The organism is Paenibacillus sp. FSL F4-0100, assembly GCF_037993005.1.
GTDB lineage: Bacteria > Bacillota > Bacilli > Paenibacillales > Paenibacillaceae > Paenibacillus_AQ.
Window position 1 is genome coordinate 2,240,858 of sequence record NZ_CP150303.1, and the last position, 115,343, is coordinate 2,356,200.

Annotated in this window: 104 protein-coding genes, 5 tRNA genes and 2 other annotated features (2 of these 111 running past the window's edge); of the genes, 90 read left to right on the forward strand and 19 right to left on the reverse strand. The window is 49.0% G+C overall.

Translation table 11 applies throughout. From position 1 onward, the window contains the following. The 25 genes from MHH48_RS09800 to MHH48_RS09920 all read left to right on the forward strand — a co-directional run. Window positions 1–2,138 carry the 3' portion of a penicillin-binding transpeptidase domain-containing protein gene (locus tag MHH48_RS09800; protein ID WP_076320631.1) on the forward strand. Its footprint begins 133 nt before the window's first position, so only the last 2,138 of its 2,271 coding nucleotides appear in the window; the start codon falls outside the window, past its left edge; the stop codon is at window positions 2,136–2,138. A gap of 87 nt (window positions 2,139–2,225) precedes the next feature. Then, a complete protein-coding gene (locus MHH48_RS09805; protein ID WP_076320632.1) occupies window positions 2,226–4,169 on the forward strand; it encodes a stage V sporulation protein D in 1,944 nt (647 codons plus the stop codon). A 60-nt stretch (window positions 4,170–4,229) separates the two neighbouring features. Continuing rightward, window positions 4,230–5,714 (forward strand): UDP-N-acetylmuramoyl-L-alanyl-D-glutamate--2,6-diaminopimelate ligase, encoded by a 1,485-nt coding sequence (locus tag MHH48_RS09810; protein ID WP_076320633.1) that lies wholly within the window; start codon window positions 4,230–4,232, stop codon window positions 5,712–5,714. Beyond that, window positions 5,714–7,135, forward strand: coding sequence for a UDP-N-acetylmuramoyl-tripeptide--D-alanyl-D-alanine ligase (gene murF / locus MHH48_RS09815; protein ID WP_076320634.1), 1,422 nt, complete (start codon window positions 5,714–5,716; stop codon window positions 7,133–7,135). Before MHH48_RS09810 ends, murF begins: the two co-directional genes overlap by 1 nt. Before the next feature lie 4 nt (window positions 7,136–7,139). Further along, window positions 7,140–8,105, forward strand: coding sequence for a phospho-N-acetylmuramoyl-pentapeptide-transferase (gene mraY, locus MHH48_RS09820; RefSeq protein WP_076320635.1), 966 nt, complete (start codon window positions 7,140–7,142; stop codon window positions 8,103–8,105). 3 nt (window positions 8,106–8,108) lie between these two features. Beyond that, a complete protein-coding gene (murD, locus tag MHH48_RS09825) occupies window positions 8,109–9,542 on the forward strand; it encodes a UDP-N-acetylmuramoyl-L-alanine--D-glutamate ligase (protein WP_076320636.1) in 1,434 nt (477 codons plus the stop codon). Window positions 9,543–9,591: 49 nt separating this feature from the next. Further along, a complete protein-coding gene (gene spoVE / locus MHH48_RS09830) occupies window positions 9,592–10,689 on the forward strand; it encodes a stage V sporulation protein E (protein WP_076320637.1) in 1,098 nt (365 codons plus the stop codon). A 5-nt stretch (window positions 10,690–10,694) separates the two neighbouring features. Further along, a complete protein-coding gene (murG, locus tag MHH48_RS09835; protein ID WP_076320638.1) occupies window positions 10,695–11,804 on the forward strand; it encodes an undecaprenyldiphospho-muramoylpentapeptide beta-N-acetylglucosaminyltransferase in 1,110 nt (369 codons plus the stop codon). A gap of 157 nt (window positions 11,805–11,961) precedes the next feature. Beyond that, the gene (gene murB, locus MHH48_RS09840) at window positions 11,962–12,867 is read left to right on the forward strand and encodes a UDP-N-acetylmuramate dehydrogenase (protein ID WP_076320639.1); all 906 of its coding nucleotides are present in this window, start codon (window positions 11,962–11,964) and stop codon (window positions 12,865–12,867) included. 16 nt (window positions 12,868–12,883) lie between these two features. Further along, a complete protein-coding gene (gene murA, locus MHH48_RS09845) occupies window positions 12,884–14,167 on the forward strand; it encodes a UDP-N-acetylglucosamine 1-carboxyvinyltransferase (protein ID WP_076320640.1) in 1,284 nt (427 codons plus the stop codon). Window positions 14,168–14,227: 60 nt separating this feature from the next. Further along, a complete protein-coding gene (locus MHH48_RS09850; protein WP_076321293.1) occupies window positions 14,228–14,983 on the forward strand; it encodes an FtsQ-type POTRA domain-containing protein in 756 nt (251 codons plus the stop codon). 215 nt (window positions 14,984–15,198) lie between these two features. Further along, complete coding sequence (gene ftsA, locus MHH48_RS09855; RefSeq protein WP_076320641.1) at window positions 15,199–16,482, forward strand: cell division protein FtsA; 1,284 nt, start codon at window positions 15,199–15,201, stop codon at window positions 16,480–16,482. Window positions 16,483–16,539: 57 nt separating this feature from the next. After that, window positions 16,540–17,667, forward strand: a complete 1,128-nt coding sequence (gene ftsZ / locus MHH48_RS09860; RefSeq protein WP_076320642.1) for a cell division protein FtsZ — start codon at window positions 16,540–16,542, stop codon at window positions 17,665–17,667. 392 nt (window positions 17,668–18,059) lie between these two features. After that, window positions 18,060–19,076: a sigma-E processing peptidase SpoIIGA gene (gene spoIIGA, locus MHH48_RS09865; protein ID WP_076321294.1), complete on the forward strand. Its 1,017-nt coding sequence runs from the start codon at window positions 18,060–18,062 to the stop codon at window positions 19,074–19,076. A 171-nt stretch (window positions 19,077–19,247) separates the two neighbouring features. Then, window positions 19,248–19,970, forward strand: coding sequence for an RNA polymerase sporulation sigma factor SigE (gene sigE, locus MHH48_RS09870; protein WP_071222992.1), 723 nt, complete (start codon window positions 19,248–19,250; stop codon window positions 19,968–19,970). 77 nt (window positions 19,971–20,047) lie between these two features. Next, a complete protein-coding gene (sigG, locus tag MHH48_RS09875) occupies window positions 20,048–20,830 on the forward strand; it encodes an RNA polymerase sporulation sigma factor SigG (protein ID WP_006209087.1) in 783 nt (260 codons plus the stop codon). Between the two features lie 196 nt (window positions 20,831–21,026). Then, window positions 21,027–21,326 (forward strand): YlmC/YmxH family sporulation protein, encoded by a 300-nt coding sequence (locus MHH48_RS09880; RefSeq protein ID WP_256720380.1) that lies wholly within the window; start codon window positions 21,027–21,029, stop codon window positions 21,324–21,326. A 69-nt stretch (window positions 21,327–21,395) separates the two neighbouring features. Further along, the gene (pgeF, locus tag MHH48_RS09885; RefSeq protein ID WP_076320644.1) at window positions 21,396–22,253 is read left to right on the forward strand and encodes a peptidoglycan editing factor PgeF; all 858 of its coding nucleotides are present in this window, start codon (window positions 21,396–21,398) and stop codon (window positions 22,251–22,253) included. Window positions 22,254–22,261: 8 nt separating this feature from the next. Then, window positions 22,262–22,951, forward strand: a complete 690-nt coding sequence (locus MHH48_RS09890; protein ID WP_076320645.1) for a YggS family pyridoxal phosphate-dependent enzyme — start codon at window positions 22,262–22,264, stop codon at window positions 22,949–22,951. Between the two features lie 2 nt (window positions 22,952–22,953). Next, a complete protein-coding gene (locus MHH48_RS09895; RefSeq protein WP_009589651.1) occupies window positions 22,954–23,400 on the forward strand; it encodes a cell division protein SepF in 447 nt (148 codons plus the stop codon). A gap of 8 nt (window positions 23,401–23,408) precedes the next feature. Continuing rightward, window positions 23,409–23,678 carry a YggT family protein gene (locus tag MHH48_RS09900; RefSeq protein ID WP_076320646.1) on the forward strand — a complete coding sequence of 90 codons (270 nt, stop codon included), beginning with the start codon at window positions 23,409–23,411 and terminating at the stop codon, window positions 23,676–23,678. A gap of 15 nt (window positions 23,679–23,693) precedes the next feature. Then, the gene (locus MHH48_RS09905; protein WP_076320647.1) at window positions 23,694–24,476 is read left to right on the forward strand and encodes a YlmH/Sll1252 family protein; all 783 of its coding nucleotides are present in this window, start codon (window positions 23,694–23,696) and stop codon (window positions 24,474–24,476) included. 172 nt (window positions 24,477–24,648) lie between these two features. Then, window positions 24,649–25,143, forward strand: coding sequence for a DivIVA domain-containing protein (locus MHH48_RS09910; RefSeq protein ID WP_076320648.1), 495 nt, complete (start codon window positions 24,649–24,651; stop codon window positions 25,141–25,143). Window positions 25,144–25,208: 65 nt separating this feature from the next. Next, window positions 25,209–25,489: a binding site (T-box leader), on the forward strand. 102 nt (window positions 25,490–25,591) lie between these two features. Further along, window positions 25,592–28,681 (forward strand): isoleucine--tRNA ligase, encoded by a 3,090-nt coding sequence (ileS, locus tag MHH48_RS09915; protein ID WP_076320649.1) that lies wholly within the window; start codon window positions 25,592–25,594, stop codon window positions 28,679–28,681. A gap of 239 nt (window positions 28,682–28,920) precedes the next feature. Next, complete coding sequence (locus MHH48_RS09920) at window positions 28,921–29,268, forward strand: DUF5665 domain-containing protein (protein ID WP_076320650.1); 348 nt, start codon at window positions 28,921–28,923, stop codon at window positions 29,266–29,268. Window positions 29,269–29,330: 62 nt separating this feature from the next. Here MHH48_RS09920 and MHH48_RS09925 read toward each other — a convergent pair whose 3' ends face one another. Next, complete coding sequence (locus tag MHH48_RS09925) at window positions 29,331–30,071, reverse strand: TraR/DksA C4-type zinc finger protein (RefSeq protein ID WP_076320651.1); 741 nt, start codon at window positions 30,069–30,071, stop codon at window positions 29,331–29,333. 209 nt (window positions 30,072–30,280) lie between these two features. On the opposite strand from MHH48_RS09925, the gene lspA reads away from it, so the two are divergent. The 27 genes from lspA (at window position 30,281) to MHH48_RS10060 (ending at window position 52,582) form a co-directional block, all read left to right on the forward strand. Next, window positions 30,281–30,781 (forward strand): signal peptidase II, encoded by a 501-nt coding sequence (gene lspA / locus MHH48_RS09930; RefSeq protein ID WP_076320652.1) that lies wholly within the window; start codon window positions 30,281–30,283, stop codon window positions 30,779–30,781. Beyond that, a complete protein-coding gene (locus MHH48_RS09935; protein WP_076320653.1) occupies window positions 30,781–31,752 on the forward strand; it encodes an RluA family pseudouridine synthase in 972 nt (323 codons plus the stop codon). The genes lspA and MHH48_RS09935 overlap by 1 nt, the downstream gene beginning before the upstream one ends. Window positions 31,753–31,906: 154 nt before the next feature. Continuing rightward, window positions 31,907–32,062 carry a hypothetical protein gene (locus MHH48_RS09940; protein ID WP_179090564.1) on the forward strand — a complete coding sequence of 52 codons (156 nt, stop codon included), beginning with the start codon at window positions 31,907–31,909 and terminating at the stop codon, window positions 32,060–32,062. A 142-nt stretch (window positions 32,063–32,204) separates the two neighbouring features. Continuing rightward, complete coding sequence (locus MHH48_RS09945) at window positions 32,205–34,169, forward strand: ABC-F family ATP-binding cassette domain-containing protein (RefSeq protein WP_076320654.1); 1,965 nt, start codon at window positions 32,205–32,207, stop codon at window positions 34,167–34,169. A gap of 116 nt (window positions 34,170–34,285) precedes the next feature. Then, on the forward strand, window positions 34,286–35,539 hold the full coding sequence (locus MHH48_RS09950) for an LL-diaminopimelate aminotransferase (protein WP_076320655.1): 1,254 nt from the start codon (window positions 34,286–34,288) through the stop codon (window positions 35,537–35,539). 318 nt (window positions 35,540–35,857) lie between these two features. Continuing rightward, on the forward strand, window positions 35,858–36,418 hold the full coding sequence (gene pyrR, locus MHH48_RS09955) for a bifunctional pyr operon transcriptional regulator/uracil phosphoribosyltransferase PyrR (RefSeq protein ID WP_076320656.1): 561 nt from the start codon (window positions 35,858–35,860) through the stop codon (window positions 36,416–36,418). Continuing rightward, window positions 36,418–37,329 carry an aspartate carbamoyltransferase catalytic subunit gene (locus tag MHH48_RS09960; protein WP_179090579.1) on the forward strand — a complete coding sequence of 304 codons (912 nt, stop codon included), beginning with the start codon at window positions 36,418–36,420 and terminating at the stop codon, window positions 37,327–37,329. The genes pyrR and MHH48_RS09960 overlap by 1 nt, the downstream gene beginning before the upstream one ends. Before the next feature lie 121 nt (window positions 37,330–37,450). Continuing rightward, window positions 37,451–38,752: a dihydroorotase gene (locus tag MHH48_RS09965; protein WP_076320658.1), complete on the forward strand. Its 1,302-nt coding sequence runs from the start codon at window positions 37,451–37,453 to the stop codon at window positions 38,750–38,752. A 60-nt stretch (window positions 38,753–38,812) separates the two neighbouring features. Next, window positions 38,813–39,949 carry a carbamoyl phosphate synthase small subunit gene (locus MHH48_RS09970; RefSeq protein WP_076320659.1) on the forward strand — a complete coding sequence of 379 codons (1,137 nt, stop codon included), beginning with the start codon at window positions 38,813–38,815 and terminating at the stop codon, window positions 39,947–39,949. A gap of 1 nt (window position 39,950) precedes the next feature. After that, the gene (gene carB, locus MHH48_RS09975) at window positions 39,951–43,157 is read left to right on the forward strand and encodes a carbamoyl-phosphate synthase large subunit (RefSeq protein ID WP_076320660.1); all 3,207 of its coding nucleotides are present in this window, start codon (window positions 39,951–39,953) and stop codon (window positions 43,155–43,157) included. A gap of 19 nt (window positions 43,158–43,176) precedes the next feature. Further along, a complete protein-coding gene (gene pyrF, locus MHH48_RS09980) occupies window positions 43,177–43,914 on the forward strand; it encodes an orotidine-5'-phosphate decarboxylase (protein ID WP_076320661.1) in 738 nt (245 codons plus the stop codon). Then, on the forward strand, window positions 43,911–44,552 hold the full coding sequence (gene pyrE / locus MHH48_RS09985; protein WP_076320662.1) for an orotate phosphoribosyltransferase: 642 nt from the start codon (window positions 43,911–43,913) through the stop codon (window positions 44,550–44,552). The genes pyrF and pyrE overlap by 4 nt, the downstream gene beginning before the upstream one ends. Window positions 44,553–44,591: 39 nt before the next feature. Then, window positions 44,592–44,735, forward strand: coding sequence for a hypothetical protein (locus tag MHH48_RS09990; protein ID WP_179090565.1), 144 nt, complete (start codon window positions 44,592–44,594; stop codon window positions 44,733–44,735). 24 nt (window positions 44,736–44,759) lie between these two features. Further along, entirely contained in the window at window positions 44,760–45,344 is a 585-nt protein-coding gene (locus MHH48_RS09995; protein ID WP_076320663.1) for a TetR/AcrR family transcriptional regulator, read from the forward strand. Between the two features lie 214 nt (window positions 45,345–45,558). Beyond that, a complete protein-coding gene (locus MHH48_RS10000) occupies window positions 45,559–46,263 on the forward strand; it encodes a hypothetical protein (RefSeq protein WP_256720381.1) in 705 nt (234 codons plus the stop codon). A 161-nt stretch (window positions 46,264–46,424) separates the two neighbouring features. Further along, the gene (locus MHH48_RS10005; protein ID WP_256720382.1) at window positions 46,425–47,252 is read left to right on the forward strand and encodes a hypothetical protein; all 828 of its coding nucleotides are present in this window, start codon (window positions 46,425–46,427) and stop codon (window positions 47,250–47,252) included. 2 nt (window positions 47,253–47,254) lie between these two features. Then, window positions 47,255–47,344: a DUF4176 domain-containing protein gene (locus tag MHH48_RS10010; RefSeq protein WP_256720383.1), complete on the forward strand. Its 90-nt coding sequence runs from the start codon at window positions 47,255–47,257 to the stop codon at window positions 47,342–47,344. Window positions 47,345–47,457: 113 nt separating this feature from the next. After that, on the forward strand, window positions 47,458–47,622 hold the full coding sequence (locus tag MHH48_RS10015) for a hypothetical protein (protein WP_164817394.1): 165 nt from the start codon (window positions 47,458–47,460) through the stop codon (window positions 47,620–47,622). An 82-nt stretch (window positions 47,623–47,704) separates the two neighbouring features. Continuing rightward, a tRNA-Met gene (locus MHH48_RS10020) sits at window positions 47,705–47,781 on the forward strand. Between the two features lie 55 nt (window positions 47,782–47,836). Beyond that, window positions 47,837–47,910: transfer RNA gene (locus tag MHH48_RS10025), tRNA-Ile, on the forward strand. Window positions 47,911–48,931: 1,021 nt separating this feature from the next. Continuing rightward, window positions 48,932–49,519 (forward strand): hypothetical protein, encoded by a 588-nt coding sequence (locus tag MHH48_RS10030; protein WP_076320664.1) that lies wholly within the window; start codon window positions 48,932–48,934, stop codon window positions 49,517–49,519. A 379-nt stretch (window positions 49,520–49,898) separates the two neighbouring features. After that, on the forward strand, window positions 49,899–50,060 hold the full coding sequence (locus MHH48_RS10035; RefSeq protein WP_179090566.1) for a hypothetical protein: 162 nt from the start codon (window positions 49,899–49,901) through the stop codon (window positions 50,058–50,060). A 97-nt stretch (window positions 50,061–50,157) separates the two neighbouring features. Next, window positions 50,158–50,541: a YmaF family protein gene (locus MHH48_RS10040; RefSeq protein WP_076320665.1), complete on the forward strand. Its 384-nt coding sequence runs from the start codon at window positions 50,158–50,160 to the stop codon at window positions 50,539–50,541. A gap of 131 nt (window positions 50,542–50,672) precedes the next feature. Next, window positions 50,673–50,743, forward strand: a tRNA-Ile gene (locus MHH48_RS10045). Window positions 50,744–50,971: 228 nt separating this feature from the next. Further along, on the forward strand, window positions 50,972–51,160 hold the full coding sequence (locus MHH48_RS10050; protein WP_256720384.1) for a hypothetical protein: 189 nt from the start codon (window positions 50,972–50,974) through the stop codon (window positions 51,158–51,160). A 274-nt stretch (window positions 51,161–51,434) separates the two neighbouring features. Beyond that, window positions 51,435–52,145, forward strand: coding sequence for a DUF421 domain-containing protein (locus tag MHH48_RS10055; RefSeq protein ID WP_076320666.1), 711 nt, complete (start codon window positions 51,435–51,437; stop codon window positions 52,143–52,145). Window positions 52,146–52,393: 248 nt separating this feature from the next. Then, complete coding sequence (locus MHH48_RS10060) at window positions 52,394–52,582, forward strand: hypothetical protein (protein ID WP_076321296.1); 189 nt, start codon at window positions 52,394–52,396, stop codon at window positions 52,580–52,582. Between the two features lie 95 nt (window positions 52,583–52,677). On the opposite strand, the gene MHH48_RS10065 is transcribed toward MHH48_RS10060, so the two are convergent. The 3 genes from MHH48_RS10065 to MHH48_RS10075 form a co-directional block, all read right to left on the reverse strand. Continuing rightward, window positions 52,678–53,883 (reverse strand): MFS transporter, encoded by a 1,206-nt coding sequence (locus MHH48_RS10065; protein ID WP_076320667.1) that lies wholly within the window; start codon window positions 53,881–53,883, stop codon window positions 52,678–52,680. 118 nt (window positions 53,884–54,001) lie between these two features. Then, a complete protein-coding gene (locus MHH48_RS10070; protein ID WP_076320668.1) occupies window positions 54,002–54,601 on the reverse strand; it encodes a TetR/AcrR family transcriptional regulator in 600 nt (199 codons plus the stop codon). A 288-nt stretch (window positions 54,602–54,889) separates the two neighbouring features. Next, the gene (locus MHH48_RS10075) at window positions 54,890–55,654 is read right to left on the reverse strand and encodes a polysaccharide deacetylase family protein (protein WP_076320669.1); all 765 of its coding nucleotides are present in this window, start codon (window positions 55,652–55,654) and stop codon (window positions 54,890–54,892) included. 344 nt (window positions 55,655–55,998) lie between these two features. On the opposite strand from MHH48_RS10075, the gene MHH48_RS10080 reads away from it, so the two are divergent. From MHH48_RS10080 to MHH48_RS10090, 3 genes are all read left to right on the forward strand, one after another. After that, a tRNA-Leu gene (locus MHH48_RS10080) sits at window positions 55,999–56,084 on the forward strand. A 207-nt stretch (window positions 56,085–56,291) separates the two neighbouring features. After that, window positions 56,292–56,978: a uracil-DNA glycosylase gene (locus MHH48_RS10085; protein ID WP_076321297.1), complete on the forward strand. Its 687-nt coding sequence runs from the start codon at window positions 56,292–56,294 to the stop codon at window positions 56,976–56,978. A 19-nt stretch (window positions 56,979–56,997) separates the two neighbouring features. Further along, window positions 56,998–57,393 carry a hypothetical protein gene (locus MHH48_RS10090; protein ID WP_076320670.1) on the forward strand — a complete coding sequence of 132 codons (396 nt, stop codon included), beginning with the start codon at window positions 56,998–57,000 and terminating at the stop codon, window positions 57,391–57,393. Window positions 57,394–57,493: 100 nt separating this feature from the next. Here MHH48_RS10090 and MHH48_RS10095 read toward each other — a convergent pair whose 3' ends face one another. After that, entirely contained in the window at window positions 57,494–58,570 is a 1,077-nt protein-coding gene (locus tag MHH48_RS10095; protein WP_076320671.1) for an AI-2E family transporter, read from the reverse strand. 99 nt (window positions 58,571–58,669) lie between these two features. Beyond that, window positions 58,670–59,008, reverse strand: a complete 339-nt coding sequence (locus MHH48_RS10100; RefSeq protein ID WP_076320672.1) for a L,D-transpeptidase — start codon at window positions 59,006–59,008, stop codon at window positions 58,670–58,672. Between the two features lie 183 nt (window positions 59,009–59,191). Between MHH48_RS10100 and MHH48_RS10105 the strand changes: the two genes are divergently transcribed. The 10 genes from MHH48_RS10105 (at window position 59,192) to MHH48_RS10150 (ending at window position 78,813) form a co-directional block, all read left to right on the forward strand. Next, complete coding sequence (locus MHH48_RS10105; RefSeq protein WP_076320673.1) at window positions 59,192–61,015, forward strand: sensor histidine kinase; 1,824 nt, start codon at window positions 59,192–59,194, stop codon at window positions 61,013–61,015. Further along, a complete protein-coding gene (locus MHH48_RS10110; protein ID WP_076320674.1) occupies window positions 61,008–62,519 on the forward strand; it encodes a response regulator transcription factor in 1,512 nt (503 codons plus the stop codon). The genes MHH48_RS10105 and MHH48_RS10110 overlap by 8 nt, the downstream gene beginning before the upstream one ends. A gap of 127 nt (window positions 62,520–62,646) precedes the next feature. Continuing rightward, window positions 62,647–64,122 (forward strand): ABC transporter substrate-binding protein, encoded by a 1,476-nt coding sequence (locus MHH48_RS10115; protein WP_076320675.1) that lies wholly within the window; start codon window positions 62,647–62,649, stop codon window positions 64,120–64,122. Window positions 64,123–64,261: 139 nt separating this feature from the next. Next, on the forward strand, window positions 64,262–65,191 hold the full coding sequence (locus MHH48_RS10120; protein WP_179090580.1) for an ABC transporter permease subunit: 930 nt from the start codon (window positions 64,262–64,264) through the stop codon (window positions 65,189–65,191). 53 nt (window positions 65,192–65,244) lie between these two features. Beyond that, complete coding sequence (locus MHH48_RS10125) at window positions 65,245–66,141, forward strand: carbohydrate ABC transporter permease (RefSeq protein WP_076321299.1); 897 nt, start codon at window positions 65,245–65,247, stop codon at window positions 66,139–66,141. Between the two features lie 26 nt (window positions 66,142–66,167). Next, window positions 66,168–68,465, forward strand: coding sequence for a glycoside hydrolase family 3 N-terminal domain-containing protein (locus tag MHH48_RS10130; protein ID WP_076320676.1), 2,298 nt, complete (start codon window positions 66,168–66,170; stop codon window positions 68,463–68,465). Between the two features lie 3 nt (window positions 68,466–68,468). Beyond that, complete coding sequence (locus MHH48_RS10135) at window positions 68,469–71,582, forward strand: alpha-mannosidase (protein ID WP_076320677.1); 3,114 nt, start codon at window positions 68,469–68,471, stop codon at window positions 71,580–71,582. 20 nt (window positions 71,583–71,602) lie between these two features. Then, window positions 71,603–72,922: a glycoside hydrolase family 125 protein gene (locus MHH48_RS10140; RefSeq protein WP_076320678.1), complete on the forward strand. Its 1,320-nt coding sequence runs from the start codon at window positions 71,603–71,605 to the stop codon at window positions 72,920–72,922. Beyond that, on the forward strand, window positions 72,919–76,056 hold the full coding sequence (locus tag MHH48_RS10145; RefSeq protein WP_076320679.1) for a beta-galactosidase: 3,138 nt from the start codon (window positions 72,919–72,921) through the stop codon (window positions 76,054–76,056). The genes MHH48_RS10140 and MHH48_RS10145 overlap by 4 nt, the downstream gene beginning before the upstream one ends. 21 nt (window positions 76,057–76,077) lie before the next feature. Then, window positions 76,078–78,813, forward strand: a complete 2,736-nt coding sequence (locus MHH48_RS10150) for an alpha-mannosidase (RefSeq protein ID WP_076320680.1) — start codon at window positions 76,078–76,080, stop codon at window positions 78,811–78,813. A gap of 206 nt (window positions 78,814–79,019) precedes the next feature. Here the strand turns inward: MHH48_RS10150 and MHH48_RS10155 are convergent, their stop codons facing one another. Then, window positions 79,020–79,181 carry a hypothetical protein gene (locus MHH48_RS10155; RefSeq protein WP_179090567.1) on the reverse strand — a complete coding sequence of 54 codons (162 nt, stop codon included), beginning with the start codon at window positions 79,179–79,181 and terminating at the stop codon, window positions 79,020–79,022. 178 nt (window positions 79,182–79,359) lie between these two features. After that, on the reverse strand, window positions 79,360–79,863 hold the full coding sequence (locus MHH48_RS10160; RefSeq protein WP_306023904.1) for a L,D-transpeptidase: 504 nt from the start codon (window positions 79,861–79,863) through the stop codon (window positions 79,360–79,362). Between the two features lie 345 nt (window positions 79,864–80,208). Here MHH48_RS10160 and MHH48_RS10165 point away from each other — a divergent pair, with 345 nt between their 5' ends. The 7 genes from MHH48_RS10165 (at window position 80,209) to MHH48_RS10195 (ending at window position 85,828) form a co-directional block, all read left to right on the forward strand. Further along, window positions 80,209–80,835 carry a TetR family transcriptional regulator gene (locus tag MHH48_RS10165; RefSeq protein ID WP_076320683.1) on the forward strand — a complete coding sequence of 209 codons (627 nt, stop codon included), beginning with the start codon at window positions 80,209–80,211 and terminating at the stop codon, window positions 80,833–80,835. A 22-nt stretch (window positions 80,836–80,857) separates the two neighbouring features. Further along, entirely contained in the window at window positions 80,858–81,418 is a 561-nt protein-coding gene (locus tag MHH48_RS10170) for a GNAT family protein (protein WP_076320684.1), read from the forward strand. Between the two features lie 45 nt (window positions 81,419–81,463). Then, a complete protein-coding gene (locus tag MHH48_RS10175) occupies window positions 81,464–82,249 on the forward strand; it encodes an ABC transporter ATP-binding protein (RefSeq protein WP_076320685.1) in 786 nt (261 codons plus the stop codon). A 1-nt stretch (window position 82,250) separates the two neighbouring features. Next, window positions 82,251–83,882, forward strand: a complete 1,632-nt coding sequence (locus tag MHH48_RS10180) for a hypothetical protein (protein ID WP_076320686.1) — start codon at window positions 82,251–82,253, stop codon at window positions 83,880–83,882. A 660-nt stretch (window positions 83,883–84,542) separates the two neighbouring features. Then, a complete protein-coding gene (locus tag MHH48_RS10185) occupies window positions 84,543–85,220 on the forward strand; it encodes a hypothetical protein (protein ID WP_076320687.1) in 678 nt (225 codons plus the stop codon). Further along, window positions 85,162–85,704, forward strand: a complete 543-nt coding sequence (locus MHH48_RS10190; RefSeq protein WP_083659537.1) for an accessory gene regulator B family protein — start codon at window positions 85,162–85,164, stop codon at window positions 85,702–85,704. The genes MHH48_RS10185 and MHH48_RS10190 overlap by 59 nt, the downstream gene beginning before the upstream one ends. After that, on the forward strand, window positions 85,688–85,828 hold the full coding sequence (locus tag MHH48_RS10195) for a cyclic lactone autoinducer peptide (protein ID WP_076320688.1): 141 nt from the start codon (window positions 85,688–85,690) through the stop codon (window positions 85,826–85,828). The genes MHH48_RS10190 and MHH48_RS10195 overlap by 17 nt, the downstream gene beginning before the upstream one ends. A gap of 374 nt (window positions 85,829–86,202) precedes the next feature. Here MHH48_RS10195 and MHH48_RS10200 read toward each other — a convergent pair. Beyond that, a tRNA-Val gene (locus MHH48_RS10200) sits at window positions 86,203–86,275 on the reverse strand. A 135-nt stretch (window positions 86,276–86,410) separates the two neighbouring features. Between MHH48_RS10200 and MHH48_RS10205 the strand changes: the two genes are divergently transcribed. Together MHH48_RS10205 and MHH48_RS10210 are read left to right on the forward strand one after the other, a co-directional pair. Then, window positions 86,411–86,674: a hypothetical protein gene (locus MHH48_RS10205; protein WP_076320689.1), complete on the forward strand. Its 264-nt coding sequence runs from the start codon at window positions 86,411–86,413 to the stop codon at window positions 86,672–86,674. A gap of 349 nt (window positions 86,675–87,023) precedes the next feature. Continuing rightward, window positions 87,024–87,467 (forward strand): GNAT family N-acetyltransferase, encoded by a 444-nt coding sequence (locus tag MHH48_RS10210; RefSeq protein ID WP_076320690.1) that lies wholly within the window; start codon window positions 87,024–87,026, stop codon window positions 87,465–87,467. Between the two features lie 90 nt (window positions 87,468–87,557). Here the strand turns inward: MHH48_RS10210 and MHH48_RS10215 are convergent, their stop codons facing one another. Continuing rightward, window positions 87,558–87,791: a DUF3892 domain-containing protein gene (locus MHH48_RS10215; protein ID WP_076320691.1), complete on the reverse strand. Its 234-nt coding sequence runs from the start codon at window positions 87,789–87,791 to the stop codon at window positions 87,558–87,560. Window positions 87,792–87,853: 62 nt separating this feature from the next. After that, window positions 87,854–88,591: an MBL fold metallo-hydrolase gene (locus MHH48_RS10220; protein ID WP_076320692.1), complete on the reverse strand. Its 738-nt coding sequence runs from the start codon at window positions 88,589–88,591 to the stop codon at window positions 87,854–87,856. Between the two features lie 250 nt (window positions 88,592–88,841). On the opposite strand from MHH48_RS10220, the gene MHH48_RS10225 reads away from it, so the two are divergent. Both MHH48_RS10225 and MHH48_RS10230 read left to right on the forward strand, forming a co-directional pair. Then, window positions 88,842–89,396, forward strand: a complete 555-nt coding sequence (locus MHH48_RS10225) for a copper amine oxidase (RefSeq protein WP_076320693.1) — start codon at window positions 88,842–88,844, stop codon at window positions 89,394–89,396. A 94-nt stretch (window positions 89,397–89,490) separates the two neighbouring features. After that, complete coding sequence (locus MHH48_RS10230) at window positions 89,491–89,814, forward strand: DUF1292 domain-containing protein (protein ID WP_071223049.1); 324 nt, start codon at window positions 89,491–89,493, stop codon at window positions 89,812–89,814. 66 nt (window positions 89,815–89,880) lie between these two features. Here MHH48_RS10230 and MHH48_RS10235 read toward each other — a convergent pair whose 3' ends face one another. Both MHH48_RS10235 and MHH48_RS10240 read right to left on the reverse strand, forming a co-directional pair. Continuing rightward, window positions 89,881–91,356 carry an aminotransferase class I/II-fold pyridoxal phosphate-dependent enzyme gene (locus tag MHH48_RS10235; RefSeq protein WP_076320694.1) on the reverse strand — a complete coding sequence of 492 codons (1,476 nt, stop codon included), beginning with the start codon at window positions 91,354–91,356 and terminating at the stop codon, window positions 89,881–89,883. A gap of 374 nt (window positions 91,357–91,730) precedes the next feature. Then, a complete protein-coding gene (locus MHH48_RS10240; protein ID WP_076320695.1) occupies window positions 91,731–92,354 on the reverse strand; it encodes a DUF1054 domain-containing protein in 624 nt (207 codons plus the stop codon). Between the two features lie 264 nt (window positions 92,355–92,618). Between MHH48_RS10240 and MHH48_RS10245 the strand changes: the two genes are divergently transcribed. Next, the gene (locus MHH48_RS10245; protein ID WP_076320696.1) at window positions 92,619–93,215 is read left to right on the forward strand and encodes a hypothetical protein; all 597 of its coding nucleotides are present in this window, start codon (window positions 92,619–92,621) and stop codon (window positions 93,213–93,215) included. A gap of 192 nt (window positions 93,216–93,407) precedes the next feature. Then, complete coding sequence (gene gndA, locus MHH48_RS10250) at window positions 93,408–94,817, forward strand: NADP-dependent phosphogluconate dehydrogenase (RefSeq protein ID WP_179090568.1); 1,410 nt, start codon at window positions 93,408–93,410, stop codon at window positions 94,815–94,817. Window positions 94,818–94,910: 93 nt separating this feature from the next. Here gndA and MHH48_RS10255 read toward each other — a convergent pair whose 3' ends face one another. Continuing rightward, a complete protein-coding gene (locus tag MHH48_RS10255; protein ID WP_256720385.1) occupies window positions 94,911–95,348 on the reverse strand; it encodes a hypothetical protein in 438 nt (145 codons plus the stop codon). Between the two features lie 253 nt (window positions 95,349–95,601). On the opposite strand from MHH48_RS10255, the gene MHH48_RS10260 reads away from it, so the two are divergent. After that, window positions 95,602–96,078, forward strand: coding sequence for a shikimate kinase (locus MHH48_RS10260; RefSeq protein ID WP_076321302.1), 477 nt, complete (start codon window positions 95,602–95,604; stop codon window positions 96,076–96,078). A 131-nt stretch (window positions 96,079–96,209) separates the two neighbouring features. Here MHH48_RS10260 and MHH48_RS10265 read toward each other — a convergent pair whose 3' ends face one another. Next, window positions 96,210–96,518, reverse strand: a complete 309-nt coding sequence (locus MHH48_RS10265) for a rhodanese-like domain-containing protein (protein ID WP_179090581.1) — start codon at window positions 96,516–96,518, stop codon at window positions 96,210–96,212. A gap of 167 nt (window positions 96,519–96,685) precedes the next feature. On the opposite strand from MHH48_RS10265, the gene aroA reads away from it, so the two are divergent. From aroA to ptsP, 4 genes are all read left to right on the forward strand, one after another. Continuing rightward, window positions 96,686–97,978, forward strand: coding sequence for a 3-phosphoshikimate 1-carboxyvinyltransferase (aroA, locus tag MHH48_RS10270; RefSeq protein WP_076320698.1), 1,293 nt, complete (start codon window positions 96,686–96,688; stop codon window positions 97,976–97,978). Window positions 97,979–98,029: 51 nt separating this feature from the next. Then, window positions 98,030–98,452, forward strand: a complete 423-nt coding sequence (locus MHH48_RS10275) for a CoA-binding protein (RefSeq protein ID WP_076320699.1) — start codon at window positions 98,030–98,032, stop codon at window positions 98,450–98,452. Between the two features lie 186 nt (window positions 98,453–98,638). Further along, window positions 98,639–100,522 (forward strand): glucose PTS transporter subunit IIA, encoded by a 1,884-nt coding sequence (locus MHH48_RS10280; protein WP_076320700.1) that lies wholly within the window; start codon window positions 98,639–98,641, stop codon window positions 100,520–100,522. After that, the gene (ptsP, locus tag MHH48_RS10285; protein WP_076320701.1) at window positions 100,519–102,282 is read left to right on the forward strand and encodes a phosphoenolpyruvate--protein phosphotransferase; all 1,764 of its coding nucleotides are present in this window, start codon (window positions 100,519–100,521) and stop codon (window positions 102,280–102,282) included. The genes MHH48_RS10280 and ptsP overlap by 4 nt, the downstream gene beginning before the upstream one ends. Window positions 102,283–102,425: 143 nt before the next feature. On the opposite strand, the gene MHH48_RS10290 is transcribed toward ptsP, so the two are convergent. Then, window positions 102,426–102,953, reverse strand: a complete 528-nt coding sequence (locus tag MHH48_RS10290; protein ID WP_179090569.1) for a type 1 glutamine amidotransferase domain-containing protein — start codon at window positions 102,951–102,953, stop codon at window positions 102,426–102,428. A 305-nt stretch (window positions 102,954–103,258) separates the two neighbouring features. Between MHH48_RS10290 and MHH48_RS10295 the strand changes: the two genes are divergently transcribed. From MHH48_RS10295 to MHH48_RS10310, 4 genes are all read left to right on the forward strand, one after another. Then, window positions 103,259–103,681, forward strand: coding sequence for a hypothetical protein (locus MHH48_RS10295; protein ID WP_256720387.1), 423 nt, complete (start codon window positions 103,259–103,261; stop codon window positions 103,679–103,681). 95 nt (window positions 103,682–103,776) lie between these two features. Further along, window positions 103,777–104,124 (forward strand): bacillithiol system redox-active protein YtxJ, encoded by a 348-nt coding sequence (gene ytxJ / locus MHH48_RS10300; RefSeq protein ID WP_076320703.1) that lies wholly within the window; start codon window positions 103,777–103,779, stop codon window positions 104,122–104,124. Window positions 104,125–104,217: 93 nt separating this feature from the next. Next, entirely contained in the window at window positions 104,218–105,228 is a 1,011-nt protein-coding gene (ccpA, locus tag MHH48_RS10305) for a catabolite control protein A (protein WP_076320704.1), read from the forward strand. Window positions 105,229–105,343: 115 nt separating this feature from the next. Continuing rightward, window positions 105,344–106,045 carry a 5'-methylthioadenosine/adenosylhomocysteine nucleosidase gene (locus MHH48_RS10310; RefSeq protein WP_076320705.1) on the forward strand — a complete coding sequence of 234 codons (702 nt, stop codon included), beginning with the start codon at window positions 105,344–105,346 and terminating at the stop codon, window positions 106,043–106,045. 117 nt (window positions 106,046–106,162) lie between these two features. Here the strand turns inward: MHH48_RS10310 and MHH48_RS10315 are convergent, their stop codons facing one another. Next, the gene (locus MHH48_RS10315; protein WP_076320706.1) at window positions 106,163–106,795 is read right to left on the reverse strand and encodes a GNAT family N-acetyltransferase; all 633 of its coding nucleotides are present in this window, start codon (window positions 106,793–106,795) and stop codon (window positions 106,163–106,165) included. Window positions 106,796–107,081: 286 nt separating this feature from the next. Here MHH48_RS10315 and acsA point away from each other — a divergent pair, with 286 nt between their 5' ends. Beyond that, window positions 107,082–108,806, forward strand: a complete 1,725-nt coding sequence (gene acsA / locus MHH48_RS10320; protein ID WP_076320707.1) for an acetate--CoA ligase — start codon at window positions 107,082–107,084, stop codon at window positions 108,804–108,806. Between the two features lie 226 nt (window positions 108,807–109,032). On the opposite strand, the gene MHH48_RS10325 is transcribed toward acsA, so the two are convergent. Next, on the reverse strand, window positions 109,033–112,140 hold the full coding sequence (locus tag MHH48_RS10325; protein ID WP_076320708.1) for a transglycosylase domain-containing protein: 3,108 nt from the start codon (window positions 112,138–112,140) through the stop codon (window positions 109,033–109,035). Between the two features lie 144 nt (window positions 112,141–112,284). Then, window positions 112,285–112,542, forward strand: a binding site (T-box leader). 51 nt (window positions 112,543–112,593) lie between these two features. Between MHH48_RS10325 and tyrS the strand changes: the two genes are divergently transcribed. Next, complete coding sequence (tyrS, locus tag MHH48_RS10330) at window positions 112,594–113,847, forward strand: tyrosine--tRNA ligase (protein WP_076320709.1); 1,254 nt, start codon at window positions 112,594–112,596, stop codon at window positions 113,845–113,847. 86 nt (window positions 113,848–113,933) lie between these two features. On the opposite strand, the gene rpsD is transcribed toward tyrS, so the two are convergent. Continuing rightward, window positions 113,934–114,536 (reverse strand): 30S ribosomal protein S4, encoded by a 603-nt coding sequence (gene rpsD, locus MHH48_RS10335; protein ID WP_076320710.1) that lies wholly within the window; start codon window positions 114,534–114,536, stop codon window positions 113,934–113,936. Between the two features lie 534 nt (window positions 114,537–115,070). Here rpsD and MHH48_RS10340 point away from each other — a divergent pair. Next, window positions 115,071–115,343, forward strand: partial view of a sensor domain-containing diguanylate cyclase gene (locus MHH48_RS10340; protein WP_076320711.1) — the start only. The gene runs 1,719 nt beyond the window's last position; the window shows 273 of its 1,992 coding nt (coding positions 1–273); it begins with the start codon at window positions 115,071–115,073; its stop codon lies off the right edge, out of view.

Below are 115,343 nucleotides of genomic sequence, written 5' to 3' on the forward strand. Positions count from 1 at the left end.
AATGGTCGCGTAAACAGGATCTTCCGGCCACGCGAGGGACGATTATGGATCGGGACGGCGATATTCTTGCCATGGATGCGCCTGCTTTTACGGTCATTGTGAACCCTGCGGTCATTCAGGCTAACGGCATGGAGAATGAGGTCGTTAAAGGGCTGCATGAGATTCTCGACAAGGATGAGGGCGAACTTCGTGAGCTGGTTAAAGCTAAAGACGATAAAGGGGAATACCTCAAAGGCCGTGAAGTCCGCAGTGAAGGATGGAAGATTGACCAGGAGAAGATGGAAGAGGTTAAAGAGTTTAGTGAAAGCTTGAATCAAAAATTAAAGGCTGCCGGTAAGGTTCCCGATTCGGGTATCGGCTTTCAGCGAGAGTCAAAACGATTCTATCCCAAAGAGACATTGGCTGCACATATCTTGGGTTATACCGATCGTCAGGGTAAAGGTGTCGGAGGCATTGAGCAATATTATGACGACGAGCTGAAGGGAACTGACGGATTCGCTTCTTATAAGAGTGACAAGAAGGGGGTCAAGCTGCCGAGCGAGAACGATTTATATCAGCCTGCAATAAATGGGAAAAATTTAGTGCTGACGACCGACGATACAATCCAGTATTATATCGAGGAAGCGATGCGCGACACATATAACCAATATAAACCAATCAGTATGACGGTAATCGCAGCGGATCCGAACACGATGGAAATACTGGGGATGGCCAACATGCCGACTTTTGATCCCAATACATATTCGGAATGGAATCAAAAGAATTTTAACAATCATGCCGTGCGGTCCACTTATGAGCCGGGATCGACCTTCAAAATTGTAACGCTGGCCAGTGCAGTTCAGGAGAAGCTGTTTAACCCGGGTGCTATTTATCAATCCGGATCCATAAGAGCGGGTGGGAGAACTCACCGGGACATTAACAGCGTAGGCTGGGGCCCTATCACCTATTTGGAAGGCGTCAAGAAGTCGAGTAACGTTGCTTTTGTCAAATTGGGATTCGAAATGCTTGGCAAGGAACGATTTACCAACTATATTAAGGAATTTGGGTTTACTCAGAGAACGGGGATCGACCTCCCAGTCGAAGTTTTGGGTACCTTGAATATGACTTATGATTCCGATATTTCAACCATGACTTACGGTTACGCTGTATCCGTAACGCCTATCCAACAGATTGCTGCTATTTCGGCAGTGGCCAACGGAGGCAAGCTCATGAAGCCTCATATGGTGAAGCAGATCGAGGACCCTAACACGGGTAAGGTTAAGAAAATCGAGCCGGAAGTTGTGCGTCAGGTTATATCTCCTGAGGCCGCAAGAGAAACAGGGACTTACCTTGAGCAGGTCGTAGCCGACCAATCCATTGGTACAGGTAAGCTTGCGTATATTGATGGCTACCGGGTTGCGGGTAAAACCGGTACCGCTATAAAATCCGGCGGCGGATATAAAGACCGTTCGAAACAAGTGGTTTCGTTCATCGGGTACGCTCCCGTCGAGAATCCGAAGATTGCCGTGCTGGTCATTATCGACGAACCAAACGTGGAACAGGGCGGCGGTAAGCTGGCAGCACCTATATTCAAAGAAATTGTCTCCAAGACCTTGAATTATTGGGGCGTTCCCAAATCGAATGAGGCTCAGGATAAAGAAAAATCGAATGCAGGCACGACGCTGAAGGATTCCCTAAAAGCACCAGACTTTACGGGGATGAAGCTGAGCGACGTAAAAGCCAAGCTGCTGAAAGATGGAGTAGCGTTTGAGACCTTGGGCAACGGAAGCACGGTGAAAGAGCAATATCCGCCTGCAAATGCGATCATTAGTGCTGGTCAACGGATCTATCTTCTTACAGAGGATAGCCCAACGATGAAGATCCCGAATTTAGAGGGTGAATCGCTTAGGGACGCCATGGAAGTACTCACGTTGATGAAAGTAAAGGTTAATGTTCAGGGTGAGGGCTACGTTGTTTCGCAATTGGAAGCCAAGGAGAATGGCCAGCGAATCGTGCAGTTAACCCTGAAATCGGCGCAAGAGTTAATAACGGGAAGCAGCAGCTCTGATGAAACATCATCCGATGGCAACGAAGATCCTAACGGGGAAGAATCCACCGATGAAGAAACTGAAACAACAGGCAGCGCAGGAGGGGAATAGCTTGTTCTAACCCGGGTTTGTCCCGAATACTCATGTGAAGAACGCATAATCATGAGCTTTCGGGTTCAAACAGGGAGGGAAGCTTAGGTGAAAGTATCCAAGGTATCGCAGCGGAGAAGACTGCTCTGGAGCCTGCTGCTGCTGCTCCTGCTGTTCTCGGCACTGATCATCAGATTGGCTTACGTGCAGATTGGAAAAGGCGCGGAGCTGTCGGCGAAGGCGGAGGATCTCTGGCGCCGCGACATTCCGTTTGCGGCACAGCGTGGTGAAATTTTGGATCGTAACGGAACCGCATTGGTTACGAATATAACGACACCGACCATTTGGGCGATTCCTGTACAAATCAAAGATCCGGACCATACGGCCGAGACCTTGGCTGGGCTTATCAACATGGACAAAGCCGATATCAAGAAAATCATTACGAAACGTTCGAGGTTGGAACGGATAAATCCCGGTGGACGAAAAATTACGATGGAGCTGGCTCAGGAAATTCGTGATTTGAAGCTGCCGGGTATCGTTGTTGCTGAGGATAACAAACGGTATTATCCCTATGGCGATCTCGCAGCCCATATTTTGGGGTTCACGGGGGCCTACAGTCAGGGTCTTACCGGCTTGGAAGCCATGCATGACGACAAGCTGAAGGGCTTTGAAGGCGGAATATCCTATCTGTCCGATGCAGGCGGAAGAATCATGCCGGGCTCCTCGGAGAAGTATGTCGAGCCTCGTGATGGTCTGAATCTGGAGCTAACGATCGATAAATCGATCCAGTCCATTATGGAGCGGGAGCTTGACCAAGCCATGGTGAAGTATCAGGCGAATGGGGCTTGGTCGATTGCTATGAATCCCAAGACGGGCGAGATTTTGGCGATGGCCAGCAGGCCGGGTTATTCTCCTGCCAATTATCAGCAGTTTTCAGCCGAGACGTACAATCGCAACCTGCCGATCTGGATGACCTATGAACCGGGCTCGACGTTTAAGATTATTACGCTTGCCGCTGCCCTTGAAGAGGACAAGGTCAATCTGAAGAACGATCACTTCTTTGACAGTGGGGCGGTAGAGGTCGGAGGAGCAAGACTGCGCTGCTGGAAAAAAGGCGGACATGGCAGCCAGACCTTCATGGAGGTTGTCCAGAACTCCTGCAACCCGGGCTTTGTGGCGTTAGGTCAGAAGCTGGGCAAGGAAAGCCTGTTCCAGTATATCCGCGATTTTGGCTTTGGGGCCAAGACGGGCATCGATTTGAATGGGGAAGAGAATGGCATCCTGTTCAAACTCGCTAACGTCGGTCCGGTTGAGTTAGCCACAACGGCATTTGGGCAGGGAGTATCCGTTACGCCGATCCAGCAGGTTGCGGCAGTGTCCGCGGCCATTAACGGCGGCAAATTGTTTAAGCCGCATGTGGCCAAGGCGTGGGTCAATCCGGAGACGGGAGAGACGGTTGAGGAAATCAAGCCGGAGCTCGTCAGACAAGTGATCTCGGAAGAAACATCCAAGCAAGTGCGCGAGGCGCTCGAGAGTGTTGTCGCCAAAGGGACCGGACGTCCGGCCTTCATTGACGGTTATCGCGTCGGAGGGAAGACGGGGACGGCCCAGAAGGTTATTAACGGCCGGTACTCATCGACCGAGCATATTGTATCGTTTATCGGATTCGCACCTGCCGATGATCCTGAGATTGTGGTGTACACTGCGGTAGATAATCCGAAGGGCATTCAGTTCGGTGGTGTCGTAGCTGCTCCAATTGTACAGAACATCCTGGAGGATGCGCTGCACTATATGAAGGTTCCTCCCCGTAAAGATCAGCTTGCCCGCGAATATAAATATGGCGAGACGCCAACCGTGACTGTGCCGAATCTGGTCGGAGCGACCATTCAGGATCTGTATGAGGATCTGAATATGAATTTCATGCTGGCCAAGTCCGGGACCGGCAACACGGTGATTTCCCAGGCCCCGAAGCCGGGAAGCCGGGTGGAGCGGGGGGCTACCATTCGGATTTATATGGGTGAAGACCCGGAGGAATCCAAGCACGAACATTAAGGCATCATCTGGTTCACGAGCGAGGACTGATGATGCAGATATATAGAGAGAGGGATAACAATGAAATTGAAGCAATTATCATCCGTATTGGCTGCTGCTGTTATCAAAGGATCCGGAGATGTTGAAATAACGGGGATTGAAACAGACTCGAGACAAGTGAAAGCGGGGGATTTGTTCATTTGTCTGCCGGGTCATACGGTAGATGGGCACCAGTTTGCAGCCCAGGCCGCCGACCAAGGCGCTGCGGCATTGGTCGTTGAGCGTAAGCTTGAGGTAGACCTTCCGCAAGTCATCGTGAAGGACAGCCGCTTTGCGATGGCGGGTTTGGCGAATGCCTTTTTTAATCAGCCAAGCTCCCGCATGAAGATGATCGGGGTAACCGGAACGAACGGCAAGACCACGACAACGTATTTGATTGAGTCGATCATGAACGATTACGGTCTGAAGACCGGACTCATCGGCACGATTCAAATGAAATACGACGGCCGTTCGTTCCCGATGCCGAGAACAACGCCCGAGGCGTTGGAGCTTCAGCGTTACTTGAACGATATGGCGAACGCAGGCACCGAGTGCTGCGTGATGGAGGTATCCTCGCATGCGCTCGAACAGGGGCGGGTGAAGGGAACGGATTTCCGGACGGCCATATTCACAAACCTGACGCAGGATCATCTGGACTATCATCATACGATGGAAGAATACCGCGGGGCAAAAGGACTATTTTTCTCCCGGCTGGGCAACGCTTTTGCCAAGGATGAATCATCGCGCAAATATGCTGTCTTGAATGCGGATGATGAGGCTTCAGCTTATTTTGCCAAGCAGACGGCAGCGGAAGTGATTACCTATGGTTTGGGAGACGATGCGGATATACGAGCAAGCAACATCTCGATCACCGCTCAAGGGACCTCGTTCCATGTGGATACATTCCGCGGCAGTGCCGATATTTCAATTCGAATGGTAGGGAAATTCAACGTGTATAACGCCATGGCCGCGATTGCTGCCGCGCTTCTTGAGGGAATCCCGCTCGAGGATATCAAGAACAGCCTGGAATCCGTACCCGGAGTCGACGGCCGCGTTGAGGTCGTGGATGAGGGTCAGCCGTACGCCGTGATTGTGGATTATGCACATACGCCGGATGGACTCGAAAATGTGCTGCGTACCGTTAATGAATTTGCTGAAGGACGGGTGCTCACGGTATTCGGCTGCGGCGGCGACCGGGATCGGACCAAACGGCCGATCATGGGTAAAATTGCCGCGAAATATAGCGATGTTGTATTGGTGACTTCCGATAATCCCCGTACCGAAGACCCGGATTTGATCCTGAAGGATATCGAAGCCGGCTTGATTGAGGACGGAGTGCCAACAGAAAGCTACAAGCTCATCGTTGATCGCCGGAAGGCGATTGAAAAGGCTATTGAAATGGCAAGCCCGGGCGATGTAGTATTGATTGCGGGGAAAGGTCATGAGACCTACCAGCTGATTGCGGGCGAAGTGCTAGATTTTGACGACCGCATCGTAGCCAAAGACGCGATAAGGGGCAGACAATAGTGATCCATAAATCATTAAAGAGCATCGCCGACATGTGCGGCGGGACGCTCTCACGTAACCAAGATGACAGCATTATCATTCAAGGGGTCGGTACCGACTCCCGAACCATACAGCCGGGGAATCTGTTTGTTCCGATTGTCGGCGAGAAATTTGACGGGCATACGTTTGCCGAGAGCGTGCTTGCCAGCGGAGCGGGCGCAGTGCTCTGGCAGAGAGATCATCAACCGATTCCCGACGACCTGCCGCTCATTCTCGTTAAGGATACGTTAACGGCACTCCAGTCGCTTGCTGCGGCCTATTTGTCCGAGAGCCGTGCAAAGGTGATCGGCATTACCGGCAGCAACGGGAAAACGACAGTGAAGGACATGGTGTCCGCACTGCTTGAAACCACGTTTAAGGTTCACAAGACGCAAGGCAATTACAACAATCATATCGGTCTTCCGTTAACCGTACTCGCGATGAAGGAAGATACCGATGTGATCGTGCTTGAGATGGGCATGAGCGGACGTCGCGAGATTGAACTGCTTTCGACCATTGCGCGTCCGGATATGACGGTGATTACTAACGTAGGGGAAGCGCATATGCTTCAGCTAGGTTCGCGCGAAGAAATCGCCCGCGCCAAGCTTGAAATCATCAGCGGCATGAAGCCAGGCGGATTGCTGATCTATCACGGGGACGAACCGTTGATCCGTCAGGTGCTTGCTGAAGAAGTTACGGTGAAGCCTGAGGGACTGCGAACGTTTACGTTCGGCAATCAAGAAACCAATGATGATTATCCGACGGGACTCATGTTCCATGCAAGAGGCATCATATTCACTTCGAACCGGCATGCGGGCGAAGGCTTCAGCTTACCGCTTCTCGGTCGTCATAATGTAGTCAACGCGCTGGCGGCGATGGCTGTAGCGGCCCATTTGGGAATCGGCGATGAAGCCATTCGCAGCGGCTTTGCCAATCTGAAGCTGTCGAGTATGCGGATCGAAGCTGTGGAGACTGCGTTCGGGGTCACCGTGCTGAATGATGCTTACAATTCCAGTCCTACCGCGGTTAAGGCGGCAGTGGACGTGCTTGGAGATATGAAAGGCTACCACCGACGGATTGCCGTTCTCGGGGACATGCTGGAACTTGGTCAGCGGGAAGAGGAATTCCATGCCGAGATTGGAGATTATTTATCTCCGGACAATGCGGATCTTGTGTTCACCTTCGGCCCATTGTCGCTTCACACGGCGAAGAAAGCGAAAGATCGCTTCCCTGAAGGGGCTGTGCTTCCGTTTACGGATAAAGAGCAGCTGATCGAGGCTTTGCTGGAGCGGGTAACGGAGAAGGATATCGTATTGGTGAAAGCTTCGCGCGGCATGAGACTGGAACACGTGGTTGACGCCTTGAAGGCCCTGCCTGGCGGCAACAATGGAGTGAGGGGGTGAGCTGATGGACTTTCAATTGCTGTTATTGACAATCGGTGTAGCGTTTGTGCTTGCGGTGATATCGGCTCCGCTGCTCATTCCGCTGCTGCGGAGGATGAAGTTCGGCCAGCAGGTAAGGAGCGACGGTCCGCAGAGTCACTTGAAAAAAGCCGGGACGCCCACGATGGGCGGCGTTGTAATTTTGCTTGCTTTTACACTGACTTATATTAAATTTTCACCTGTCGATACTGATTTCTATGTAATGATCGTAGCCACGCTCGGCTTTGGTTTGATCGGCTTTCTTGACGACTATATTAAGATCGTATTTCGCAGATCATTAGGACTCACGGCTAGACAGAAGCTGTTTGGACAGCTTCTGTTTTCCGGTATTATGTGCTGGTTATTGATCTCCAACGGCCATAGCACGGCAATAAGCGTTCCAGGAATGGATTGGTCCTTTGATTGGGGGCCGTGGTTCTATTATCCGTTCATTGTGGTCATGATGCTTGCGATCAGCAACGCGGTCAATTTCACCGATGGATTGGATGGTCTTCTGTCCGGTGTGAGTGCAATTGCCTTTGGTGCTTATGCCATTGTGGCGATCCAGTCTACCTCGTTTGCGGCGGCATTCTGTGCAGCAGCGATGATCGGTGCGGTTCTCGGTTTTCTGGTATTTAACGCTCACCCTGCCAAGGTGTTCATGGGAGACACAGGCTCTTTAGGAATCGGCGGTGCCATTGGCGCCATTGCTATCGTAACCAAGAGCGAGCTGCTGTTCCTGATCATTGGCGGAGTCTTCGTCATCGAGATGCTATCTGTTGTGCTTCAGGTGATCTCTTTCAAAACCCGGGGCAAACGAATATTCAAAATGAGCCCGATCCATCACCATTACGAATTATCCGGTTGGTCGGAGTGGCGCGTCGTCTTTACATTTTGGGCCGTGGGACTGATACTTGCGGGACTCGGACTTTATATCAACAAGGGGTTGTAACATATGAAGCAGCTAGATGACTATCGGGATAAGAATATCGTAGTATTGGGCCTTGCCAAAAGTGGAGTACAGGTAGCTAAAGTGCTGCATCAAGCTGGGGCTTTCGTCATTGTAAATGATAGAAAGGAAAGAGAACAGTGTCCTGAAGCTTCGGAGCTCGAGGCTTTGGGTATTTCTGTTATTTGCGGTGGACATCCCGATGATCTTATTCATCCCGGTGTGACGCTTCTTGTCAAAAATCCCGGAATTCCGTATTCCGTCCCGCCTGTTCAAAAAGCGCTTGAGCTTGAGATTCCTGTCGTAACCGAAGTTGAAATCGCCTATCACCTGTGTGAAGCTCCGATCATCGGCATTACGGGCTCGAATGGCAAAACAACGACGACAACCTGGGTGGGCAAGCTGCTGGAAAGCGCAGGTCTTTCCCCGATTGTAGCCGGTAATATCGGCACGCCTCTATCTGAGGCTGCAGCAGAAGCAACTGAAAACGACTGGATGGTCGTTGAGCTGAGCAGCTTTCAGTTAAAAGGAACACAGGCGTTCAGACCGCGTATTGCCTGCCTTCTCAACGTTGCGGAAACACATCTTGATTACCATGGCGGAATGGATGATTATATTGCATCCAAAGCCAAGCTGTTCGCCAACCAGACTGCGGATGATACCGCTGTGCTCAATTGGGATGATCCCGTGTGCAGAAACCTTGTTCCGTATATCAAGGCGCGCATCGTGCCTTTTTCGATGAGTGAGAGCCTTCGTGAAGGGGTTCACGTCATGCCGCCGTATGCTGCCGGTGCCCAGGACTCGGACGAAGACGATCAAGGGCGTACCGTGATTTATACAGATGGCGAAGGGTTCACGCATGAGATCATCCGTGTGGAGAACATCGGACTGCCCGGAAGATTTAATGTAGCGAATGCATTGGCAGCCTGTGCAATTGCCATAGCGGCCGGCGTTGCCCCCGATAAGCTGGAAGAAGCTTTGTCCAGCTTCCGCAGCGTTGAGCACCGCCTGGAATACGTTGCCGAACTTAAGGGCGTATCCTATTACAATAACTCGAAGGCAACGAACTCCAAGGCGACGCATATGGCGTTGACTTCGTTTAAGGAGCCTATCGTATTAATCGCTGGCGGGCTTGATCGTGGCTCGGATTACGAGGATTTGATTCCTTCTATGCAAGGAAGGGTGAAAGCCATCGTGCTTCTTGGCGAAACCAAGGAGAAAATCGCGAATGCTGCTGCCAAAGCCGGATTAAAGGACATCTTCCTCGTCGATAATGGAAAGGACGCCGCCGCGACGTTAACCTCGGCTGTCCAGAAGGCTGCCGGGCTGGCAGAGAGCGGGGATATTGTTCTACTATCTCCCGCATGTGCAAGCTGGGACATGTTTCCTTCCTTTGAGGTACGAGGACGCATTTTTAAAGAGGCGGTGCATAACCTTTAAGTAGGGGGGTGGATAAGCCCCTACTTAGGATGTACGAGGTGGCCTTTCCATGAACAAGAACCGCCAGGCGCCCGATCTGTGGCTGCTTATCTGTATTTTGGCCCTGCTGGCCATCGGAATCGTCATGGTATATAGCGCAGGATCCGTCCTCGCATTTCATGACTATGGCGATAAGTTTTATTTTGTGAAGCGTCAGCTGTTTTTTGCCTGTCTGGGGCTTGCCGCAATGTATTTCACATCGAAGACCGACTATCGGGTTTGGAAGAAATACAGCAAGCTTGCACTGCTGGTCTGCTTTTTTATGCTGATTATCGTACTTATTCCAGGGGTTGGCGTTGTTCGCGGCGGGGCCAGAAGCTGGCTCGGCATCAGCTCGTTCGGTATTCAGCCCTCCGAGTTTATGAAGCTGGGGATGATTCTGTTTCTATCACGCTGGCTTAGTAAGCAAGATTATGATATTACGTCTTTTACTAGGGGGCTTTTGCCGCCGCTTGGTTTGATCGGACTGGCATTCGGATTGATTATGCTGCAGCCTGATTTGGGTACGGGTGCCGTTATGCTGGGTGCTGCGATGATGATTGTTTTTACCGCAGGGGCACAGATGAAGCATCTGGGCTTTCTCGCATTAGGCGGGGTAGCCGGTTTCATTGGTTTGATTCTAACAGCCCCCTACCGGCTGAAGCGGATAACTGGATTTCTCGATCCGTGGTCCGACCCGCTTGGCGCAGGGTATCAGATCATCCAATCCCTCTATGCCATAGGGCCGGGGGGACTTGGCGGACTCGGACTTGGCATGAGCCGTCAGAAGTACGCTTATGTACCTGAACCGCAGACAGATTTTATTTTTTCGATCTTGGCCGAAGAACTTGGGTTTATTGGCGGTTTGATTGTCCTGCTCTTGTTCGCTGCCTTGGTGTGGCGGGGCATGAGGGTGGCCATGACCGTATCCGATGGCTTTGGAAGTCTGCTGGCTGTTGGTATCGTAGGCATGGTCGCCATTCAGGTCGTTATCAATATCGGTGTCGTTATCGGTTTAATGCCGGTGACAGGGATTACGCTGCCGCTCATCAGTTACGGAGGCAGCTCACTGACGCTGATGCTGACGGCGCTGGGCATTCTATTAAATATTTCCCGTTATGCGAGGTGAAGGGTATGCGTGTCGTATTAACCGGCGGCGGAACGGGGGGGCATATTTACCCCGCCGTTGCCATTGCAAGACAATGTGAAAAAGAAGATCCGAAAACGGAGTTTTTATATATCGGAGGCCAGCGGGGTCTCGAAAGCAAGCTGGTACCCCAAGAGAAGCTGCCGTTTGAGAGCATCGATATCACGGGGTTCCGGCGCAAGCTGTCGCTGGATAACGTGAAGACGATCATGCGTTTTTTCAAAGGCGTGAAGCGATCGAAGGCCCTCCTGAAGGAGTTTAAACCCGATGTCGTGATCGGTACCGGAGGTTATGTGTGTGGTCCGGTGGTTTATGCAGCGGCCAAGCTCGGAATACCGACCATGATTCATGAGCAGAATGCGATCCCGGGCCTCACCAACCAGTTCCTTAGCCGATATGCGGATACGGTTGCCGTCAGCTTTGAGGGATCGGAGTCCTCTTTTCCTAAAGCCAAAAGAACGGTATATACAGGAAATCCACGTGCGACAACGGTATTATCCGCCAATCGTGAACGTGGATTTGCTACGCTCGGCATTCCGGTGGACAGCCAGGTCGTGCTGATCGTCGGCGGAAGCCGGGGAGCCAAGGCGATCAATAACGCGATGATCGGGATGGCACCGTTCATACAGAAACTGTCAGGCGTACATTTTGTGTTTGTGACGGGCGATACGTATTTTGAGAACACACGGGAATCCATCCTGTCGCAGCTCGGTACTATGCCGAATCATCTTCATATCGTGCCTTACGTTCATAATATGCCGGAAGTGCTTGCGGCTACTTCGTTGATTGTAAATCGTGCTGGAGCTTCATTCCTGGCGGAGATTACATCGCTGGGCATTCCATCTGTACTTATACCTTCACCTAACGTCACCAATAACCATCAGGAGGCGAATGCGAGGCAATTGGAGGAAGCGGGCGCATCCAGCATGATTCTTGAAAAGGATTTGACGGCTGAAACGCTGTTTCGAAAGCTTGAGGAGATCATGACCAGTCGCTCTACCAGAGAGGCGATGTCCGCGGCTTCGAAAAAGCTCGGCAAACCGGATTCGGCTACCGTCATGGTTCAAGAAATCCGCCGGTTAACCGGTAAACGCTAAAACGGCTGGGCGATTGTCACACACCTATGGAGCCTGACATAAGATACTCTATAATCGTGACACACCCATGAGGCCGGCATTACTGACAGCGGCCATCTCTTCATCTAGTTGAAGGAATGGCCTTTTGGTTTTGAAAGTCAAGGGGAGGTTTATTTAAATGCAGCAGTGGAAATCGCTACTATCAGAGGCCAATGTCGGAACCGTATTATGGAATGAACCGCTGGCAAAATACACGACGTGGAAAATAGGCGGACCAGCCGATTGCCTGATTATTCCTGAGAACAAGGAACAGCTCAGGGAACTGGTCACTCTTCTCCATGCCCATCACATACCTTGGACACAACTGGGCCGCGGTTCAAACATGTTGGTTGCCGATAAAGGCATTCGGGGAGCGGTCATCAAGCTGGGCCAGGGATTTGAGGAGCTTCATTTTGAGGGAGAGACGGTAACTGCAGGCGGCAGTCTGTCTTTTGTCAAGCTCAGTGTTCTGGCCGGAAAAGAAGGATTATCCGGTCTTGAATTTGCCGGAGGCATTCCTGGATCGGTCGGAGGGGCCGTCTACATGAATGCAGGTGCCCATGGGTCAGATGTGTCACGCATATTCAAGTCCGCTGACATTGTACTGGAAACAGGGGAATTGGTTACGTATGCTGCGAAAGATATGGCGTTTGATTACCGACACTCCATTCTGCATGAACGAAAAGGGATTGTGACTGAAGCGGTATTTGGGCTCCGACAAGGAGACCGCAAAGAAATTTCAGCTGTTATGGCCTCCTACAAGGACCGTCGCCGGCGTACACAGCCGCTCCAATCCGCAACGGCAGGCAGTGTGTTTCGCAACCCGCCCGGCGACCATGCCGCGAGGTTGATCGAGGCTGCCGGTCTTAAGGGCCTACGGATCGGGGGAGCAGAAGTTTCTTTACAGCATGCCAATTTCATTGAGAACACCGGTCAAGCGACAGCAGAGGACGTGCTCGCTTTGATGGAACGCATCAAGGAAACCATCTCGGAAAAGAACGGAATTCATATGGTGCCTGAGGTGTACGTTCTGGGCGAGCGGTAAACTCGGAGGTGATACATTGGACAAATTGGTGATTGAGGGTGGAAGGCCCCTATCAGGAACCATTCGTATCCATGGCGCAAAAAATGCAGCTTTACCTATTCTAGCGGCAAGTCTTCTGGCAGAAGGAACGGTAAGATTAAGCAATGTCCCGCATCTGCTGGATATTGAAGTGATGCTCAGCATTCTCAGCCGTCTTGGCTCCAAATGCAAGCATGAGCTGGAGACGGTTACCGTGGATACCTCGTCTGCCAATTCGTTTCATGTCCCGGAAGATTTAATGAAGCAGATGCGATCCTCCATCTTTTTGATGGGACCTCTGCTGGCCCGTTTTGGTGAAGTGACGATCTATCAGCCCGGAGGCTGCGCGATCGGAGAACGTAAGATCGACCTCCATCTTCAGGGATTGCAGGCGCTTGGTGCGGAAATCGAGGAGAGTAACGATAAGATCCATTGCAGGGCAAGCCGGCTGGTCGGGACTGATATTCATCTGGATTTTGCCAGCGTAGGGGCAACGGAGAATATCATGATGGCAGCAGCAACGGCGTTTGGCACAACGGTGCTCACCAATGCCGCCAGAGAGCCTGAAATTCAGGACCTTCAGCATTTCCTGAACAAGATGGGAGCGAACATTATCGGCGCAGGAACGGATACCATCACGATCCATGGCGTGGAGCGTCTGGAGCCTTGCGAGTACGAGATCATACCGGACCGGATCGTAGCCGGCACCGTCATGATCGCAGCGGCCGTCACCCGCGGTAGTGTAACGCTTACAAAGACCAATCCATCTCATTTAACTTCCCTTATACATGTGCTAAAGCGCGCCGGTGTTCAAACCAGTATATGCAATGATATAATAAACATAAGCTGTATGAGCCGACCTAAAGCGGTGGAACGTATTGTGACTTCACCGTATCCTTCGTTCCCGACTGATTTGCAATCCCAGGTCATGGTCTTGCTGTCCTTGGCGGACGGATTTAGCGTAATGAAAGAGACGGTATTCGAAGGACGGTTCAAGCATGTGGAGGAACTCTCCCGTATGGGGGCGGACATTTCCACGGATCTGAACTATGCATTTATACGCGGTGTTCAGAGAATTTATGGAGCTACGGTGGAGGCAACCGATCTTCGGGCTGGAGCGGCGCTCGTCATCGCCGGTTTGGCCGCGCAGGGAACAACCGTGGTGGAGCAAGTTCACCATATTGATCGCGGTTATGATCGTATTGAAAACATGTTCCAAGGTTTAGGCGCTCGGATCTATCGTCAATCTCCGGTGCCAAAACCGCTTGATTTAGCCAATTGAGGTCCTGTGCTTCCCCTCCGGAAAAGGAGGGGATAACAGGTCTTTATGGAGAGAGTGGATATGTCCAAGACACATATGCCTGTCCTTAAGCAGGACAAGCCCAAACCGAAAACAGCCAAAAAAATCATAGGGATACTTTTGCTGCTATTCGTAGCCCTGTTGACGATTCTATTTTTCCGGTCGTCAGTCAGCCAAGTTACCGAGATTCATTTTACAGGCAATACGTTTAATACAAATGAGCAGCTTATCAAGCAAAGCGGACTCCACATCGGAGACCAGTACTTTGGCGTTGAGCCGAAAGATGTGCAGGAACGCCTGATGAAGCTGGGAACGATTAAGTCGGCTGAAGTGGTCAAGAGCTTTCCGGGCGAAGTCAGCATCGTGGTGACGGAGCATCCTACGGTGGCCTACGAGTTGTCCGAAAGCGGGGAACTTCAAGCCATATTGGCCAGCGGCACCTCAGTTCCTGTTACAGCGAGCGGTATTGCCGTTGAGAAGCCGATTTTGACCAATTGGGCTCCGGACGATCCCAACAAGGCCGAGCTTAGCGAGGTGCTTGCGGAGATTTCGGGCAGCCTGACCTCCGATATCTCGGAAATCATGCCGTCTCCGACGCTGTCTTTTCCGGATCGGATCAAGATGTATACACGTTCCAAGTTCGAAGTCATCACTTCGGTTTCCTTGCTCCGTGACAAAGTAGAGTACCTGAACCAGGTGACCGAAATGGAGCGGCCGGGTAAGATTACGATGCTGGAAGCGGACTCTTATGTGCCGTTTGTAGAAGAAGTTGGAGAAGACGCGGAAGAAGGGCAATAACCCCCTACTCAGGGATTGGAATAAATGGTACAATTGAATGTATTGACAACTTGTTTCGGCTCTTCTTTTTTGAATGACTTTTACGGCCTGTTATAGCAAATGTTGGCAGTAAAAAAAATGTTGAAAAAAGAGGGAAAGACCTGCGAGTGTTGAATAAGTAGAAATGTATTCTTTATTATCAAAATTAATTTGCTAAAAACAGGAGGTGCCAGGGCTTGAGCAACAATGACATCATTGTTAGTTTGGACATCGGTACATCCAAAGTTCGTGCTATTATTGGGGAAGTTAATAATGGAACCTTTAATATTATTGGAGTTGGATCTGCCGACTCGGAGGGAATTCGCAAAGGTGCAATTGTAGATATCGACCAGACCGTACAATCCATTCGCAGCGCTGTTGATCATGCGGAGCGTATGGTCGGTATTCAAATATCCGAAGTATATGTCGGCATTTCTGGAAATCATATCGGACTTCAATCCAGCCATGGAGTTGTGGCAGTATCGAACGAGGATCGCGAAATTGGTGAAGAGGACATCGACCGCGTGCTGAAAGCAGCGGAAGTCGTGGCGCTTCCTCCGGATCGTGAAATTATCGATGTGGTTGCTAAACAGTTTGTAGTTGACGGTTTGGAAGGAATCTCTGATCCGCGAGGAATGATCGGCGTAAGACTGGAAGTTGAAGCGACGATTATTACTGGCGCCAAAACGGCAATACATAACCTGTTACGTTGTGTGGAGAAATCAGGCCTGAAAGTAAAGGATCTGGTGCTGATTCCGCTTGGTGCCGGACAGCTATCCTTGTCCAAGGACGAGAAAACGATGGGTTCGGTGCTGGTTGACGTCGGGGCGGGCTCAACCACGTTGGCTGTGTTCGAGGGAGGCAGTATTGCCGCAACTTCGACGCTCCCGGTTGGTGGAGATTTCGTTACGAATGATATCGCTTATGGCCTGCGAACGCTAACGGATCAAGCAGAGAAGGTTAAGCTGAAGTACGGATGCGCGCTGATCGAGAGTGCCGCACACGAAGTAACGTTTAAAGTAACGAGAATTGGAAGCAATGTGGACAAGGAGTTCACCCAAGAAGATCTGGCAGCTATCATAGAACCTCGCGTTCAGGAAATTTTCCAATTGGTGCGCCAAGAAATTAAGCGCTTGGGTTACAGTGAGCTTCCTGGTGGTTATATACTTACTGGGGGCACTATGTCCATGCCTGGTGTGCTGCAGGTGGCACAAAATGAGCTGGCGACTTCCGTACGGATTGCGGTTCCCGATTTCATCGGTGTTCGTGATCCGGGATACTGCAGCGGAGTCGGCATCCTCCATAATGCAATCCGGAATGTACGTGTACGCAATACAGGAGGAAGCAACAACAGCAGCGGAAATAGCAAGAAACCGGTGAACCGCGCTAAGCAGCAAAATCCTGTCGCAGCAACTCAGGAGACCAGCCAGAAGCCGGGATTTATTGAACGCTTGAAAAAGATGTTCAGCGAGTTTATATAGCGGATTCATTCGACTGTGGACGTGCCATCCACGCACATTGAGGGGGAGATGGATTAGATGTTGGAATTTGATTTTGAAATGGAGAGCTTAGCTCAAATAAAAGTAATCGGAGTAGGTGGCGGCGGAAGCAACGCCGTTAACCGAATGATTGAGAATGGTGTGCAGGGTGTTGAATTTATTACAGTCAATACGGATGCTCAGGCACTCCACCTTGCCAAATCAGAACATAAACTGCAAATCGGGGATAAGCTGACTCGCGGTCTTGGTGCCGGCGCCAATCCTGACGTAGGCAAGAAGGCTGCGGAAGAATCCCGCGATTTGATCATGAACACCCTGAAGGGTGCCGATATGGTATTCGTTACGGCCGGTATGGGTGGCGGAACCGGAACGGGTGCTGCACCTGTCATTGCTGAAATCGCAAAGGAATGCGGCGCACTGACCGTAGGCGTGGTGACTCGACCGTTTACCTTCGAAGGCCGCAAGCGTGCTTCCCAAGCGGAGCTTGGCATTGAAGCATTGAAAGAGAAAGTGGATACACTTATCGTCATTCCGAATGATCGCTTGCTGGAGATCGTGGATAAGAAGACACCGATGCTGGAAGCGTTCCGAGAAGCTGATAACGTATTGCGCCAGGCCGTTCAGGGCATTTCTGATCTGATCCAAGTGCCGGGTCTGATCAACCTTGACTTTGCCGACGTCAAAACGATCATGACAGAACGTGGCTCGGCCCTGATGGGTATTGGACTGGCTACTGGTGAGAACCGTGCCTCCGAGGCTGCCCGCAAGGCAATCATGAGCCCACTGCTGGAAACCTCTATCGAAGGTGCACGTGGTGTGATCATGAACATTACGGGAGGAACCAATCTCTCCTTGTATGAAGTAAATGAAGCGGCCGAGATCGTAACTTCAGCTTCCGATCCGGAAGTGAACATGATCTTCGGTGCGATTATTGAGGAAAACATGAAGGATGAAATCAAAGTAACGGTTATCGCTACCGGCTTTGAAGGCAAGCCTGCTCCAATCCCTCCTGGACGTCGTCCTGTGCCTCAAGAGGAACAGCAGCAACAACAGCAGTCGGCAACGGACAAGAGTAATGTGAATCTGAAGCCATTTGGCAACCAGAACAGCAATGATCAGCTTGATATTCCCACTTTCCTTCGCAATCGTTCCCGCAATAATGATTAATATAAATAAGCCTGGGCTTCGTCATCATGATGAAGACAGGCTTATTTTTGTATTCAAACCTCGTTCTCTTCCTTTTGTTTCATTTGTAGGATCTTACAGCTAATGCTGTCACACTTTCACGAATAAGAACCCGCCAATGGGTAAATACCGTAGAATTTAAGGATATTCCCCAAGCTTTCCTTCCAAAATAGAGATTGCTGATAACGCCAAGTGGCTGCTCTTGGTTCGGGTCTTTTAAAAACTGCCCTTCATCGACAAAAAAAGTCTATAAACCGCCCACAGGTTTAGACAGACTTTGAATTCTATTCTTCTTATACTAGTAACATCTCCCATTGCCCAGCAAACAACAGAAGGATAACCGAAGTGATTCTTCGACTAGGCAGGTGAACAACCTGGTTGTTTATATTGATCTCATATTTTTGGCAAACCTCGTCATTGACGGCATTTTGCTGGCTTTGACCGCCTGGATGCGCAGGGTTCGGCCAAGGTGGTGGAGACTTGCATTATCCTCTGTGGTAGGCGCACTGTATGTCGTCATGATGTTTGTCCCGCAGCTGTCATTTTTGTTTACCTTTCTCATCAAATTTGGACTTTCGTTGATCATGTTATGGATAGCTTTCGGCTTTGCAAGTTTACAGAGTTATCTGCGGAATTTGGGAGCATTTTATATGGTGAATTTTGCCGCAGCCGGAGGCATTATCGGTGTTCATTACTTGGTCCAAAATTCGGGAGAACTGTTCAGCGGGATATGGTATACGACATCGGGAGGGCTATCGTTTGAATTAAAGGTGGGATTTTGGTTTGCGTGCATTACCTTTTTTGTAGTTGTATTCGCGTTTAAAGCCGTTCAGACCACGAAACGTAAAACCGAGAACCGGGAAGCCTTATTGGGAGAGGTGTCCGTATGGATCGGCAGCGCCAAAATATCCTGTGTGGGGCTTCTGGATACAGGTAACCAATTGAGTGATCCCTTAACGCGTACGCCGGTTATGGTGATGGAAGCAGCATTGTGGGAAGCCCACCTGCCTCAGGGATGGAGTAAACAGTTGATGGAGGGGGAACCGGACAAATTAATCATGGGGCTGGCGGCAGAGGAGTTTGAATGGCAAGACCGTCTGCGGCTTGTTCCGTATCGCGGTGTTAACCGGGGGGCTGCCTTCATGCTTGCGCTAAAGCCCGACATGGTACGGATCGAACTGGGAGGATTTGAATATTCGGCATCCAAGGTGTTGATTGGTCTTGATGGCGGGACGCTCTCGGGTGACAGGGCATACAGGGCCATCATACATCCGGCGTTGACGGAAGGAGAAGGTACCCCGAAGATGAATGGACATTCTACCGAAATGGGCGCTTCATCGCTCAATGGAGGAACCGGTCCGGAATCAGGTGAAGCCGAGAATGCAGGATGATAACGGTGAAGCCATTTTCATAGTGCTCGCATGCTGCCGTCCTTGCAGCGAACCGCATGGATAAGTCTTTGAAAACCCTTATGACATTTCCAATGCATGCCGAACTAGAAGAATGAAAATTACGCTATGAAGTCAGTTATCCCTACGGGAAAACGTTTAGGAGGATAAGAGATGCCCGTTAAATGGAGATTAGCATTGCAGCTGCAGTATTATCGCGTACTTTTTTTGCTAGGCCTGAAGAGTCAGGAAATCTACTATATCGGAGGAAGCGAGGCGCTCCCGCCGCCGCTTACAAAAGAGGAAGAGGAGTTCTTGCTCAAGAAGCTGCCTACAGGCGATGCGGCCACCCGTGCCATGCTTATCGAACGTAACCTGCGTCTGGTTGTTTACATTGCCCGCAAGTTCGAGAACACCGGCATTAACATCGAGGATTTGGTATCGATTGGTGCCATCGGTTTGATTAAAGCGGTGAATACGTTTGACCCGGAGAAAAAAATCAAATTGGCTACATACGCCTCGCGCTGCATTGAGAACGAAATTTTGATGTATTTGCGCCGGAATAACAAAACCCGCAGCGAGGTTTCTTTTGACGAACCGCTGAATATCGATTGGGACGGCAATGAATTGCTCCTGTCCGACGTATTGGGTACCGAGAATGACACCATTTACCGTAACATCGAGGAGCAGGTCGACCGGAAGCTGCTGCAAAAAGCACTCGATAAATTAAGCGACCGGGAACGCATGATTATGGAGCTTCGTTTTGGCCTTCAGGACGGCGAGGAAAAGACGCAAAAAGATGTGGCAGATCTGCTTGGAATCTCACAATCCTACATTTCCCGATTGGAGAAGAGAATTATTAAGAGGCTCCGCAAAGAATTCAACAAGATGGTGTAACTGGAAATCGCAAGGAATAAAATAGCCCCCCTCGGAGATAATGTACAGTAATGTTTCTCCTTGGGAGGTTAGTCATCATGACGCGAAACAAAGTTGAAATTTGTGGTGTGGATACGTCAAAACTGCCTGTTCTGACGAATGTAGAAATGAGGGAACTGTTTCATAATCTGCAGCAGAACAATGAACGATCGGCTCGAGAAAAACTGGTGAACGGCAACCTGAGACTGGTGCTCAGTGTCATCCAAAGGTTTAACAATCGGGGAGAGTTTGTTGATGATCTGTTTCAGGTAGGCTGCATCGGATTGATGAAAGCCATTGACAATTTTGATTTATCGCAAAATGTTAAATTTTCCACGTATGCCGTACCGATGATTATCGGAGAAATACGTCGGTACTTAAGGGACAATAACCCGATTCGCGTCTCCCGATCACTGCGTGATATTGCTTACAAGGCGCTTCAGGTCAGGGATCAGCTGACAAATGCGAACTCGCGTGAACCGACGATTTTTGAAATTTCCGAAGCGCTGAACGTGCCCAAGGAAGACGTTGTTTTTGCACTTGATGCTATTCAGGATCCCGTTTCGCTGTTTGAGCCGATTTATCATGATGGTGGCGATCCGATATATGTGATGGATCAAATCAGTGATGATAAGAACAAAGATGTGTCCTGGATTGAGGAAATAGCCCTCCGGGAAGCGATGCACAAGCTCGGACAACGCGAGAAAATGATTTTATCCATGCGCTTTTATGAAGGCAAGACCCAGATGGAAGTTGCGGATGAAATCGGCATCTCCCAAGCTCAAGTGTCCCGCCTGGAGAAGTCAGCGATCAAGCAGATGCAGAAACACGTCAAAACGTAAGAAGACCAGCCATCAATCGAACAGATAACGATCCCGTTCATGGGATCGTTTTTTTAATTTTAAATAAGCTATTTTACCCAATCGGCTCATATATTGAACAGAGGGATATGGAATGAAAACGGATGGACGGCTAACCTTCAAATACATCTAAGGTGTGATGTGCATGATACCTGATAATCAAATGGTGGGGAAAAAGATGAAAATTTCCGATTTTCAAACGAAGGATGTTATTAATATCATTGATGGCAAGCGGCTCGGACAGATCAGCGATCTGGAGCTAGACTTGCGGCAGGGCCGGATTGAAGCGATTGTGGTGCCTAGCTACGGTAAATTTATGGGGCTGTTTGGCGGCGGGAGCGACCTGATTATTCCGTGGCGGAATATCGTCAAGATTGGCTCGGATGTCGTCCTTGTCAAAATAGAGGAATTGCGGAGAACGCCCGATGATCAGGAATCGGTGGAATACCTGGACAGACCGGACCGGCGAACCTTCTAAACAGACGGATGGGTTAATGTGTCTCCGGCGTAGGTTTTCTGTTACACTGGTCATAGAGGTGGGATGCGCATGGAACCGTTTGTTAGGCAGAATCAGCAGACACCGAGTCTGTTTGTGCTCGAAAAATGGAGAGGGGAATCGGGAAGCGTCGCACTCACGGCCGGTTTCACAGGCCGAGATGGCGGCGTTAGCCAGGCCCCCTATGATAGTTTGAATTTAGCCTTTCATGTCGGAGACGAGCCGGGTGACATTGTAGAGAACCGGAAACGGACCGCTGCGGCGCTTGGCTTTTCTTTGGAAGACTGGACTTGCGGTGAACAGGTCCATGATGTTCAGATTGGCGTGGTTCATGATAAGGACAGGGGCAGAGGGAGCTTGGACCGGGCCTCGGCTTTTCAAGATACGGACGGACTTGTAACCAATGTTCCCGGCGTTTTATTGACGTCCTTTTACGCGGACTGCGTGCCGCTTTATTTTTGGGATTCGGTTACGGGTGCTGTTGGTTTGGCACATGCTGGGTGGAAGGGGACGGTGGGAAGCATCGCTGAGAAAATGGTCGACAGGATGGCTGTGGAATACGGAAGTTTGCCTCAGCACATTCACGCAGCGATTGGTCCATCCATAGGCGAGTGCTGTTACGAGGTAGATGATCGAGTCATGGATCGTGTCCGCGATATTGGAATCGGGGAGTTTATATCCGAGGAAGTTACAAATTCAGCTGTTTATATCGACAAGGGACACGGGAAATACATGCTGAACTTGAAAGAAATAAACAGACACATTATGATTAAAGCAGGAATATTGGCGGATCATATCGAATGTACATCATGGTGTACAAGCTGCAATCACGATCTGTTCTTCTCCTATCGTAAAGATGGAGGGACTACGGGTCGTATGGCAAGTTGGATCGGGATGAGAAAGAGGTGAGTCGTCCCTTGAGTTTGAAGGAACGTATCGATCAAGTGGAACAGCGAATAACGGAGGCTTGCGCAAGAAGTGGCAGGGACCGAAAGGATGTAAATATCATTGCAGTTACTAAATATGTCTCCTTGGATATGACAGCTTCGGTACTGGATCAGGGTCTGCAGCATATTGGCGAGAATCGCTGGCAGGATGCCCAGGCGAAGTGGGAAGCTCTTGGAGATCGCGGCACATGGCATTTCATCGGCCATCTTCAGACCAATAAGGTCCGGGATGTCATTGATAAATTTCAATATATTCATTCGCTCGACCGCTTGTCCTTGGCTCATGAGCTGGAGAAGAGGGCTGCTGCGCTGAATCTGCAGGTATCCGCCTTTATGCAGGTCAATATCTCGGGTGAGGAATCCAAGTATGGCTTGCCTCCTGAGCAAGCAGCCGAGTTTTTGAAGGAAATCAACAGTCTTTCACACGTAAAGGTGACCGGACTCATGACCATGGCTCCATACGAATCGTCGGCGGAGCAGACGCGTCCTGTATTTCGTGGTTTAAGACAACTAAGAGATGAGCTGAACAAGCAGGCGCTTACGGCGGAGCCATTGACTGAATTGTCCATGGGCATGTCCAATGACTTTGAAGTAGCCATAGAGGAAGGGTCGACCTGGGTGCGTCTCGGCTCGATTTTAGTAGGGAAAGAGGAGGATTGACGATGGGCGTGATGAACCGGTTTATGAATTTCTTGGGACTGCAAGAGGAAGAAGAAGTTGTGGAACGCGAGGTTCTGGCCTCGCAGGAAGAGCCGGTGGAGGCAACGCCGTTTGATCATCGGAAGAACCAAAAGAGCGGCAATATCGTTAGCATTCATTCACAGAAGAACGTTAAGGTGGTATTAGTGGAGCCTCGTTCATATGATGAAGCACAGGAGATTGCAGATCATCTGCGCTCCTTCCGAACTGTTGTGGTCAACCTGCAGCGTGTGAGGAATGATCAAGCGCTGCGCATTATCGATTTTCTAAGCGGAACCGTGTATGCGCTTAGCGGCGGAATTTCAAAGGTGGGCGGGAACATCTTCCTATGCACGCCGGACACCGTGGAGATCCAAGGTTCAATCTCGGAGATTCTAGCGGACGAGCATGAATATAACAGAATGAGGTGATTTAGGCTTTGACCTACGAAATTTATAGTATCGTCGGAACGCTGTTCCAAATTTATTTTTATATGATCTTGGTCTACGTTTTAATGTCATGGCTTCCGAACGTGAGAGAAAGTTTTATCGGTGAGCTGCTTGGCAAGTTAGTGGAGCCGTATCTATCACCTTTTCGCCGCTTCATTCCGCCGATTATGGGTATGATCGATATTTCCCCGATCGTCGCACTGTTTGTGCTTCAACTGGCACAGCGCGGCGTGTACGCAATTCTCGGATATTTCCTGTAAGCAGGTGAATCAGCGATGAGACTGGACATCTACGATCATTTTCACAAGGATGAACGGGAATTTGTGGACCGGGCTTGGGAGTGGGTTGTCAATGCCGGACAATACCATGAAGCAAAACTGACGGATTTCCTGGACCCTCGGCAGCGATTCATTCTGGAATCACTTGTGAATCGTCATCCGGATGTGCATGCTATGTTTGATGGTGGACATGCTGATGCAGAACGCGCGCGAGCGTTGATCGCTCCAGATTACCGAACGCTTGAAGGCGAGGATTTCAAGATGAAGGTGCTCAGCATCTCTTCCGGGGATCAGAAGTTTCTGGAGCTGGAGCATGGCGATTATATGGGTTCGATATTGGGTCTTGGCATTAAAAGATCGAAGATCGGTGACATCCATGTGCTCGCGGACGGCTGCCATGCGGTCGTTGCCGACGATATTAGCGCGTTCCTCCATCTCAATCTCAGCCAGGTCCACCGGGTGCATGTGATGACGGAATTGCTGCCGCTGGACAAGCTTCAGGTTGCCCGCACGAATTTTGAAACGATGGACATTACGGTATCTTCCATGAGACTCGACGGGATCGCCAGTGATGCATACCGCATCAGCCGTACGAAAATCGTGGTGCCGATCAAGGCTGGCCGATGCCGCGTGAACTGGAAAGTGGAAGAGGATCCCTCAACGAATTTAAAAGAAGGCGATGTCGTTTCCATCCAAGGATTTGGACGGTTTAAAGTTTTGGAGACAGGAAGCCTGACGAAAAAAGGGCGGTACCGTATCAAGGTTGGGAAATATGCCTGACCTTTGAAGGAATTGCCGTTTTTTTGTCGAATGAGTACAAAGTAACATTCAAAATTACAATGGATTTACCGATAAATCGTAAATGACCGCTATTGTCTTCACGGACGGGTGGTTTGGCTAACACAGCGGATGAACCGTCCTGTAAGGCCCATATATTTAGGAGGTGCACACCATGCCATTGACGCCGCTTGATATACATAACAAGGAATTTGCCCGTCGAATTCGGGGTTATGATGAGGACGAGGTCAACGAGTTTTTGGATCAGATTATTAAGGATTATGAAAGTGTGATCCGGGAGAACAAAGAGTTGGGTAACCAGCTTATGACGATGCAAGAAAGACTGGATCATTTTTCGAATATTGAGGAAACCTTGTCTAAGACCATCATTGTCGCTCAGGAGGCGGCGGATGAGCTGAAGAACAACGCGAAGAAGGAAGCTCAGCTGATCATTAAGGAATCCGAGAAGAATGCTGACCGGATCATTAACGATGCGCTAGGTAAATCCCGCAAAATCGCGCTTGAGGTTGAAGAGCTGAAGAAGCAGGCTTCCATCTACCGCACCCGCTTCCGTTCCTTGGTTGAGGCGCAGCTGGAACTTTTGAAACAAGAAGGCTGGGAGACGCTGGAGAACCGTGAACCGAGTCTTGAACCTAAAGAGGTATACTAGGCGGGTATCCAGTTGACTTTTCTCGCGAAAGAGTCTATAACTAATAACATATTGTTGATTTATACAAGAATTCGTTGATGGGAATAGTACGCGAAGGATCTGTCCCTCAGAGAGCCGGCAGTTGCTGAAAGCCCGGCGTTCAGACCAAGCAGAAGATCATCCCGGAGAAGTGAAGCTGAAGCGTTTAACCGCGTGCGTAAGCTGAACCGTCAGCCGAACGTTACATCGGACCTTGCCTATTACATACAGGCATGGACATTGAGGTGTCGCTTGCGCAGGCTTTTTAGCGAAAAGTCGGTTAAGCGAAATTAGGGTGGTAACGCGAGAACAGGTTCTCGTCCCTTGGGGGATGAGGCCTTTTTTTATTTTCACAGAACTTTACGAAAAAGGGCGAGTTCAAAATCGGACTTTTTGAACAACCTCGAAAAAGAGTGAAAGGAAGATCTGCATGAACAGAGTAGATGTCAAGGAGAAGGCGCGGGCAAGAGAACTGCGCATCTTGAACAAATGGAACGAGGAGAATACGTTCAAGAAATCAATCGAGCTGCGGGCCGGCAAGCCGAACTATGTATTTTACGAAGGTCCCCCAACCGCAAACGGCGCGCCCCATATCGGTCATGTGCTCGGCCGGGTTATCAAGGATTTTGTGGGCCGTTATCAGACGATGAAAGGCTTCCATGTCGTTCGGAAAGCGGGCTGGGATACGCACGGACTTCCGGTGGAGCTTGGCGTAGAGAAGCAGCTTGGCATTTCCGGCAAGCAGGAGATCGAGAATTATGGCGTTGAAGCTTTTATCAAAAAGTGTAAATCCAGCGTATTTGAATATGAGCATAAATGGCGCGAGCTGACTGAAGCGATCGCTTATTGGACCGATCTGGATCATCCGTACATCACGCTCGAGAACAACTATATCGAGAGCGTATGGAACATTTTGGCTACGATTCATGATAAAGGCCTTCTGTATCGTGGTCACCGCGTAAGCCCATACTGCCCTTGCTGTCAGACCACGCTCAGCTCCCACGAAGTGGCTCAGGGTTATGAGGATGTTAAAGACCTTAGTGCAACGGCGAAGTTTAAGCTGCATGACAGCGGAGAGTATGTACTGGCATGGACGACGACGCCTTGGACGCTTCCGTCCCACGTAGCGCTGGCCGTTAATCCGGATATGGATTATGCCCGCGTCGAGCAGGAGGATGGCATCTATATCGTTGCTAAGAATCTGGTAGAGGATGTCATGAAGGGCGACTTTACCGTTCTATCGACGCTGAAAGGTTCTGAACTGGTCGGCAAGACTTACGATCCTCCGTTCCCGTATGTACAAGCGGAGAAAGCAAATCTCATCGTCGGCGCATCCTTTGTTACCGATGCAAGCGGTACGGGGATTGTACACATGGCGCCTGCACACGGTGAAGATGACTATCGCGTGTGCCGCGAGAATGGCATCAGCTTCGTGAGTGTCGTGAACGGCCAAGGCCGTTACACCGATGAAGTGACGGAGTTTGCCGGACGCTTTGTCAAGGATTGCGATCTGGACATTGTGAAGGCATTGTCTGAAAAAGGACTGCTGTACAGCAAGGAGAAATACGAGCACAGCTATCCATTCTGCTGGCGCTGTAAGTCCCCGCTGCTCTATTATGCAATGGAGAGCTGGTTTATCGAAACGACAGCGGTTAAGGATCAACTAATCGCGAACAACAATGAGGTAACCTGGTATCCGGGCCATGTGCGCGACGGCCGCTTCGGCAAATTCCTTGAAGATCTGGTCGATTGGAACATCAGCCGGAACCGTTATTGGGGAACGCCGCTCAATGTATGGGTCTGCGATTCTTGTGAAGGACAATTCTCGCCGCACAGCATTGCGGAGCTTCGCGCCAACGCGGTAGGTGAGGTAGCGGAGGATCTGGAGCTGCATAAACCTTATGTGGATGAAGTGAAAGTGAAATGCCCTCACTGTGAAGGCGGCGTGATGGAGCGGACCTCGGAAGTCATCGACGTATGGTTTGACAGCGGATCGATGCCTTATGCGCAATACCATTATCCGTTCGAGGACAAGGAGAAATTCGAACAGCAGTATCCTGCCGATATGATCTGCGAAGGGATTGACCAGACGCGCGGCTGGTTCTACAGCTTGCTCGCCGTATCGACGCTCTTCACGGGTAAAGCGCCTTATAAAGCGGTTATGGCCACAGGTCATATTCTTGATGAGAATGGACAGAAGATGTCCAAATCCAAAGGCAACGTCATCGATCCTTGGGAAATCATCGAAGAGTACGGCACGGATGCGTTCCGTTGGGCGCTGCTGGCTGACAGTGCGCCATGGAACAGCAAACGCTTCTCGAAGGGAATTGTTGGCGAAGCCAAATCCAAGGTTGTGGATACGCTGGTCAATACTCATGCATTCCTGACGCTGTATGCCGGTATTGACGGCTATGATCCGAAGAAGCATGAGTTCAAGGGATCGGACCATAAGCTGGACCGCTGGATTCTGTCCCGCCTGAACAGCTTAATTCAAGTGGTTGACAAGGGATTGGCTGTGAATGATTTCCTGAATGCGGCAAAAGCAATCGAAGCTTATGTGGATGAGCTGAGCAACTGGTATATCCGCCGTTCGCGTGACCGTTTCTGGGGCAGCGGACTCGGAGAAGATAAGCTGGCGGCTTATGGAACGCTTACACATGTGCTGCTGACCCTCTCCAAGCTGATGGCTCCATTCACGCCGATGCTGTCTGAAGACATTTTCGTGAATTTGGGCGGAGGAGAAAGCGTGCATCTGGCCGACTTCCCGCAAGCCGACGAAGCATTGATCGACAAGGCGCTTGAGCAGGACATGGAGACGGCAAGACAGATCGTAGAGCTCGCGCGCAACGTCCGCAACGAGACAGGGATCAAAACGCGTCAGCCGCTGTCTGAGCTGATTGTGTCGATGGATCGTGAGTTTGATCTCTCCGGTTATCAAGACATCATCAAGGATGAGATTAATGTCAAAATGATTGAGGTGGAGACCAGCGATAGTGGTTTCGTCGATTTTACATTGAAAATGAACCTGAAGGTCGCAGGCAAGAAATACGGTAAAAATATCGGTTTCCTGCAAGGGTTCCTGAAAGGCATGAGCAGTGACGAGACCCGCAAGGTGGTGCAAACGGGCGGCGTGAACGTTACTTCGCCGGAAGGTGAAGAATTACAGATCACGTCCGAAGAGCTGCTGGTGGAGAAGAAGGCGAAGGAAGGTTTCGCATCTGCTTCAGGTTATGGTTTAACCGTGGCGCTCAATACGGACATCACGCCAGAGCTGGAGCAAGAAGGCTGGGTTCGCGAAGTCGTGCGTGCCGTACAGGATACGCGGAAGAAGCTGGACCTTCCGATTGAGAAGCGGGTCAATCTGACCCTGGATACAGATGATGAGCTTACAGTTGCGATCACTGCATTTGAAGATGTGCTGCGCGAGAATGTCCTGGTTAACGAATTGCAATTCGGACAAAGCGAAGGCATGGAGCGGGTTGAGCTTGGTGGCAAAACCATTGGCATCCAAATCGCATAAGTAATAAATTGGTTATACAACACTGCCCTTATCTACAAGGGGCAGTGTTTTTTTCGTGTTCAAAAAAGTATCGGTTTTCGACAGGTGATTCTCACGAACGAATGGGATTCTTCCAATTGATGCATAATAATCAGCGAAATCAAAAGTAATGATAAACAGGCGCGAGCACACATGGTGATGGAGCTGCTCTTAATCTCATTTATTTGATGTCGATTAGTTTAGGCAAAGGGGCGGTGGACATGGCGGAGAAGCCGGATGCTGGGGTGTCAACTGAACAAAAAAAGCCGTTGGAGGATGAGCAGGACCAATTGAGCGCTATACACCGCATGACCACGGACATTGCAGAGCAGCTGGAGAAAGCCCGAATCGCTGAATACACCCAGCTGCTGAACCGCCCATGGAAATTGATATGGACCAATCTGCTGGCCGGGTCGGCCCGGGGTGTGGGAATCGCGATTGGCTTTACCTTTTTTGCGGCGACCATTATATACGTCCTGCAGGCGCTTGGAGCATTGAACTTGCCAATTATCGGCGACTACATTGCGGATATTGTTCGGATCGTTCAGCGTCAGCTTGAACTAACGTGAGTTTGTATGTAATGCCCGGCAGCACTGCATCCAATTTTATGCTGCCGGTCGTAAAGACTTATTTAACTTAAAGATTCATCATCAGGGTCGGCATGGGGATCCAGCAGGTAGCTTCCTTCCCCCCGGTTTAGGTAATCGACATATTGCGGACTTCGAACGATAAACACTTCGGAGCCATCGATATTGGTTGCAACGAAATTTTCATACACTTCAACAAATCCGCCTTGATCATCGCCATTCTCGATATCCATCTCGTTATAGCTGTCAATTTCGTTGCCTTCCGCCAGAGCAGGGGAATTGGAGCTACCCCAGCTTTCAACGATCTGCCAGGCGTCCTCGCCGTCAAACGCAGCATACTCGTGCTCATCCATACTGGATTTTCCAAAAGCGGGAGCAAGGACTTCCTCCTCAACCGGACGATCACGGGAGACTCGTTCACGAGGCGTGTCTTTTATACAATATTGCGTATCCGGGAGAACCTCCAACCGCTCGTACGGAATTGGCTGGCCGCAGGTAAGGCACACGCCGTAACGGCCGTGATGAATCGCTTCAAGCGAAAAAATAACTCGCTGCAGCTCCTGATCCACCCTATCCTGAAGGGCGAGGTCTTTTCCTCTTTCAAACATCTCGCTTGCCAAGTCCCCAGGGTGATTATCAATATGGGACAGCTCGCCGGTCATATCTCGCTCCGATTCCCCCAGCCCATGTTGGTCGTTATATACCATGCGCCGTTCAAGCTCAACCTTTCGATCCATCAGCTTTTGTTGCAAATTATTGAGTTGCTCCTGAGTTAGATGCGACATGTCAGGCTCCTTTCATGGTCCGAAGTTGACCTTCTGGTTCATATGTATAGAGTGCACCCATTGAGATGGTTTTACTGACGGAAAATGTTCTCGCCACTGGACAGGAATGGACGGTTTCTGAGCCGCTGTGCTACAATAAGACGAGTTACTGACCGATCAGCGAAGTGATCGCAAGATTGGAGAAGACAAGAACGGAGTGACATAAACAAGTGGTGTATTATTTGATTGCATTTGTTTTATTTCTTATCGATCAGGGAACCAAGTACTTGATTGCCTCGAAGCTGGAGCTTTATGAACAGATCCCTGTGATCGGAGACTTCTTCCTGATTACCTCGAGCCGAAACCGGGGAGCGGCGTTTGGCATACTGCAGGATCAATTATGGTTCTTCATAGTGGTGACGCTAATCGTTGTGGGCGGGATTGTCTGGTACCTGCGGAAGGTATCGAAAGAAGGACGTAAGCTGCTGCCTACGGCTCTTGCGCTTGTACTTGGCGGGGCAATTGGGAACTTCATCGATCGGTTGGTGATGGGAGAGGTTGTCGATTTCCTGCAATTTAATTTTGGCAGCTACACATTCCCGATTTTTAATATTGCCGATTCTTGTATTGTCATCGGTGTGGGATTGATCATATTGGATACGCTTCTGGAAGGAAGACGCGAGAAGATACAGACAACAAGTGAAGTTTCTGGCACAGAAGGGAATGAATAATGTTGCAAGACGGTATGGATACAGATACGGAATGGACAGGCGAAACAGGGCACGAATCCGAAACCTATGAGTGGACGGTGGATGCAGAATCTGCCAAAACCCGTATAGATAAATACATAACAGAGAACCTCGGTGAGAATGTTTCACGCTCTCAGGTGCAGTTATGGATTACCGATGGACATGTCATCGTTAATGAAGGTCCGGTTAAGTCTAATTACAAAGTGAGTCAGGGTGACCGCATCCTGCTGAAGGTTCCTGAGCCATCGGCAGTAGAGATTATTCCGGAGGACATCCCGCTAGAGATCGCGTTTGAAGATGCAGACGTCATTGTTGTGAACAAGCCAAGAGGGATGGTTGTTCATCCGGCTCCTGGTCATTCCTCGGGCACTCTTGTGAACGCATTAATGTTTCACTGCAAGGATTTGTCAGGCATTAACGGTGAACTCCGGCCTGGCATCGTGCATCGGATTGATAAAGATACAACTGGTCTTATTATGGCAGCGAAGAATGATAAAGCTCATGCTTCTCTTGCGGCTCAGCTGAAGGATCACAGCGTGAACCGTCGTTATCTGGCTTTGGTTCATGGCAATATGAGTCATGATCAAGGGACCGTTGACGCGCCAATCGGGCGGGATGCACATGATCGTAAATTGTATACGGTCACGGATCGGAACAGCAAGCATGCGGTAACCCATTTTACCGTCATAGAACGCTTCGGCGATTACACTCTTCTTGAGCTGAAGCTGGAGACTGGGCGTACGCATCAAATCCGCGTGCATATGAAGTATATCGGCCATCCTCTCGTGGGGGATCCCGTATACGGCAAGAGCAAGGGCATAAAATTGGACGGCCAAGCCCTCCACGCAGCCGTTTTGGGTTTTGTCCATCCTTCGAGTGGTGAGTATATGGAGTATTCGGCGCCGATGCCGAATGATATGGAAGAACTTTTGACGATTCTAAGGGGCCGCTAGCGGTTCCTTTTTGCATTTATATGTTTTGGGTCCACCGCAAAGTATTTGGAGTAAGCATCGAAGCATAAGCTCCACTTTGTGGGGCTATTTTTCTTGCCATTCCATCCCGGGATATGTTATAGTGACGATAACTTTGATGAAGGAGGTGAGCAGGATGAATATCGAGATGGTTAACAACCGTATTAGCCAGCTGCCTTTAGCTATGGCTGGCATTGTTCATGCATTTCTCTACAACGGGAGAGGTCTGTCCAATTTTACCAATACGGTTTGTACCATCGCGAGAAGTCACCTGCCTGCCTGCACGGATTAAGCCTATTTAGGCTTACAATTCTTGAAGGGTCCGCGGAGCTTGCTCTGTGGGCCCTTTTTGCGTTTGCAGTCCGGGTCTTCTCCCTAATCTATACGCTCTTCGAACAGGTTGAATGTTCGCAGCATACAGGAGGAAACCTAGAATGAATATAATCAATGTACAGAAAATGACGCAATACCACGGTGCTCATCTGGTACTGGACCAGATATCGTTTGAAATACAGGAAGGCGAGAAGGTTGCGCTTATTGGAAGGAACGGCAGCGGGAAGTCGACGCTGATGCGCCTGCTTGCCGGTTTGGATCAGCCAAACGAAGGGCAGCTGGCTATAAAGAAGGGGGCAAAAATCGGATATTTAGAGCAGATTCCGAGCCATATGGATACCTGGACGGTGCTGGATGTATTGTCACAGGGGTTGAGTCACTTGAAGGATTACCGAGCGGAAATGACGGAGCTTGAGGAGAAAATGAGTGACCCGGACACCGCTGGAAATGCGGAACTGCTCGATCAAGTGCTGCGGAAATACTCATCACTTCAAGAGCGGTTTGAAACAGAGGGTGGTTATGAGCTGGAAGCGAGCATCGACAAAATCGCTACCGGGCTGCAAATACCCAAGAGCGAGTACGGACTGGCCTTTGGCTTGTTGTCCGGTGGAGAACAAACCCGTGTCGCGCTGGCATCGAAGCTGATCGTACAGCCGGATTTGCTCTTGCTTGATGAACCGACCAACCATCTGGATTTGGCGCGTACGGAATGGCTGGAGGAATTCTTACGCGAATATCCGGGAACCTGCGTCTTAATCTCCCACGACCGATATTTTCTGGATCGGGTCGTGTCCAAAACGATTGAGCTTGAAGATGGCGAAGCTTTTACTGCCCATGGTGGCTACACCGCGTTCATGAAAGATAAGGAAGAGCGTTTGCTGCAGCAGTTTGCAGACTATCAGGAGCAGCAGAAAGTAATCAAGAAGATGAAGGAATCCATCAAGCAGCTTGAGAAGTTCGGCCGGATTGGCGGCAATGAGAAGTTTTTCAAGCGCGCGGCTTCCATGAGGCGGGCGCTGGAGCGGATGGAGCGGGTAAAGAGGCCCGTGCTGGAACGAAGACAGGCTGATTTTGAACTGAATCCTCAGGATCGTTCCGGTCGCCGCGTGGCATACTTTGAGCAAGTTGAGGTTTCTTATGGGAATCAGGCGGTGCTGAGGGGAGCATCCGGTCTAATCGAATTTGGCGAGAAAATTGCACTGATGGGCTCGAACGGTAGCGGGAAAACAACGCTATTCAAAGTGCTGTTGCGCGAGCTTACACCTGATTCCGGTTCGCTTGAATGGGGTTCGCGTGTCGATGTAGGCTACCTCGCTCAGCAGGAGGAACCGGACAATCCGAAGGAAACGGTGCTTCAATATTTCCGGGAGAAGGCTGGAGTAGAAGAGGGAGAAGCTCGAGGAATATTGGCAAGGTATCTGTTCTATGGTGCGGCCGTGTTCAGATCGGTGGGGCAGTTGTCCGGAGGGGAATGGACACGATTGAGACTAGCGCTGCTAATCCATCAGAAGCCGAACCTGCTGCTTCTGGATGAACCCACGAACCATCTGGATATTGCCTCCCGTGAAGCATTGGAGGACGCACTGCAGGATTATGCGGGGACCATTCTTGCCATTTCCCATGACCGTTATTTCGTGAATCAAGTGTCTCGCAAAGTGTGGGATTTGAATCAAGGGAAGCTGACTGTCTATCATGGGAATTATGATGATTTCCGAGCTAAGAAAGAACAGCTTGAAGCGGCATTGATAGGAAGGGAGCTATCAGCGGGGAGTGAAGGTATTACCAAACAGAAGGTGGCGCAGCAGCCCCAAGCGAAGGATAGCCCTGCTCCGCTTTCCAAACGCGTAAACGCGGATCGCTCTTCCGCCGTAAGGTCCAAATGGTTGGAGGAGGAAATTGCTCGTATAGAGTTCCGCATCCGGCAGCTTGACGACTGGCTCGAGACGGAAGGCGATGATTTACACGAGGATACGGATCTGTCGCTGCTCGAGCAGCGCTGGAACGAGCGGGAGTCGCTATCCGCGAGTCGTGACGAGCTCCTTGCGGAATGGCTGGAGCTGACTTAAGCTCCGCCCAGCCGAAAAAGTACAAATCATTTGATATATAATGCATGGCTCCAGTTGTGATTTTCCTGCATATTTAGGATGAGTATGAAAGCATGAGTAGGAGATGAATACAAATCATGAGTATGGATAAATATCAGGAAACGTACATTCAACAGAGCTTCGCCAACCGGATCGGCGGTGCTAATTATGGCAAAGATACAGCCATTTATAAATTCGAGAAGATCAAAAGAGCGAAGGCAGCTGCGAAGCAGGAACACCCTGGCACGGAGCTGATCGATATGGGAGTTGGCGAGCCGGATGAGATGGCGGATGCAGGCATCGTGGCGAAGCTGGCAGAAGAAGCGGCAAAGCGGGAAAACCGCGGTTATGCGGATAACGGAATTCCGGAGTTCAAGGAAGCGGCTGTTCGCTACTTGAAGAATGTATTTGGTGTTGAAGGCATTGATGCCGCTACAGAAGTTCTGCACTCCATCGGTTCCAAGCCGGCACTGGCCATGCTTCCGTCCTGCTTCATTAATCCTGGGGACATCACCATCATGACGGTTCCGGGATATCCTGTACTCGGCACGCATACCAAGTACTTGGGCGGCGAAGTTTACAATGTGGAGCTGAAAAAAGAGAATGGATTTCTGCCGGATCTCAACTCGATCCCTGAGGACATTGCGCGCCGCGCCAAACTGCTCTACCTGAACTATCCGAACAACCCGACGGGTGCCAGCGCAACGGCCGAGTTTTTCACCGAGGTTGTCGAGTGGGCCCGCAAGTATGGCGTTGTTGTTGTCCATGACGCTCCTTATGCAGCGCTCACTTACGATGGCTTAAAGCCGCTCAGCTTTCTCTCCGTCCCCGGCGCGAAAGATGTTGGGGTAGAGCTTCACTCCCTGTCAAAATCTTATAACATGACAGGATGGCGCATTGGTTTCATCTCCGGTAACCCGCTAGTGGTTAAAGCCTTTGGTGATGTGAAGGACAACAACGATTCCGGACAATTCATAGCCATTCAAAAAGCTGCCGCATACGGTCTGGACAATCCGCAAATTACGGAGAAGATTGCTGAGAAGTATTCCCGTCGCCACAACATGCTGGTAGACGTGTTGAACGGACTTGGTTTTACGGCCGAGAAGCCGAAGGGTTCCTTCTTCCTCTACGTTGAGGCTCCAAAAGGCGTTAAAGGCGGACGCCGTTTTGAATCCGGCGAAGATTTCTCACAATATCTGATTCGCGAGAAATTGATCTCCACCGTACCATGGGATGATGCGGGACACTTCGTACGCTTCTCCGTAACCTTTATTGCTGACGGCGAGGAAGAAGAGAAACGCGTCATTTCCGAAATTCGCAGAAGACTTAGCGATGTAGAATTTGAATTCTAATGAACACCATATAAACTCCGCTTGGCACACGACATTACTCGACATGATTGCTGTTGACATCTCCTGTAGGGTCTGTCATAATGGGATCAATCGAATAGCACCTTTAAATCAGTCCCGTGAGGCTGGCAAGGTAACGTGAACCGAGGTTCATTAACAGGAGGCATGGCTCTGTCTGCGGATAGATGCTGCGCTTTCGACACTATCTCTATGAGATCAACTCCTTGTCCAGCCGGGCAAGGAGTTTTTTTGTGTGTAATGAACTCACGGATCGTCTGAACTAAAGAGGGCTAATCAAACGTTTAGAAGGAGGATTTAAGGATGAGCAACGAACAGCATGTGATTATGGACGAGACGGCCATCCGCCGCGCACTAACGAGAATTGCCCATGAAATATTGGAAAAGAATAAAGGGATTGAGGACTGTGTCCTGGTCGGCATTCGCACACGCGGCGTGTTCCTGGCTCAGCGAATCGCTGAGCGAATGAGTGAGATTGAAGGTACGCCGATTCCATGGGGAGAGATCGACGTGACTTCCTACCGCGATGACCGTGACAGTAAAGAAGCCACTGCAGAACGGGTAGAAGGAGCCAAGCGCAGTCTGGAACACCTGAATATTCATGACAAGAAAGTCATTTTATTCGATGACGTGCTGTACACGGGACGGACGATTCGGGCTGCGATGGATGCCCTGATGGACTGCGGGCGGCCTAGAATGATACAGCTGGCGGTTCTGGCAGATCGCGGACATCGCGAACTGCCCATCCGGCCGGATTATATCGGTAAGAACGTTCCTACCTCCAAACATGAGGAGATTACGGTTGCATTAACCGAATTCGACGGCAAGGACGAAGTGACCATTAGCCAAAGAGAGGAACGATAATCATGACAACAGCCATTTCATTGAAAGAACGTAGCCTCTTAGGATTGAAGGATATTAGCAGAGACGAGATTGGATCGATCCTGAGTCGGGCGTCATATTGGGAAGCACAGTCCGAGAAAGTGGTGCCGGTACTTAAATCGAAATTTGCGGTTAATATGTTCTTCGAGAACAGCACCAGAACGAGATTTTCGTTTGAAATGGCTGAGAAAAGACTCGGCGCCGAGGTCATGAACTTTGCAGCGGCAGCCTCCAGCGTCGAGAAGGGCGAGTCCATCTACGATACCGTAAGAACACTGGAATCCATGGGGATCGATGCTGGCGTCATCCGGCTGAAACCCTCCGGAGTGCTTCAGGAGCTTGGGGAGCGGATCTCGATCCCGCTAGTCAATGCGGGTGATGGCAACAACGAGCATCCTACCCAGGCGCTGCTCGATCTGTATACGATGAAGAAAAGCTTCGGAGAGCTTAAAGGATTGACGGTATCCATTATCGGAGACATCAAGCATAGCCGGGTTGCGCGTTCGGACCTGTGGGCACTGCAGAAGTTCGGAGCCCATGTGCAATTCTGCGCACCGGAAACGATGCAGGCTCCAGAGCTAGCTCAGTATGCGCCCTATGTATCAATGGAGAAGGCACTAAAGGCAGATGTGGTGATGATGCTGAGGGTTCAGCTGGAACGCCATAGCGAAGGTGCATTCAAATCCAGCGCGGAATACCGGCAGCAGTATGGTTTGACGGAAGAACGGGCGGCCAAGCTGTCAGAGCACACGATGATTATGCACCCGGCACCGGTGAATCGCAATGTTGAAATCGACGATGCGGTCGTGGAAAGTCCTAAATCGATGATATTTAAGCAGATGGCGAACGGAGTGCCCATTCGCATGGCGGTTATGGAACGGGCGATGGGCTGATTCGAAAACGTGATATACGGTGTATAGAATGAATATGAGCTAATATTTATACACAAAAGTGAATTTTTATTATACAATATACAAAGAAGCGAATGGTGCTTCTGCTGCGGAGGGAATCAAGATGCAAATGCAAGTGATAAAGAATGCCAAAGTGATCAATGAACGAGGACAGCTCGAAGATAAACATATCGTCATTGCAGACGGATTGATTCAGTCGGTTGCAAGTGATATCGCAGCTTTGCCGGAAATGGACGATAACGTTCAACTAATCGATGCCGAGGGCAAACTGGTCACACCGGGATTCATCGATATGCATGTGCACTTGAGAGAGCCGGGTTATGAGCACAAGGAAACGATCGAGAGCGGCAGCCGCTCGGCAGTGAAAGGCGGCTTTACAACCATTGCCTGCATGCCGAACACAAGACCAGTGACCGATTCGCCGGAAACGGTGAAGCTTGTGTTGGATAAGGCTAGCGAAGCGGGTCTGGCCAAGGTGCTGCCTTACGCAGCCATTACCAAAAACGAGCTGGGCCGCGAACTGACGGATTTTGAGGCCTTGAAGGCAGCGGGTGCGATCGGGTTTACGGATGACGGCGTTGGTGTGCAGAACGCACAGATGATGAAAGATGCCATGAACAAAGCGAAAGCGCTGGGCATGCCGGTCATTGCTCATTGTGAGGATGACTCGCTGGTAAAAGGGGCTTGCGTGACGGAAGGAAAGTTCGCTCAGAAGCACGGCCTGAAAGGAATACCCAATGAGTCGGAAGCGATCCATGTCGGACGGGACATATTGCTTACAGAAGCTACCGGCGTACATTACCATGTATGCCATGTGAGCACAGAGCAGTCCGTACGCTTGATCCGCCAAGCTAAAGCAATAGGCATCTCGGTAACGGCCGAAGTATGCCCGCACCATCTGGTTCTCTCTGACGAAGATATTCCCGGTCTGGACGCCAACTGGAAAATGAATCCGCCGCTGCGCACCCCGCGTGATGTGGAGGCTTGTATAGAAGGTCTGCTGGATGGAACGCTCGATATGATCGTAACGGACCATGCGCCGCACAGCGCGGAAGAGAAGGCGAAAGGCATGGAGCTTGCACCATTCGGTATTGTAGGATTCGAAACAGCATTCCCGCTGCTCTATACCCAATTTGTCGCTACAGGCAAATGGGATCTTGGCTTGCTGGTGAAGCGGATGACCAGCGACCCGGCAAGAGTATTTGGTCTTGCAACGGGTGTGCTGGAAGCTGGTAAAGCAGCAGATCTGACGATGATTGACCTCGAAGCAGAGAAAGAAGTGAATCCGGAAGAGTTCGCAACGAAAGGCCGCAACACGCCATTTACAGGCTGGAAGCTGAAAGGCTGGCCTGTGATGACTTGGGTGGACGGCGAAGTGAAATGGTCGGAGCAGCACGGATTTTAAGTAACACTTAGGCAAAAGACTTATAAAATAAATTACACATAGATGACAGGAGTGATCGGGATGCAGGCAAGATTGTTACTGGAGGACGGAACGCTGTTCAGCGGAAAATCCTTTGGCGCGGATGCTGAAATGACCGGAGAGGTTGTTTTCAATACAGGGATTACAGGATATCAAGAGGTGCTGAGCGACCCGTCTTACTGTGGACAGATCGTGACCATGACGTATCCTTTGATTGGAAACTACGGCATCACGCGGGATGACTTTGAATCCATTCGGCCGTTCGTCCACGGATTCGTTGTTCGTCGTCATGAGCCTGTTCCTAGCAATTGGCGTGCAGAATATAGCGTTGACAGCTTATTGAAGGAATACGGTATTCCAGGGATCAGCGAGATTGATACCCGGATGTTGACCCGGATCATTCGTCACTACGGTACGATGAAGGGGGTTCTGACCACTTCCAACAAGCCAGTGGAAGAGCTTAAGGAGATGCTCGGTGATACGACGATCGCCGAACTCCGCAACCAGGTGGCAAAAACCTCAACGCCGCAAATGTTTACAAGCCCAGGCTCCAAGGAGCGGATCGTTCTGGTTGACTTCGGTGCAAAAAGCGGAATTCTGCGCGAACTGACTTCCCGCGGCTGCGACGTGATGGTCGTTCCGCATGACACGACGGCCGATGAAATCCGCAGACTTCACCCGGACGGCATTCAGTTGTCCAACGGCCCTGGGGACCCGAAAGACGTTCCGTATGCGGTCGATATGGTCAAAGAACTCCTTGGCGAATATCCGATCTTCGGCATCTGCCTTGGCCACCAATTGTTTGCACTGGCTGCGGGCGCTGATACCGAGAAGCTGAAATTCGGCCACCGCGGCGGGAACCACCCGGTAAAAGAGCTTGCCAGCGGACGCTGTTACATCACTTCCCAGAATCATGGCTATACGGTAAATGAAGATTCCGTCAAAGGGACGGATCTGGAAGTTACACATATCAACAATAACGATAAAACAATTGAAGGCTTGAAGCACTCGAAATTCCCGGCCTTCTCCGTGCAATATCATCCTGAAGCTGCACCTGGTCCGCAAGACAGCAGCTATCTGTTCGATCAATTTCTTGAGATGATAAGACACCATAAACAGAATGAAATCCGGAAACCGCGCCAAGCGGTTCTGGCGGCAGCCGTGAAAGGAGCTCATTAATATGCCTAAAAATGATACATTGAAAAAAATTCTCGTCATCGGCTCCGGTCCGATTGTCATCGGGCAAGCAGCGGAATTTGACTACGCTGGAACCCAAGCCTGCCAAGCATTGAAAGAAGAAGGTATCGAGGTTGTGCTGATTAACAGCAACCCGGCTACCATCATGACGGACACGAACATGGCGGATAAAGTATATATCGAGCCAATTACGCTCGAATTTGTTACACAGATCATCCGTCAAGAGCGACCGGACGGATTGCTCCCGACGCTTGGAGGGCAAACGGGCCTGAATATGGCCGTTGAGCTTGCACGCGCAGGTATTTTGGAGCAGGAGAATGTGAAGCTGCTCGGAACGCAGCTGGAGTCCATCGAGAAAGCGGAAGACCGCGACTTGTTCCGTGAGCTGATGCGTGAACTCGATCAGCCCGTACCGGAAAGCACGATTGTAACGACTCTGGAGGAGGCGCTTGACTTCGCAAATGAGATTGGATATCCGCTGATCGTGCGCCCGGCATACACTTTGGGCGGCACCGGCGGCGGTATCTGCGCAACCGAAGAGGAACTGCGTGAAACGGTCAGCTCCGGACTTCGTTACAGCCCGATCACGCAATGTTTGGTCGAGAAGAGCATCGCAGGTATGAAAGAAGTCGAGTATGAGGTTATGCGCGACGCGAACGACAACTGCATCGTGGTATGTAACATGGAGAACTTTGATCCGGTCGGCGTTCATACTGGCGACAGCATCGTCGTGGCACCAAGCCAGACTCTGTCCGATCGCGAGTATCAAATGCTCAGATCCGCATCGCTGAAAATCATCCGCGCCCTGAACATTGAGGGCGGTTGTAACGTGCAATTCGCGCTGGATCCAAACAGCTATCAATATTATGTCATCGAGGTAAACCCTCGGGTCAGCCGCTCTTCTGCCCTTGCTTCCAAGGCAACGGGCTACCCGATCGCGAAGATGGCAGCAAAAATTGCGATGGGTTACACCCTGGACGAGATCGTCAACCCGGTAACGGGACAGACTTATGCTTGCTTTGAGCCTACACTGGACTATATCGTCAGCAAAATTCCACGCTGGCCATTCGACAAGTTCATCCACGCAAACCGGAAGCTGGGAACTCAGATGAAGGCAACCGGCGAAGTGATGGCGATTGGCCGCACCTTCGAAGAGTCGATCCATAAAGCAGTTCGTTCTCTGGAGATCGGTGTGCACCGCCTTTACTTGAAGGGCGCTAATGAGCTGAGCGATGAAGTGCTTCAGCAGCGTCTGATCAAAGCCGACGATGAGCGGATGTTCCTGATTGCAGAAGCGTTCCGCCGGGGGTATGGACTCCAGCAGATTCAGGACCTGACAAAGATTGACTGGTGGTTCTTGGACAAGATCGAGCGCCTGATCCAATACGAAGATCACATTCGCAGCGAAGCATCACTGACTTACGAAACGCTGTACGAAGCGAAGCGACTCGGCTTTACGGATCGTGCGATAGCCGAACTTCGCGCAGAAGGCAATGCCAGCACGCATACAACTGAGGAGTCGATCGGATTCCTGCGTCGCGAGCATGGATTGCGCCCGGTTTACAAAATGGTGGATACTTGCGCAGCGGAGTTTGAAGCAACGACGCCGTATTACTACTCGACGTACGAAACGGAGAATGAAGTCATCGAATCCGCCAAGGAGAAGGTCATCGTGCTGGGCTCCGGACCGATCCGGATCGGTCAAGGGATCGAGTTCGACTACTCCACAGTGCACGCTGTATGGGCGATCCAGAAGGCGGGATACGAAGCGGTTATCATTAATAACAACCCGGAGACCGTCTCCACTGACTTTAATACGTCGGACCGACTCTACTTCGAACCGCTCTTCCTCGAAGATGTCATGAACGTCATCGAGCAGGAGAAACCGATCGGTGTCATCGTACAGTTTGGCGGGCAGACAGCAATTAACCTCGCTGAGCCGCTCAGCAAAGCGGGCGTGAAGATTCTGGGTACCAGCTTGGAAAGCATTGACGAAGCTGAGGACCGTAAAAAATTCGAAGCGCTTCTGTCCAGACTCGAGATTGCCCAACCGAAAGGCAAAACTGTAACTTCAGTTGATGATGCTGTAGAAACTGCGCAATCACTGGGTTATCCTGTTCTGGTAAGACCATCTTATGTACTCGGTGGACGCGCGATGGAGATTGTATACTCCGACAGCGAACTGCTGAGTTACATGAAAGAGGCGGTTAAGATTAACCCGGACCATCCGGTTCTGATCGACCGTTACATGATGGGTAAAGAAGTGGAAGTAGACGCGATCTGCGATGGCGATACGGTGCTGATTCCAGGCATCATGGAACATGTAGAGCGCGCGGGCGTTCACTCCGGTGACTCGATTGCGGTATACCCTCCGCAGTACTTGTCCCAGGGGCTGAAAGACAAGATTGCCGAAATTACGATCAAAATTGCCAAAGAGCTGAATACACGCGGACTTGTTAACATCCAGTTCGTTATCTATAAAAATGAAGTGTACGTGATCGAGGTGAATCCACGTTCTTCCCGGACGGTTCCGTTCCTGAGCAAGGTAACAGGCATCCCGATGGCGAACCTGGCAACACAGGCGATCATGGGCAGCAAGCTGAAGGATCTTGGATACGAGGAAGGCATGTGGCCGGAAAGCGAGCATGTATCGGTTAAAGTACCGGTCTTCTCCTTTGCTAAACTTCGCCGCGTTGAGCCTACACTTGGACCGGAAATGAAATCCACCGGTGAGGTTATGGGCCGTGACGTGAAGTATGCCAAAGCGCTGTACAAAGGTCTGATCGGTGCAGGCATGAAAATTCCTTCAACGGGTGCGATCATCGCTACCATCGCAGATAAAGATAAAGCTGAAGCTACAGCACTGCTGAAAGGCTTCCATAAGCTTGGTTATAAAATCATCGCCACAGGCGGCACAGCTGCAGCATTGAAAGAGGCGGGTCTTAACGTGACCACCATTAATAAGCTGTCCGAGGGAACACCGAACATTTTGGATATGATCCGCACAGGCGAAGCGAATTTCGTCTTCAACACATTGACCAAGGGTAAAACGCCACAGCGTGACGGATTCCGAATTCGCCGTGAAGCGGTAGAAAACGGTGTGGTATGTATGACCTCGCTCGATACGGTTCGTGAGCTTCTGACGATGCTGGAGACCATCAACTTCTCCTCTGAAGCGATGCCGGTTTAATCGAGAAGGAGGGATATAGATGAACGCCAGCTACAATGAAATGGCGGGCCGCCTGATGGTGGCCCTGGATTACCCCGATGCCGAGCGCGCGAAAGCATTAGTGCAGCAGTTGGAGGGTATCCCGTGTTATATGAAGGTCGGTATGCAGCTGTTCTACGCTGCCGGTCCCGATTTTGTTAGAGAATTAAAAGCAAAAGGCTATTCCGTGTTCCTGGATGTGAAGATGCATGATATTCCGAACACGGTAAAAGGTGGGTCGAACAGCGTAACGCGGCTGGGTGTGGACATGTTTAATGTTCATGCCAGCGGCGGCGCTCTCATGATGCAGGCGGCAAAAGCCGGGGCGGAGGCCGCAGTGGCGGACACCCCGGGTCTTGCCATGCCTACGATCATTGCGGTAACCCAGTTGACTAGTACGAGTCAGAATGTCATGAATAACGAAATCGGCATCCCGGGTTTGGTAGAGGATGCGGTCGTACGATATGCGAAGCTGGCTCAGCAAGCGGGACTGCATGGCGTCGTCGCTTCATCGCTTGAAGTGGAGGCCATTCGGTCCGCATGCGGCCAAGCGTTTAAGACCGTTATACCGGGTATCCGTCCAGCCGGTGCGGATATCGGAGACCAGACTCGGGTCCTTACACCAGGGGAAGCCATCCGCAAGGGCAGTCATTTTCTGGTTGTCGGCCGTCCCATTACGGAATCCCCGAGCCCGAGACAAGCTGCAAAACAGATTATTGAGGAGATGATTCAAGCATGAGTACACTCGCGAATATTCCACATCAGATCGCAGCTTATTTGCTGAAGATTGAGGCCGTTTCTCTTAGACCTCACCAGCCGTTTACGTGGACGTCGGGAATTAAGTCCCCGATCTACTGTGACAATCGCTTGACGATGTCCTATCCCGAGATTCGCGACTACATTGCTGAATCGTTCGCAGCCGTCATCCGGGAGCAATATCCGGAGGCCGAGGCCATTGCCGGTACGGCCACAGCCGGGATTCCGCATGCAGCCTTTGTATCCCAGAAGATGAACCTGCCCATGTCCTATATTCGGGACAAAGCAAAGGGTCATGGCAAGGAAAACCTAATCGAAGGCTTGATCAAGCCAGGTCAGAAGGTGGTTGTGATCGAGGATTTGATCTCCACGGGCGGCAGCTCGCTCAAAGCGGCGCAAGCGGTCAAGGATGCAGGGGCAGAGCCGCTGGTGGTATTGGCTATATTCAGCTACCAGCTGGATAAAGCGGTACAAGCTTTCGCTGAAGCCGGTATTCCGCTGCAGAGCTTGTCCAATTACGGAGCGCTGATTGATGTTGCGCTATCCGAGAATCGGATTCAGGAACAGGATGTGGAGCTTCTTCAATCCTGGAGATCGAATCCAACTTCCTTTGGCGTGTAAACAACTTATACCAGCTAAGATCATCAGGCTGTCGTCTTTGTGAGTTATCGCAGAGCGACGGCTTTTTTTATTGTAATGTGGCGAAGACAATCCATGGTGGGTGCCGGGTTGACAGCGGCAGGCTGGATCGTTACATTAGGACTGTACGCGGCTGGTAGCCAGCCATCGGTGTCCTTATGCTGATATAGAAGGGATATAGTCTAACAGATGAATGCTAAGAAAGAAGCAGTGCTTGAAGCCGGGAAGCGGTTGTTTTTGGAGCAGGGGATTTTACAGACGAGTATGGAGCAGATTGCCGAAGCGGTCCCCGTTTCCAAGATGACGATTTATAACTACTATCAGAGCAAAGAGGGCTTACTGGATCATGTCGTGGACCGGATGGTCGACGAGCTCATGGCGATTTACCGCGATATGATGGACCAGGCAAAAGATCCGCTTGAGGCGTTAACCGTCTTCTACAAGGATCAGCACAAATTTTCGGCGTTTGTCTCGCAGAAATTTGTGGCGGATCTGGCCAAATTCCCGGAGCAGATGGACAAGCTGCTCCAATTCAACCAGAAATTCGTTGTTCCGGAATTTGAAATGCTGATCTTTAAAGGCCAGCAGCTTGGACAGATACGGAAAGACATCTCTCCCCAGGTATTGGTTGCGTTCCTTACTTTTATCAAGGAATTTACAGCCCGGAACGAATGGTACCATGGTCTGGGGAGCCTGAACGTGATCAGTGAACAGCTGATGACGATTCTTTATCACGGTATTATCCAGCAGGAAGATCCGTCTAATCTAACATGAGTACAAGAACATTCCAGAGGTGATTTCGACCCGGGAATGTTTTTTTATGAAATTTTACTGTTGAGCAGTTTGAAAATCGGCTGATTTGTTATGTTCCTATAAATTTAGGGCCACGACTTGGTAGAGGGCAAGGAGATGTCTCACCTATAATAGTAATGATAACTTCAGATTTTAACACAAAATAGGCGGGGCTGACCGTAAGGAGGAGAGATCTTTGGAAATTTCGTCAAGGATCCAACTGACCGGCAAACAATTCTTTGTACTAACTGGCATTGTCGGTGCGCGGGCTGTTATTGGGTTAGAGGACCCTTTTCGTGGAACGTTGACCGAGGAGATGCCCATAGAAGTGGCCAAGATTGAGCAGGAGCTGCAGGAGAAAGACTTGATTGATACGGGTGACAGCGAGCCGGTTCTTGTGCAGGAACTGCTGGAATACATAGAAGTATGCAGTCGGACCCTGTTAACGATACATATGAGGGTGTCCGGTTCCCACAAGGAGCCGAAGGAGTGTTTCATTTATTACAGTTCAAGTCTGGTGGTAAAGGCCGATATTGAAAGCGAGCCTGACGGTGAGAGAGTCTATGTGCTGGAAGCGCTGGGAACCCCTTCGGAAGCTTGGCTTAAAATCATCAATCATCTGCAGCTGGAGGACCGGAAGAACCGTGATACAGCTCCATTGGCAATGCCTAATGGCTGGTTTCAGCAATGGATGAGTGCCGAGCAAGGGGAGCAGGAGCCTCGCAAGTACTTGCTTGCCCAAGGCTACCCGGAATCGGTTGTCTCCGCCTTGGCCGATTGTGTCAGCCATCCAGAGAGATATGCTACCTTTACGGCGTACTATTGTCCGGATCTGAACTGCCGAATACAGGGGAATCGAACTGTTGAGAGGACAGCATTCCAATTGGCTGATTCGCAATGAAGGCGAACAGGATCAAATTTGGGGCGCCACGGTAACGGAAATCATACGGGAGCTTGGCGTGGTGATTGAGCGCATTAAGTGTAGTACCTGAAATGCTGAACCAACAAGGGTGTCTGGCTTGAGAAAGACAGGCGCGGATATGCGAGCCAATGTGACGAACGGTGGGGAATCTGGTCACGAATATCAACGTGAACAAGAGCGGGGCAAATAAGGGGAGTGTCAAGATAAGCACAAGGATTTCAGAGGAAGAACAGTTTCATTTCCGGCTAATCCCTGCCGAGCAGATTCGGGGCGGCATTGTATGTTTTTTATTCATTATGCTGATCCCTGCACTGGTTACGCTGGCGGAGCCTATGATGTCGGTATATATGTATGTGGCAGCGGCGGTGTGGGTGGTTATGCTGCTGTGGGGGATTGGCCTGAGTGTAAATCCGTACCGGTCTGAGGTTAGTTTTGTGCTCTATTTGGGGATTTACGGATTGGCGCTGGCAGTCACTTGTGAGATCGCTATACTCAAAATGATGTATGACATGGCCGGAGTTGAATCCATCGGGTATGGGCTAAGCTCGGCAGCGGTGATGCTTCTGCTGCTCCTCGTTTTTTATGTGTTGCATTTCAGAGCACTGCAGCAAAGGACCTACCAGTCCATCGAGCGCAAAGGCGGCGTTGGAAAAGCGGGCAAAGCGGCCCTGTTGTTTGCGGCTATCGGTTACACTGGGTATTACGTAGTGGTTGCGGTAACCGGCGATCTTGGCGGATTTGTGATGGGGATGGCGGCCTTTTCTGTTCTGTTAATTCTCGGTCTGTACATGGTCGTTGTTTTCATTCATCGGTATAAGTTCATCCAAAACAATATGGATAAGCTGAAAGCTCATTATCCCGTACTGGGTTTGCCGAAGAAGCAGCGGAACGCCGCGTTTCTGAACAAAATGAACCAGGGCCGTATGCCTTCGGCACCGCACCGGAGGAGCAAAAAAAGGAGAGGATAATTATGACGCAACAACAGCAGTTGCTGCCAAATGGATCGATTGTCTTTTTGAAAAAAGGCGAGAAGAAGCTGGTAATCTACGGTCGCAAGTAAATTCTGGCGCTTGAGCAGCCGAAAAAGAAGTTTGTTGGATTTCGGTTTTTTTATGGAAGTTTGGATATAATATGACAGCATTACACTATCATTCGGGTAAGGAGTCGCATAGGATGAACTGGGTATATTACGGAAAGCTGTATACAAGCAAATTTCAGGCGGGCTGCTTCGCTAAACGTTTGGAGCAGGATGGCTGGCTGTTCGGGTACCATGATCCTCGGATGGTGGAAGTTTACCGTTCCAAAAAGGGTCGCTATGGCGTGCGGTTTATGCCTTGAGAAAATTCCATTAAAACAGCGCTTGACTTGTTGTAGGGAAATGGTGTATATTTATTCTTGTCGCTGTTTGATACAGCATTGACGCGGGGTGGAGCAGTTCGGTAGCTCGTCGGGCTCATAACCCGAAGGCCGCAGGTTCAAATCCTGCCCCCGCAACCAATTTTTAAACGATGTATGTATGACGTCCTTATGTTTATGTGTACATGTATGTTCAGGGCCCTTAGCTCAGTTGGTTAGAGCGGTCGGCTCATAACCGACTGGTCGGGGGTTCGAGTCCCTCAGGGCCCACTTTATCGAAAACCCTTGCGATGCAAGGGTTTTTTGCTGTTTATAGGGTTGTTTAGTTGAGTGAAAAACTATGGTGAAAAACGCATTTGCTAACGGCAGCTATTGATCGACAGTATCGTTCATTGAACATTGCTGTGGTCATTCCAAGGCGTTCAACTGCGACTTTCAGATAGCTGAAGGCACTGAGAGTATGGTTAATACGTTCGTTCTTCAAGTAGACCGCGATGTGAAGAACCCCTCCCAGTCCTATTTATGGTACATTAGCACATTCTGATCATGATTGCCGAAATGTCCAGACTAAGTCCGTCTATGTACATAAACTGTACCATTCCACAAAACAAGGAGGTAAATATCGGTGAGTTACGAAAAATCTTGTTACGGCGGGTACGGGAATCCAGTAGGTACGGTTCTGGTTTTATTTATTCTCTTGGTTATTATCTTGGGAACTTTTTGGATTTAACTAAGCACCTGAATGAAGCATTCATTGATTTAATTTAATTCACCAATTACGATACTGCACCCATGCGGTATCCCCAATTCGGTAAACGGGGACGGCTACTTTCCGTCCCCGTTTTTGATTAAGTTCATTGTACATAAACCGAACATCAAACAACGAGGAGATCAGTGCTGCAAGGCGTGTTTATTTGTCTGCGAACATGATATCGTGACAAGGGCAGAAAATAGTAGAGAAGGGACACAGCGTTGGCGTGTGCCCCTTATTTGTCGTGCATCCATATATAGAAACCAACAGGGCATCAACGGTATAAGATCATGGTTCATGAGCTGGGCTATCAGAGCTGGAGGTGTCAGTTGTTGACCTGGACGATCGGCAAGAACTCTATGTAGCTGGTTTGATTCTATGGTCACCAAGCAAAATGTGAGACAGCTCTCCGTTTTTTACGGGGGGCTATTTTCATTTGAGGAAATTGAGCTATTTGACTAATCATTTGTCCAGATCCATTAATTCCATGGACTCATATATATGTTAAAGATTCGTTGATAAAAAAGGAGGAAGTATAAAATGCACAAAAGAACAGTACTAGGAAAGGCAAATAGTACGGCCAAACAACTACAAGCGCCTAGAAGACTTAACGGAATCCGGGCGAGTAGCGTTGCAAAGGCAATGAGAACGATGATTGCCGCACAAAGATCATTGAATGCACAAAATCCGGTTGTTATTAGTCAAAGAACTAGGAGAATAAGTACGAATCGAAACTGGGTAAACGCACTTGAAATCGAGCGAAATCCGGCATGGGTAGCGCCGCAATCTGGTGAATCGTACGTTTGGGGAAGAAATGACCCTAACGGTCCTGCTGCTGTGGTCGCCAGAAGATTTACGATTAGAGACGATATTGAGAGAGCTAGCTTATTCCTGTCCGTTGATAACTTTGCCATCGTTTTAATAAATGGACGGCCGGTAGTTATCGACAATCCGCAGGGCAATGTTTCATTCTTTAATCCGGGAAGATCGTTTAATATTAGGCGTTTCCTTCGGAGAGGTACAAATGATATTGTGATCGCCGCTTTTAACTTCCCGTCAAATGCAAACAGAAGCGGAGATAATCCAGCAGGTGTCCTTGCACGTATCGAAATTGAACTAGGAAATTAGTCCGGTAGTAGCTCTAGTTCAATCGGTTGCGAACGCTATAACGTTGCCGATATCGTAATCATCGCCATGTTCGACTTTAATTCGCCGCAACCGGTATGTTGAGGAGTAGACGACTTTTTTGATGACCGAGTTTTTTCAAATGATGTGCTCCTCATCGACGTACTAAGCTGACTAAGCTAACGGAACACTATAGTTTAGAACAAACCGCCTAATGATTGGGCGGTTTTTCTTATGCCAAGATTTATTAAAAGGAGGACGCTGACACGTCCTCCCCTTAGTCCAGGGTATCCCCCGGCTGAGATAGCGGCCCGCCGCGCGCAATTTATCTGACATTCGCTATCTCGCAATCCATCATAACTGAAAGCCGAGAGGAACGACAATGGGAACACTTGAGAGTAAGAATTTGCTAATGCTGCACGAGCTCTTCAAAGCCGGAATAGCCAAAAGGGTAAAGGATTTTCAGGACGGCCGGATCGAGAATAAGACAGTGGATGAGAAGCTGATTGAAATAGATATCGAATTGCAGAAGGATGAACTATAAAAACTATTAGAGTCGTCCTAATAATGGCCTTGCACATAACCATGTATGTCTAAATAGGATGTTGTAAGTCGTTTAAATTTAAGGAGGCATACAACGAATGCAGACGAAACGGCAAGCAATAAAGAAGGTTAGAATAACATCTACAAAACAGGTGAAGAGACGCGTAAAGGTACAGAGACACGTACATGAATTTGAAGGTAGTACCAAGCTGGCTGAAGAAGGAGCAGATCGACACAATCATCGGTTTGCTGGTGTTACAGGGCAAGCGATTCGAGTGGGGAATAGTCATGTCCACGAAATTGAATTAGAAAAAACTGATTTCTTGAACCATTTTCATAATCTGAAAAAGATTAGAACTGGACCGGCTATTCCAGTAGGAAATGGCAAACACGTACATTTTGTAACTGGTCAGACTACATTAAACGATGGTCACGTACACCAATTCAATTTTGCGACATTGATTCAATCACCTCTCGTATAGGAATTATAAAACAATAAACTTTGACGGCTAGTGATCTAACGCAATTGCTGACAAAAACATAAAAACACACGAAAACATTTGCAGTTCTAAACCTATAGTAACTAAACTGGCTGCACCCCGCAAAAACGTTTTCCTTAGCTCAGTTGGTTAGAGCGGTCGGCTCATAACCGACTGGTCGAGGGTTCGAGTCCCTCAGGGCCCACTTTATCGAAAACCCTTGCGATGCAAGGGTCTTTTGCTGTTCATAGGGCTGTTCCGTTGAGTAAAAATATTATGAATGTAGGGTTCTTTGTTGCATTTTAAAAAACGACTATTTTTCGTCCTCGTTTCTCATATTCTTGTAAATTAGAACCCTACTGCTTAGGCTGGTGGGGTTATTTTTTGTCCATAGAGCATATCCGCCCTGACATTGCATGAGATTTTGAATACTTTGTATCGTATCGAAAATAAAAAGGCATCGCAAAAAACTTCTTATAAATCGTTAGATGAGGCACTTGCAGTAATAGAACAAGCCGTTTCAGGCGAGCGAGAAGACGAGTTGTTTTATGATTATTTAGTTTCAGTGGCTCCGACGACCGAATTCATTTATAGAGGGAGTAGAGAAAGCTTTAATGGGTGAATTAAGGGTAGTGGAAAAATACCGTAATAGAGCCGGGATGCCATACAAGTACTATAGGGACATGGTATTTGAGATTTTAACAGACGAATTTAAACATGCAAGTAAATATAATTTTATTATGACCTTAGAACTCAAAAGAACATTAAATGAGATCACCGATTAATTAGAAGTTCAATTAGAGTATATTCTTGAAACTTTGCTATCTTATCGGTTTATTTTTGTGAAAATTGCCCATATATATGTTATACGATGAAAATGGGGTGTATGGGCTCTCATGGTTGAACATATGATAATTCTACTTCGTAGTATATCTGCATTTGTGCTTTTGTTGATTATTACGCGATTCTTGGGAAAACAAACGTTATCTAACATGAATTTTCATGAGTTTGTTACCGCCGTTATTTTGGGTGCAATTGCTGCAAATTTTGCTTTCAATGAAAAATTGCAGGTAATACAACTACTTATCTCGCTTGCTGTTTTTACATTTACATCCTATCTTTTATCAAAGCTCGTTGTGAAGAACCGTAAATTCCGTATGTGGGCCGAAGGGACACCGAGTATACTTATAGAGGGTGGGAAGATTCTTGAAGAGAATCTAAAGAAAAATAAATTAACATTAGATACAGTAAATCAGATGTTACGACAAAAAGATATTTTTGATATCTCGGAAGTTGAGTACGGCGTATTAGAGATCAATGGAATGATATCTGTGATGAAGAAAAAGGAATACCAGAATGTAACTTTAAAAGATATGAAAAAGGGAATGAAAGGGAATCAACAGTTTCCGATTGAGCTTATCATGGATGGACAACTTTTAGAGAAGAATCTAAAGGTAAATGATCTCTCCCCCGATTGGGTTCATGATAAATTAAAAGACCGGAACAAAAATATTGAAGATGTTTTTTATGCAGTTAAGGGAACGGACGGTCAATTGTATCTCGATTTTTATAAGGATAAGATACAACATCCAATTGACGTAGAGTGAAGCTGAGCGGCATGATCAGGACCTTAGCGAAACAAACATAACCGAACGAAAGCCCCCGCGATTCACTTTAACTGTAAGACTCCACCAACAATGCCGGTGGAGTCTTTTTCGGTATATATTTTAAGCGAGATTTGTAATCGGGGGCGACATACGGTACATTTTAATAGAAATCATTGGGGGATATGCTTATTTATACAGCTGCTGCTGCTTGGATGCAGCTCATTTTAGATATAGGATGGGGGATAAAGGTGTCAGAGTGGGTGTTAAATCAGTCGTGGGGATTGCCTGTGTTGCTTGCCTTCTTGATGGTCGTATTCGTATTTGAGTCACGGAAAGCCTTTAAGGCATATAAAGAAAAAAGACGGTTCGAATTGGGATGGGCTCTCTTGTTTGCGCTTGTGGCTTTATTGGCGATGATCGTCCTGGTGGCATATTAAAAATACATAACCAAAAACAAGACACCGCCAGAAGCTTCCGGCGGTGTCTTGTTTAGTGATTGGCTATAAACGTTGAGGAGGGCCGTTATCCTTCGTTACCGTTCACTCATGACAGCCTCTGTTGCGGCCCAGGCTCTGCCGGCACGCATGGCCAGGAAGAAGCAGAGGATGAGGACGATGGACGCGGAGATGTAGGGAAAGTTGATGTCCAAATCAAACAGATACCCTGCTACCAGCGGTCCTGCAATATTCCCCAGGCTGGTATAGGCCGAGTTCAGACCGGCCACGTAGCCTTGCTGATCCTTCGCCAGCTTGGACATTTGCGTACCGATAGCGGGGCGTAAGATGTCGATCGACAGAAAGACCAGGAAGGTAACAAGGAATATCAGCCAGTATTTATGCACAAACAGGGTTAACAGGATACAGATTCCTGCGGTAAGCAAACTGAGCGTAATGACTCTTTTCTCACCGAACCGGTTCAGGATCCAACCGAAAATCGTCGCTTGGACGACGGCACCCGCAATCGATCCAAATGTGATGATCATCGCAATATCTTTAGGGGTGAACCCAAATTTATGATCCACAAAGAGGCCGAACACCGTTTCATAATTGGCAAGGCCAAACGAGAGCACAAATACAATGATCAAACTTAAGAAATAAGGTTCTTTGAAAGAACGTACCAGCTGGACAACCATGCTCTCCTTCTTCCGTCCCAGCAAGGTAGGTGCTTCCTGCTTGGTGGATGATTCCGGAAGCAACAGCAGCGTTACCAGTGCGGCAATTCCTCCCGCAACAGCCGCAGCGTAGAAAGGAACGCGAATGCCAAACTCGGCGATGAACCCTCCGATACCCGGTCCGATGATGAAACCTGTCGTAATCGCAGCATTAATGAACCCCATGCCCCTGGCACGTTCCTCATTCGAAGTCACGTCAGCCGTGTAGGCCATAACAGCAGGCATAATGAGCGCAGCACCGATACCGCCGAGCATTCTCGATGCAAACAGGAGCGGCGGTGTGCTGGCAGCTCCGAACAACCATTCCGATATAGCGAACACAATCATGCCGGAGATGATGATTTTTTTACGACCCATGGTGTCCGACAATCTACCCGCAAGTGGCGAGAATAACAGCTGTGTTAATGAAAAAGCGGCAACGAGCATGCCTACCGTGCTTCCGCTGATATGCAGTTCCGTCATATAGGTTGGCATAATAGGTATGACGAGCCCGATGCCGGTGAAGACTAGAAATATATTGAACATGAGGAGCAGAATGGCTCCATTGTTTCGCATCAGTAATGACATGATGATTCCTCCAAAATAAAAGACGATTTAATAATGACATGATGAAAATATAGTAATTCGATTATTTATATACTGAACGTTCGGTTTGTAATAGAGTGTGAAAAAAGAGTGTTGTTTTTCATGATTTCTTTTCAATGCCATGCAGAAATACTTTGATGGCAGCATGATAAAGGGCAAGCGCATTTTCCACCTTCGTTATGCGGGACATCTGGCTTAAACCAACAATGAGGCTCTCAAAGATGACGGATAGCTGCTCCACATTATGATTCTCAAACTCCCCGCGATCAATCCCTTGCTGCAGCAATCTTTGATCGAATTCCAAATGGCTCCGAATAATCTGGACGATTCGCTGCTGTACTTCCTCGGTAACATCTCCATTGCTGTTCATAAATTCATCAAGCGCCTTGGAGAAGGGGTGGTTCAGATCATCAAACACCAATTGATCCGCTATTCCGTATAGCTTGTCAACGGTGGTGGTGTAATGCTGCTCTTTACTGTTCCATTTCTGTTCCCACTCGAGGTCCCATTCCTCGATCAGATACAGAAACAGCCCTTCCTTGCTCTTGAAATGATAATAGATATTCCCTTTGCTGCTGCCGGTGGCTTCAACGATTTCCTCTATTGACGTTGATTTGTAACCCTTCTGCATAAAAAGCGCCTTGGCGGCTTCGGCTATGCGTCGCTTGGTATCTTCCGTTTGTTGTTGTTTTTTATTCACGCATGCACCCCCCTTATACCCTTTGCGAGCTTTTCAAAATTTATATACTGAACGTTCGTTCTGTATCTTACCAAATACAATTAATTTATTCAAGACCTCTTGCTGGAGACCTCCATTGGGTGCGTTTGCAGAGGAGCTCCGTACTGCTCAGCCGGCGCTCAGCAAGACCATTTCCAGACTCGAGGAGGATCCGAAATTGAACTCTGTGTTATCGGATCCAATCGGGTTCCCAAAAATAACCGTTACCATGAGTAGGTAGCGGTTATTGTAGAAGTTAATTCATTCCCTTTAATGGTTTACTTCAATGAACTTACGCGATTTCTCATGATAGGACAGCAGCCCCGAAACGGTCACAAATTCGTAGCCTCTCTTTTGCAGCTCCGGCAGAATCACTTTGAGAGCTTCAACTGTCTGTGTACTACCCGGCACAAAATCGTGCATCAGTACAATGTCTCCATTATGGGCATTATCCAGCACTTTTTTGGCAATCCGATTAACGCCGGGCTTTCGCCAGTCCAGCGTATCCTGGTGCCATGACCATAATACGGTCAGCATACCGAAATCCTTGCTCGTGCGGACAATCGCTTCATTATAACTGCCTCCGGGTGGACGAAACAGAACGGTTCGAATGCCAGTTGCATGAAAAATCGCATCCTGCGTACGGTTCAGTTCGCTCGTTAACTTGCTGACGTTAATATTGTGAAAGGGAGGATGGGAGTATGAGTGATTGCCGATCTCATGTCCTTCCTGCAGCTCTCGCGCTACGATCTCAGGGTGTTTCTCCACCCGGTTGCCAACAACGAAGAAGGTAGCCTTAGCGTCATATTGCTTTAGCAGATCCAGAATTTGAATGGTATTCTGTTCGTCCGGACCATCGTCAAAGGTAAGGGCAATTACTTTGTTTTGTGTGGGGACTTCCCATACAATCTCGCCGCGTTCCTCATAATAATCCCTGCCTTTGGAAGCGGATGGTGCATGCTCGGCGTTAACAACTTTCGGATAGCAAAGGGAAATGGAGAGAGCGATTAATACGACGGTTGAGAGTTTTTTCATGGTGAGGGGTATCCTTTTCTCGGCTGTTCTAGTCTTCGCATATGACAATGCAAGCCTATTTATCATTTGGCGATAACGGTAAAATTATTCTTTATGGCATACGGAAGCCTTTGAATCGATGAATTAAAGCGGTGGTTCAAGCTATTAAGTAAGGTGATGCCAAAAATTATGAGTTTCATATATTGACATCATATGGTTGGACATGGTATTATCAATTTTGTCGCTAAGACGAAATGTGCACACCTAGATATCGGAATGAGATCGCAATATATTGCGATTCCCACGCGTACCTTCGGCTATGTAAGTGAACGTGAACGACGCTAGGAACATGCGCGGATAAATATGCCGGGGTGGCGGAATTGGCAGACGCACAGGACTTAAAATCCTGCGGTAGGTGACTACCGTACGGGTTCGACCCCCGTCCTCGGCATTATAACAGCGTCTGGTAAGATGCAAAATAAGTCGGCCCCCGTATGGGTGCCGGCTTATTTTTTTAAATCGACATAAGGTCAATTCATGATGAGCGTTGTTATTGGATTCGAATTGAACGGAAGATGTTATGGTGTTCCGATTATAGAAATCGCATTCTTTTATGATTCCATGCTGGCCTGTGTGAGAGGAGAGAGGAGACATGCGGATGTTTAACAATGATTGGGACCTTATTCTGCAGGGAGAAGTGGATAAGCCTTATTTTCAAGCTTTGATGGAACGGGTGGACGAGGAATACCGGCGCAGCACGGTGTATCCCCCCAAGGAAGATATATTTCGGGCTCTTCAGCAAACATCGTACCAATCGACAAAAGTCGTTATTTTGGGACAAGACCCTTATCACGGTCGTAGGCAGGCACAGGGACTGAGCTTTTCCGTTTCGCCCGGGGTTACGATTCCTCCGTCTTTACGAAATATACATAAGGAGCTTGCTTCGGATCTGGGAATCTCGATTCCCCGTCACGGATCCTTGCAATCGTGGGCGGATCAAGGAGTACTGCTGCTCAATGCAGTGCTTACGGTTCGCGAAGGCGAGCCGAACTCGCATAAAGGGATCGGGTGGGAGACATTCACCGATACGGTTATTGCGAAACTGAATGAACGTGATCAGCCAATGGTTTTTATATTATGGGGCAGTTACGCACAGAAGAAAGGTTCCTTCATAGACCGAAGCCGGCACAAGGTGCTTGAGTCCAGTCATCCGAGTCCATTTGCAGCGCATAAAGGATTCTTCGGTAGTCGTCCATTTTCAGCATCGAATGCTTTTTTAATGCAAAAGGGTATGGATCCGGTGAATTGGGACATCCCAAGCACACCGGGCGATGGAGATGAATAATCCGCGAGAGGTGACCTTCATGAAGCATTGGATTGGTCGTCATGTTGTCATTCAGCGTTTAGACGGGGCGAAAAGCACGGTTGAAGGTGTGCTGAAAGGGTGGGATCCCGTTCAGGAAAAAGTGATTCTAGGTCCGGGTGAGCTTGTTATACCGTTTCGCGCCATTCATAGAATTATGCCAAGAAACGCATACCCTGCCTTGAACTCCATCGGTTATGTCGTGAATCATACCATTCAATTCGATAACGCCATCTATTTTGGATCATCCGTGATGATATGGCGGGGCAATCGACTGGTGTTATCACAGGCCATCCTGACTACTCACGATGAGGATACCGTTACCTTGTCAAATGGTATGATATTGCGCAAGGATGAGCATGATTTTGTGGTTCGATCTCTGCGCGGCAATGCGTGATTCTTTAAATAAAGGATGTCCCCAGCAGCCATCGTGAAGTTGGCGGGGACATCCTTTTTTGTACAAATGTCACTTGTATGTCTGAAGTAACTCGAGTTCATTATGCGTCTTCTACTTTTTCGGCAAGGAACAGTTCGTAAATCCGTACCACGATAATTTTGACGATCATGTAAGCGGGAATGGCGAGCAGGATGCCAAGCAGCCCGAAGAAGTCGCCGCCTACAAGAATGAGGACAATCGTGGTCAACGGGTGAATATCCAACTGTTTCCCGTAGATGACCGGTGTCAGAATATTATCTTGGATCTGCTGTGCGATGACAATGACGACAACAGACCATATCGCAATCGAAGGAGATTCGATAAAACCGATGATCACGGCAGGAATGGTCGCCAGCAGCGCTCCGATATACGGGATGAAATTCAAGAAGAAGGAGATCACCGTCAAGAGCAAAGAATAAGGCAGCCCGATGATCAGAAATCCGATATAGATCATTATGCTAAGTATAAGATTCAGGATCACTTTGCCGATAATAAAATTGCTGAGTGCTGTATCAATCTCACCCAGCACTTCCTTGCCGTCACGGCGGTATCGTCTTGGTAGGACACTGAGCAGCTTGGGCGGAAGCTTGCTGCCTTCTTTCAGCATGTAGTACAGAATGATCGGAATCGTAGCAATAATAACGACAACGCTGGATACAACGGCAATCAGGTTATTGATGGAGTTGCTGATCCAGGTAATGATCCGATTCATGTATTCCGTCAGTGAGGTAGATAACTCGGATTCCGTTGGTATAAAGCGTGACCAGTATGGATTCTGCTGCAACTGGTCGATCTGTTGCTGCACACCCTCTACCAGAAAGGGGGCATTACTGATAAAATTTTCGATCTGCTCGCGCAGTGTCGGCCACACCACAATGCCGAAGATGGCGCAGAGACCGGCAAACACGAAATACAGCATCAGGACGCCAATGGATCGTTTGATTTTCCGCCGCTCCAGGTAGTCCACAATCGGTCTGAGCAGATAATAGAAGAAGCCGGCCATCGCGACGGGAACGATCAGCATATTGAACATGGAGACGATTGGCCGGAACAAGAAGCTGATTTCGGATCCGAGATAAATGATCAAGAGCAGTGCGATTATGCCAAAGCATGTCCTGAAATATTTGCTCTGCATCATGGGCAATCCCTCCATACAACGAATAGGTAAATACATTGGTACGATGTAACATTTGTATTTAACCAATTTGGAGGGATTTGAAATCACCAGTTTATGCTATCAGTTTCGTATGGTGACCCGGGTATGAATCGGCACGAGGGAGGCAAGCTCAATGACGTCCTCGTTGTACATTCGAATGCAGCCATGGGAAACGTAGCGGCCGATGGATGAAGGGTCATTCGTGCCATGGATGCCATAATGGGGTTTGGACAACCCTAACCAATAGGCTCCAAAAGGCCCCCCGGGATTTGGCTGTTTGTTGACGATGGTGTAATTGCCTGGCGGCGTCTGTGTAGCCATTTTACCGATGGCAACCGGGAACGTACGTACCACGGTGTCGCCATCCAACAGGTGCAGCTGAAAATTGGATAAATCGACAATAATGCGGTATTGGGGCATCTTAATTCATCTCCTTCCTGATTATGCTATGAATTAGCGGGAAGAGCGACCCCTAAATCAACTTAAAATAGGCAAATTACATCTTCATGACTGGTAGAAATTTCATCCATTGATAACGCTCTGCTGATGTTATTATTTAATAGGTTAAGCAGTAACAACGTTTACATCAGGAAGGGGAAACCAATGTCTCCTGCTAAGTTTTATCAAAAATATATTAAAAATAATATGTTTACCAAAATGCTGCTGTTAATCTCCTTGATTGCGGTGGTTACCATCGTCACCTTATCTTTTCTCATGTATTACTTCTTGTTTCAATCGGCCGTGCGCAGCGAACTCGACATTCAGCGAAGAGCGGTTGAACGGGTGGAGCGGCAATTGAATCAAAAATTTGAGAATGAGCAGTCCTATGTAAATGACTTGTACCGCAACAGTTCTCTAGGGATTGACACTTCCTATTTCCTCATGAACTCGTTTGATGAGTACATGGCCAAGCGAATGGATCGGATCGCGGGTGGCGGGCAGTCCAATTCAGACAGTGTGGTTGCTTACTTCAAGCAAAGGCTGGACGACGACCCGGATATTGAGAATATCATGCTGTATAGTGCCGAGAAACAATATGTATATGTATACAAGCAGGGCAGCATGACAAGGCTCTATCAGGCGAATGCCACGCATTCGTACATTCCTGATGTGATGGCGATGGAAAGCCAGAGCGTCACGCTGCCGAATCTCTGGGTGCGTAAGCTGGCCGGAGATGTGAATTTGCCGTTATTCTCGATCCGGAGCCCGATCAATGATATGACCACATACAAGAATTTGGGGCAGTTGGTTATTTTATATCGAACGGAAGCGCTGGATGCTGTCCTGAACAGCGGCGAAGATCCCCTGAAGGGATCCGTGCTGGTCTTGTCGGGTGACGGCCGTGTGATGTTTGATTCTTCCGGCAAATATTACGGGAAGAAGTATCCTTATGCCGACCGGCTGCTGAATTCCAAAGATACCGTGAACCTAGATGAGGAATCGTACATTACAACAGCGGCTCACAATCAGGCAGGGTATACGGTGGTCGGAATCACACCCAAACGTGAGATATCGGAGTCCTTCCATGGTTTGCAGAACACCATCATCATTGCGGCCCTGCTATGTATTGTCGTTGCGGTATTCATTCCTTCGCTGACAATCGTGAATTACTCCAAGCGCACCGATAACATTATCCGTTTTATGCGCAAGGTAGAGAAGGGGGAATTCGTTGCCCGGATGCAGGATACCAAGGAGGATCAGCTAGGGCAAATTGCGGGCAGCTTCAATGAGATGCTGGATGAGCTTTCCCGGTATATCGACAAGGTATATAAGGCAGAGATTAACCAGAAGAACGCGGAGCTGTCTGCACTGCAAGCGAGAATTAACCCGCATTTTTTATACAATACGCTTGAAGTGATTCGGATGAGAGCTCTTTCGCAGGGGGCTCAGGATGTCGGTGATATGATCTACAGCTTGTCGATGCTTTTCAAGAATATCGTTCAGCATAAGTCCCACTACACATTGAAGGATGAGTTGGAGGCGTGCAGGCTCTATCTGGAGCTGTTTCGAATTCGCTATAAGGACAAGTATATTTATAAAATGCACTGTGAGGAACAAATCAAACATGTGCCGATGATGAAAATGTCGCTGCAGCCACTGATTGAAAACTACATCGTTCATGGGCTGCGCAGCGACCAGGATGATAACTGGCTAACGGTTAACGCGTCGCAGCAGGATGATGATGTCGTAATCGAGATCAAGGATAACGGGAAAGGGATCGAGCCAGAGCAGCTTGAGGAGATCAAATCCCGGCTGGAAATGGCCGAGTCGAGTGAAGAATCATTTGGTCTGCGGAGTGTGAATGAGCGATTAAAGCTGACGTTTGGAAGTTCGTACGGAATGGACATCCAGAGTGAGCCGGGCAGCGGTACAACGGTGACAGTCAAATTTCCGGTGACAGAAGGGAAGCTGAATAACGATGTATAAAGTGTTTATCGTGGACGATGAACCATTTATTATAGAAGGATTGGTTGACGTCGTGGATTGGTCGAAGTATGGCATTGAGGTGGTGGGGCATGCGGAGAATGGCCGTCAGGCGCTGGAGAAGATGGCGGTCATTCCGGTTGACATTCTCATCACGGATATCTCGATGCCTGTCATGACGGGACTTGAATTGATTGAAGGCGCACGAAAATTGAACCACAATTTAAAGGTAATCATCCTGAGCGGCTTCGACGATTTTGCCTATTTGAAGGAAGGCATGCGTCTGGGGATCGAGAATTATTTGCTCAAGCCGATCAATCTGAAGGAATTGGAAGAAACGATTGCCAGCACAACGGATAAAATGAACAAATCCAGAAGAGAAATGAGACTGGACGAGTACGACATTAACGTATTGCGGAGCAATATCCTGTACCGCTGGATCACGGACCGGATTGAGCCGGAGGAACTGGAGGAGCGCACGACCCTTCTGGGGCTGAATCTGAATTTGCCGTATGTCATGGCGTCTATCCTGAGAGCGGATTTCACGCCGCTGGAGAATAGCCTGTATCAATTAATGGATCAGGAGCCGGGTGTCCTGTATTTCCGGGACAACGACGGCGATCACGTGGTGATTTTTATGATGAAAGATCCGGACACGGAAAAAGCGAGAGCCATTCGGCTGCTGCAGCAGGTGCGCGAGCAATGCTACGAAGAGGAGCTGTCCATCTCGCTTGGCAGCGTGGAAAGTCTCGGCGGAAATTATAAGGACAGTTATCTTCATGCCAAGGAGGCGCAGGAATACTATCTTGTTCTGGAGCAGCCCTCCTACGTGGATTATGTTGATGTTCAAGCCAAGAAGGGGGAAGCGGCGGAATCCTATTCCGTGCAGTGGCCCGAGTATGCCAAAGGCATCGCCGGTAGGGACAAGCAGGTGCTGTTTGATTTGATCGATAGTGATTTTGATCGGCTTCGCCATACGCAGGGGATGATCCCGACGACACTCAAGAGCATCGCGGTCGAGATGGTCATTCGCCTGAAACTGGAGCTGAACGATATCCAATACACGGCTGCCCCTGATTTTGTGAAAAATACGATTACGGACATTATGGATTCCGTATCGATCGACGATCTGATTACGGCTGTGAAGGATGGGGTAGGCGGGCTGGTTGATTCGCTCAACAATGATGTGAAGAGCCCTGTCATCCAGCAGATTCTGCATCATATCCAGCACCATTATAATGAGGATTTGTCGCTGAAGGTGTTGGGCGCTCAGTATCATATTCATCCCGTCTATCTGGGGCATCTGTTCCATAAAGAGACGGGAGAGAACTTTACGGAGTATATTAACCGGTACCGGATTGAAAGAGCGAAGGAGCTGCTCCGAAACTCTTCAACGAAAGTACAAGATATCGCAAAAAATGTAGGTTATTGGGAAACCGGTTATTTCTATAAACAGTTCAAAAAATTTGTCGGCGTATCGCCGAGGGATTTCCGAGGAATGCTCTGATTGATTTAATCAGAGTTTTTTTCTTTATTTTCACCATAATACCTTTAATTTTTCGCCTATGTGAAACTGCTTTCATGGGATAACCTTATAAGTGTAGAGACACAAGGATTCAAAAGGGAGGATAAACATGAGTAAATCGAAAAAGAAATGGCTCCTGCCCCTAACGCTTTTATTGTCCGCATCCATGCTGTTGTCGGCATGCGGGGGCAACAAAGAGAGTGCAGGAAACGGCGGGGGAACTGCCGAGAAACCGGTTGAGCTGATCTGGTACACCATCGGAACACCTCAAAAGGATGTTGACAAGGTTGAGGAAGAAATCAATAAATACACTGCTGAGAAGATTGGTGTAACCGTTGACATGAAAATGATCGACTTCGGTGATTACAACCAGAAGATGCAAGTAATGGCAGCTTCCGGCGAACCGATGGATATCTTGTTCACAAGCTCATGGGCGTTTGACTATGTGCAAAATGCACGTAAAGGCGCATTTATGGAAATGGACGAGCTGATTGAAAGTCATGGACAAGGCATTAAAGACGCGATTGACCCTGCGTTCCTGGAAGGTTCCAAGGTTGATGGTCACAACTATGCGATTCCGGCAAACAAAGAGCTTCCTGCTCAAGAAGCATGGCGCTTTAACAAAACATTGCTTGATAAATACAACCTCGATATTTCGAACGTGAAATCGATGGAAAGCTTGGAGCCACTGCTGAAAACGATTAAGGAAAAAGAACCGAACGTCGTTCCTTTGGCAATTAGCAAAGACTTCGGTCCATTGCTTCCGTTTGACTACATCATCGAAAAAATGCCAATGGCCGTTTACCTGGATGACAAGGAAGATCTGAAAGTTGTGAACTTCCTCGAAATGCCAGAAACAATGGACATGCTTAAATTGATGAACAAGTACTACAAAGCGGGATACATTTCCCCAGAAGCAGCTACAACAACTTCGACGCAAGATCTGATGACTTCCGGCAACTGGTTCGCAGACCGTGCGGCAACGCAGCCGTTCGCAGATAATCTGTGGAGCCAAAGCTACGGCTATCCGGTAGTGTCCACTTCGGCTGGCGATGCAACGATCTTCAACTGGTCGGTAATGGGTTCGATGCAAGCGATTTCCGCTAACTCGAAATACCCTGAGAAAGCCATGGAGTTCCTGAACCTGCTGAACACAGACGTATATCTTCGTAACCTGGTTGACTCCGGTATCGAAGGCGTACACTACAAAAAGCTTAGCGAGAACGTAATGGAAAACTTGCCAGAATCGAAAAACTACGACATGCCTACCTTCGCGCTTGGTAATGTCATGCTGACTTACTTGAATCCTGAGGATCCTGAGAACAAATGGGAAGAGTTCAAGAAGTTTAACGAGTCCGGCCAGGCTGCTCCGCTTCTCGGTTTCAACTTCGATCCAACCAAAGTATCCACAGAGCTCGCAGCAGTCAACAACGTAAAAGAAGAGTTCTGGGCACCGCTGATGACAGGTACCGTAAATCCTGAAGAGTTCCTGCCAAAAGCGAATCAAAAGCTGAAAGCCGCTGGTCTGGACAAGATCATCGCTGAAGCACAAAGCCAAATTGATGCTTGGAAAGCAAGCAAGTAATAACAATGCATGAAGCGGTCTTTCTTGTCCCAAGGACAGCAGATACCGCTGCAGTATGAACAAGGACGGGGCGGCGGATGTTCACCGCCCTTCTTTTGTTCATTCATGCACATCACGAGGAGGGGTAAGCGTGAGAGCGATCGGACAGTTTTTCAAAAATATTATGACGAATAAGGCCATGCTGTTCATGGTTTTGCCGGGGACCCTATGGTTTCTCTTATTCTCATATTTGCCCATGTTCGGGACCATTATTGCATTTAAGGAATACCGCTTTAGCCGGGACGGCTTCTGGGCAAGTATCGTTAATAGTGAATGGGTAGGATTCCAAAACTTTAAATTCCTGTTCAGTACCAACGATGCTTACATCATTACGCGCAACACCGTACTTTATAATTTCGTGTTCATCATTTTGGGTCTCATTCTATCCGTAGTACTGGCTATCGTATTGTCCGAAATTGTGAATAAGAAATTGGCGAAAGTCTATCAAACGGGTATGTTTCTGCCGTACTTCTTGTCTTGGGTTATTGTAGGTTATTTTGCATTCAGTTTCCTGAGCATGGATAAAGGGATGTTGAATCAAATCCTGGGATGGTTTGGCATGGAGCCGGTTCAATGGTATTCCGAAGCCAAGTATTGGCCGATATTCCTGACGTTAATCAGTTTGTGGAAATCCGTTGGTTATAACAGTGTCGTTTATCTGGCGGCGATTATGGGGATCGACAAATCCTTGTACGAAGCGGCGATGATTGACGGCGCGAACAAATGGCAGCAGATTAAAGCCATCACGCTTCCGATGCTGAAACCGCTGATGACCATTTTGACTCTTCTTGCGATCGGTAAAATCTTCTACGCTGACTTTGGTCTCTTCTATCAAGTGCCAAGGGATTCGGGAACCTTGTATTCCGTAACGAACGTTATCGATACCTATGTATATCGTGGTCTGAAGACAACAGGCGAGATCGGAATGAGTACTGCTGCGGGTCTGTACCAGTCGGTAGTCGGATTTATTCTCGTTATGGTATCGAACTATATCGTTCGTAAATATGACAAGGATAATGCATTGTTCTAATCGATCAATCTACCAAGAAGGGGGTATGTGACGTGTTCAAATCTAAAAGCAAGATGAAAGATTTCCATCAGCTTTCATCCGGGTGGAATGTCGTGTTCAACCTGATTGCCGGTATTTTCTCGTTCCTGTGTGTATTTCCGTTTTTGTTCGTCATGATCATTTCATTTACGGATGAAGGCGCCCTTGCCCGCAACGGATATCAAATCTGGCCGGAAAAATGGAGTCTGGAAGCCTATAAATATGTATTCCAAACGGGCGATACACTCCTTCGTTCCTATGGCGTTACGATCTTTGTAACGGTAGTGGGGACGTTGATCAGCTTGTTTATTATCTCGTTGTATGCTTATGCCATCTCTCGTAAAGGGTTCAGATATCGGAACTTCTTCGCGTTCTTTGCGTTTTTCACGATGCTGTTTAACGGGGGTCTGGTACCGACTTATATCGTTGCAACGCAATTGCTCGGTCTGAAAGATTCCATCTGGGCTTTGATCCTGCCATTGGCACTCAACGCCTTCTATATTATGATACTTCGTACGTTCTACAGCACCAGCGTTCCGGATGCCATCATTGAATCCGGTAAAATCGACGGTGCGAGCGAGTTTAAAATTTTCTACAAGCTGGTATTGCCGCTATCCTTGCCGGGTCTGGCAACCATCGGATTGTTCAGCACCTTGGGTTATTGGAATGACTGGTTTAACGCATTGCTCTACATTGATGATCCGAACCTGGTTCCACTGCAATCCATGCTCATGCGGATTGAAACCAGCATGCAGTTCATCTTGCAGAACTCTCAGAATTCATCCCTTAGCATGGCCGCTCTGCAGAGCATGCCGCAGGATACTTCGCGGATGGCGATGGTCGTTCTGGCAACCGGACCGATTATTCTGGCCTATCCGTTCTTCCAGCGCTATTTCATTCAAGGTCTGACCATCGGCGCGGTTAAAGAATAAATTCTTCATGTACCGGAGGGTATGAGATGACTTATAAAGATTCCAGTAAACCCATTACGGAAAGAGTGGAACATCTTCTTGGCCTGATGAACCTGAAGGAAAAGGTTGGGCAGCTGATTCAGCCGTTCGGCTGGAAGACCTATGAAGTGAATAAAGGTCGGATTACATTAACGGATTCATTTAAAGAGCAAGTGAAAAATGGCGGCGTCGGATCCCTTTACGGGACCCTGCGCGCCGATCCATGGACCGGTGTAACACTTGAGACCGGTCTTTCTCCGCGTGAAGGAGCAGAAGCCGTCAATCACATCCAGCGGTACGCCATTGAGGAATCACGTCTGGGTATTCCGATTCTGATCGGAGAGGAATGCTCACATGGGCACATGGCCATCGGCGGCACGGTTTTCCCGGTCCCGCTGTCCATTGGAAGCACATGGAACGTGGATTTGTACCGGGATATGTGCCGTGCCGTGGCGCTCGAAACGCGCAGCCAAGGCGGTGCCGTCACCTATTCCCCGGTCCTCGACGTCGTGCGCGATCCAAGATGGGGCCGTACCGAGGAATGCTTCGGCGAAGATCCATACCTGATCAGCGAATATGCGGTCGCATCGGTTGAAGGCCTTCAAGGCGATTCATTGGACAGCCCGAACAGTGTTGCTGCGACATTGAAGCATTTTGTGGGTTATGGGAGTTCCGAAGGCGGGAGAAATGCGGGTCCCGTGCATATGGGAACACGTGAATTGATGGAAGTGGATATGCTGCCTTTCAAGAAAGCCGTGGAGGCAGGAGCTGCATCCATTATGCCGGCCTATAATGAAATTGACGGTGTGCCTTGCACCGTTAATACCGAGCTCCTTGACGGCATTCTCCGCAAGGAGTGGGGTTTTGACGGCATGGTAATTACCGACTGCGGTGCCATCGATATGCTGGCCAGCGGCCATGATACTGCTGAAGACGGAATGGATGCCGCTGTTGAGGCGCTTCGTGCCGGTATCGATATGGAGATGTCAGGCGAGATGTTCGGCAAGCATCTCCTGAACGCGATCGAGTTAAACAAGCTTGAGATTGCCGTACTGGATGAGGCCGTTCGCCGAGTATTGACCTTGAAGTTCAAGCTCGGATTATTCGAGAAGCCATACGTGGATCCGCAGGTAGCGGAGGAAGTTATCGGCAGCCAGCAGCATGTCGAACTTGCCAGACAGCTTGCGGCGGAAGGCATCGTCCTGATCAAGAATGAAGGCCAGGCGCTGCCGTTATCCAACGAAAGCGGCGTGATTGCCGTCATTGGACCTAACGCCGATCAAGGATACAATCAGCTTGGAGATTATACGTCTCCGCAGCCGCCGGCAAGCGTGACCACCGTACTGGGTGGAATCCGCGCGAAACTGGAGGATGAAGCTGAACGTGTATTATATGCACCGGGCTGCCGCATTAAGGATGACTCCAGGGAAGGCTTTGAATTCGCACTAGCTTGTGCGGATCAGGCCGATACCGTGGTCATGGTACTGGGTGGTTCCAGCGCACGCGACTTTGGCGAGGGCACGATCGATTTGCGCACAGGGGCATCGAAGGTTACAGACGACGCTTTAAGTGACATGGATTGCGGTGAAGGCATCGACCGAATGACGCTGCAGTTATCCGGCGTTCAATTGGAATTGGCTCAGGAGATTCATAAGCTTGGCAAGCGGATGATCGTTGTGTATATCAACGGTCGGCCCATTGCGGAGCCGTGGATCGACGAGCATGCGGATGCCATCTTGGAAGCATGGTATCCGGGCCAGGAGGGCGGTCATGCGGTAGCGGACATTTTGTTCGGCGATGTGAATCCGTCCGGTAAACTGACGATGTCGATACCGAAGCATGTCGGACAGCTTCCGGTTTACTATAACGGCAAGCGGTCGCGCGGTAAGCGTTACCTCGAAGAGGATTCCCAGCCGCGTTATCCGTTCGGATACGGGCTCAGCTATACCGAGTTCAGTTATTCGGATATTCAAATTACCCCAGAAGTAATCAGAACGGGCGAAACGGCTGTTGTCTCCGTGAATGTTACAAATAGCGGCGACAGGGAAGGATCCGAGGTTGTACAATTGTATGTGAGCGATGTGGCCAGCAAATATACGAGACCGGCCCGTGAGCTGAAGGGCTTCCGCAAAATCTCTCTGCAGCCTGGAGAGCGGAGCAAGGTGGAATTTACCGTCGGTGCGGAACAGCTTCAATATATCGGTCAAAATTACAAGCAAGTGGTTGAACCTGGCTTGTTCCGTATCATGGTTGGCAGACATGTGAACGATACGCTGAGTGCAGATCTGACTGTACAGGAGGGTTAAGGAATGGAACGCATTCGACGTTTTATACGCGAACTTTCGGAGCGGCAGTGGCTCGAGTCAGTAGAGCTTGGAGAGTGGAACATTACCCGAGCTACGTACATGGTTCCGGGCGTGTATGAAGATAAAGCCCTTTATACGGAAGGACAAGACTTCAACCGATTCCCGAGCACACAGGGGACAACCTATTTCTTTCGGAGGAACCTTGAATGGCCCACGCACTGGGTGGACGGAGCGATCGGACTTGTGTTCCACTCCGGGGGCGAGGGCTTACTGCGCATAAACGGAGTATCTTATCAGGGTTTGGATCGTAATCATACCTTCGTCAAGCTTGATCCGAAACGCACCGGCTTGAATATGGAGCTTGAGATCGAGTTATACGATCCGATTCCGGAGCCGGTGGACCCGCTGAATCAGCAGGCTGTCATTCAGCCTCCGATTACTAAGGTGCAAAGCTTGCTTGTCAAGGTGAACGTGTCCGTTCAGAGCCTGATGTACACCGCGACCGTGATTCGGGATTCACTTATCCTGTTGCCGGATAGCGATATGCGGCGCATCCGCTTAATGGAGGCGCTGTATCAGGCGATGGACCGCTTTGTCAGCCTGGATGACGCCGCCATCCGGGACGGCGCTCAGGTAACCGGGATTGAGCATGATCTGAAACGGAGCGTTGCTGCCATTGGCGGCCATGCTGAAGGCACGGAGCATATGGTGGGTCAATCACATATTGACATCGCTTGGCTGTGGCCCGTCCGGGAAACCGTACGTAAAACAAGCCGGACCTTCTCCACCATGGATGCGCTGATGAATGAATATCCCGAATTTAAGTACGCGCAGAGCCAGCCTTTGCTATACCAATTCCTGAAGGATCATGATCCTGAGCTGTACGAGAGAGTGAAGGCTAGAATCAAGGAAGGACGCTGGGAGCTTGTCGGCGGGATGTGGGTCGAACCGGACCTGAACATTCCGAGCGGGGAGTCCCTCATGCGTCAATTGCTATACGGGCAAGGCTTCTATCAAGAAGAGTTTGGCCGGACATCTCATATTGAATGGTTGCCGGATACATTCGGATATTGTGCATCGCTGCCTCAGATCTTGAAGCATGGCGGCATTCGTTATTTCATGACAACCAAGCTTGGCTGGAACGATACGAATGTGTTTCCTTATGACCTGTTCCATTGGGTTGGGATCGATGGAACACCGATGTTATCCTATCTCAATCATGGCGTGAACGAGAACACGCTGCCCAAAGATGTTCACGAGCATTGGCAGTCATACCGCCAAAGAGACGTTCATCCGGAGCAGATGCTGCTGTATGGACACGGTGACGGCGGAGGCGGCGTAACCCGCGAAATGTTGGAATATATCGACCGTGCCGAGCTTATGGTCGGTCAACCGGCCAGCAAGTATAGCACAGCTGCCGAGTTTTTCGGCGGGATTGAGGATGCACAGCCGAAGCTGCCTCAGTGGCGCGGGGATTTGTACCTCGAGCTTCATCGCGGCACCTATACAACGCATGCGCGGAACAAGCGTCATAACCGGAAAGCGGAAATCCTGTACCGCGAGGCGGAGTTATGGAATTCGGTGGCATTTCCGTCGATGGACAATGAGCAGCGGCAGGCGATTATGGGCGAGCTGCATGACGGCTGGAAGTTGATTTTGCTGAATCAATTTCATGATATTATCCCGGGCTCTGCCATTACGGAGTCTTACGTCACCTCTGAGAAGGAATACGCAGAGGTGTTCCAAAAAGGAAATCATAGCCTCCGTCTTGGGCTTCAAGTATTGGCGGATCAGGCCGATACAGAAGGGGAAGGTATTCCGTATGTCGTCTTTAACGGACTTGGATGGAGCAGAGATGCCGTCATTTCGATTGAAGCAGAGCAGGGCTTTGCGCCGTATGATTCGGATGGAGCGCTACTGCAGTACGATGCGCGAACAGAAGGAAACAGTAAAACTTCTCACCGCTTGAATGTTCATGTTCAAGGCATCCCGTCTTTGGGATACAAGACCATTTGGTTGAAGCCTTTGGCAGGAAACAAGGCGGTGGCGGAGAATTCTACTACAGTGTTCGCAGATTCCTGGGAAACGGATTATTATAAGGTCAGCTTTAATGAGCGCGGGGAAATCACGAGCCTGTGGGATAAAGAGGCTCATCGGGAAGTGGTCAAGCCGGGCGAAGCCGCAAACCGCTTCCACTTCTTCCATGACCGTCCAACGCTGTGGGACGCATGGGACATCGATACCCGTTATGAGGAGCAATTAGCCGGAGAGGCGGAGCTGATCGAGAAGAAGCTCGTGCAAGCGGGTGAGGTACAGGATGTGCTGCGTTTCCGCTGGCGTATCCATAACTCGGAGATTATGCAGGACATGATTTTTTATCATCATGACCGGCGGATCGACTTCAAGACGCAAGTCAGCTGGAACGAATCACACAAACTGCTGAAAGTCGGCTTCCCAATCGGGGTCGTTGCCGATAAGGCTACGTATGAGATTCCGTTCGGGGCCATCGAGAGACCGACCCATCGCAATACAAGCTGGGAACAGGCGCAATATGAAGTCTGTGGCCACCGTTTCGCGGATGTGTCGGAGCATGGATACGGCGTCAGCCTCATCAACGACTGCAAGTACGGGTATGACATTCAGGACAGCACGATCCGGTTATCCCTGCTGCGCGCACCGAAGTGGCCCGACGTCACGGCAGACTTGGGTGAGCATGAGTTCACGTATTCCTTATACCCGCATAACGGAGACTGGAGAAGTGCCGGAATCGTCCGTAAAGCTGCCGAGCTCAATCATGAGCTTCCTTGCGTAAGAACAAGTTCGAATCAGGGTACTCGGCCTGCTGTTCATTCATTTATTCCGTTCGAGAGCCATCATGTAATCCTGGATACGGTCAAACCCGCAGAAGACGGTTCAGGGTATATCCTTCGGATGTACGAATCTGCGGGAGGCAGAGATAATGCAGCACTGAGCTGGCCTTATCCTTATGAAAGCGTCCATTTATCCAACGCCTTGGAAGAAGAACTCGAACAACTGGATACCGCAGAAGGAAGGTTAACCCTTCGATTCATGCCGTATGAGATCAAAACCATCAAATTGACTACACATCATACTTAATTAAAGGAGCCAGAACAACCATGGAACAATTCAGACTCCCCAAAATACCAATGCCGGAGCTTGAGCTGCCGCAATCGATTCAGGCGGTTCTGCAAGAGGCTGAAGAAAAGCTTGCGCACCGTCCCAAGCTGCTTCAGCTGTTCAAGAACTGTTTCCCGAACACACTGGAGACAACAACCAAACTGATGGAGGATGGCACAACATTTGTGATTACCGGTGATATCCCGGCCATGTGGCTGCGCGACTCGGTAGAACAGGTGATCCATTACATTCCGTTTGCGAGGAATGATCTGCAGCTGCAGCGGATTTTAAGCGGATTGATCAAACGCCATTTTCAATATATTCATATCGATCCTTATGCCAATGCCTTTAATGAATCGGCGAATGATTGGCATTGGAACACAACCGACGAAACTGAAATGTCCCCATGGGTGTGGGAGCGCAAATTTGAGATTGATTCGCTATGCTTCTCTGTTCGCTTGGCCTACCTGTACTGGAAGGAAACCGGCCTTACGGATGTGTTTGACGCCAACTTTAAGTCGGCTATGATTAAGATTATTGAGCTGTTTAAAACGGAACAATACCATTTCGAAAAATCGCCTTACCGTTTCACACGGGATAACGGAATTCCAACGGATTCCTTGCGCAATAACGGGCTCGGCATGCCGGTGAATTATACGGGCATGATCTGGTCCGGCTTCCGTTCAAGTGATGACGCTTGCGATTTCCACTACAATATTCCAGGCAACATGTTCGCCGTTGTCGCCTTGCGTCAAATGCAGGAATTCGCGGAATGGGTATTCCGGGATATGAAGCTGCTCGATGAACTGAAACGACTCGAAGCCGACGTGGATCACGGAATTCAGTTGTACGGCATTTACCGTCATCCGGAGTTTGGACCGATTTACGCCTATGAAACAGACGGTTACGGAAATTACTGCTTGATGGATGATGCGGGAACACCTGGATTGATGTCCATTCCTTATCTGGGTTATTGCTCTGCAGATGATCCGATCTACCAAAACACCAGACGGTTTGCGCTAAGCAAAGAAAATCCTTTCTACTACGAAGGCGCTGTTGCCAAAGGAATCGGCAGTCCGCATACGCCGCCGGATTATATCTGGCATATGGCCTTGTCCATGCAGGGAATTACGGCACAGACGGCAGAAGAGAAGCTGCAGATGATTGCATTGCTGGAAGCAACCGATGCCGATACCGGATTTATGCACGAAGGCTTCCATGCCGACGATCCGAAAGTTTTCACCAGATCTTGGTTTGCCTGGTCCAACAGCCTCTTCTCGCAATTGGTGTATCAGGCGATGAAAGCAGGGATTCTATGAGCGGGCGTCTGATTGTATTTTATGATCCGTCCTTTCCGGCAGCAGAAGCTGCCGGTTTGCCGGCTAGCGCGGCGGCTCTGAATGCATTCGTCGTTTGCCGCGCTGAGAATTTGGCTGAAGCACTGGAATCTGCAGGAGGACAGGGCGCAAGCTTTGTCAATTTGCATGCGCCTTACTTCCCGAAAAGCGCCTGGAGAGCGATCCTGGACTTTCTGAGAAATGGCGGCGGCTTGGTCAGCATTGGCGGCGCACCTTTCAAGCGTCCTGTCCGCATGGAGGACGGCGTTTGGGTGGTGGAGCACGAACAGACGGCATACCATCAGCAACTCCACATACATGAAGTGCTGCCAGTGGACAGCGGACGCGTCGACCATTTGACTTCCAGTGACGTTATTCCCCTTATGGAGAGCAGCCGGGAGCGGTTATCCATAAACGATACGTGGAACCTGGTTCCACATGTCACCAAAAGCAGTGATTTGCCGCATCAGATGGGATCGGCGGGGCCGATGGATACGCGGATTTATCCGCTCCTTAAGGGGAGCACAGCGAAGGGAAGAGAAGTCGCGGCTCCTGTCGTTCTGTGGGAAAATGTCGGCGGGCCATTCTTGGGCGGACGCTGGCTGTTTGTGAATCAGCCTCTCTCTGCTTCATTCTGGGAACAGGATGGAGGCGAAGAGGTGCGCAGCTGGGCGGCATTCTGTGCGAAGGGGATTACCGAGCTGTGGATCAAGCCGAATTATGCGACCTACGAGTCTGGCGAGCGTGCGATCCTGACCCTGCAGGCACAACGGCTTGGCCGGAAACTTTCCGAACAAGAGCCGCAGAGCTGGACGTTCCGCATCTCCGTCCAACACGACCAAGATGAATCCTTATCATGGAATCATTCCGAGAAGGTGGATGTGACCGGACAATTTCATGTACAGCGCATTCCGGTTATGCTGGATATCAAGCCGGGGTCTTATCGGGTGGTGTGTGAAGCCGAAGGACCGGATGGAGAAATCCGCAGGCTGAAACAAGGGTTCTGGGGAGCGGATTCCGAGCTTTTGCAGGCGGGTACGCCTGTAACCTGCAATCGGGATTACTTCATCAAGGATGGTCGCCCACTGCCTGTTGTGGGGATGACTTACATGACGTCCGATGTAGCGCGTAAGTTCCTGTTCCTTCCGAATACGGATGTGTGGGATCGCGATATGGCGCAAATGCGGGGTGCGGGCATCAATTGGATTCGTACCGGGATCTGGACCGCGTACCGCAATATTATGCAGGTGGACGGGCATGCATCCGAAGAGGTTTTGCGTTCGATTGACGCCTTCCTGTTAACGGCGAAGAAGCATGATTTGCAGGTAACATTCACGTTCTTCTCCTTCACGCCGGAGACTTGGGAAGGCCAAAATCCTTACCTCGATCCGCGAAGCGTGGAAGCGCAGAAGCGTTTCATACGTTCCATCATTAGTAGACATAAAGATACGAAGAATGTGGACTGGGATCTGATTAACGAGCCATCCATGTTCGATCCGCCGCAGATTTTCTCGGACGGCCCGCGTTCCGCGAAGGATCCGTTTGAGAAACAAGCTTATATCGAATGGCTGAAAAAGCGTCATGGTTCGATTGAGCGTCTGCAGGAACGTTGGAATATGACAGCGGATCAGCTGCCGGGTTTTGACTCCGTGGTTCCGCCGGAACCTCAAGTCATTAATTTTGATGTTCAAGACATGCATCAAGGGAAAAAAGGCACACAATGGCTCGATTATGTACTGTTCTCGATGGACATGCATAACCGCTGGGCCAAGGAATTATATGACGATATCAAAGAGGTATGCCCGGATCATATGGTTACCGTTGGACAGGACGAGGCCCTTGGGGCACAGCGTCCATCTCCGTTCTTCTATGCCGAAGCCGTAGACTATACGACGGTTCACTCCTGGTGGTTCAACGACTATTTGATCTGGGACGGCATATTTGCCAAAACGCCGGATAAACCGAACCTGATTCAGGAAACAGGCATCATGTACGTGGAGACACCGGATGGCCGGGCGAAGCGAAGCGAAGCCGAGCTTCGGAATCTGCTGGAGCGCAAGTATGCTTACGCCTTCTCCACAGGAGGCGCTGGAGCCATTCATTGGATCTGGAACACGAATTTCTACATGGATAATGCCAATGAATCGCATATCGGAGCTGTCCGCGCTGACGGCACGGAGAAACCGGAAGCGGATGTGTCGTATGATTTCGGTGCCTTCATGGAAGACATCCGGGACATGTTTAAAGGCCGGAAGCTGGAGGAAACCGCGGTCATTTTCCCTTATTCGAACGATTTCTCGAACCGGAAGCTCGCTTTTGAAGCGACGACCAAGGCGACGCGCGCGCTTGCTTACGAGCTGAACGTGCCGTTCCGTGCTGTCGGGGAGTATGATTTAAGCTCGCTGCGTAACCATCCGGTGAAATTCATCATTCTGCCGAGCGCGCACAATGTCGATGACCAGGCGTTTGCTGAGTTGATGGATATCGTGAAGGAAACGGGAGCTACATTGCTTCTGACGGGTCCAATTGGTCTGGATGCATATTGGCATCAGGTCGATCGAATGACAGAGGAGCTGGGCGAGCGGAAGCTGGCGAATGTGCGCCGGGAAGAAAGCTTGCGCATTGGGGACCGTACATGGTCTGCATCGTATGGACATCGGAAGATTGCCGAGCTGACCAAAGAAATTCCGGCAGGCAGCGGGGCGAAACCGGCCGATATGGCTGGCGATTCCATCGTGGACGTGAAGCTTGGGGCAGGACGTCTTCTCTGGAGCCCGCTTCCTGTTGAATTGAATGATCGAATCGACACCATTTCGGCTTTATATCGGTATGCATTGGAGCTATCTGCTGCCGACACAGGGCTCATCTGGAATCAAGGCGGAGAACATTCTGGCGTATATGGACGCAAGGTAACGTTTGAAGAAGGAGCACTCTTCGTATTCGGCTCGGAGCAATCGTGGGACACGAACGTCGAGGTAAAGGATCCTTCAACAGGACTCATCTATTCATTCGTGCTGGAAGCGGATCGTTCGATCTTGTTTGCAGTAGATGCAAGCGGTGACCTGTTATCGGTGTACCGCCCGGATGAGGTCGAAATCACAGTATCGAAGGGCTAACATAAGGGGGACTAAGCAGAGATGGATCAATCCAGAAAAGCACATATTATTTCGCATACTCACTGGGACCGCGAGTGGTATTTACCGTATGAAAAGCACCATGTGCGGCTGATCGAGCTCATGGACAGCTTGCTTGAGACGATGGAGAAGGACTCGGAATACCGCAGCTTTTTCCTTGATGGCCAGACGATTATTATCGAAGATTATTTGCAGGTAAGACCTGAGAAGAAAGAGCAGCTTGAGAAGCTGATCACGGACGGACGCATCATTATCGGTCCATGGTACATTCTGCAGGATGCCTACCTCACGAGCAGTGAAGCTAACGTGAGAAATATGCAGATAGGACACCAGGATGCCGAGCGATATGGCACGGTTGCCAAAATCGGTTATTTCCCGGATACATTTGGACTTACAGGCCAAATTCCGCAGTTGATGCTTCAGTCCGGCATTGATAATGCCTTCTTCGGCCGGGGCGTAAAGCCAACGGGCTTTAACAATACCGTCTCCGACAGCGGCTATGAGTCTTCATTCTCAGAGCTGATGTGGGAAGGTCCGGACGGCTCCAAGGTGCTGGGCATCCTGTTTGCCAACTGGTACAGTAACGGTAACGAGGTTCCCGTTGATGAAGCGGAAGCGAAGGCATTCTGGGACCGCAAGCTGGCGGATGCCGAGAAGTATGCTTCCACACCTGAGCTGCTCTATATGAACGGGTGTGACCATCAGCCGATACAGACCGATCTTCCGGAAGGCATCCGTACAGCGAAGAAGCTGTATCCGGATACGGAATTCATTCATTCCAATTTTGACGATTACCTGACAGCCGTTCGGGAGAAGCTGCCGCAAGATCTTTCCTCCGTAAAAGGAGAGCTGCGCAGTCAGCGTACCGATGGATGGGGTACACTTGTGAATACCGCTTCGGCACGCGTATACCTGAAGCAGATGAACCAGCGGGGCCAGACCTTGCTGGAAAAAGTGGCCGAACCGCTTGCATCCTACGCCAGCCTGCTAGGCAAGGAGTATCCGCATCATCTGTTCACCTATGCGTGGAAGACGCTGATGCAGAATCATCCGCATGACAGCATCTGCGGCTGCAGCGTGGACGAAGTTCACCGCGAGATGGTGACCCGCTTTGAGAAAAGCGCGCACGTGGCTGAAAATATCGTGGACGATAGCGTTCGCGTCATTGCCGATGCGGTTGACACAACCGCCTTCGAACAATGGGGATCCGATCCGCTGCCGCTTGTTGTATTTAATACGACGGGATGGAGCCGCAGCGGTACGGTCAGCATTGAGCTGGACGCGAAACGCCTTTATTTCCGGGAAGGTTACTCTTTGGAGGAAACCAGCCGCCGGATGAAGGAAATCGACTTGTCCGGCCGTGTGCTGGTTAACGCTCAAGGTCAAGCTGTACCTTGCACCGTTGAGGATCTGGGTCTTCAGTTCGGGTACGATCTGCCGGACGATCGTTTCCGCCAGCCGTATATGTGCCGCCGAGTGAGACTCACCTTCGAGGCAAGCGCGATCCCAGCAATGGGTTTAACTACTTATGCTTGGGTGAAGAGCGAGGTGAAGCCTGCCGAGGTAGCATCCTTAATCAGCATGGCCAATGTGATGGAGAATGAGCTGATCAAGATCGAGATCGCTGAGGACGGATCCTTCTCCTTGACGGATAAAAAGAACGGACAAGTATACCGGGATCTGGGCGTCTATGAAAATACCGGAGATATCGGTAATGAATATATGTACAAACAGCCGGATGGCGAAGCAGCATTGACCACGAAGGGCCAAACCGCCCAAATTTCGGTTCTGGAAGATACGCCTTACCGCGCATCCATTGAAATCGTTCATAACTGGTCCATTCCGGCTATGGCGGACAGCAAGCTGGATGAAGAGCAGCATGAGCTCATCTATTATCCGAACCGCAAAGCGCAAAGATCGAGCGATATGGTGCCACTGCGTATTCGTACCGTTGTCAGTCTGAACCGCAGCGGTAAAGGCGTGGAGATCGAAGCGACAATGGATAATCAAGCGAAGGATCATCGGGTGCGTGCATTGTTCCCAACGGATCTGCAGGCATCGTCCCATAACGTGGATTCCATGTTTGAAGTGGCAACTCGGGATAATGAACCTGCTGCCGAATGGGAGAATCCAAGCAATACGGCTCATCAACAGGCATTCGTTGATGTCTCGACAGCTACTGCAGGATTGACGGTAGCTAACCAGGGCTTGAATGAATATGAAGTCCTGCGTGACGGCCGGAATACCATCGCTGTTACATTGCTTCGTTCCGTAGGCGAGCTCGGTGACTGGGGGTACTTCCCTACGCCTGAAGCTCAGTGCATCGGCGTGCATACGGTACGTATGGAGGTCATTCCGCATCAGGGCGACGGCATGAAGTCAGGCGCATACGCCGAGGCTTACCAATTCCAAATCCCATGGACGGTTGCACAGACCGGGGTCCATACCGGCGCTGTCGCATCGACTTCCGCACCGTTTGAATGGAGCCATGAAGAACTTGCGTTCTCTTCCCTGAAAGTGAATCCGAAGACCGGGGATCTGATGCTGCGCTGGTTCAATATGGCAGGCACGGATACTGAGCTGAAGCTGAAATCTTCTCTACCTTCCCAGGGTGTGTATAAGAGCTCTATTCTGGAAGTAGAGGGAGCGGTTCAAAGCTTTGATGGCGATGGAAGCTTCACGCAGCCGGTTAAGCCTCACGAAATCGTAACACTGGGAGTTAAAGTTTCGGTCAAGTAAGCATTTATTATGATATAGTGCTGGGAATGTTGTTGTACATCTCGGTCCAGCAAAGCCCGATTCCGAAATTACAGGGATCGGGCTTTACTGTCTTGCCTAATGACAGGCAGATTCCTGAACGCTCTGAAATATATATAATGAAAAGGCTGCTCTCCCTAGGTCTTTGCGGACGGCTGGAGGGCAGCTCTTTATTGTACTCGGCTTAATTATTGATTTTTCCCTTGGTTTTGGTCTTTCTCGTAAGCAATCAGGGTGATATCTTTGCCTGTAAGCTCGGCAATCTTGGTCTCGGCGTCTTCAATCGCTTTCAAGGTACCTTCATTCCCATTGAGTGAGGCAATTTTATATTCCTCCGAATGAATGTCCATGTGAATCCCCCCTTAGATGGTTGATAACAAATATAATGATAAGTTATCCTATACAAGATGGTTACATACCTGGTATTCAAAGAATTGGAATGAACTTGAGGAATGGAGCGGAGTATGGTTCCTAAACGTCCAATTTAAAAAAGCCAGACACATGAAATGTGTTTGGCTTTTTGCGTTCTTATTTTTGGATGAGGACGGGGGTACTCATTTTCACCTTGTCGTAAAGCCAGCGTACGTCTTTATTATGCATCCGTATACAACCTGCCGACACGTACTTGCCGATCGAGTTGGCGTTGTTGTTTCCATGTATGGCGTACGCGTAGCTAACTCTACCGTTCACTTTCACATTAATGCCGAGCCAGCGATCCCCAAGCGGATTGCGCGGGTCTCCTCCCTTGATGCCTTCCTTGTAGTAAGGTCTGTTCTTCACTTTTTCGTGAATTCTGAACAGGCCTTCCGGCGTATAGGAGGGTTTTTTGCCTGTAGCGACGGGAAATGTTTTTATGACCTTACCTTTTTCATAATACGTCAGTTTGTTGGTGGATTTATCAATGACGATAAACTGTGCGTACTTGGTGTACTTACTGTCCAGCTTCTGTCCGGAAGCGCCTTGGGATACGGCGGGGAAAAAGAAAACCAGCAGTAAGGTGAAGATCAGTATGCGGCTGATGCCCTTAATGATGTCCGATCACCTCTTTTCGTTCTCCCCCATATATATGCAGCTATTCGCGAATGTTGACGGAAATGTGCATAAGCCGAAAAATAGAACAAGTTGTTTTCAAAGAGAGATATAAGGGCGCGGAGGGGACATTCTATCGAATATCGGATCGTGGCTTGGCTGTACGCAAATGACCTCCTGAAGGGATTTCTTCAAGAGGGTTTTCGTGTTCATTATGGCAACCACTTGAAATCGACACTAATGTCGTTTATGATGAAATGAGTTAAAAAACGACATTTCTGTCGTTTGTATTGAGGTGAAGTTCATGGAATCGATATTGATGTTAAAGGGCGGAAAGAGGGATGACTTATGTGTCCAAGGGTTAGTGAGGAATATAAACGGGAGAAAAAGTTTGAAATATTGACTGCAGCCAGGCGTGTCTTTATCAGAAAGGGCTACACCCACACCGTGATGCAGGACATTATGGATGAAGCGGGCATGTCCCGCGGAGCCGTGTATGCGTATTTTGATAATGTGGAGCATGTGTTTATAGAGGTTCTGCGTTTTGACGACCAAGAGACGCTCGGTTTTTTTGAACCGGATCCGCAATATCCGATATGGAATCAGTTGATGGACTGGGTTCAGAAACAGCAGGGTGATATTTCGCTAATCCAGCATTCGCTTGTATTGGCCAGGGCGGAATTTTTCCTGTCTTCCTCTTATGTTCATGCCAAGAAGGAGTATCCCTATATAACTGAACGTTATCAGCTGACCGTTGAGGCCATGGGCCGGGTCATTCGGAAGGGCAAGGAGCAAGGGGAGTTTCGGCCACGATTGGAACCGGATGCCATAGCACGTTATATGATTTCGTTTCTGAACGGACTGATGCTGGATACCTTCCAACTCGGACCGACGGTGACTTGCGTGCCGGAGCAGCTGGAAACCTTTATACATTCTCTTAATGCAATGTTAAATCCGATAACACTAGAACCATGATGATGGAAAGGGTGCTTTTTGAATGCTATTTGAATCTGCTAGACTTGCTTGTCGAAAAATGACGATAAACGACGCGGAGCTGTACCATTCCTGGCGCAATGACCTAGAAGTGATGCAATCCACCAGTCCCAACCTGGATACTTATCAACTGGAGGAGACAAAGGACTTCGTTCAGCAGGTGATCCTGGGTTCTTCCTCCTCGAAGAGCTATCTGATCCAGTTGAAGGAAACCGGCAGACCGATTGGCATCATGTCATTGATTCATATCGATACCAAGAACCGGAACGCGGAATGTATCATCGACATTGGCGAAAAGACCTATTGGGGCAAGGGTTACGGCTTTGAAGCGATGACGCTTTTGCTTGATTATGCTTTTTTGGAGCTGAATCTGCACCGGGTAAGCTTGCAGGTATTTTCCTTCAACCATAACGCGATCAAACTGTATGAAAAAATCGGATTTGTCCAGGAAGGCAGCTCCAGACAGAGCTTGTACCGGAATGGCGTCTGGCATGACATCGTACACATGGGGATATTGCAGAGCGAGTATATGCGTCAAAAGGTTGATTTTCCCTCCCTTCCATAATAAGGTAGGTATGTGAAGACAATGAGGGAATGGGAGAATAATATCATGTCTGAAAATGAAGTGTTATTGATTCAAGACCTGCGCATGAAATATGATAATCGTTATGTGCTGAACGGTATCGACTTGGAAGTACGCCGCGGCGAGATGATTGGATATATAGGTCCGAACGGCGCGGGGAAGAGCACGACGGTCAAGATTATGCTTGGGCTGGTTGAGGGGTACACGGGGACAGTGCGCATATTCGGTCAGGATATTTCCGATGGGAATATCGATTATAAACGGAGAATCGGATATGTGCCTGAGGTGGCGGAATTGTACGATCAGTTAACGGCAGCCGAGTATTTGACTTTTATAGGCGAGTTGTACGGACTTACATATGATGCAGCGGATTATAAGGCGAAGCAATTAATGGATTGCTTTGACATGGAAAAGGCTTATCACTCACGGATCGCTACGTTTTCAAAAGGAATGCGGCAAAAGGTGCTGCTGATCTCGAGCCTGCTGCATGATCCTGATCTATTGTTCCTGGATGAGCCCTTAAGCGGGCTGGATGCGAACAGCGTGATGGTAGTCAAGGAAGTACTGGCCCAGCTGTCTGCCCAGGGCAAGACGATTTTTTATTCCTCACATATCATGGACGTCGTTGAGAAAATCAGCAGCCGGATCATTCTGCTCGCTGACAGCCGGGTAGTGGCGGACGGAACGTTCAAAGAATTACAGCAGCATTCCCATGAGGGGTCCCTGGAAGAAGTGTTTAATCAGCTGACGGGGTTCCATGACCATGCCCGTATTGCAGAACGGTTCGTATCGATCGTTCGGGAGGGAAGCTGATATGGCGGGATCGGATTCATCGTTTCGGATGCTGAAGATACTGGATCGATTTCAGGGAATCATCTCGAGATTGGGTGTCGACTATAAAACGCTGCGCCGGATACTCCATGTCAAATTGTTGATGGATTCGAGGCGCGCACCCGTCATATTATCTTCTAGCAACCGGAAGAAAGAAGAGCAGGACAAGAACCTGTTTGTCAGCTCCCTCTGGCTGTATGGCTTAATCGGGCTTGTCCTGACGCCGTTTGTGTTCTGGAGCGATCCGGAATATTTAATGCCGATGAGCATCCTGTCTGCGATCCTAATGTTCCTGATTATGAGCTCCATGATTTCAGATTTCTCATCCGTTCTGCTGGATGTGCGCGACCGCAGCATTTTGATGACGAAGCCGATCGACGGTCGAACGGTCGGATTGGCGCGATCGATTCATGCAGGAATTTATTTGCTGCTGCTAACCGGAGCGCTCTCAGCAGGCTCGCTGGTCGTGGGATTGATCAAGCATGGCGTGCTGTTCTTTCTGATCTATATCCTGGAGTTAATACTGATGAATATGCTCATTCTGGTGAGCACCTCCTTGGTTTATCTGTTGCTGCTCAAGTATTGGGATGGAGAGAAACTGAAGGATCTGATCAATTATGTACAGATTGGACTTTCCGCTACGCTGGCCATCGGCTATCAGTTTGTGATCCGTTCCTTCGATCTGATTGATTTTCATCTGGTATTTAAGCCGGCCTGGTGGCAGATTCTGCTTCCGCCGGTGTGGTTTGCGGCTCCGTATGAGTGGTTGTTTGGCGAGGGGAGCAGGTGGCTGGCTGTTCTCTCGTTGCTGGCTATATTCGTCCCGATTGTGCTTATGATCGTCTATGTCCGTTATATTCCTTCGTTCGAGCAGCATCTGGAGAAGCTGGCTCACAGCGAAGCGGGAAAAGGGCGGGAGCGCGGGCGATTGGACAGATTCTTGGCCAAAAGGGTATGCGGGTCGCGCACGGAGCAAGCTTGTTTCCGACTATCTGCCAGCATGCTGAAGAACGAGAGAGAGTTTAAACTTAAGGTGTATCCTACACTTGGGTTGTCCGTGTTATTGCCTTATTTATTCTTTGTCTCTACGATCCGTAACTCCTCATTGGCGGAAATCAGCCAGGGATCGTCGTACTATGTACTGCATAGTATGCTCATCATGATTATCACCGTCGTTATGATGCTGAAATTCTCCGGCAAACCCAAGGCCTTCTGGTTATTTGGCGCAGCCCCGATGTCAAGCATGAATCCCTTATACAAAGGGGCTTTAAAGGCTTTTGCCGTCAAAATGTTCGTGCCGCTGTTCATTGTGAACGCGATCGTGTTTCTGATCGTGTTCGGTACTCGGATCATGCCGGATATTCTCATCATACTCCTTACCGGATTGGTGTTGATTCCCTTGTCAGCCAAGGCAATTCTGCGCAATCCACCGTTCTCTCAAGCGTTTAATATGGCGCAGCAGAAAGACGGCTGGTGGGTATTGTTATTCTTCTTTGTTATTGGTGGACTCTGTGGTTTACATTATGCAAGCAGCACAATTCCTTATGGTATGTTGGCCTATATCCTCGCGCTGCTCGTTGCGAATGGCTTGGCATGGACCAAGCTGTATAAGTAAATTCGGGAAGGCATCCGATTGGGTGCCTCTTCTTTTATTTTGCCAGATAATTGTATACTTGCGTTTAAAGGTGGTTGAACAAGAACGTAGGTTCGTATATAATGGAAATATAGCAAATTAACTCTCTATTTCACTCTTCACTTCATAAATCCATGATGGATTCCCCCACTTATGTATTTAATTACCTGTTGTTATGCCTTCCGGGCCTTATATAATCAACTTAGATGATGTCAGGATGTTAAATAGTAGGATCTGAGTTTATTCTGGATTAGTCATATTCACAAGGTCGTGGATTCTTGATAACTAATGCTTGGTTTTCGTTTGGTATACGGATTGAATGTTTCAGTGGTTTAATTCGTTTTGGTGTATAAGAAGTTCTAAGTTGTTCTGTTTTAGAATTTTTGAGCCAAGCCGGAGCTATAAACGACGTTTAATGTTTTTGCATTTTCCATCACAGTTTCCAGACATATAAGAAGTGGCAGGCGCCATCGGAATTGACCTCAAGAACATGCATCATTAGGACGACTCGATAGAAACTGAGCGTCTGTCGGTATATCGTTTATTTATGGACGTTATAACCATCAGTGTAATCAGGTTACATCGGGAAGTGGCGTAGCACACATTTAACCATTTCTTATGGTGTAGGGAGGAAATCTTTGAATGGAAGTTATTTGGTTTATGGTGTTTTCAACATTTGAAACACTGGCGATTTATTCACTAATCATGACATTGCTTAGATTTAAGACAACAGAGTACATATGGCAGGCGTTGATTGTCATGATCCTTGCCAATTTGCAAAGTTTCGTTATGCGCAACGAGCTTCACTTGGATTTTCTCGCCCCTCTCATTACCGTATTGATCTTCGTTTTCTTGTTTTCTGCCATTATTAAGATCCCAGTTATCTGGTCGGCGATATGTACCATCATTGGATACATGCTTTATGCGTTGATACAAACGGCCTATTTGACAACGATATTCGGATCGATTGATTCCATTCAGACCAATCATGCCAATGGTTATATTCTTCAAATCCTGTCAGGAGCGACAGGACTGTTGATATCCTGGATTATGTACAAATTTGGTATTGGGTTTAAGTACAATCTGGAAAAGCTGCGCATTAAATTTGAACATATTCTATTGATCGCTTTAATTATCGTGGTGTTGATATTAATTGCGATTCTGTTTTATCTCAACCGTTTATGGCTGCATCTTCTCTTCTTTGGAATAACATTTGGAATCTTCTTGTATTATGCCATCAATACAGAGGAGCGGGATTCTTATGATCATAGAAGGATTATCAAAACGGATAGCGGAGGGGATCAAACGCCAGGTACCTGACCATAAATCCTCTGTTCCTGTTTTGAAACATGCGATCGCCATCATATTAAACGTATTGTTTATTGTGGTCTTCACGCTGCTTATTTCGATATTCACGGGTAACGTGAAGCAGGCGGTCATTGCCTTGACGGGTTTTGCGGTACTCAGGCAATTTTCCGGAGGATATCACCTTAAGACAGGGGCTGGCTGCATTGCATTCACGACCGCATTATTCACTTTGGTGTCTTTTGTGGAGATGGAAATTGCAGGTGTTCTCATTATCAATGTCCTCAGTCTGTTGCTGGTGATGCTGTTTGCTCCCAGCCGAATCGAAAGGCAGTCCCGAATACCGAGGAAGCATTACGTAAAACTTCGCATAATTAGCAGTGTCATCGTTATGTTTAACTTTGGACTTCAGTCCCCAACATTGGCTGTCATATATTTGGTCCAGGCTCTCAGTTTATTACGCTGGAAAGGAGGACAAGCTCATGTTATGGACCCATAAGATTAAACATCAGTTGTTTTCGTTTATCGCATCTGCTCTGACGATGGTAGCCGTATTCGTAGTGAATACAGCAAGTCCCGTATTTGTATACAGCGGAGAGACACCGGAAGAACTTTTAAAATAGTCTTCATTTAATCGTAAGGGGACTGGGGTAATTTAAGAATAGATAAATGATGGATGAATGTGGGTTATGGTTTCCGGTGCCTGTCCAGGTACCGGTTTTTTATATGGATAAATGGAAGATAAGCCTGTAATGTTTCGTTTGATTTTTCGTTAGTAGTATAATCTGTCCTGGAGGCCCGAGAAAGGAAGGGGACGCATGTTTCTTGATCTCAAACGAAAATTGCTGAGAAACTTGGTCAACCATCTGGTGCTTCGCATCCATATTCTGACTTTGTCCCCCAATCCGTCCCCAACGGGACCCCATGAACCCAAATAGGCAATAGTATTCGAAAATGAAAAACCCCTGACGCCAATGGCATCAAGGGTTTTCGATTATGATCTGTAGTGGGCTCGAACCACTGACCCCTACCCTGTCAAGATAGTGCTCTCCCAGCTGAGCTAACAGATCATGAAATATTTAAAAAGGTAATTCATATATTACCAGCAGACAGTGTGGCTGTCAATGGTTTTCTCGTTATAAAAAATCACATTCCGGTTCAGACTAAATACAGCATGATTATGCCAATGGAGGAGTGTGAATGGCATGGCAGGTGGGAAATCCCATCATTTTAATCGAGCCAGTCTGGTGCTCTCGTTGCTAGGGGTAACTGTACTAGGGAGCGGTTGCAGTATCTCGGAGAGAACGTCGGTGCAGCTGGAGCCGCTACATGGGCCTGCGGCGCCTGTAATGCTTGATGTTTACGGACGTTCGATAGATCAGGACGTATATTCCAAGCAGGGAAGCGGAGCACTGGAGCCGGTATCCCCGATGGATTCGGTGGATACCTTACGCGATCTCCATCCGTAATGGGTGCAGCAACGTCTATAACAAATCGGTCATACCAATATCCTTACCTTTTGCTCGAACAGCGAGCAGAGCAAACCGCCGGCAGGCAAGCTGGCGATTTGCTGTAAAACGGCCGATGCTATTCCTCATCCCATTTGCGGGAATAACCTTTTTTAATCGCCCAAAAGATAGGGTAGATGATGATGGCTGAGATGATAACAGCCCAAAATATCGTGGTTCCCATGCCCATAAAGGCAATGCTCCTTTCAAAAAAACGTTAGCTTATACTATACAGGAAAATGATTATTTTGTATAATATCTCGATCTGCGATATTACAAGGAATTGATTCTACATAAAGAGGTGTTGAAATTGGCAGCAGAAATCATAAATGTATCAACCGAAGAGCAGTTGCAGCAAGCGCTGGATATCCGGAAGGATGTTTTCGTGCTTGAACAGAAGGTTCCGATTGACCTGGAGATTGATGATTACGATCGTCTGGACTCCGATGCACATCATGTCCTGATCAAGTCGGAGGGACAGTACGCGGCAACTGGACGTATCACCTATTACAATAAGGACTCCGCCAAAATGCAGCGCATTGCGGTACGTAAGCCATTCCGATCCAAAGGGATAGGGCGTGTGCTGATGATGGCATTGGAAACGCAGGCGCGTGAATTGAAACTGCAGTATTCCGTGCTGGATGCCCAGGTGCAGGCGGAGGCGTTTTATCGCAAGCTGGGGTATGAGACGATTTCGGACGAGCCGTTTGATGATGCTGGCATTCCCCATGTTCGTATGAAAAAGGAACTGTAGGCATCTTCTTAACTATAAGGTGGCTGATGATCCCATCGTTCTAAAAAGGAAAGACCTCGAGTATCGACTCGAGGTCTTTTTAGGCATGAATTAAAAGCTTGGCATATTATCCAGGTTGTTGCTGGGATCGCCATCCGCATTGGAACGAAGATGTTCATCTCCGTCACGTCCACGGAATACGTTCACGTTTTTGATTTCTTTATTCTTGGCCATCTGTTGTGCAGTCTTGTAGTCCACGACACTACCGTTATCCAGCTTCAGTTCGATGATGTCGCCGTCGCCATTTTTACGGACGCCTACGACTTCTTGTTGTGTATTATCCATATAGATCGCCTCCCGGAATTAGTGTTCCCGGGAACCCTCATAAACTATTCATCTATATTGAACTACAATTCGTATACCCGCTGCTGCTCCACAAATTCCATGATTCCGGTCTTGCCAATGAAAGCTTCGACCTCATCACTGTAATGCATAAGATAGGTGCGTTCCTGAATTTCTTCAGGAAGGCTGAGCAGCTCATCCAGTGTCGTATGAACCTCTCCGGGGCCTTGCAGCTGACATTCATGCAGAATCACTTCACAATCCCGCTCATTCACCAGTTGGTTGAGCAGGATCGGATCGAATACCATGTCAGCACTGTAAAATATCCGATCATTCAGATAAAGCGAATAGCTGTCCTTGCCGGGAATATGCTGCGTATGAATCAGCTCTACCGAGATGCCTGATGAAATATGGGCCTTCACTCCCGGTTTCAGAGGGTGTACGTCAAATACATCATGCAGGGAGGAGATATGTCCCTGTTGATATAATCCGCCTTTGAGTGAATGTTCCCATATCGGTTCCACCAGCGATTCAGCAATGTAAAGCGGGAGTTTGCGGTTGTATTTCATTTTCATCATAAAGGCAAGCTCTTCGAGTCCGCCCACATGGTCGGCATGAATGTGTGTGATAAGCACGGCATCGATATCGTTAAATGTCTTATTCAGCTGATGTAGTGCCATTGGAGCGGTGATGCCGCAGTCGATCATAAGTGTGAAATTCCCGTCATGTACCAGTGCGTTATTGTTATAGTAGTTCTTGGCAAACGCACTGCCGGTGCCAAGCATTTGTAGTTTCAGTGTCAATGGATGAAACCTCCTGATGATATGATATGTAGTCCAGTATGCTAATGTATATTTTAACGAATTCCACGTTGATTTACACGGATTATATGATCGAATCGGCCCTGAAATGCAGTATAATTCGTGATAGGCACAGACCTTACTGCATGAGGAAAAAATTTTACCACAAAGTGCAAAATTGTCCGCAACTTGTTTTTTGACATGTAGTATACACATATAACAACAAGATGAGCCAATGGAGGGAAATGAATATATGAAGTGGAAAAAAGTGATGGCATGTATGTTAGTGCTCTCTTTAATGGGTGGCAGCACCCTTTTGTTTGCAGATTCCGTCAATGAGCGAGTCCGTGTCTGGCTAAACGGTCATGAATTGAAGGATGGTGGATATTTAATCGATGGCAAAACCTATGTGCCGGTTCGGGAATTCGACGGGGCTGTGGATTGGAATCCCGCGAATGGACAAGTTCAAGTCATCAAGCCGAACGTGCATATTTTTCTGTTTAAAGGAGATACTGTATTCGGCAACGTGAACAAGGGTAAGCTGAAATTCAATGTTTTTAGCCAGGTGGACAGCTTAAACAACGATATACACTCAGTGAAAGTAGCGATTGAGGATCCTTCGGGCAATATCAAGGATATTCAGTCCCAGGAAGTGAAGGATCGCAAGGATAACTTCTGGTTCCGAACCTATGATTTCACGTACGATTTTAAAACGGCGGGCAAATACTCGGTAGGTTTTTATGTAAAAGTCAAACCGGATGACGGATTTGTGAAAGTTGCAGAGAAAGTGATCACCGCACTTAATTGATGGCCCTTTGGCCGCTTGGCAGAAATTGACCTGGAGAAGCTATCCGTGATACGATACGAAAGTATGATAATTTAACCGAAGTGAGGTTTTTTCAATGAGTGAACACAAACATGAACACGGAGATGCTTGCGGCTGCGGTCACGATCATGACCACGACCACGAACATGAAGAGTTTGTGCTGACATTGACGGATGAAGAAGGAAAAGAAGTAGAGATGGTTCTTGTGGAGACATTTGATGTCGGCGAGAAACTCTACGCGCTTTTGCTTGAACGCGAAAATCCGGAAGCGGACGGCGTCATTCTACGTATGGAAGAAGAGAACGAGGAAATGGTTCTTTACAATATTGAGGACGAAGAAGAATGGAATGAAGTAGAGGCGGTTTACAACGAACTGGTCGCTGCTGCAAACCAGGAATAAGACTCTTAAGCAATAAACCCGGTGCGAACCTCTCGCACCGGGTTTATTGTATTTACAGCTGCCATTTTAGAATATAGGATCCGTTTCCACGATGACTTTAACATTTTGGATACTGCGGTCCTCAGGACCTTTCACCGGAAGGCCTACCTCGACATGATCGATAATGTAATCGATGTTTTCCTGGGAAATCACTTCGCCCGGAAGCAGAATCGGAATGCCTGGCGGGTAGACATAGATGAATTCGGCAATAATGCGTCCTGCCGATTCCTTGAAAGGTACAACCTCTGTATCCCCGTAAAACGCATCGCGAGGGATAAGCGACAACTGCGGAATTTCTGGTGTTTTCACAACCAACTCGTTAATCTCATTCACATGCATGTACTGATTCGAAAGCTCGCGGAGCGCTGTCAGCAAAATATCGATGGCCTCCTGATTGTCTCCCGGTGTAATGAGGCACAGAATATTGTACATATCACTGAGCTCAACTTCAATATTGTAGTGATCCCGCAGCCAGTTCTCGGTTTCATATCCTGTAATGCCGAGATGGCGTACATGGATCGTCAATTTGGTCGGATCATAGGAGTATGTTGCTTCTCCGCCTAATATTTCTTCACCGAAGCTGTACAAACCTTCGATTTTATTGACTTCCTGACGTGCATATTGCGCCAATTCAATCGTCCTTGCTGCCATTTCTCGTCCATGCAGCGCCAGACTGCGGCGTGAAGTATCAAGCGATGCCAGCAGGATGTAGGAGGTGGAGGTTGTGGTCAGCATGCTGATGATCGTCTGTACGCGATAAGGATTGATGTATCCGTTCTTGGTATTCACGTTCAGTACGGAGCTCTGCGTCATCGAGCCGCCGAGTTTGTGCACGCTGGTCGCAGCCATATCGGCCCCGGCTTCCATTGCCGACATCGGAAGATCTTCATGAAAATGGATCAATACGCCGTGCGCCTCATCTACGAGAACGGGTACGTTGTAGCTATGAGCCAAATCCACGATTTCTTTCAGATTGGCGCTTACGCCGAAGTATGTCGGGTTAATGACCAATACGGCTTTGGCGTCAGGGTGACGTTTTAATGCTTTCCGGACCGAGCTGATGGTGATGCCGTGATCGATCCCCACATTGGCATCCTGGGCAGGCGATACGAATACAGGCTTGGCCCCGGTAAAAATGATGGCGGAAAGCACGGATTTATGGACATTGCGCGGTACGATGATTTTATCGCCAGGCGAACATACCGACATGATCATAGTCATGATCGCTCCACTTGTTCCTTGGACACTGAAGTAGGTGTGATCGGCACCGAATGCATCGGCGGCCAGCTTTTGGGCTTCCTCGATGACGCCTGTAGGTTGATGTAAATCATCCAGCGGCGCAATATTGATCAAATCTATAGAAAAGGCGTTATCCCCTATAAATTCCCTGAATTCGGCATCGGTGCCGAGGCCCTTCTTATGTCCCGGAATGTGAAATTGCACGGGGTTTTTGGCCGCATGTTCTTTAAGTGCGGTGAAGAGCGGTGTACGACTGTGGTCCATGGACGTTGTCACAACCTTTCCCTATGTTTATTTTCTTATGATTTGTTGATTACTGTTTTTATATAAACAAAATTGAGTATAGCAAAATAGGGGGGGAATGCAAGGAGAATGAACGGCTTTTTTTGCTTTGTCCAGCAACGCTTCAAACTTTAGACATATTAATGGAGGAGCAACAAGATCTTCATCGTTCCTTCATTAAAATATCATCCATAAGAAAAACGTCTATCGACGTACTTTCTCAGAAGACAGACCGCGGTTAAGGGAAGTTTTTCTTGCGACTATAGAATTGTTCAGCTTCGCTGAAAATTTATAAATTCTATAATCTTAAAAAAAGAGCTGCACCAGCAGCCCTTTTCATCAACATATCTTGCTCATTAAAACGCCATTTTATAAAGCGGCAGCAGCGACTCAAACGTCTCCTGCACCTTTTGCACCAGCTCGTCCCCTTCAAGCTTGACGGCTTCCTCGCGCGGGATGCGCAGTCCGCACATGACTTCAGCCTTTTTCACCTGCTTCAGCTTCTCAATCAGACGCGTGAAATCCTCCTCGCTCATATCCTGATGAGGGGTGCCGGACGGGTTCATGTGATCCATGGACCAGTAGAAATTTTTGGGTAGCGCCTTTGCTGTTTTCTTCAGCTTGGCTTCCAGGTTGCTGGCAAACACGGTCTTATTGGGACTTTCGTAAATAATCGCGAAGATGACAAACAGATGGGTTCCGAACATGCCTACCTCAAAATGAGGCAGTGCTTTGTACCCGCGTTTGCTGGCAGCCCAAGCGACCCAAGTGTCAATGGGAGGATTGACAGTGCGTCTTGCATGCTTGGCGACATGCACAAACATCTCTTCCCCAGCCAAGACGGATACATAGGGGGCGAGCTCAGCCCCTAGCGCCTCCAGCTTGGGTCTTACCCGTTCAATGAGAACCTCCATACGGGCTTCAAGCCCGGGAACGGAGAATACGTCGAAATCTTGATCTGTAAATCCGGTAACCGTCATGGATATGATGGCCTCCCTGTTGTAGATGATATCGTTACTAAACTCGGTTTTTGGATAACTTATTATACCATAAGGTGAATGGACATCACGCATTACCCAGAAAAGCTTCACCGTATGTTCATGTGGGCTAAAAATAGTCAATAAACCAAGTTACCGTTACATAAGATGGAGTATAAGATATAGATAAGACAACATCAAAAGCAGCCATGGGGGAAATCTTCACCGCCGTTTAATGATCGGTAGTAAACCGGAGGAGGGAGTGCCGTGAATAAGAGCGAGGAAGTGGAGTATTGCAACCTGGAGCTCCGGTTTGATCGCCGGCATATCCAGGACCTAATCAAGGAATTGATCCAGGAAGGATATTCGCTTTATTGGAGCGAGAATGATACGCAGTTTGTCATTTCAATCCGAACAGGTCGCAAGCTGGTAAAGCTGCGGTTTCAACGAACAGGAAGCGGTTTTAAACTAGTAGGCGATTATATGATCCGTGATCCCAAACTCGCGGAATGGATGGAGAAATTGATCGAAAATACCCGTGGCCATGCTGTAGTGAAACGTTTCAAGGACCGGCAAATATTGATCGAGAATATTTTGTTCGGTGAGGTCATAAGGCTTGTGGAAATATCCGGTTACCGGCAGCGGGTGCTGTTTCAGAAGGGGACGCCGATGACGGAGCAGGAAATGCTGCGGTTGTTTGAATCGGATGTAGGGGAACAGCGATTGCTGCTGTCCAGACTGGAAACCGACGATGAGCTTGAGAAGCTCCATGCGGCACTGCAAGAGGGGAACGAAGACAAAATTTTGGCTTGCAAGCAAAGACTCCGTGAGCTTTCCTTGGAGCTGATGAGGCTGGAGTGGTAACTACTTCAATCCGGATACAAGTTTAAAGCACGAACAACACTCCGAAACAGAAGGGGTGTTTTCGCGCGTGTTCTGATTTTGTGACAGGGGTTCACTTGTCAAATGAAAAACGTTAATATAAGATTATTGCAAATCATCTCGGATAGGGATGGGTTGTTTAAAAATATATTGGAGCAAAGGATGGAGAACCAGATGTCAAAACAACAAATCGGTGTGATTGGCCTTGCTGTAATGGGAAAAAACCTGGCCCTGAACATCGAAAGCAAAGGCTTCACCGTTTCTGTATATAACCGCTCTCCGCAAAAAACGGAAGACATGCTGAAGGAAACCGAAGGCAAGCAAGTGAAGGGGACATTCTCGATCGAAGAATTCGTGGATTCCCTTGAGACACCTCGTAAAATCCTGATCATGGTACAAGCGGGACAAGCTACCGATGCTACGATTGAACAGCTGATTCCACATTTGGACAAAGGTGATATCATCATTGATGGCGGTAACGCATATTTCCCTGATACACAGCGCCGCAGCAAAGAACTGGCTGAAAAAGGCTTTAACTTTATCGGTGCTGGGGTTTCCGGCGGCGAAGAAGGCGCATTGAAAGGCCCATCGATCATGCCTGGCGGACAAGAAAGTGCCTACAAGCTGGTTGAGCCTATTTTGACAGCCATTTCCGCTAAAGTTAACGAAGAGCCTTGCTGTACATATATCGGACCAGACGGTGCTGGCCATTATGTAAAAATGGTTCACAACGGTATCGAGTATGGCGATATGCAGCTTATTTGCGAAGCTTACCAATTGCTGAAGGACGTACTTGGCCTTGATGCGAAGGATCTGCACGGAATCTTCACAGAGTGGAACCAAGGTGAACTCGATAGTTACCTGATCGAGATTACGGCTGACATTTTCTCCAAATATGACGAAGAAACCGGCAAGCCGATGGTGGACGTGATTCTGGATACGGCGGGTCAAAAAGGAACAGGTAAATGGACAAGCCAAAGCTCCCTGGATCTGGGTGTGCCGCTGTCCATGATCACCGAATCCGTATTCTCCCGTTTCCTGTCCGCGATGAAAGAAGAGCGTGTGGCAGCAAGCAAAATCCTGAATGGTCCTAAAGCAGCTGCATTTGACGGCGACAAAGCCGAGTTCATTGAAAATGTGCGCAAAGCGCTGTTTGCAAGCAAAATCGTATCCTACGCTCAAGGCTTTGCACAGCTTCGCGTGGCATCCGATGAGTACGGCTGGAACCTGCAATACGGCAACCTCGCTAAAATTTGGCGCGGCGGCTGCATTATCCGTTCCCGTTTCTTGCAGAACATCACGGATGCATATGAGAACAATCCTGAGCTGAAGAACCTGCTGCTGGATCCGTTCTTTACCAATATTATTGAATCCTATCAAGATGCATGGCGTAAGGTTGTTGCTTCCGCAGTATCCCTGGGCATCCCGGTCCCTGGGTTCTCCAGCGCGCTTGCATACTACGATAGCTATCGCACCGCAAACCTGCCAGCGAACCTGCTGCAGGCTCAGCGTGACTACTTTGGAGCTCACATGTTTAAACGTGTGGACAAAGAAGGAACCTTCCACTATAACTGGATGGATTAATTCTGCTCTATTTATGGCAGCATGAATACCATCCTCCCTGGATGGATTAATTCTGTTTTTATGGCAGTATGAATCCCATCCTCCCTGGATGAATTAATCCTGCTCTTTTACGGGAGTATGAATACCATCCTCGCTGGATGGGTCAATTTCTCTCTCAGAGGTAGGATGAATTCCATTCGCCGGGGGAGAGGTCAGAGATTCAACCGTGCGGGCTTGAGAAGGGGAGTGCGCCTCCGCCAGCTCAGGGAGTCCGTGCATGGCTTCTAAAAGACAGGTGCGGATGTCGTGGTTCTTCGTATGGATGTGGTTTCCGCTTCCGAGCAAGAGAAGCGCGGCTTCGCAATAACTGTTGTAATTTTGCAGCAAACGTGGCTTTGAAAGATCCAGCAGTGCAGGATCCTTCAGAGCCACTTTTTTTTGGACAAAATGAAGCACCCAGATCACATCTTCGCGGCATAGCGGGTAGGATGGGTCGAGGATCCGGCGGATGCGCTTGGCAGCGGAAGAGAGGCCAGTTGGACGAAAAGACATAATGGATTTCACTCCTTTCTTCTAATCTTGTATTCTTGCAATTAGTATATGACAATAGGGAACCAGATAGACTCGATAAAATTGGAGCATTACTTGGGGTTACTCGCGTAACAGCAACCTAACAGTAATTTAGAGAGTTAGGTCCATTGTCGAAAGATTTGGGGCTGTGGTATGATATGAGCAACCTTTATAGTGAAGCAGCAAATGGGGTGTCAAATTGGATAAGATAGGTAAGAACATTATTCTGATCGGGATGATGGGCACGGGCAAGTCAACCGTAGGGCGTCTTCTGGCAGAAACGCTCGGCTACACCCTGATCGATCTGGATGCGGAAATTGAGAGGATGGAAGGCAGAACGATTTCCGAGATGTTTGAAGCGGATGGAGAGCCGTATTTTCGTGAGGCTGAATCTGTCGCACTGCGCAGGGTATTGCAAAGGAAAGGCATTGTTGTAGCGTCCGGCGGAGGGGCTGTGCTTCGTTCCGAGAATTGTGACCAGATGAAACGTGATGGCTGGGTCGTCGCTCTAACAGCGGATGCTGCTAGCATCGTCGAACGGGTACGGGGTGATGCCAATCGGCCGCTGCTTGCGGGTGATGTCGAAGATAGAGTTCGGCGTATCCTGGATGAACGAAAGGACAAATACCTGTTTGCGGATGTCATAGTGGATACGGTTGGCCGATCTGCAGGGGAAGTGGCGACTGACATTTTAACGCATTACCGCGGCTAAGATGGTCAGCGAACGGGTTTGGCGTGATGATTTTGAATCAGTCTCTATGGGTGAATCTGGGGATCGCATTCGGATTGGAATAAGCAAAAAAAGGCGGGGATAACGATCATCCCTCACCTTTCATAGCTGGTTTATTCTTCATCGTCATGCCACTGAAGCATGCCGCCCTTCATATTGATTATATTAGTCAAGCCTTGGTGATTCAAAAATTCGCATACGTGTTGACTGCGTCCGCCGCTGCGGCAGATGAAGACAACTTCTTGATCGCGTGGAATTTCGTCCAGGCGATTCGGGATCTCGCCCATCGGAATATGCTTGGCACCGCTGATCATGCCGGCGGCAACTTCCTCATCCTCGCGGACATCAATCATGTATACATTTTCGCCGTTTTGAAGCCGGCTTCTAAGCTCCGTTGTTTCCATTTGAGGGATCGGTTTCATCATATAGACCTCTTTTCTGATAATAAATGATTAAGATCGTAACGATCTGTATTTCCAGTTCACATGAACTATGATAACCAAGCGGTTCTTTCCCTGTCAATTTATCCTAAGGGAGATTTCAAGGTTGGTTTATCGTAACATAATATATACAAGGAGAGATACATACGATGGATGTAATCGTCAAGCCTACGCCTATACTAAACGGAGAGATTGGAGCGTTATCCTCCAAGAACTATACAACCCGTTACCTGCTGGTGGCTGCACTTGCGGAAGGAACAAGCACGATCTATTACCCAGCTCATAGCGAGGATAGCGATGCCATGAGACGCTGTATCCGGGATCTCGGAGCCGTGATCGAGGAGGACGAGGAGAAGGCGGTTATTACGGGCTTTGGCAAATCGCCCCGGGATGTGAAGGAGCTGAATGTCGGTAATGCCGGTGCCGTATTGCGTTTCCTGATGGGCGTTACGGCATTATCTAAAGAGGTTACTTTCGTCAATACCTATCCGGATTCACTGGGCAAACGTCCTCACGATGATCTCATTGAGACGCTTGGTCAATTAGGTGTGGAAGTGGAGCATAACGAAGGCAAACTGCCGATCACGATTCGTGGCGGTCAGCCTAAGGGCGGAAAGCTCACTGTTTCTGGCGAAGTGAGTTCGCAGTACTTAAGCGCATTGTTGTTCTTAACGCCATTGCTTGCTGAAGACAGCGAGATTACCGTTACCGGAGATTTGAAATCCAAGGTCGTTATCGGTCAGACCCTGGAAGTGCTGGAGCAAGCTGGCATTACCATTCATGCAGCGGACGATTATACATTCTTCCGGGTTCCTGGCGGTCAATCCTATGAAGCGAAGACCTATACGGTTCAAGGTGATTATCCGGGCTCTGCTGCCGTCCTGGCGGCGGCTGCGGTTACGCAGTCGGATGTAACCATCCGCAATCTGTCAGAGGACAGCAAGCAGGGAGAGCGGGCCATTATTGACGTCCTCCGGATGATGGAGGTTCCGCTCACACACGAGAACGGAAATGTCCATGTACAGGGCAATCGTACCCTGAAAGCATTGGAATTTGACGGAGATGCAGCGACGGATGCGGTGCTTGCTATGGTAGCGGCAGCTGTGTTTGCGGAAGGGACCTCCCGATTCTACAATGTGGAGAATCTCCGCTATAAGGAATGCGACCGGATTACGGATTATTTGAACGAATTGCGAAAAGCCGGAGCCAACGTTGAGGAACGCCAGGCAGAGATCATCGTTCACGGCCGTCCTGAAGGCGTCGAAGGTGGCGTTGAGATCAATGCCCATTATGATCATCGGGTGATCATGGCCCTGACAGTGGTCGGGCTGCGCGCACATCAGCCGATCCGGATTAAGGATGCACATCATGTGGCCAAGTCGTACCCGCAATATTTTGATCACATGAAGGCGCTTGGAGCCAACGTGGAATGGGTAAAATAAAGAAATAGCCAAGCAGCTCGTCTATTACGAATGGAGAGGTGGTCATGAAGCATGGCATTTGAGAATCCTCCGCGCGAAGAAATCGCGGATATTTTGCGAAACGCAGGCAATATTGCTGTTGTCGGTCTGTCTGATCGGCCGGATCGTACATCCCATATGGTTTCTGCTGCGATGCAAAAGCGCGGGTACCGGATTATCCCGGTTAACCCTGGTGCAACAGAAATACTCGGGGAGAAGAGTTATCCATCCCTGAAGGACATTCCGGAGCCGATCCATATCGTTAATGTATTTAGACGCAGTGAATACTGTGCCGATGTGGCGCGGAAAGCTGCCGAGATTGGCGCCAAGGTGCTCTGGCTGCAGCAGGGAATTATCAGTGAAGAGGCGGCGGCCATCGCGGAGAAGAGCGACATGATCGCCATCATGGACCGCTGCATTAAGGTGGAGGATTCCATCGCTTTGGGCGGGCGTTAAGATTTAAATGGTGAATTGGAAGTATGGGCAAGCCTTATGTTGAAGCAGCCATGGCAGACTGGACACGATCCGTCTTGCCGAGGTATTGCTTGTGAGGCTTGCTTTTCTTTGTGGCATTTGCCCTGATTTCTTTTTGACAAAAACAGGCGCAGCGCTTACCATCAAGGATAGAAAGGAGGGCTCGCCTTGAATTGGTTGGGATCATTACAACAGCTGGGCAGAGCAGTTATGCTCCCTACAATGGCGCTTCCAGCGGCAGCTCTCCTGCTTAGCGTGGGAAGTCTGCCATGGTCGGCGTGGGGCTTCGGAACCTTGGGCGAGATTGCTCAGGCTGCGGGGCACGGCGTGTTTTATTACATGCCGTATTTATTTGCCATTGGTGTCGCGTGGGGACTTTCGAATCAGGGAGGACCCGCAGGGCTTGCAGCTCTGGCTGGCATGTTCATTTATGATCAGGTTATATCCCGTCTGGGAGACGGGAGTGTACAGCCCTCGACTTTGATTGGTATTATTTTTGGGGTAATGTCCGGTTACGTTTACAACCGGTTCAAACATATTAAGCTTCCCGAAGCGATACAGTTTTTTGGAGGCTCCCGATTTGTACTTTTATTCATGGGACTGTTCTCCACGATATTTGCATGGGTCATGCTGGGGATGGCCCCCATTGTACAGCGCGGATTAGATGTTTTTTATGATCTGACCGTACATATGGGGGCGTTCGGATTATTCCTTTACGGAATTTTGTACAGGGTGCTGACGGCATTCGGTCTGCATCACTTGTTGAATAACGTGTATTGGTTTCAGTTGGGATCGTACGAGACGGAAGACGGAACCGTCGTTCAAGGGGATCTGCCCCGATTCTTTGCGGGTGATCCAACAGCAGGCGACTTCATGGCCGGGTTATTCCCGATTATGATGTTTGCTCTGCCGGCGATTGCATTTGCCATTATTCAAGAAGCACGTGAAGATTTGAAGCCGAAGGTGAAAAAAACGTTTATGCGGTCCGCGCTTGTCTGTTTTTTGACCGGGGTATCGGAGCAGATTGAATTCGCGTTCTTATTTGCGTCTCCTTATCTGTATGTGCTCCACGCCTTGATGGCCGGGTTCGCGATGGTGCTTACCTATGCATTTGATATTCATCACGGGTTCTCGTACTCGGCGGGATTTATCGATTACGTACTCAATTTTCACTTGTCCAAGAATGCCTGGATCATCATACCGATCGGGGCCGTATACGGCATCGTTTACTATTTTCTGTTCCGTTGGGCCATTCGCACCTTCGAAATCCCGACACCGGGGCGTGAAGAAGGTTCGGCGCTGGAAGGCCGGGCAGGAGACATTCCCTATCAGGCACCGCTTATTCTGGAGGCGCTTGGGGGAAAAGACAACATCGTTCAGGTTCAATCCTGCATGACGCGTCTTCGATTAACCGTATATAATGACCGCCAGATTGATTCGGATGCACTGAAATTGCTCGGTTCAGCTGGTATCATCAAGCTGGGCGGCGGTAACGTTCAGGTGGTGTTCGGGACGTATTCCGAGCTCATCCGCGAAGAGATAAATAAGCTGATGCAGCAGGATTTGCCGCGCGTTCTGTTCAGCGCGCCCGTACAGGGACGCATGCTTCCTATTGACGAAGTGCCGGATGATATTTTTGCCGCCAAGCTTGTCGGTAACGGCGTGGCGTTCATTCCGGAAAAAGGAGAACTTGTATCTCCGGTATACGGCACCGTGATGCATGTCTATCCGACGATGCATGCCATTGGCATTTCAACGCCGGATGGACTCGAGGTATTGATTCATATCGGGATCGATACCTCTCAACTGAAAGGACCGTTTTCAGCTGTGGTAAGCGAAGGGGATACCGTTGAGCCGGGGCAATTGCTGGTCAAGTTCGATCTGGCTTATTTAAAGACACATGCCGCATCACTTGCCACACCTATGGTGATCACGAATCCCGATAAAGTAAGATCTTGGAGCTTTGCTCCATTCAAGTCCGTTAAGAGAGGACAGTCATCTGTCATGTCCGTCGTATTAAATGAGAGTAATGCTGGGGGTAGAGAATCATGATACAAGGCATTGGCGCAGCAACAGGCGTAGCGATTGGTAAGGCTTTCGTACTGCCGCACTGGGAGCTGGACCTTCCAGATTCCGAAATGGATGCTGTCGATTTAGCCAAAGAGTTCGAGCGCTTATATGAAGGCATACGAACCTCCAAGAATGAAATTGAATATATCAAGAACGAATTCAAGGAAATGGTGGGACACGAGGAGTCGCAGATCTTTGATGCGCATCTGGCCATACTGGAGGATCCCGTGTTCATGAACGAAATTCAAGGGATCATCGAGCGCCAGTACAAGGCTGCCGAGGTGGCGGTTAAAGAGGCGATCGATCATTTCGTATCCATGTTCGATTTGCTGGACGACGAGTATATGAAGGAGCGGGCGCTGGATATTAAGGATGTTGGCAATCGGCTGCTCAAGCATCTTCTCGGTGCTCCGGAAGTCAAACTTCCGGCTGATACGCAGCCTTATATTTTGGTTGCGAAGGAGCTCTCTCCGTCTCAGCTCGTGCACCTTAACCCTTCCCACGTTCTTGGCATTGTGACGATGACGGGTGGCAAGACCTCTCATTCGGCGATTATGGCCCGCGCTCTTGGCATACCGCTCGTATCCGGGATTGAGAACAAGCTGGATCATCCGATCCAGACCGGACAGCATTTAGTTGTGGATGGAGATGAAGGCTTGCTGTATTTGGAGCCTGACACGCTGATCGTGGAGCGTTATGAAGGGATCCGAGAGCAACAACGGAAAAAGAAAGAGCAGTTGCAGCTCCTGGCAACGGTTGACGCGGTTACGAAGGATGGAACATACTTTAATCTGGCCGCGAATATGAACTCCATAAAAGAAATGGAGATTGCGCTCAAGAACGGCGCGCAGGGAGTTGGATTGTTCCGGACGGAATTCTTATATATGGATCGCCACAACTTTCCTTCGGAAGAAGAGCAGTTTGAAGTGTATAAGCTGGTTGCCGAGAACGCAGGTCAGGCTTCGGTCGTGATCCGTACGCTGGACATTGGCGGCGATAAGCAGCTGGATTATTTCGGGCTGCCGGAAGAAGAGAACCCCTTCTTGGGGTATCGCGCCATTCGTATCAGTCTGGATCGCACAGAGCCGTTCCAGACCCAGCTGTCTGCTATTCTGAGGGCCAGCGCTTTCGGTAACGTCAAAATCATGTATCCGATGATATCCTCGGTAGAGGAAGTCAGGCAGGCTAATGCCGTGCTGCGGCGTGCGATGGCCGATTTGGACCAACGCGGCATAGCGTACGATCCGAACATTAAGGTTGGCATTATGATTGAGGTACCGGCAGCAGTCACCATTTCGGATTTGTTGGCAGAGGAGACTGATTTCTTTAGCATCGGGACCAATGATCTGGTTCAGTATGTGCTGGCGGTGGATCGCATGAATGAGCAGATTGCACACATGTACCATCCGTTTCATCCAGCGGTTTTGCGCATGCTACGGACGACGGTGGAGGCTGCGCATGAGGCAGGCATACCGGTCAGCGTGTGTGGAGAAATGGCAGGGGACGAGCGGGCGATTCCAATATGGCTGGAGCTTGGCGTTAAGGATCTAAGCATGTCTCCGCAATCCTTGCTTCGCGTGAAGCATCGCATCTTGAATACCAATGCGGCAGAAGCGAAGGGGGAGGCAGCGGATTGCTTCAAATTGCGTACCAGCGACGCTGTCGAAGAGCGCCTTAGCGCCTTTGCCGAACGCAGCAGTTATCTGAACGGAAAGAATGGTACGGACAGCACGGCCTCTTAAAAGGCTTCTAGGATAACGTTCCAATTTTTCATGTTTCTTTTTTGAGTGGACAAGCTATATTCATATAAAAAAACAGCTGCCTATCTCACCAGGAGCACTTCTTGGTGAAATGAGCGGCTGTTTTTGTGTGGTGCAGGGGAGCTTTAGCCTTGCTGTGCCAGAGCATCGCAAAAGGCTTTGCCGTACGGCGGCAGATCCGGAGGACGGCGGGCGGAAATAATATGGCCATCGGTTACGACCGCTTCATCCTTCCAGATTGCACCGGCATTTTCCATGTCGTCCCGGATTCCCGGTGTGGAAGTCACCGTAATGCCGTCCAGGATTTTGGCAGAGATGAGCACCCATCCGGCGTGGCAGATCTGTCCGATCGGCTTTTTGTCCGCATTCATCTCTTTAACGAGTTGCAGCACTTTATCATAACGGCGCAGCTTGTCCGGCGCCCAGCCGCCCGGAACGAGAATTCCATCATAATCCTCGCTGTTCAGTTCTTCAAAGGAATACTCAGCTTGAGCGGGAACACCATATTTGCCTGTGTAAGTTTTTCCTTTTTCCAATCCGGCGAGATGGACTTCGGCCCCTTCTTCCCGGACTCGGTAAACGGGATACCATAGTTCCAGATCCTCAAATTCTTCGTCTACAAGCGCTATCACTTTTTTTCCAGCCAATCTCATGATCGATTTAGCCCCTTCCTCTGCAGATTTCTTGATATATCCGTAACATGATCGAATAGGTCTCTTAAGACTGTATTCATTGTAACAAATATGGACAGGGGTTTCATAGGAGCGACCAAAGAACAAACATTTGGGAACATATCTGGTAAATAAAGCATTATCACAAAATAGCAGGATTCTCTGGTATGATAGTCGAATAGAACTAGTTCAGGCGACAGATTTGTGACATAGGGCTGTTGGTATTAGATTACGTGATAGGATTTGGGGTGGGCATTTTGTTCAAAACCTGCAACTGCGGACAATGGATGAAGTTGGAATTAAGGAAGCTGATTCATGAAAGAAAGACTCGAATATGTCATGTTCCTGTTTATGCCTGTCAGTCTTGTATGAAGTATGAGCTTCTACCTCTTATTAAACCGGATTTACTTCGCTATCTCGCATCGATTAGCAATGAAACCGGACGAATACGCGTTTCGTTCGCAGATGTTAATGAGTCTGCATACGTACTTCGAGAAGTGTTCCGTACATACGATGATGATTTGTCGGTAGAATGGCAGGCACGCTGCATGGAAGTTTTTGATGAGCGAATTAATATGCTGTTGGATCTATTTCGTTATGCCCAGAGCATGGGCGACGGTGACTGGATGAGACAAATTGAGGGACGTCTTGAGCAATTAAGCACCATCAAATCTCTCATTCCTGAAAATTCGGGCAATTATGCAAGATAATTTTCAGAAAATTTTCGCGGTTGTTGGATTTTTCACGCACTTTTTGTTAGGATAGAGGATAGGAACTTCAATACAATGAAGGGAATGTATATCCTATGGCGACGTTGACGAAAATGACTACTATAGAAGAGTTACGCAACACGCTTGAATCTTCGGAGCAGAGGCCCTTGCTGTTGTTCAAACATAGTACCAGATGCCCAATTAGTGCCGGAGCTTATAAGGAAGTGCAAGCTTACCTGGAGGACCAGCCGAATGAGTGGATTGACTATGTATGGATCGATGTCATTGCCGACCGTCCGGTGTCGAGTCAGGCTGCGGAAACTCTAAGCATACAGCACGAATCGCCACAAGTTATTCTTGTAAAAGAAGGAGCGCCAGTCTGGCATACATCCCATTCCCATATTACGGCTGAAGCGCTGAAAGCTCAATTGGACGGCATCTAATGCCGTGTCGTTGCACAAAGCAGTAATTTGTCGTATCATAAATTCAATTGGTATTGAACGAATGAAAATCTATTGGCAATGGAGAGAAGGAATTTGACGGTAACCATTTACGATGTTGCGCGCGAAGCAGGCGTTTCCATGGCGACGGTATCACGGGTTGTAAACAATAACCCGAACGTTAAGCCTCAGACCCGGAAAAAAGTATACGAAGCGATTGAACGTTTAGGGTATCGTCCGAATGCGGTAGCCAGAGGTCTGGCCAGCAAGAAGACCACAACCGTCGGCGTTGTGATCCCTGATATTTCGAACTCGATCTTTGCGGAGATTGCCCGTGGTATTGAGGATATTGCTAACATGTACCACTATAATATAATTTTGTGTAATGCCGACAAACGTAAGGAAAAAGAAATCCGCGTTATCAACACCTTGCTTGAGAAGCAAGTGGACGGGCTGTTGTTTATGGGTGGAACGGTGACGGACGAGCATATCCAGGCGTTCCAGTCATCGGCTGTGCCGATTGTTCTTTGTGCGACAAGTGATGAGAGAGGTTCTTATCCTTCGGTCGACATTGATCATGAACAAGCTGCGTTTGATGCGGTAAGCACACTGATCCGGCACGGGCATCGTGAGATTGCCATGATCAGCGGAACGCTGCAGGATCCGGCGAACGGTTATGCACGCTTCCAAGGCTACAAGAAGGCACTGGAGACAGCTGGCATTGAGTATCAAGAGGATCTGGTGCGGATTGGTAACTATCGCTATGAGTCCGGCGTGGAAGCGATGAAATACTTCCTGGGGCTTAAGAAGAAACCGACGGCTATTTTTGCTGCTACCGATGAGATGGCGATTGGCGCTATTCATAGCATTCAGGATGAAGGCTATAAAGTGCCGGATGATTTCTCTATTATCAGCGTTGATAATATCCGGATGGCCTCAATGGTTCGTCCACAGCTGACAACGGTAGCTCAACCGATGTATGATCTGGGAGCTGTAGCTATGCGTTTGCTTACCAAGCTAATGAAGAAGGAGAATGTGGAGAATCCTCGCGTGATTCTGCCGCATGAAACGATTCTTCGGCTTTCGGTTAGTCATGTGAACGAGTAAGAAGTGTGAATAAAAGCTGTTTAGACATCTATTGATTTGAAGAAAGCTCCTGATTTTAAGGGGCTTTTTTCTGGTGGGATTTATATGTGGTCTTGAATTCAGGAGGGATATCGGTATGACAACACAGGTTATCGGCCTAATCGGGGCCATGGACGAAGAAGTGGAGTTGCTGCTCAGTCAACTGGAGAATAAAGAAACAGCAGTCCGTGCAGGGGTTACATATGCTTCAGGAACGATTCATGGCAAGAGAGTCGTTGTATGCAAGAGCGGAGTGGGTAAGGTGAATGCCGCGGTTACCACGCAAATCCTGATTGACACCTATGGCGTTTCCAAAATATTGTTTACCGGCGTAGCGGGCGCGCTGCATCCGGAGCTGAACATTGGCGATATCGTCATCTCTTCCTCTTGCATGCAGCATGATATGGATGTGACTCCGCTCGGCTTTGCGCGCGGTGTGATTCCGTATCAGGAAGTATCCGATTTTCCCGCAGATCCCTCGTTGATCGAGTTGGCAGAGGAAGCGTGCAAAGAGCAGGGGGCGAATCATTACGTCATCGGAAAGGTTCTGTCCGGCGACCAGTTCATTGCCAGCCGTGAAACGGTACAGACGCTCCACGAGGATCTGAACGGGGCTTGCGCGGAAATGGAAGGTTCTGCGGTTGCTCAGGTATGTTATATGAACAGTGTGCCTTATGTGGTGATCAGATCCATGTCGGATAAGGCTGACGGCTCTGCCCATGTCAATTTCCCCGAGTTTACGGTGAAAGCTTCCAAACGTTCACACGAAATCGTGAACTACATGCTAGGCAAACTCTAGTAACAAATTTGAGCAAGCAGTCGGTATGCATATTCAGTTATGCGCCCGCAGATAACAAACTCCCCTGTGGCAAATTCTCGGGGAGTTTGTTTTTTGTTTATTTTATTGGGGATCGACTTAATACATAAACCGCTGTCTGAAACGGATACGATCGAATTGTTCTTGTGATGAAAGCGGTACGTGCCGCCCGATTCTGACCATAAGACAGTTGGCAGGATGGGAACAGATTTCCGGATCATCGGTTGCGTACCACTCCATATCCACGATTTTCATTAACCGTTCCATCATTTTGCGGTAATCCCATACGTTAAGGCCGCTTCCTTTAAGATCCCAATGCCAGTAGTACTCGGTCGTAAACACGATGTAACGCTCCATCTGTTCTTCTTCAAATGCAGTCTTGATCATCTGCTGCCCAAGTCCCAGAGAACGGTAGTCTTTTGCTACCTCGATGGCACCAAGTTCAATCAAATCTTCCATATTGCCCTCGGACCAGCGTTCCTGCTCATCCGGGTGATGAAATGTTACATATCCAACGATCATATCTTGGTCTCTCGTGATGATGATTCTGCCTTCGGGCAGGCCTGCAATTTCCACCAATGCCTCATGCTGCTCCGCAGGACGACGAAAAGCCTTGAGATCAGGGTGCATGGTTAGCTCGGATAGTTGCTCGGGAGGTACAGGTCCTTCGATGATCAGGCGGCGGTCTTCAGGGAACAAAACATGAGACAGGTATACCTTGCAGTGTTCCATCCGTTACGCTCCTTTCAATTCCATACCCTACTTATAGCAAAAAAATAAAAAAATGAAAAGCAATGACAGGCAAACAAGAGCTATGATATAATCTTTTCGACATAAAATCTTCACATTTATGTTGTACTTAACGATATGTTTCCTTGCGAATTCTAAGGGTTGATGACTCGATGACTGCGACAACGTGACGACCCACCGCAATGTGTAAAATGTATGTTTCATTCAATCATTTTGTAAGCGCTGTCCACTATGAGGAGACCGATTTGAGAATGAGGAGGATGTTATCATGAATCAAACGCATAGCGAAATATTGCCAAGTGAAGTTTCACATTCCAATATGAAGAGTTACGAGCAGGCACGCTCCGAGTTTTCATGGGACGAAATCGAGAGACATTTTACTTGGTATGAGACGGGCAAAGTAAATATGGCGTATGAAGCTATTGATCGTCATGTAGCAGAGGGGCGAGGAGACAAGGTAGCTCTCCTGTACAGTGACGCCAATCGCGAGGAATCTATTACTTATGCGCAGTTGAAAGAGAAATCCGACAAGTTCGGTAATGTACTCCGCAAATATGGTGTTGGCAAGGGTGATCGGGTATTTATCTTTATGCCGCGCGGCCCTGAGCTCTATGCCGGTTTGCTGGGCATTCTGAAGGTAGGCGCCGTGGTCGGCCCATTGTTCGAGGCGTTTATGGAAACGGCGGTAAAGGACCGTCTGGAGGACAGTGGTGCTGTTGCACTGATTACGACACCTGCACTGTTGTCACGTGTGAAGCGAGACGAGTTGCCTGAACTGAAGCATATTTTTGTTGTTGGCGAGATTGAGGAGGAGGACTCGCGGCTAGTAAGCTACCACGAGGAAGTAGAGGCTGCATCAAGTGAGCTGGAGATTGAATGGCTTGAGCGGGAAGATGGATTGATCATGCACTATACATCAGGCTCTACCGGGAAACCGAAGGGCGTGTATCACGTGCAGAATGCCATGATTCAGCATTATTATACGGGCAAGGTTGTTTTGGATTTAAGGGAAGATGATATATATTGGTGCACGGCGGACCCGGGTTGGGTAACCGGTACGTCCTATGGTATTTTTGCACCGTGGTTGAATGGGGTTACCAATGTCATTCGCGGAGGCCGTTTCAGTCCACAGGATTGGTACAGCACGTTGGTGAACAATAAGGTAACGGTATGGTACAGCGCTCCGACCGCTTTCCGCATGTTGATGGGTGCCGGTTCCGACCTTATCGACCAATATGATTTGAGCCATGTACGGCATATTTTATCTGTTGGTGAGCCGCTTAATCCCGAGGTGGTGCGTTGGGGACACAAGGCTTATAAGCAGCGTATCCATGACACATGGTGGATGACGGAGACCGGCGGACAGCTGATCTGTAATTACCCGGGCATGGCGATCAAGCCAGGATCCATGGGGCGTCCGGTGCCGGGCATAACAGCTAAGATTTTGGACGATCAGGGGAGAGAAGTGCCTCCGTACACGATGGGTAATTTGGCCATCAAGACACCTTGGCCGTCCATGATGAGAAAAATTTGGAACAACGAGGCGAAGTATGAAGAATACTTCCGAATTCCGGGCTGGTACATTTCAGGTGATTCGGCATATATGGATGAAGAAGGATACTTCTGGTTCCAGGGCAGAATAGACGATGTGATTAATTCGTCCGGTGAACGAATCGGACCGTTCGAAGTGGAGAGCAAGTTGGTTGAGCATCCCGCTGTCGCTGAAGCAGGCGTGATCGGTAAGCCTGATGTAACCCGTGGCGAGATCATAAAGGCCTTTATCTCCTTACGTGAGGGGTATACACCTACTCAGGAGCTCAAGGATGAAATCTACCGTTTCGTAAAGGAAGGACTTTCCGCTCATGCCGCACCTCGTGAAATTGAGTTTAAGGATAAACTTCCGAAGACGCGCTCTGGTAAGATCATGCGCCGCGTATTGAAAGCGTGGGAACTGGATCTTCCGACAGGCGATTTGTCCACGATTGAAGATTAAACCGTGATCAAGAACAGACTGACAATGGAGATGGTGACCACCATTTCCATTGTCAGTCTTTTTTTTAGAGAAAGTTTAAACTTCCGAGGTTAACCTTCTTATCTCGCAAGATGCAGTCTGTCCTCATGGAATATACGTAGAAGTATCTGCATTACCTAAAAAATAAAGCCAGCCCTTCTAACAGATGATCTCTGTAGTGGGGCTGGCTTTTTATTAGTATACCAATCTATTTTTTCTCGAAATATACTGTCGGTGAAGCAGCAGATTCACCGATTGGATTTACGGCAGTTACTCTAAAGGTACCGCCGATTGGGTTACCCGAGGAGTAGTGGAACTCCGTGCCCTTGCTTGAGCCAAGAAGCTGGTAATTGCCATCACTGTTCGGACTGATGTAGATGTTGTAGACCATTACCTCCTCCTCTGGAGCATTGCCGCTCCAGGTGGCCTGGAAGCCCTCAGGGGTAGCCGCAAGGGTCGGCTGACCTGGTGCAGACGGTACGGTAGTAGCACCTTCATTCCCAAGTTCCAGGTCGTCATTGGGATCTCCCTCCGTGATGCCGTCACCAGGATTATCGATGTCGTCATCCGGTTTCGTGTCGTTATCGCCTGGAACTTCGAATCCAGGTGCTGTACCGCCCACAATAGCGCTTGGTTCAGATGTTTTGCCGGCTACGTCAACGGCAACAACGTAATAGGAAGTAAACATTCCGTCAGCTCCAAGTCCCGAGAAGACAAGGCTCTCGTCGCCGAGCACCACCTGCCCTTGATGTGTAAACGGACTGCCGTTAACGGACTTAAAGAGCCGGTATCCGACAACATCAGGAGATCCACTGGCATTAAAGCTGATGGAGCCGCTGCCCATCGAATAATGTACGTTTTTCGGTGGGGTAGGGGCTTTGCCGTCATCTGTTCTAGGGTCAACCTTGCTTGGCATCCCTTTCTTCGCGTCCTGCGGAAGATAAGACTCCAGCGATCTCTTTTCACCTTTCATGACCTTCAAGGCGTTCTGCAGTTCTACAATCAGCTCATCAAGGGGCTTCTCACGCTTGATTACGATTTGTTCTCTCAACATATCCAAAGGCGTCGCTTCCTGTGGAATGTAATTTACACCCCGATAGGTGATGTATTTCGCTTTTGCGATACCGTCATCGCTTTCGGTAGGCACAAACTTCACATTAAACAGATCCGTTACGAATCTGTCCGTTAAGGCCGTCGGCAGCTTGCCGCTGTAAGCGGAAACCGTCTTGGACGTTATGCCTTCAGGTTTCTCGAACGTTTTGGTCGGGAACAGCTCCGGTTTCACGTCCGTTACTTCGTTCATGATTCTGGCCCAAATGGCCTGGGCGTGCTTGCGCTGGTCTCCGACGAGCGTATTTTTTTGTTCCTTATATCCGACCCATACGCCAAGCGTAACGTCAGGCGAGTATCCCATGAACCAGACATCCCCGTAGTTCTGGGTGGATCCGGTTTTACCAACAACCGGAACCTCATTGAATTTCTTGTACGTGTCTCGGACCTTGCTGCCTGTTCCGTTCGTAATGACGGTACGAAGCATATCCGTCATGAGATACGCGGTTTGTTCAGAGAATACCTGCTCCGGCTTTACTTCGTGTTTATAGACAATATTGCCTTTGGAATCCACGATTTTCTCAATCATGAAGGCGTCCGTGAATTTGCCTTGGTTGCCGATGGCACTGTATGCATTGGTGAGTTCTTCCACTGTCACCCCGTAATGCAGCCCCCCCAGTACACCGGTGGAAGCATTATAATCGTCTTCCTCCAAGGTAGTGATACCCAGCTTCTTGGAAAACTCCCAAGCCTTCTCGATGCCAACCGTGTTGTTAAACAACTTGAGCGCCACCGTATTGGTTGAATTGTTCAGTGCCTGTCTTGCCGTCATCAATCCCCTATACCCGCTGTACGAGTTTTTAGGAATATGGAACACTTTGCTGTAGTCCTTTAAGATGATCGGTGAATCGTCCACCACGCTGGCAGGCTGAATCGCCCCCGAATCGAGTGCCGGTAAATAGGCGGCAATAGGTTTCATGGCAGATCCAGGTTGTCGTTTCATTTGCGTAGCGTAGTTCATTTGTTCTGTGTTAAAATCCCTGCCCTCAATCATACCGAGAATGGCGCCGGTTTTGTTGTCGATCATCATCGCGGCGGTTTGCTCCATTCCTTTTTCCGCGCTGTCAGGCACGTAGTTGCTGTCATTCTCTGCGATGGAGCGCATGGTCTTGTATAATGTCCGGTCGATGGTGGTGTAAACACGGTAACCGCCGGTGCTGAGCTGAGCTCGGGATGCATCCATCAGATCGGAGTTCGCTTGCGTGCCTTTTGCGTTCTCTTCGGCTTCCTCGCTCAGCTTCATCAGGATATTCGATGCTTGGCGCTCTACTTCCATCATGAGATAAGGATAAGTCACATAGGCCTTCTGCGTGCGAGGAGCAAGCGATTTTTTGATATCGAATGCCTTGGCCTCTTCATACTCAGCTTGCGTTATTTTACCTTCTTCCAGCATGCTTCCCAGTACGCGGTGCTGGCGGTTTATTGCACGGTTGAATGATTTCTCGTCAAATTCCCCCTTGCCGTTAAAGGCAGAGTAGGAGGACGGTAGCTGCGGAAGACCTGCCAAATATGCAGCTTGAGCCACATTCAGATCATTCAGATTGTTAATGTTAAATATGCCTTTTGCCGCAGCCTTGATCCCGAACAGTTGGTATCCGCTGGAACCGTTACCGTAAGGAACCTTGTTCAAGTAGGCTGTTAAAATTTGGTCTTTACTCAAAAAGCGTTCCATCCGCATGGCCAGCAGCATTTCTTTGACCTTGCGGTTATCGGTTTTGTCGCGACTTAAAAAAGTGAGCCTGGCCAGCTGTTGCGTCAACGTGCTGCCGCCGGTTTGAACCGACTCGTTCAGCACGCGTTCCTTCACGGCGCGAGCGGTACCTTTTATGTCAACACCCTTATGTGTATAAAAACGGTTATCTTCTATGGATACGACGGCATCCTTCACAAGCTGGGGAATATCCTTGAATTCCACAGGTCGTCTGTCTTCTTCGGTTCTAAGCTGCCCGATCGGTGAGCCATCTGCGAAGTAGGCGAAGCCCGTTATAGCATTATCGTTCACCGTATTCTCGATGAGAGCCCTGGATCTTACCGGCTCATTCTCAACAATAGAGGTTACGTAGCCACCTATGGCTCCTCCGGCGAACAAAACGCCCATCAGACCTACCACAAAGAGCCATCCGATGACGGATCCGAGCACCCGCAGAAAGGACCGTTTACGCGGTTTCTTCTGTTTTTCAGGCTCTTGTTTTTTCTCCTCAACCATGAATGTATACTCCTCCTTTTAACGCACCTATTATAGCATAAATCGAAGGTTTTGAATCATGTGTCCCTACATAGCGTGTCCTTTTTTGAGGAAGATTGACTTTTTCGGGAAGCATATGATACAAATAATGCAAAGTTCATATCGTGAAAAGCTTTGAAGGACCCCAGTAGAAGGCGGAGCCTTTCGTTTCCAGAGAGTCGGTGGGTGGTGTAAACCGATAACGAGCCCCTTTGAATTACCGTCCGGAGCTGACCGGGGGAAACAGAGTCGTGCACCTGTACGGCTGTTACAGTAGTCCGGTTCCGGGATGACAACCCGTTATGGCAATGAAGTGAAAATCCGTTTCTGAGATAACGGATTTTAATTAGGGTGGTAACGCGAGCGCTCCTACTCGTCCCTTGGGATGAGTAGGAGCTTTTTTGCGTTCAAAATTAGAGGGAGGTGTATGGAAACATGAAATGGGATGTGTTATCGAATGTCCAGCAGCAGGAAGTGGAACGCCAGATGGAGGTGATTTCCCGTGGAGTGGTGGAGATCATTCCGGAAGAAGAGATGAGGCAGAAGGTGATGACATCGGTCGTAACCGGCGAGCCGCTGCGCGTGAAGCTGGGAATGGACCCGTCAGCGCCCGATCTTCACGTCGGGCATACCGTCGTGCTGCAGAAGCTGCGTCAGTTCCAGGAACTCGGACATGAAGTACAGCTCATCATCGGGGACTTTACTGGCAGGATCGGAGATCCGACAGGCAAATCCGAGACGCGCAAGCAATTGTCAGAAGAGGATGTGAGGCGTCATGCGGAAACGTACAGGAAACAAATATACAAAGTATTGGATCCAGAAAAAACGAAGGTTTACTACAACTCCGAGTGGCTTGCGCCGATGACTTTTGCTGAAGTGGTCGGCTTATCGGCAAAGGTTACGGTGGCACGGATGCTGGAGCGCGATGATTTTACTAAACGTTACCAGGGCGGGCTTCCGATCAGCATCCACGAGTTCTTTTACCCGTTGATGCAGGGTGTGGATTCTGTGGCGCTTAAGACCGATGTCGAGCTTGGGGGAACGGACCAGAAGTTTAACCTGCTGATGGGGCGGACCCTGCAGAAGGAGTATGGCACAGAGCCTCAAGTTGTGATCACGATGCCGCTTATCGAAGGACTTGACGGTATACAGAAGATGAGTAAGAGCTTGGGGAATTACATCGGTATCGATGAAGAGCCAAATGAGATTTACGGTAAATCCATGTCCGTTCCGGACGAACTTATGCTTAAGTACTTCGGCTTGGCCACCGATATGGCAGGTGAGGAGGTAACCAGACTGGAGAAGGGGCTTCGGGACGGAAGCGTTCATCCCCGGGATGCCAAGATGAGTCTCTCGCACACTCTCGTTCGGATGTATCATGGGAGGGAGGCTGCGGATGCCGCACAGCAGCATTTTGTGACCGTGTTCCAGCAGAAGGCACTTCCTGAAGACATTGAGGATTATATTGTACCCGAAGGAGAACTGGAGGAAGGAAAGATTACGCTTATCAAAATGCTGACACTGCTCGGTTTTGCCGCTTCCAATGGTGAGGCCAGACGCAGTATCCAGCAGGGGGCCGTAAAATGGAATGGAGAAAGGTGCAGCGACACCCACGGTGAAATCGCTCCTCAAGACGGGGATGTGGTTCAAGTAGGCAAGCGTAAATTTGCCAGATTGAAGTTTTCTTAAGATGATTGAACTTGCGGAGGATTCATTTCGATATTAAAAAAACCTGAAGGCCAAGGCCTTCAGGTTTTTTGGGTTCCGAGTTAATCTTAACGGTTGTAGAATTCGACGATTTGTTTCTCATCGATATCTTGGGAAAGTTCGGAACGTTCTGGAAGACGGATGTATTTCCCTTCCATTGCTGCTTCATCAAACTCAAGGTAAGCTGGAAGATGTACGCGGTTAGCCAAAGCTTCCTTGATGGAAGAGAGGCTGCGGCTTCTTTCACGAAGACCGATTACATCGCCAGTGCTTACAGCGTAAGAAGCGATATCGACTTTCTTGCCGTTCACAGTCACGTGACCGTGAGCTACCAATTGACGAGCACCCGCACGGGAGTTGCTGAAGCCAAGACGGTAAACCAGGTTGTCCAGACGGCTCTCAAGCAGGAACATAAAGTTCTCACCAGCGATACCTTTCATGCCAGTTGCTTTGTTAAACAGGGTTTTAAATTGCTTCTCGCCCAAGCCGTACATGTGACGCAGCTTTTGCTTTTCTTGAAGCTGCATGCCGTAGTTGCTAATTTTTCTCCGTTGGTTAGGACCATGCTGACCTGGAGGGAAAGGGCGTTTAGCCAATTCTTTACCTGTACCGCTCAGGGAGATTCCCAGACGACGGCTTAATTTAAATTTAGGACCGGTGTAACGTGCCATGTTATATAGACTCCTTTTTAATTAAAGTTTCATTAGGGCTCTATTTGCGCCGTATTTGTTTGCTCTAGCCGTAATCTTCGGAAGATCTGCCAGGAAAGTTCAGCCGCTGTCCTGTCAGTAACAAATAACGTGAGGGTGACACAACCCGCCCAAATTCATGGAATGCATTGCATTCTTACTCAACAATAAATATTATATGAAGTAATGATATAAAGTCAAGTTCAACCTGCAACTTACTATAACTTGGTTTTTGTCTAATTTTGTCGATAGGACCACAGACCTAAAAATATTGTGAAAAACGCATAAATTTTAATGCAAAAATGGGTAGAAAAGAGTAAGATGATATTGGATTAAGTAGTCTCATTTATCTAGTTACATATCGTAACATCTTTTGGTGTTTATCATGACCCTCCCAATATGTTGAACAGCTGGGTTACCGTTATTAAATGCGGCAGCCAAATGGATCCTTACATTATGAATCCCGAACGCCAGTCTTGGATAGGCCTTTTATAATGGTGCAAAGGAGCGCCCAATATGTCAGAAGATCAACGGAAAGCGTATGAAAGCTCTCCCGGTTCTGCAGTTATGTTTAATGATGCTGGGCCAATTCCTGGAAATGAGCCTCGTTTTTGGCTTCAGAGCTTGGATATTACACCTCATGATTTCCCTTATATTCAGCCTCTCATATCAGACAGCTATCTGGAGTGGCTAAGAGAAAGCGCAGGCACACAGGCGATGAAGAAATTCAGCTGGGCCCTTCTTTCTCATGAGGGAGCTTGGCTGACAGGGGCGTCCGAAATAACGCAA

Bases quoted from the DNA above. Each gene is read 5' to 3' on its own strand.
- MHH48_RS10195 (WP_076320688.1), top strand. From the start codon at position 85,688: ATGTTATGGACCCATAAGATTAAACATCAGTTGTTTTCGTTTATCGCA.
- MHH48_RS10275 (WP_076320699.1), top strand. From the start codon at position 98,030: ATGGCATTTGAGAATCCTCCGCGCGAAGAAATCGCGGATATTTTGCGA.
- MHH48_RS10190 (WP_083659537.1), top strand. From the start codon at position 85,162: ATGATCATAGAAGGATTATCAAAACGGATAGCGGAGGGGATCAAACGC.
- MHH48_RS10150 (WP_076320680.1), top strand. From the start codon at position 76,078: ATGGATCAATCCAGAAAAGCACATATTATTTCGCATACTCACTGGGAC.
- MHH48_RS10170 (WP_076320684.1), top strand. From the start codon at position 80,858: ATGCTATTTGAATCTGCTAGACTTGCTTGTCGAAAAATGACGATAAAC.
- gndA (WP_179090568.1), top strand. From the start codon at position 93,408: ATGTCAAAACAACAAATCGGTGTGATTGGCCTTGCTGTAATGGGAAAA.
- MHH48_RS10165 (WP_076320683.1), top strand. From the start codon at position 80,209: ATGTGTCCAAGGGTTAGTGAGGAATATAAACGGGAGAAAAAGTTTGAA.
- MHH48_RS10100 (WP_076320672.1), bottom strand. From the start codon at position 59,008: ATGCCCCAATACCGCATTATTGTCGATTTATCCAATTTTCAGCTGCAC.
- MHH48_RS09970 (WP_076320659.1), top strand. From the start codon at position 38,813: ATGCAGGCAAGATTGTTACTGGAGGACGGAACGCTGTTCAGCGGAAAA.
- carB (WP_076320660.1), top strand. From the start codon at position 39,951: ATGCCTAAAAATGATACATTGAAAAAAATTCTCGTCATCGGCTCCGGT.
- MHH48_RS10105 (WP_076320673.1), top strand. From the start codon at position 59,192: ATGTCTCCTGCTAAGTTTTATCAAAAATATATTAAAAATAATATGTTT.
- aroA (WP_076320698.1), top strand. From the start codon at position 96,686: ATGGATGTAATCGTCAAGCCTACGCCTATACTAAACGGAGAGATTGGA.
- ytxJ (WP_076320703.1), top strand. From the start codon at position 103,777: ATGGCGACGTTGACGAAAATGACTACTATAGAAGAGTTACGCAACACG.
- MHH48_RS09935 (WP_076320653.1), top strand. From the start codon at position 30,781: ATGTTGCAAGACGGTATGGATACAGATACGGAATGGACAGGCGAAACA.
- MHH48_RS10310 (WP_076320705.1), top strand. From the start codon at position 105,344: ATGACAACACAGGTTATCGGCCTAATCGGGGCCATGGACGAAGAAGTG.
- MHH48_RS09925 (WP_076320651.1), bottom strand. From the start codon at position 30,071: ATGTCGCATCTAACTCAGGAGCAACTCAATAATTTGCAACAAAAGCTG.
- MHH48_RS10130 (WP_076320676.1), top strand. From the start codon at position 66,168: ATGACTTATAAAGATTCCAGTAAACCCATTACGGAAAGAGTGGAACAT.
- MHH48_RS10035 (WP_179090566.1), top strand. From the start codon at position 49,899: ATGGGAACACTTGAGAGTAAGAATTTGCTAATGCTGCACGAGCTCTTC.
- pgeF (WP_076320644.1), top strand. From the start codon at position 21,396: ATGGAACCGTTTGTTAGGCAGAATCAGCAGACACCGAGTCTGTTTGTG.
- MHH48_RS10260 (WP_076321302.1), top strand. From the start codon at position 95,602: ATGATGGGCACGGGCAAGTCAACCGTAGGGCGTCTTCTGGCAGAAACG.
- MHH48_RS10125 (WP_076321299.1), top strand. From the start codon at position 65,245: ATGAAAGATTTCCATCAGCTTTCATCCGGGTGGAATGTCGTGTTCAAC.
- pyrE (WP_076320662.1), top strand. From the start codon at position 43,911: ATGAGTACACTCGCGAATATTCCACATCAGATCGCAGCTTATTTGCTG.
- ptsP (WP_076320701.1), top strand. From the start codon at position 100,519: ATGATACAAGGCATTGGCGCAGCAACAGGCGTAGCGATTGGTAAGGCT.
- MHH48_RS10215 (WP_076320691.1), bottom strand. From the start codon at position 87,791: ATGGATAATACACAACAAGAAGTCGTAGGCGTCCGTAAAAATGGCGAC.
- MHH48_RS09950 (WP_076320655.1), top strand. From the start codon at position 34,286: ATGAGTATGGATAAATATCAGGAAACGTACATTCAACAGAGCTTCGCC.
- MHH48_RS10225 (WP_076320693.1), top strand. From the start codon at position 88,842: ATGAAGTGGAAAAAAGTGATGGCATGTATGTTAGTGCTCTCTTTAATG.
- MHH48_RS10235 (WP_076320694.1), bottom strand. From the start codon at position 91,356: ATGGACCACAGTCGTACACCGCTCTTCACCGCACTTAAAGAACATGCG.
- MHH48_RS10325 (WP_076320708.1), bottom strand. From the start codon at position 112,140: ATGGTTGAGGAGAAAAAACAAGAGCCTGAAAAACAGAAGAAACCGCGT.
- MHH48_RS10075 (WP_076320669.1), bottom strand. From the start codon at position 55,654: ATGAAAAAACTCTCAACCGTCGTATTAATCGCTCTCTCCATTTCCCTT.
- ileS (WP_076320649.1), top strand. From the start codon at position 25,592: ATGAACAGAGTAGATGTCAAGGAGAAGGCGCGGGCAAGAGAACTGCGC.
- MHH48_RS10290 (WP_179090569.1), bottom strand. From the start codon at position 102,953: ATGAGATTGGCTGGAAAAAAAGTGATAGCGCTTGTAGACGAAGAATTT.
- MHH48_RS10185 (WP_076320687.1), top strand. From the start codon at position 84,543: ATGGAAGTTATTTGGTTTATGGTGTTTTCAACATTTGAAACACTGGCG.
- murD (WP_076320636.1), top strand. From the start codon at position 8,109: ATGAAGCAGCTAGATGACTATCGGGATAAGAATATCGTAGTATTGGGC.
- MHH48_RS10230 (WP_071223049.1), top strand. From the start codon at position 89,491: ATGAGTGAACACAAACATGAACACGGAGATGCTTGCGGCTGCGGTCAC.
- MHH48_RS09895 (WP_009589651.1), top strand. From the start codon at position 22,954: ATGGGCGTGATGAACCGGTTTATGAATTTCTTGGGACTGCAAGAGGAA.
- MHH48_RS10010 (WP_256720383.1), top strand. From the start codon at position 47,255: ATGACGCAACAACAGCAGTTGCTGCCAAATGGATCGATTGTCTTTTTG.
- MHH48_RS10140 (WP_076320678.1), top strand. From the start codon at position 71,603: ATGGAACAATTCAGACTCCCCAAAATACCAATGCCGGAGCTTGAGCTG.
- MHH48_RS10095 (WP_076320671.1), bottom strand. From the start codon at position 58,570: ATGATGCAGAGCAAATATTTCAGGACATGCTTTGGCATAATCGCACTG.
- MHH48_RS10175 (WP_076320685.1), top strand. From the start codon at position 81,464: ATGTCTGAAAATGAAGTGTTATTGATTCAAGACCTGCGCATGAAATAT.
- pyrF (WP_076320661.1), top strand. From the start codon at position 43,177: ATGAACGCCAGCTACAATGAAATGGCGGGCCGCCTGATGGTGGCCCTG.
- MHH48_RS09945 (WP_076320654.1), top strand. From the start codon at position 32,205: ATGAATATAATCAATGTACAGAAAATGACGCAATACCACGGTGCTCAT.
- MHH48_RS10115 (WP_076320675.1), top strand. From the start codon at position 62,647: ATGAGTAAATCGAAAAAGAAATGGCTCCTGCCCCTAACGCTTTTATTG.
- MHH48_RS10085 (WP_076321297.1), top strand. From the start codon at position 56,292: ATGTTTAACAATGATTGGGACCTTATTCTGCAGGGAGAAGTGGATAAG.
- MHH48_RS10180 (WP_076320686.1), top strand. From the start codon at position 82,251: ATGGCGGGATCGGATTCATCGTTTCGGATGCTGAAGATACTGGATCGA.
- MHH48_RS09850 (WP_076321293.1), top strand. From the start codon at position 14,228: ATGTCCAAGACACATATGCCTGTCCTTAAGCAGGACAAGCCCAAACCG.
- MHH48_RS10135 (WP_076320677.1), top strand. From the start codon at position 68,469: ATGGAACGCATTCGACGTTTTATACGCGAACTTTCGGAGCGGCAGTGG.
- MHH48_RS10295 (WP_256720387.1), top strand. From the start codon at position 103,259: ATGAAGTTGGAATTAAGGAAGCTGATTCATGAAAGAAAGACTCGAATA.
- MHH48_RS10255 (WP_256720385.1), bottom strand. From the start codon at position 95,348: ATGTCTTTTCGTCCAACTGGCCTCTCTTCCGCTGCCAAGCGCATCCGC.
- acsA (WP_076320707.1), top strand. From the start codon at position 107,082: ATGAATCAAACGCATAGCGAAATATTGCCAAGTGAAGTTTCACATTCC.
- MHH48_RS10145 (WP_076320679.1), top strand. From the start codon at position 72,919: ATGAGCGGGCGTCTGATTGTATTTTATGATCCGTCCTTTCCGGCAGCA.
- MHH48_RS09910 (WP_076320648.1), top strand. From the start codon at position 24,649: ATGCCATTGACGCCGCTTGATATACATAACAAGGAATTTGCCCGTCGA.
- murG (WP_076320638.1), top strand. From the start codon at position 10,695: ATGCGTGTCGTATTAACCGGCGGCGGAACGGGGGGGCATATTTACCCC.
- MHH48_RS09880 (WP_256720380.1), top strand. From the start codon at position 21,027: ATGAAAATTTCCGATTTTCAAACGAAGGATGTTATTAATATCATTGAT.
- MHH48_RS10155 (WP_179090567.1), bottom strand. From the start codon at position 79,181: ATGGACATTCATTCGGAGGAATATAAAATTGCCTCACTCAATGGGAAT.
- MHH48_RS09920 (WP_076320650.1), top strand. From the start codon at position 28,921: ATGGCGGAGAAGCCGGATGCTGGGGTGTCAACTGAACAAAAAAAGCCG.
- MHH48_RS10065 (WP_076320667.1), bottom strand. From the start codon at position 53,883: ATGTCATTACTGATGCGAAACAATGGAGCCATTCTGCTCCTCATGTTC.
- MHH48_RS10265 (WP_179090581.1), bottom strand. From the start codon at position 96,518: ATGAAACCGATCCCTCAAATGGAAACAACGGAGCTTAGAAGCCGGCTT.
- sigG (WP_006209087.1), top strand. From the start codon at position 20,048: ATGACGCGAAACAAAGTTGAAATTTGTGGTGTGGATACGTCAAAACTG.
- MHH48_RS10110 (WP_076320674.1), top strand. From the start codon at position 61,008: ATGTATAAAGTGTTTATCGTGGACGATGAACCATTTATTATAGAAGGA.
- MHH48_RS09905 (WP_076320647.1), top strand. From the start codon at position 23,694: ATGAGACTGGACATCTACGATCATTTTCACAAGGATGAACGGGAATTT.
- MHH48_RS10040 (WP_076320665.1), top strand. From the start codon at position 50,158: ATGCAGACGAAACGGCAAGCAATAAAGAAGGTTAGAATAACATCTACA.
- spoVE (WP_076320637.1), top strand. From the start codon at position 9,592: ATGAACAAGAACCGCCAGGCGCCCGATCTGTGGCTGCTTATCTGTATT.
- MHH48_RS10240 (WP_076320695.1), bottom strand. From the start codon at position 92,354: ATGACGGTTACCGGATTTACAGATCAAGATTTCGACGTATTCTCCGTT.
- MHH48_RS10030 (WP_076320664.1), top strand. From the start codon at position 48,932: ATGCACAAAAGAACAGTACTAGGAAAGGCAAATAGTACGGCCAAACAA.
- MHH48_RS09810 (WP_076320633.1), top strand. From the start codon at position 4,230: ATGAAATTGAAGCAATTATCATCCGTATTGGCTGCTGCTGTTATCAAA.
- MHH48_RS10090 (WP_076320670.1), top strand. From the start codon at position 56,998: ATGAAGCATTGGATTGGTCGTCATGTTGTCATTCAGCGTTTAGACGGG.
- MHH48_RS09965 (WP_076320658.1), top strand. From the start codon at position 37,451: ATGCAAATGCAAGTGATAAAGAATGCCAAAGTGATCAATGAACGAGGA.
- MHH48_RS10205 (WP_076320689.1), top strand. From the start codon at position 86,411: ATGGCAGGTGGGAAATCCCATCATTTTAATCGAGCCAGTCTGGTGCTC.
- rpsD (WP_076320710.1), bottom strand. From the start codon at position 114,536: ATGGCACGTTACACCGGTCCTAAATTTAAATTAAGCCGTCGTCTGGGA.
- MHH48_RS10015 (WP_164817394.1), top strand. From the start codon at position 47,458: ATGAACTGGGTATATTACGGAAAGCTGTATACAAGCAAATTTCAGGCG.
- pyrR (WP_076320656.1), top strand. From the start codon at position 35,858: ATGAGCAACGAACAGCATGTGATTATGGACGAGACGGCCATCCGCCGC.
- MHH48_RS10315 (WP_076320706.1), bottom strand. From the start codon at position 106,795: ATGGAACACTGCAAGGTATACCTGTCTCATGTTTTGTTCCCTGAAGAC.
- mraY (WP_076320635.1), top strand. From the start codon at position 7,140: ATGGACTTTCAATTGCTGTTATTGACAATCGGTGTAGCGTTTGTGCTT.
- sigE (WP_071222992.1), top strand. From the start codon at position 19,248: ATGCCCGTTAAATGGAGATTAGCATTGCAGCTGCAGTATTATCGCGTA.
- murB (WP_076320639.1), top strand. From the start codon at position 11,962: ATGCAGCAGTGGAAATCGCTACTATCAGAGGCCAATGTCGGAACCGTA.
- MHH48_RS10055 (WP_076320666.1), top strand. From the start codon at position 51,435: ATGGTTGAACATATGATAATTCTACTTCGTAGTATATCTGCATTTGTG.
- tyrS (WP_076320709.1), top strand. From the start codon at position 112,594: ATGAAATGGGATGTGTTATCGAATGTCCAGCAGCAGGAAGTGGAACGC.
- ftsZ (WP_076320642.1), top strand. From the start codon at position 16,540: ATGTTGGAATTTGATTTTGAAATGGAGAGCTTAGCTCAAATAAAAGTA.
- MHH48_RS09995 (WP_076320663.1), top strand. From the start codon at position 44,760: ATGAATGCTAAGAAAGAAGCAGTGCTTGAAGCCGGGAAGCGGTTGTTT.
- MHH48_RS09940 (WP_179090564.1), top strand. From the start codon at position 31,907: ATGAATATCGAGATGGTTAACAACCGTATTAGCCAGCTGCCTTTAGCT.